Raw genomic sequence first — 115,343 nt, forward strand, 5'->3', positions numbered from 1 at the left:
CAACAGAAAATCTATCAATTGTTTATTGCTAAGACACGAATAAATGATTCTAAGTTAAGCTAGAGATAGAACCAGCCGCCTATAATCGTAGTTGTCATCTATATTAGTTGATTGAAGCGCAGGTGGCGACTTCTGCGGGAATAGCATGAGCTGAAGGCCCCGCAGGAACGCAGTGACGAGGAGACTGAAGCCATGCCCGCGAAAAGCGTCCACCGTAGCGGAAATCAACAGGCTACTATGGTTACTCTTCTTAAAAAGACCGGGCGTACTTTGCCCGGTTTTTCTTACGTCTTTCGACACTGAATTACTCTAGCTATCTCACATTCAAGTTAACTTGAATGTGAGATATAGCAAGGCTTTCATTGATAAATACCCTAAATTCCCACTTGTAATTTTTTGAAATGAGCGTACAATATAAAATACGAACAGACGTTCTTAAAGGAGGCGAGAACATGCCGCTCATTCCATCCGAAAGTTTACCCTATTTTGAGAAAATGATTTATTTGCCGATGGTATTAACCATTTTAGAGAGGGACCGAGAAACCGTTGAAAAAGGTGCCTTCAAATTGAAGAGACCTTATGTTGCGATGATTGATCATGCAGTTAAAGAAGCGCAACGAGAACTGACAGACACTAAGCTCTATTTGCGCCAACATAACATGAAAGTCATTCGTGGTAATCGCGATGATACCTTCACCGAATATGTTTTCTTTCACAGTGGATACGAAGAGCATCGTCGCTATTTAAACGTAAGATTGCGGAATCGAGTGGAGGAATTGCTTGGTGTGTATTTATCTATTGCTAAACAAGCGAATTGAAGAAAAAATGAGATGGCTTAATCAAAAGTCATAATAAAAAGCCCTTTTAAAGAACGAAGGGCTTAGGTGTATGTATCATCTCTTTGGGTTTTTTCGAGTAGGGTTATATGTAAGTTTTGACTGGGAAAAGGGATGATTCATTTGGTCACGTGTTTTTTGAAAATGATTCGTCAGGAAATGAGAAAGAACAAATTGCCTGCACATCGTAGAATGCGAAACATTTACCGGTAGAATTTCAGAGTTAGTGAAATGTACCAAGCATTGATTGCGAGAGTTCAAGGAATAACGGTCGACAGCAGAAAAAGAAATCCAAATATTCCCTTCTGATTCAGCGGAAAGTGTAGGCATCATAATTAAAGGAACTCCAAAATCATGTGAAATCATAAGAGGGAGTTTGTGTAAACGTCCAATGGACTCCCGAGAGAAAAAAGTAGCATGCTTATAAGAATTTCCATAAAAAATGAGCGATTTTTTAATTATTGCATTGGGCTTCATTTTGACAAGAAATTCAGTATGATTTTCGATGACTCTAGTATAAAGATTATTCTCAATCCAAGTGGGTACAAGTGCAATTGTATTGAATGAAACTAGGTAATTAGATGTTGCTAAGAACTTTTCTCCCATGTATTCACTCCCCTATTAATAGACTACAAACCCTATTATAGAGAAATATGGCAATTAATCAACACTAATTTACTAATAATTAAAAATATTTAGAAAAAAATAAAACATAGCGAATTTTCAGAAAAAACATTTGCAACTTCCTACCGTTTTTACTTATAATAGAAAAAAGGCATCCGAGGTGATTGCAATGGATAAGTATTATTCATATGCTGATTTTCTAAAAGCGATGGGGCGAAATCAAACCGTTAGTGAAGCGGAAAAACTGTTGAACGAAATCTACATGGATTTATTTCTAAACCATGTACATAGAGAACAACGAAAAGATCGCTTATTAACTTTGATTGATCATGCGCTCGATCAAAAAGATAAAGGGTCGTTTGTGGCGTACGCCAACGAGCTAAGTCAGTTACAGCAAGACAGTGTGTAATCTTGATTCTATAATTCGTGAATCATCCGCTCTTTTCGAAGAGCGGATTTTCTTTATGTCTAAATTCACAAGCAGCTTCTCATAACATGCTATCCTCTTTAAATTGCTAGTTCCACTAGGCAAGTCGCGGGAACTTTATGGATCAGAAAAGTGCATATTCACTTTTCATCCTTCTAACGCCGCCGACAATTTTTACTTTTTGAACGAAAAAACATACGTTCGCTTTTTATTCGTATTCAAATGGGGAATATGATAAAATATGAACAATAATGAAAATGATCGACCAGAGCTAAAGTATCGATTTTCGCTTTTAAGTTAGGGGAGAAACCATGGAACAATCTTTTGATTTACAGGCACCTTATAAACCAGATGGAGACCAGCCGCAAGCAATTCAGGAATTGATTAAAGGAATAGCGGATGGTAAGAAATACCAAACTTTGCTCGGTGCGACAGGAACAGGTAAAACTTTTACCGTATCTAATGTAGTCACGGAAATTAAAAAACCAACATTGGTCATGGCTCATAATAAAACACTAGCGGGACAACTATATAGTGAGTTTAAAGAATTCTTTCCAAATAATGCGGTGGAGTATTTCGTTAGCTTCTACGATTACTATCAACCAGAAGCTTATGTACCTCAAACAGATACGTATATTGAAAAAGATTCGAGCATTAATGAAGAAATTGACAAGTTGCGCCACTCTGCAACGTCGGCTTTATTTGAACGACAGGATGTATTAATTGTTGCATCCGTTTCATGTATATACGGTTTAGGGAATCCTGAAGAATATCGTGATATGGTATTGTCCTTGCGTATGGGAATGGAAATTGAACGCAATCAGTTACTTCGTAAATTAGTCGACATCCAATATGAACGAAATGATATGAACTTTGTGCGCGGAAAATTCAGAGTGCGTGGAGATGTGGTTGAAATTTTCCCGGCATCTCGAGATGAGCGCTGTATTCGTGTTGAGTTTTTTGGAGACGAAATTGACCGAATTCGTGAAGTAGATGCATTAACCGGTGAAATCATTGGTGAACGAGAACACGTCGCCATCTTCCCGAACTCCCACTTCGTTACACGTGAAGAGAAATTGTTAGTAGCGATTGAAAACATAGAAGTTGAATTAGAACAACAGTTAAAAGTCCTTCGGGGTGAAGATAAATTACTAGAAGCGCAACGACTGGAACAACGTACTCGCTACGACTTAGAGATGATGCGAGAAATGGGCTTTTGTTCAGGAATTGAAAACTACTCGCGACACTTAACACTACGCGAACCAGGCGCAACTCCTTATACATTACTCGATTACTTCCCAGACGACTTCTTAATAGTCGTCGATGAAAGTCATGTCACATTACCTCAAGTGCGTGGGATGTTTAATGGAGACCAAGCGCGTAAAAAAATGTTAGTGGAACATGGCTTCCGTTTACCATCTGCCATGGATAACCGTCCGTTAACATTCCAAGAATTTGAGGGACATATGAAACAAGCGATTTTCGTTTCTGCGACACCAGGAGCATATGAACTAGAACATACACCGGAGATGGTTGAGCAAATTATTCGACCTACAGGACTCTTAGACCCTACAATCGATGTCCGTCCAATTGAAGGGCAAATTGATGATTTAATTGATGAAATCCGACAACGCTCTGAGCGCAACGAACGTGTGCTAATTACTACATTAACGAAAAAAATGTCCGAGGATTTAACGGATTACCTAAAAGAAATAGGAATAAAAGTTAACTACTTACACTCAGAGATTAAAACACTTGAGCGTATTGAAATTATTAGAGAACTTCGAATGGGAACATATGACGTGTTGGTAGGAATTAACTTACTAAGAGAAGGTCTCGACATTCCAGAAGTTTCACTCGTGGCGATACTTGATGCAGATAAAGAAGGATTTTTACGTTCGGAACGATCACTTATTCAAATCACCGGGCGAGCAGCCCGAAACTCAAATGGTCACGTAATTATGTATGCAGATCGTATGACGGATTCAATGACGAAAGCAATTGGAGAAACAGATCGTCGTCGCAACATTCAAATCGAATATAACAAAAAACACGGAATTACACCAAAAACGATTCAAAAGAAAATTCGCGACGTTATTCGTGCATCTCGTGATGCTGAAGAAACAATTACTTATATGGAGAAAGTGACAAAAGGGAAGAAATTAACCAAAGATGAGAAACAAACATTGTTATTAACACTAGAAAAAGAAATGAAAGACGCAGCGAAGGCACTCGATTTCGAACGTGCAGCTGAACTGCGCGATACGATTTTGGAACTGAAAGTGGAAGGATGAAGTGATTTGAAAAATCAAGAAATTCGTATAGAAGGTGCACGTGCACACAATTTGAAAAATGTCAGTTTAACCATTCCACGCGATAAACTTGTTGTTATGACAGGTTTGTCCGGTTCAGGAAAATCATCACTCGCTTTCGATACTATTTATGCAGAAGGTCAAAGACGATATGTAGAATCGCTATCATCTTATGCACGACAGTTTTTAGGGCAAATGGACAAACCAGATGTAGATGTAATTGAAGGTTTGTCGCCTGCCATTTCGATTGATCAAAAAACAACCAGTCGTAACCCTCGTTCGACAGTTGGAACTGTAACCGAGATTTACGATTACTTACGTTTGTTATTTGCACGTGTAGGTAAGCCAATCTGTCCGAATCATGGAATCGAAATATCTTCTCAAACCATTGAACAAATGGTAGATCGATTGATGGAATTTCAAGAAAAAACGCGTATGCAAATTTTAGCCCCAATCGTCTCTGGTCGAAAAGGGACGCATGCTAAAATGCTTGAAGATGTTAAGAAACAAGGATATGTCCGTGTACGTGTAAATGGAGACTTAATGGATTTAGATGATGATATTAATTTGGATAAAAATAAGAAACATGACATTGAAATTGTAATTGACCGAGTTGTGATGAAAGAAGATATTGCACCGAGGCTAGCAGATTCTTTAGAAGCAGCACTAAGATTAGCTGATGGGCGTGTATTAATCGATGTTATGGAACACGAGTTATTGCTGTTTAGTGAACACCATGCTTGTCCGATTTGTGGCTTTTCAATTGGCGAATTAGAACCACGTATGTTTTCATTCAACAGTCCTTTTGGTGCATGTCCTGAATGTGACGGACTTGGTACGAAGCTTGAAGTCGACCAAGAACTCGTCATTCCTGATTGGTCGAAGTCATTAAGTGAAGGCGCTATTGCTCCATGGGAACCGACGAGTTCGCAGTACTATCCACAACTGCTAGCAGCCGTGTGTAAACATTATAAAATCAATATGAATAAAGCTGTTTCAAAACTGACAAAAGATCAAATGGATAAAGTGCTTCATGGATCGGGTGCAGATAAAATTCGATTCCGTTACGAAAATGATTTTGGACAAGTCCGAGATAATGAAATTTATTTTGAAGGTGTTTTAAAAAATATCGAACGTCGATATAAAGAGACGTCTTCTGATTATATTCGAGAACAAATGGAAAAGTATATGGCACAACAAGACTGTCCAACATGTACAGGGTATCGCCTAAAGCCGGAAACATTAGCAGTTAAAGTAGCGTCACTTCATATCGGACAAGTAACGTCATTCTCGATTGAAGAAGCGGATGCATTCTTCAAGTCATTGGAGTTATCCGAAAAAGATATGCAAATTGCACGTCTCATTTTACGTGAACTTCATGAACGACTAGGGTTCCTTATAAATGTAGGATTAGATTATTTAACATTAAATAGAGCTGCTGGGACATTATCAGGTGGTGAAGCACAGCGTATTCGTTTAGCGACTCAAATCGGTTCACGTTTAACGGGAGTGCTTTACATTTTAGATGAGCCATCGATTGGTTTACATCAACGTGATAATAATCGTTTAATTGAAACGCTTAAAAACATGCGTGATATTGGCAACACATTAATCGTGGTCGAACATGATGAAGATACGATGATGGCTGCGGATTATTTAATAGATGTGGGTCCAGGGGCTGGAGTACATGGTGGCGAAATAGTGGCAGCTGGAACACCGACACAAGTAATGAAGAGTACGAAGTCGATTACTGGTCAATATTTGAGCGGCAAGAAATTTATCCCACTGCCTACTGAGCGTCGAAAACCAGATGGTCGAATGATTTCGATAAAAGGGGCAACTGCGAATAACTTGAAAAATGTAACGGTGGATATTCCACTGGGTGTCTTTACTTCTGTTACAGGTGTATCAGGTTCAGGTAAAAGTACGTTAATCAATGAAATCTTGCATAAATCACTTGCACAAAAATTAAATCGTGCAAAAGCAAAACCAGGACAACACAAAGAAGTAACGGGTATCGAACAGCTTGAAAAAGTCATCGATATTGACCAATCTCCAATCGGTCGAACACCTAGATCAAATCCAGCAACCTATACAGGCGTGTTCGATGATATACGTGATGTCTATGCATCAACGAATGAAGCGAAGGTTCGTGGCTATAAAAAAGGACGTTTCAGTTTCAATGTCAAAGGTGGCCGCTGTGAAGCGTGTCGGGGAGACGGGATTATTAAAATAGAAATGCATTTCTTGCCAGACGTCTATGTACCATGTGAAATTTGTCACGGCAAGCGCTATAACCGTGAAACACTAGAAGTGAAATACAAAGGTGAAAACATTGCTGACGTATTAAAAATGACTGCTGAGGATGCGGTGAAATTCTTCGAAAATATACCAAAGATTAATCGTAAACTTCAGACCATTGTCGATGTTGGACTTGGGTACATGACGCTAGGTCAACCAGCAACGACGTTATCTGGTGGTGAAGCGCAGCGTGTGAAATTGGCATCTGAATTACACAAACGCTCGAACGGCAAGTCTTTCTATATATTAGATGAACCGACTACTGGATTACATGCACATGATATTGCACGGCTACTTATCGTCTTACAACGTTTAGTGGAGAGTGGTGACACGGTAGTAGTAATTGAACATAATTTAGATGTGATCAAAACATCAGATTATGTTATTGACTTGGGTCCAGAAGGTGGCGACAAGGGTGGAACCATCTTAGCTGTCGGAACACCTGAAGAAATTGCTAAAGTCAAAAAGTCTTATACAGGTCACTATTTAAAGCCAATACTTGAACGTGACAGCAAGCGTATGGAAGAGCAAATAGCAAAAGCATCATCGAAGAGAACGAAGAAAAAAGAGACAGTTGCAGTAAAATGAAACTTTTCTTGTTTGTAATTCGTATGTATAAGAGAAGAACAAAGTACCGCGCAAAGCGGCTTTGAAGGAGGCCAAATATATGCAAGAAGAACGTAAACGCATTTTAGATTCAGTCGAAAAAGGGACGATATCTGCTCAAGAAGCGTTAATATTGCTAGAGGCTCTAGGAAATGAGGGGACGAAGCCACTTGCATCATCGTATGCTGGTAGTCAGTCTGAATCAAAAACTCATTCAACAAACTCGAATTCAGAAACACACAACAAGAAATCCACATCCTCTCAAGCAGAAGATTTTATGGAAGATATTAAACGAGACTTTTCCCAGTTCAGTGACCGCTTCATGCAATTTATGCAAACAACGGTAGGGAAAATGAAATCATTTGATTTTGAGATGCCGTTTGGTGAGCCTAACGAATTTCATCACACCGTTACAAAAGAAAACGTTGACTTTAAAGAAATATCAGTAGATATTGCCAATGGTAAATTCGAAATGTATCCGTCACAAGACGGTCAAGTACGTGCAGAATGTCATGTGAAGGTCTACCGCACAGCACAAGAAGAGGATACAAAGAAAGAATTTCTTGAGAAGTTTGTATTTGTAGTGGATCAACAACGATTACGCATCATTAGTGATTTGAAAACGACATCTGTAAACGTCGTTTTATACGTACCAAAACAACTGTACGATTCAATTTCAGTGCGCTTGTTTAATGGTGCATTTATCGGAAAACATTTAGAAGTAGGTCGTCTGAAAGTTAAAACTGCGAATGGCAAGATTGAACTGAAAGATGTTCATCTTGAAGATGGTGAAGTACAAACTGCAAATGGTGCCATTCAGATAAAAGAGGCAAAAGGAAATAAAATTGATGCCGAAACGATCAATGGAAAAATCTATATCGACGGCCATTTAGTAGACATCGAGGCTCAATCAGTTAACGGGCATGTTGTTGTAACAACAAAAAATACAGATGCTCGGAAAATTGAAGGGCGCGCTGTAGCTGGTGCAGTTGAAATTTATGTTCCTTCTACAGTTGGTTTACATGGAGAAATAGCTTCGAACTTCGGGAAAATGGAAGTTGCACTAACTGATGTTACACGAGTAAATGAACAAGAGCATTTCTTGCAAAAAAACATTCGTTTTACAAAAGAAATTGTAGGCTCAACAGTTGCTCCTCTCTACATTAAGGGCGAAGCCAAAACAGGATCAATTCTAGTTCGTTACATCTCTTCTGAATAATTAAGCGTGTAAAAATAAAAACCCGTATCTCAGACACTTTAAAAAAGGTGACTGGATACGGGTTTTTTCTATGAATTTTTTTTCGAACTTCTGTATCCCTAAAATCACAGAAACTTATTGTAGTCCCTCAAATAACAATACTCTTGCAGGAGAACCGTCTGTGCCTTCTAACTTAAGTGGTGCAGCAACCATGAAATATTCGCCTTGATTAATTTCCTTTAAGCGAAGTCCTTCAATGATAATTATTTTTTTGGCAAATAATGTTTTATGGGTTGGATGCCCTTCTTGACTGCGTTCAATTCCAAGTGTGTCTATTCCTACCCCTCGTACACCTATCTCAGAAAGGTATTCTGCTCCGTCTTGCGTAAGATAAATGAAATCAAAATTAAATGTATCTTCAAAAGAATTTTTCGTTTTGAAAAATACGAAATCATTTTTTTGAATGTCAAATCTTTCTAGATCCTTTTTCGAAATTCCGTCTTCCACTTGTGTTAAATCGAAAACTTTACATTGCCCCACAAGATCGTCCATTGAGATTGTTTCAAACGTATCGCCATCAACAACCATATGACGTGGTGCATCAATATGTGTCCCTGTATGTACATCTAACTCAAGACGAGTTTCCGTGACATATCCATCCGTTCCTTGATTCATTTTTGGTTGTTTTTCAGGTTTATTTTTGTAAACGGTCATTCCTTCATAAATAGTTCCTGTCACATCATGCATTTTCATTATATAATCCCATCCTAATAATGTATTTGCTTCATAAGCGATATGGTTATCCTCGCATGTTGTTGATTAAATTGTCTAGTAAAACTACTTTTTCTCTTGAATAGCGGGTATTTTTATCCTTTGTAAAAAAAATAGTGTTTATATTCTGTGGTTGGGTATATTACGAATGTACAAGTTAAGCCTGTTCTACATACAGTCTACAGTATGTTTTTTGTTACTAACTATATCAAAAGTAACTAGCTGTTAATAAAGTGCGTACTTACAAAAAAACACGATAAACATTATACTTACTTCTGTACTAAATCTACTATGAGTGGATGAACGAAAAATCTTAATACTCTTTTATTATAAATAACAAAAAAATAAGCATTATTCTAGTTTGGAAATGTTTTTGAAGTGGAGGAATAAAAAAGTGGATTCTATGACTTTTGTTTTGTTTGGGGCTACGGGGGATTTAGCTAAGAGAAAAATCTATCCTGCCTTGTTTAATTTATATCTAGATAATAAATTACCGGATTCTTTTTTAATAATTGGTGTGGGTAGAGGAGAATTATCTGATGATGATTTTCAAATACGTATAAAAGAATCGTTACTAACTTTTTCTAGACATGTAGTGGATGAAAAACATCATATAGAAGAGTTTATAAAGTTATGTCGTTATAACCGTTTAGATGTCACGAATGGTGAAGATTATAAAAATTTACTTGATGTCATTCAACAAAATGAAAAAGATAGAGAAATTAAAGAAAATCGTATGTTTTATCTATCTGTTGCGCCTGAATTTTTTGATATGATTGCATCGAATATCAAGGAGAGCGGATTAAGCTCAACGAATGGGTGTAAACGATTGATGATCGAAAAACCATTTGGGCATGACTTGAAATCTTCACAACATTTAAACGAAAAATTAAGCAATGCTTTTGAAGAAGACGAAATTTATCGTATAGACCATTACCTTGGAAAGCCTATGGTTCAAAATCTGGAGGCGTTAGGATTTGCCAACCCGATACTTCAAGCGTTGTGGAACAATCAACATATTGCCAATGTCCAGATTACTGCAAGTGAAACAGTTGGTGTAGAAGCGAGAGCTGGTTATTATGACAAAGCAGGAGCTATTCGGGATATGGTTCAAAATCATATGCTACAACTGCTAATGATGACGGCTATGCACCTCCCGACACAGATAAGTACGACGGACATTCGTTCTGAGAAGATAAAAGTTATGGAGTCTCTTCGACCACTTAAAAAAGAAGAGGTAGTTGATCACGTGGTACGCGGACAATATGGTCCAGGCGAAATCCAGGGGTCTGGCGTAATAGGGTATAATAAAGAACCTGGTGTTGCCACTTCTTCTAAAAATGATACATTTGTAGCAACTCGCGTGTGGATAGACAATGATTTTTGGCAGGGCGTACCCTTCTACATTCGTACCGGAAAGAGAATGAATGAGAAATTCACGAAAATCGTGATTGAATTTAAAAATCCATTAAAGGATTTGTATAGAAACGACAACCAAAATGCTGCACCAAATTTATTAGTTATCAATGTAAGCCCATATGAAGGAGTATCAATGCAACTAAATAGCAAAAACCCTCAAAATGGGAATTTAGAACCTATAGTTGTTGACTTTTCTTCGAGTGGGAAAGATGTACCAGAAGCCTATGAGTTATTGATTTTTGATGCTTTGCGTGGTGATTCGACATTCTTTGCTCATTGGAAAGAAGTTGAATTATCTTGGCAATGGGTACAACCTATTTTAGAGGCGTTTGAGGAAGACATCCTTCCGCTTCATCTATATCCCTCAGGTTCAATGGGACCTGACCCTTCAAATCAATTATTGAAAGTGGACGGATTTAAATGGTGGTAGGAAACCCTACTGCCTTTGGTGAAGGATTTGACATTCGGAAGAAAAGTGAATTCGACTTTTTAACAGTAGACAAACCCGAAAAATAAGGGGTTCATTCGAAAGGGGAAAAAACGTATGACTATTTCTTTTGATTACACTAATGCTTTATCTTTTATGGAAAAGAGTGAAGTAGATAATCTAAGCGGATTTGTTAAAGTGGCACATGATATGCTTCATGAAAAGACTGGCCCAGGTTCTGAGTATCTTGGTTGGGTTGATTTGCCACTTAATTATGATAAGGATGAATTTGCGAGAATTAAACAAGCAGCAGAGAGAATTAAAAACCAATCAGATGCTCTTATTGTCGTCGGTATTGGAGGATCATATCTCGGTGCTCGAGCAGCAATTGAAGCTCTATCTCATAGTTTCCATAATCAAATGAATGATAAAACACAAGTTTATTTTGCAGGTCAAAATATCAGTTCTACTTATCTAACCCATTTATTTGAGCTATTGGAAGGTAAAGATATCTCTGTCAATATTATTTCTAAATCAGGAACAACTACAGAACCTGCACTTGCTTTCCGTATTTTCCGCGATTTTATGGAGAAAAAATATGGAAAAGAAGAGTCACAAAAACGTATATTCGCTACTACAGATCAGTCAAAAGGCGCATTAAAAGAGCTTGCAGATAAAGAAGGCTATGAAACTTTTGTTATTCCTGATGATGTAGGAGGAAGATACTCAGTTCTTACAGCAGTGGGTCTATTACCGATTGCCGTGGCAGGACTAGATATTGACCAACTGATGGCAGGGGCGGCAGATGCTGCTCTAAAATACAATAATCCGGATTTAGCCACGAATGAAAGTTATCAGTATGCTGCAGTTCGAAATGCACTTTACAATAAAGGGAAAGTCATTGAACTACTGGTTAACTATGAGCCTTCACTACATTTTGTATCTGAATGGTGGAAACAGTTGTTTGGTGAAAGTGAAGGGAAAGATCAAAAAGGCCTTTTCCCTGCTGCCGTTGATTTTTCAACCGATTTACATTCAATGGGGCAATATGTACAAGAAGGTAGACGTAACCTTTTAGAAACGGTTCTTCAAGTGAAGAAACCTCGAGTTGAAATAAATATTCAAGAAGATCCAGAAGACACTGATGGGTTAAATTTCTTAGCAGGTAAGACAATGGATGAAGTGAATAAAAATGCATTCCAGGGAACGCTGTTGGCACATATCGACGGGGGAGTACCAAACCTTGTGATTGAATTTGATGAAATGAATGAATACACCTATGGTGAAATGGTTTACTTCTTTGAAAAGGCATGTGGGATTAGCGGATATTTGCTTGGAGTGAACCCGTTTGATCAACCTGGAGTAGAAGCATACAAGAAGAATATGTTTGCTTTACTTGGTAAACCAGGGTTTGAAGCTGAGAAAATTGCTCTTATGAAGCGTTTGACTAAATAATACGTATGTATAGATGGTCTTTAAGAATAAGAGAGAAGCTAAGTGACATGTTCACTTAGCTTCTTTTTTTCATGTTATAGGAATTTTCTCGTGATTGAGATTTAGTTGTAAAAAAAGCGTGTTTAGTTGTAAAAATGGGGCATTTAGTTGTAATTTTGACTGATTTAGTTGTAAAAATCACGACTTTAGTTGTAATAGTTAAATAATGGTAAAAATAAATCATGAAAATAAAAATGGGCAAGTGACTAAGTCACAAGCCCATCTCTTTATTGGTAAAACGTTTTGTGTTAAATTAATTTTTCATCACTGGGATATTTAAGACCAATTTCAGCTCGAATTCTATCCACCACTAGCATTGTGGTATGTGAGTTTGCAAATGAGTTAATATCAGACTCCATTTTTCCTTGATTGATTAAGTCGATAAATTCTTTCACCTCATAATACATAGCTGGATGAGATTGGTCGATAGTTAATTGTTCTCGAGTGCCGTCATTGTAGTGAATTTCAACTTTCTCAGGCGAGCTAATTTTATCTATCATCAAGCTGCCGTTTTCGCCTTGAATTTCGCTAGGTAAAGAAGAATTTGATATTTTAGAATACATGACAACAGCATCTTTATCGTCATAGCTTAGAACAACGCTACCTTCACCATCCACACCTGATTCCAGCATTATGCCAGTTGCCTTTACTTCATTAGGTTCACCAAATAAAGTGATAAGTGGATACAAACAATAAACACCAAGGTCCATTAATGCTCCATTAGCAAACTTTGGATTAAAAGCATTGAGTACAATCCCTTCTTTGTATTTATCATAACGAGAAGAATACTGACAATAACTAGCAAAGTATCTACGGATAGGACCGATTTTATGTAAGTTATCTTGAATGACCTTGAAACCTGGAAGTAATGTTGATTTCATAGCTTCCATTAATAGGACATTATGATCTTTAGCTGCTTGAATCATTTTGGTTACTTCAATTGAATTTGCAGCCAATGGTTTTTCACACAATACATGTTTGCCATTTTGTAAAAATAAAATAGCTTGTTCTGCGTGAAATGAATTAGGACTAGCAATATAGACCGCATCAATTTCTTCACTAACTGCCATTTCTTCTAGGTTTGTAAATAGTTTTGTTACACCGTAGTTGCTTGCAAATGTTTCTGCCTGTTCAATCGTGCGAGAATAAACTGCTGTTAGTTCAAAATCATCTACAGCATGTGCTGCTTCAAGTAATTTTTCTGTAATCATATTCGTACCAACTACGCCCATTCGAACCATGTAATCAACCTCATTTCTTTTTTTATAGACCTTACTTTTATAAGATACTCTCCATCAAGTATAACCACATGGAGACATGCATTAAAGACCGCAAATTTCTAAAAGAAATTAATGCGGTCTTCATGTCTACATATATTTTAGATGAAATCTATTCGAGATTAGCATGTTTGCCATACATCCTATTAGAGTCCAATCCTTTTTTCTCCATGATACGCAAAATCAATGCATCGTAAAATAATAACATTGTTTGCTCAAAAAGTGACCCCATAGGTTGTATTGTCTTGTATTCACTTTCGGATTTATCTTTTGGTGAACCAGGCAATTTAACTATAATGTCAGCTAATTTTCCTATCGTGGATTCAGGGAAAATTGTGACAGCTGCGACTGTTCCGTCCAAACCTTTTGCCTTTTCTGCTATAGAAACCAAGGTTTTCGTTTCACCCGAGCCAGAACCAATTATTAACAGATTGTCTTTTTCTAAATTAGCTGTGACGGTTTCACCGACTACATAGGCATCAATCCCCATGTGCATCATTCGCATCACAAAAGATTTGCCCATAAATCCAGAGCGACCAGCCCCAACCACAAAGACTTTCTTGGATTCAAGAATTTTGTTTACCAGTTTTTCAGCTTCTTCATCAGCCATCAAGTCGACTGTCTGGTTTAATTCTTTTATGATTTCAGCTAAATATTGAGTCGTCTGCATTTTTGTCACTATCCTTGTTTAATCATTTTTTGCATTTGAGCAGCTACTGCTTTTATGTCTTCTTGTCCAGTAATACCGCCGCCTACAATAACAAGATCAGGTTGAGCTTTAATGACTTCTGGTAACGTTTCTAATTTTATTCCACCCGCAACGGCAGTTTTTGCATTTTTAACAACGCTTTTAATAGTTGCAAGGTCTTCGAGAGAGTTTTGTCCTACAGCCTGTAGATCATAACCTGTGTGAACACAGATATAGTCTACGCCAAGTTCATCAAGTTCTTTTGCACGTGTTGCGATATCTTTCACAGCAATCATATCAACTAGGATTTGTTTACCATGTTTTTTGGCTTCTTCTACGGCACCCAGGATAGACGCATCTTCCGCAGCTCCAAGAATTGTTACGATGTCGGCACCTGAAGCAACAGCTTGGCTTACTTCATATCCAGCTGCATCCATAATTTTTAAGTCAGCTAAAACAGTTAAATTAGGAAATGCTTCTTTCATTGCTTTAACAGCTCTAAGACCTTCATTAATTACAACCGGTGTGCCGATTTCTACAACATCAATATACTCTTCTAATTCTTTAACTAAATTGATTGCACCTTGTGTATCTACAAGATCTATTGCTAATTGAAGTTTCATTTAATAATCTCTCCCAATAAAATAGTATTTTTTGTGCAGTGACTCTCGTTCGCCCTATTAGTGAAATCAATTAATGGATTTTACTAACGGCGATAGGTTTAGTATAATTAGTATGTTGTTAAAATGAAAGTACGCACTTTTTTTACACATAGTGCTAAAAAGTATACTGTAAACAATGGAGGTGAAGAAAATGCCGAATTTGGGGGAGAAAATATTTAATTGTGAAAAAGAATTAACTCTTTCTATTATTGGTGGAAAATGGAAAATGCTGGTATTGTGGCATCTAGGTAAAGAAGGCACCAAACGCTTTGGTGAACTCAAGGCACTCATGCCGGGTATTACGCAAAGGATGCTTGTTAATCAATTACGCGAACTTGAAGACCATTTGATTGTTCATCGCGAAGTCTATCCTGTTGTGCCACCCAAAGTTGAATACTCACTTACTGAGCAAGGAAGAAGTCTTATGCCGATTCTCGATTCTATGTATGAATGGGGCAAAATTTATATTGAGAACAATTTGGAAGACAAAACTGAAAATAATCAGACCGTTGAGTAGAAAAGGATACTCTCTTGAAGGTTTGAAACGCATGCTTCAATTCAAAAACACGGGTAGCCCTTTTATTAAGGTGCTGGCCGTTTTTGTGTGTCTTAGAGGTAAATTAGCAGGAAAACTTCTTTTTATTTTTTGTGGTAATTTAAATCTAATTGAAAACACACAAAAAAACCGAATATCAGCTAAAGTGAATAGCCGATGTTCGGAATGAGAATTATCCTATTTTATGCCAACGAACAAAGGATACCAAATGCAATCGCTTGTGCACATCGTTGCTTATAAAAGGTACTCTTTAATAATATGGCTTCTTCTTTATTGGTCATAAATCCGCACTCAACTAAAATAGCGGGCATGGTTGTTTCACGTAGCACGGCAAAATCCCCTTTTTTTATGCCTCGATCTTTTCTGGAAGTGCGCATTAGCAATGCTTGTTGAACTTGTGTAGCCATTATTACGGAAGTTTTACTAGGATGTAAACAGGTATAAGTTTCAATACCATGTGCAGCATTCCAGTCAGTTCCAAAAGCATTCGCATGAATCGACACAAATGCATCAACTTTAAGTTTGTTCGCTAATGAAATCCTTTCTGAAAGCGCGACGTCTCGAGTGTCATCGTGAGAAAAAATGACCGTAAAACCTTCAGCATTTAACAGCTTCTTGACTCTAATAGCCACAGCCTCATTAAACATGAATTCTCTTAGGGTCTCATCTGGTGATCGTTTGCCAGCTGTATGTGGTCCATGTCCTGCATCAACAATAATTTTTTTCATTTAATATCCCTCCTACCGCATAAATAGGAGAAAATAATGGAAAAGAGACAACAAATGTATAATACTTGTAAGAAACAATGATAAACATGACTCGAATCTTTCAAGCTTTGCGCATTTCATGATGCCTAGCGCCAAGCACCAGGTCGCATAGCCGCTTGAACCAACAGGGTGTTGGTCATGAAGGCGTTCCGACACGATGTCGGGCTCTTAGCCTTCCTTCCCTAACTTATGGGAAAACAAGTTTTCGATTCAGCCTTTCCACCGTCAGAGCCGAGCTAAATCGGTGCGTTGCGCTTTTCTGTGCACATGCTAAAATAAAGAACATATCGGATAATTCGAATATCGAAGAAAGTGGGTGATTTTTTGGTACAAGTGACTACAAAAGACGTGATGGAAATGTTTGATTTAACACTTGTGAGTGGTGAAGAAGGAATTGGTAGACATATTGCCATAAGTGATATTTCACGTCCTGGTTTAGAAATGGCTGGCTATTTCACACACTATCCTGCTAACCGCGTACAACTACTTGGCAAAACAGAACTATCATTTTATGATATGTTGTTGCCTCATGAACGAATAGAGCGTATGAAAAAATTATGTTCACCGGAAACACCTGCGATAATCATCTCGCATGACATGAAGGTGCCAGAGGAACTGAAGATTGCCTCAAATGAAGAGCATGTGCCAGTCCTCACTGCAAAAATGGCAACGACTCGATTTTCAAGTTTACTGACAAACTATCTTGAAAGTAAACTAGCACCAACGACTGCAGTGCATGGTGTACTTGTGGATATTTATGGTGTTGGTATCTTAATTACTGGGAAAAGTGGAGTTGGTAAAAGTGAGACCGCACTGGAACTTGTGAAAAGGGGACATAGATTAGTTGCGGATGATTGCGTGGAAATTAGACAAGAAGCAGAAAATACGCTTATCGGAAATGCCCCGAAACTAATTGAACATTTGCTTGAAATTCGAGGAATTGGAATTATCGACATTATGACTTTGTTTGGTGCTAGTGCAGTCCGTAGCTTTAAACGAATTTCACTTATAATTGATTTAGAAATTTGGGATAAAAGCAAGACGTATGATCGTTTAGGAATCGAAGAAGAGAAAATGAAAATTATTGATACAGATTTGACCAAACTGACGATTCCCGTTCGACCTGGTCGAAACTTAGCAGTTATTATAGAAGTAGCAGCCATGAATCATCGATTGAAACGAATGGGTGTAAATGCTGCAGAAGAATTCTCCAATCGTTTAAATGATGTGATTAGCCAAAATGGAGATGCTACATATTAAAAGCAAGCAGTATGGAAGGGGAACAACATGAATTTTTTACTTGGAGCAATTGATCCAATTGCCATTTCTTTAGGGCCGATTGAAGTACGATGGTACGGAGTAATCATTGCGTTTGGGATCGTCCTGGCATTTCTTGTAGCACAAAGTGAAATGGTGAAAAGAAAGTTTCATCCAGATTTTTTAACAGATTTATTAATTTGGGCTGTACCGTTAGCTATACTAGGCGCTCGATTATATTATGTGTTCTCTAAATGGGACTATTATTCTCAAAATCCTGGTCAAATTCTTCAAGTATGGGAAGGCGGCCTGGCCATACACGGTGCTTTGATTGTGTCGTTTATCACGGCTTATGTATTTACGAGAAAACGTAAAGAATCATTCTTAAAGTTAGCAGATATTACTGCACCAAGTATTTTAATTGGGCAAACAGTCGGACGCTGGGGTAACTTTATGAACCAAGAAGCACATGGTGGTCCAGTGTCACGTAGTTTCTTAGAAAATATGTTTCTACCAGACTGGATTATCAATCAAATGCGTATAGATGGTATATATTATCATCCAACATTTTTATATGAATCGTTGTGGAACTTTACAGGGGTTGTGATATTAATCTTGTTACGTCGTGTCAACTTAATACGTGGAGAAATGTTCTTATTCTATATTGTCTGGTACTCATTCGGAAGATATTTTATTGAAGGAATGCGCACGGACAGCTTATATTTAATTGGTGAAATTCGCACCGCTCAAGTGGTTTCAATCATTGCTATCATTATTTCCTTGATTATCATTGTATATCGCCGCGTGACAATTAAAGAACCTGTGCGTTATAAAGACGCATAAGTAAGGATGTCATAAATATGTCTACAATAAAAAATGGGTTACTAGCTGGATTAACAACAACTTGGACGCTCAGCAAGATTATCTTCCCCATTACACTGTTGCTCGTTATTTTACAAAACACACCAGTGTTGCCGTGGATCATCGATTTTGTATCTCCTGTAATGGGGGTTTTTGGTTTACGAGGGGACGCAGCGATTCCTTTAGTATTAGGTAATGCGCTTAACTTGTATGCAGGGATTGCTGGAATTCTATCATTAGAATTAACGGTAAAAGAAGTCTTCATATTAGCGGTCATGTTGTCCTTTTCACATAATATCTTTATCGAAACTGGTGTTGCATTAAAAGTTGGCGTTAAATTATGGGTGGTTTTGCTCGTTCGTTTCGGGCTAGCTGCCATTTCAGCAATTGTCATCAACCTATTTTGGTCAGGTGGTTCAGATATTGCACAGTACGGAATGGCACCGAAAGTATCTGACATTCCTGAGGGCTGGATGGAAATAATTTTACTGGGGCTACAAAAAGCCAGTTTTGGGGTATTACAACTTGCTATGGTAGTGATTCCACTTATGATTGTTATTCAATACTTAAAAGATAAACAATATTTACAAAAGTTTTCACAAAAACTTGCTCCTTTTACAAAAGTACTGGGCATTGAACCTAATGCTTCCATGACACTTGTTTCAGGATTGGTCATTGGCTTAGCATTTGGTGCAGGCGTGATGATACAAGCAGTTCAAGAGGATGGGGTAAGTAAGAAAGATGCCACGCTTGTCTTTATCTTTTTAGTCGCCTGTCACGCGGTTATTGAAGATACGCTCATCTTTATCCCACTCGGAATACCAATATGGCCCTTATTCTTATTAAGACTTGGAATCGCATTTGTCTTAACAATAGTGGTCGCAACGATTTGGAAACGTGCTGAACAAACGAAGCGAAAGGAAGTGCTAACTTCATGACAACTCAACCAATTACTACACTTCTTTTCGATTTTGATGGCACGTTGCTTGATACGAACGAGCTGATTATTCAATCATTTTTAAGTGTTTTGGGTAAACGATACCCTGGCCGATTCATGAGAGAAGATGTCCTCCACTTTATTGGACCATCATTGAAACAAACTTTTGATAACATTGACGAAAATTTATCAGCACAGTTAATTCTAGAATACCGGGCATGGAATATTGAAATGCATGACCAGATGGTGGTCGAATATGATGGTGTAAGTGAAACTCTTCGAATATTAAAAGCACGGGGTATTAAGATGGCCATTGTGTCAACAAAAAAGCAGGATATTATTCAACGCGGCTTAAAGTTCATGGGGATAGAAGATATATTTGAAATCGTTATTGCTCTGGATGACGTAGTAAATCCAAAGCCAGATCCTGAACCCATTTTACTAGCTCTTGAGAGATTGAATGCTACACCACAAGAAGCGTTAATGATAGGCGATAACTCGCATGATATCGAAGGCGGTCAAAATGCGCTTGTTCGAACAGCTGGTGTTTCTTGGACTGCAAAGGGTGAAGCATATTTAGCGACTTTTAAGCCAACCTATATGTTGCACCATATTTCTGAGTTACTTGAAATTGTAGATGGTCAATCGACATGAGAAGGACAGAACGTTTTCCTGTCGAAGGTGCAAACTCGCTTTGGCATATTTATAAGACTGTGTCGCTTTGGAAAGTAATGAAAAATTTTATCGTTATCCAACTCGGTAGATATAGTCCTTCACTGCCATTCAAAAACTTTCTTTATCGCCGTTTTTTACATATGAAAGTGGGAGACCAAACCTCTTTCGCTTTAATGGTTATGCCAGATGTGATGTTTCCAGAAAGAATTAAAATAGGGAAAAATTCAATCATTGGCTATAATACAACTTTATTAGCTCATGAGTACTTAATAGATGAATATCGCATTGGGGATGTTGAAATCGGGGATCGAGTTCTAATTGGGGCAAATTCAACGATTTTACCAGGGGTGCACATTGGAGACGGTGCGATTGTTTCGGCTGCAACTCTTGTGCATAAAGATGTTCAAGCAGGAAGTTTTGTTGGGGGAAACCCGATGAAAGTAATTTATACAGCTGAAGAAATGGTGAGTCGTCACCTAAAGTAATCAGAAAAGACCTCATGAAGTGAATTTCAATGCTTCATGGGGTCTTTTGTATTGACTCAACTTGTCATCTGCGTTAAAATAAATTTTATTTCATCCTAGTAGTATGCTAGTGTACTAAAGCAAATTATCCTTATTTAGGAAGTGAATAATGAATGACACCTATACGAAAATTCGAAAAACCGCTTGGTATGAGAGACTCTTTCCCACTAATTAATGAGAAAAAGGAAAAAGTGCGTGACATTGGACGAAGATTTTTCCAATCACGTGGTTTTGATTTTATTAAAACACCAACTGTTGAGTACTATGAGACGATTGGAAAAGCATCTGCCATACCGGACTCTTCTTTATTTAAATTAGTAGACCGTCAAGGTGAAACGCTGGTTTTAAGACCAGATATGACTACTCCAATTGTTCGTGTCGCAACGTCTAAGTTGTTAAAAGAACAAATTCCTTTGCGCCTCGCTTATTTTGCCAATGTGTTTCGTGCACAAGAACATGAAGGTGGCAGACCAGCTGAATTCGAACAGATGGGCGTGGAGTTAATTGGAGATGACTCTGTTTATGCCGATGCAGAAATGATTATCACGGCTTCTGAATTTGTTCAAGAACTAGGGATAGATTCTTATCGATTAACAGTTGGACATGCAGGTTTATTGCAATCTATTTTGACTCAGCTGACACAGTCGGAAGAACAAGTGAAAGAATTACGTAAATTACTTGTAGAGAAAAATATGGTTGGATTTGAAGATGCAGTGAGAACATTCGGACTTTCAAATGAAGACGAGCAGCGTTTTATTGAATTTATTGGACAAGCTTCTAATGTGCAATCAATACAACAGTTACGTCCATTTATTGATGAAACGAATGATGCACAAGTCACCATGTTTTCTTATCTTAACGACTTGTCTTCGTTATTAGAAAATGCGGGTTTATCAAAAATGATCACTTACGATTTGACATTAACGAGTGAAATGAGTTATTACACAGGAATGTTATTTGAGGTTTTTGCGAGTGGCTCAGGCTTCGCTATTGGTAATGGAGGACGCTACGATGGGTTACTGCAAGCGTTTAATTCAGATGTTGGTGCCACTGGCTTTGGATTAAGAGTAGATCGACTACTAGAAGTAATGACTACTACAACGACACGTGAACCTCATACATTAATCTTATTTGATTCGGCTAATTATGCGAAAGCTGTTCATAAAGCCGTAAATTCAAGAAATCAGGGGATTCGTACAACTATACAATATAAGGAAAGTGTTGAAGACCAAGAAGCATTTCAAGCAAACTTTTCGGATGTCGTGTGGTTAATAGAAGGAGATGGCAATAATGAGTAGTGAACTGACAATTGCGATGCCGAAAGGACGCATTTTTGAAGAAGCCTATGCTTTACTTCAAAAAGCTGGTTTTCAGTTACCCGATGACTTAGAAGATTCTCGAAAACTCATCGTCGAAGTTCCAAACGAAAGAATTCGATTTATTTTAGCAAAACCAATGGATGTACCTGTTTATGTGGAACATGGGGTTGCAGATATCGGAATAGCGGGTAAAGATGTATTACTAGAGCAAAAGCGAAGCGTTCATGAATTGCTTGATTTGAAAATTAGTCAATGCTATATCGCAACGGCTGGCTTACCCAATACAGTCATGAATGATATTGCTCCTCGAGTAGCAACGAAATATCCAGAGATTGCTTCTAATTTTTATAAAGAAAAAGGCGAGCAAGTCGAAATTATTGGCTTAAATGGTTCGATTGAATTGGCACCAATGATTGGACTTGCAGATCGAATTGTAGATATCGTATCAACAGGAAGAACATTAAAAGAAAATGGATTAGTTGAATATGAACACATTGTCGATGTAACATCTAGATTAATTGCTAATCCTGTTAGCTATCGATTAAAAAGTGAACGCATTCGGGATATGGTGAAGCGCCTAAAAGATTCAATGGAGTAAGGAGGATGTAACATGCGAATCGTTTCTTTATCAAAAGATATTTCATTAAAACGACCATTAGAAATGGGTAACGCAGAACAAATGAAGACGGTAAAAATGGTTTTAGCAGACGTTAAAAGTCGTGGTGACGCAGCTATTGCAGAATACAGCGAGAAATGGGATCGTGTTAAACTACATGAGTTTCGTGTTTCTACAGAAGAAATCAATCATGCAAAGGCTAATTTCGACGCTGAACTTCTTAAGGACTTAGAAGAAGCTGCCCATAATATCCGAGTTTTCCATGAAAAGCAAAAACGTTCATCGTATCAAGTGGATGTTGAAAATGGCTCATTTATTGGGCAACGAGTAAGTCCTTTAGACGCTGTAGGTTTATATGTACCAGGTGGTTCAGCGGCGTACCCATCATCAGTATTAATGAATGTGATTCCTGCTCAAGTAGCAGGTGTGGAACGAATTGTAATTGTTTCTCCTCCGAACGATCAAGGTGCTTTGCCTGATGCAGTGTTGGTTGCGGCGTCAATCTTAGGGATTGAAGAAATTTATAAAATTGGCGGTGCTCAAGCAATTGCGGCATTGGCATATGGCACAGAATCAATTAGTCCAGTGGATAAAATAACAGGTCCAGGGAATGTTTTTGTTGCACTGGCTAAACGAGAAGTATTTGGAGTCGTTGCAATTGATATGATTGCTGGTCCCAGTGAGATTGCAATTATCGCTGATGAAACGGCATATGCAGATGAAGTGGCAGCAGATTTATTGTCGCAAGCAGAACATGACCCGATGGCTTGTCCGATTTTACTCACGACCAGTGATTTTTTCGCACATGAAGTCGCTCATGAAGTTGAAAAACAACTAACAAAACTTCCACGCGAGAAAATTGCACGTGCTGCTGTTGAAAAGTTTGGCAGAATTTATGTAGCGGAAACAATGGAGGATATTGTTGAAGCGGTTAATAAATTAGCACCTGAGCATTTAGAAATCATGACAAGTAATCCCCAAGTAGTGGCACAACAAGTTCGTCATGCTGGCGCGATATTTATAGGACGCTACAGTTCTGAACCAATTGGAGATTACTTTGCTGGAACGAATCATGTATTACCGACTAATAGCACAGCTCGTTTTTCAAGTCCGTTATCGGTGGATGATTTTATTAAAAAGACAAGTATCATTTATTACACACAAGAAACTTGGCTTCAGCACGCACCTAAAATTGCGCGTCTTGCAAGGATGGAAGGTTTAGAAGGCCATGCGCGCGCAGTAGAATCAAGAGGATGGGCAAAGGAGATGGATCAATCATGACACGTCAAGCAACTATTAATCGAATGACCAATGAAACACAAGTGAATGTTACACTTCAACTAGATGGAGAGGGACAAGCAACGATTGATACAGGTGTGCCATTTATGGATCATATGCTCGACTTGTTTGTGAAACACGGATTCTTTGATGCCACCATTCAAGCTTCTGGGGATACACATATTGATGATCACCATACAACTGAAGATATTGGTATTGTGTTAGGGCAAGTAGTAAAAGAAGCACTCGGCGATAAAAAAGGAATTCGTCGCTACGGCAATGCGTTTGTCCCTATGGATGATGCGTTAGCACAAGTGGTTATTGACTGTTCCAACCGTCCACATTTAGAGTTCAGAGCCGTTCTGCCGAATGAAAAAGTAGGCAATTTCGATACAGAACTAGTCCATGAGTTTCTCTGGAAATTTGCACTGGAAGCACGTATGAATGTTCATGTCATCGTCCACTACGGTCACAATACACATCATATAATTGAAGCGATATTTAAAGCGTTAGCACGAGCATTAGATGAAGCTGTGTCAATTGACCCGCGTGTTAAGGGAGTGCCATCTACGAAAGGGTTATTGACATGAAAATTGGTGTAATTGATTACGGAATGGGTAATTTATATAGTGTCGAACAGGCTTTACTTCGACTCGAATGTGAAGTATTTATTACGTCAGATATAAACATGCTAAATCAAATGGATGGATACTTGTTACCCGGTGTAGGGGCATTCCCCGATGCCATGCGTCGATTAAGTGAGCTATGTTTGGATGATTATATTAAGCAACTTGCCACAACCAATAAACCACTACTCGGTATTTGTTTAGGTATGCAACTATTATATGAAGATAGTAAAGAAAATGGCTTAACAAAAGGCTTAGGTATTTTCACGGGTAATATTCAAAAATTTGATGAACTTGACTCCCAACAAAATCGAGTGCGAATTCCTCATATGGGCTGGAACCCTCTGTCTTTTACACATCAACCTGAATGGCTAGATGGTCTGGATAAAGAAGATTCTACACATGTTTACTTCGTACATTCCTATTTAGCTCAAAATACACGACAACATGAAGTAGTAGCAAGCAGTACATATGCTGGTCAATTCGTACCTGGTCTTGTTCAAAAAGATAATTTCACCGGCATGCAGTTTCATCCGGAAAAATCAGGACCGTTCGGTAAATACTTGTTGGCTAAATGGGTGAAGCAAGTGAAAGGGAGGAGAGATCAACCATGACTTCGATTGACATATATCCAGCTATTGATATGCGTGGAGGTAAGTGTGTTCGCTTATTTAAAGGTGATTACAATCTAGAAACTGTCTATGCAGACTCTCCTTTTGAAATGGCCAAATCCTTTGCAGAGCAAGGGGCAAAGTGGATACATATGGTTGATTTAGATGGAGCGAAAGATGGCAAACGTATTCACGATAAGGATGTCATTCGAGCTGCGACAGAGTTAGGTGTGAATGTTCAAATAGGTGGCGGGATTCGGACTGAAGAAGATGTGAAACATTATCTCGATAATGGGGTAACACGTGTCATTATAGGGAGCTTAGCAATTCAGCAACCAGAGTTAGCCGTGTCTTTCATTCAGAAATTTGGTGCGGAACGAATTGTCATAGGACTTGATGCGAAAGATGGAATGGTCGCAACACACGGTTGGCTGGAGACGTCAACCAAGTCTGCAATTGAAGTAGGACAATATTTTTCAAAACATGGTGCCAAAGTATTTATTTTCACAGATATTGCAACAGATGGGACATTAACAGGACCCAATATTTTGGCGAATGAATTACTCGCTGAAGCTACCGGTGCAGAAGTGATTGTGTCTGGTGGTATTAGTTCGCTAGCAGATGTGAACCAAGTGGCAAAGGCAGCAACTCGTTCAATGATTGGTGGAGTTATTATTGGCAAAGCGCTTTATGAAAATCGATTTACCTTACCACAAGCTTTACGTGAGGTGACTTCATGTTAACGAAACGAATCATTCCTTGTTTAGATGTAAAAGAAGGTCGTGTTGTTAAAGGTGTTCAATTTGTATCGCTACGTGATGCTGGAGATCCAGTAGAACTTGCAAAGTTTTATGATGAACAAGGAGCAGATGAGTTAGTCTTTTTAGATATTTCTGCTTCTCATGAAGGCAAAGAAACGATGGTCGATGTGGTACGTCAATCCGCAGCTGAACTAGCCATTCCATTTACAGTGGGTGGCGGAATAAGAACTATTGAAGATATGAAAAATATGTTGCGTGCAGGGGCCGATAAAGTTTCGGTAAATACATCAGCAATAGAGCGCCCGGAGTTAATTGCAGAAGGTGCAGCATTTTTTGGTTCACAATGTATCGTTGTAGCAATTGACGCCAAATGGTCAGAAGTAGATGACACATGGATGGTTTATACTCATGGCGGTCGTCGTGTAACACAATGGACGGCTGTTAAATGGGCGCAAGAAGCCACTCGTTTAGGTGCTGGAGAAATCCTGCTTACTTCTATGAATCAAGATGGTGAAAAAAGTGGATTTGATATAGCTTTAACGAAAGCAGTTCGAGACGCTGTCAATGTACCTGTTATTGCTAGCGGTGGAGCAGGAAATGCACAACATTTTTATGATGTTTTTACTCAAACGGATGTAGATGCTGCCCTCGCGGCTTCCATATTTCATTATAAAGAAACAAGTGTAAAAGAAGTGAAGAGTGTTTTGAGAGAGAAAGGAGTGTCAGTCAGATGAATAAATTCCCATTAGAATCCATAAAATTTGATGAGCGTGGACTGATACCAGTCGTTGTACAAAACGCACAAACAAAAGAAGTCCTTACGGTTGCGTATATGAATTTAGAGTCACTTGAAAAAACAATTGAGACAAATCAAACATGGTTTTTTAGCCGTTCTAGACAAGAATTATGGAATAAAGGTGCGACCAGTGGAAATACGCAACAAGTCGTTGCGATAAGAGCAGATTGTGATGAAGACTCTCTAGTGGTTGAAGTACTGCCTAAAGGACCAGCATGTCACACTGGTGAAGTAAGCTGTTTCCATAAAGAAATCGTTGCTCCTGTTCAAGCGGTTGGGAGCTTTGGAATCTTAGCTAACTTAGTTCAAGTTATTCAAGATCGCGAGAAATCAATGCCTGAAGGTGCTTATACTACGTACTTATTTGAAAAAGGCGTAGATAAAATCGGTAAGAAAATTGGCGAAGAAGCAACTGAAGTTGTCATTGCTGCAAAGAATCGTGATGCAGAAGAATTACAATGGGAAGCTGCCGATTTGTTATATCATTTATTAGTGCTGCTACAAGAACAAAAAGTGGATTTATACGATGTGTTAGAAGTTTTACAAAAACGACATGAGAGTAAATCATAAGTCTGTGTGATATAATAGTGAGATACTGAAAAGGAACCTAATGTGTTCCTTTTTACTTTTTCGGAGGCATTAATTGGAAAAAAACAAAAACAACTAATGAAAGAAAATATCGTCTCGTTTATACCAACAGGCGAATATTATTATCAAAAAGCGCTACATGCTCTGAATAGAGAGCAATTTGACAAAGCGCATAAATATTTAAGACGTGCAGCGGAATTGAGTCCTGATGATCCGCTTATTTTAATGCAATATGCAATCGTGGAAATGGAAGTTGAAAAATACGACCATGCACTCGAGTTATTGCAAAGTGCACATAGCCTTGACCCGAATGAAACAGAAATCATCTTTTTCTTAGCAGAAGTCAATGCACATCTAGGGTTTCTTTCGGATGCCCGCAAATTTGCGAAAAAGTATGTGGAATTGGATTTGAGTGGGGTTTACGCAGAAGAAGCAATGGAAATCATTGATTTTTCCGAGCAAGATGATTGGCCTTTATTTGAAGATGATCATTTCGGAAGCGAAATCTTAATTATTCAAGAAAAAGCTAGACGTATGATGGAACAAGGTAATTTTGAACAAGCCATCGAAGTGTTAGAAAAATTAATTGAAGATAATCCTGACTTCTGGTCGGCCTTTAATAACTTAGCCCTTGCTTATTTTTATATTGGGGAAGTCGATCAATCAAAAGCTTTACTACACAAAGTGTTAGAAGAGAACACAGGTAATTTACATGCTTTATGTAACTTAGCAGTGGTTCATTATTATGAAAAAAATGAGCAAGAGCTTGATTACTTGTTAAATTTGTTGAGTAAGATTCAACCGTATATGTTAGAACATCGCTATAAATTAGGTGCAACATTTGCTTTAGTAGGTCGTTACGACGATGCGTTTAAATGGTTGCGTTCTCTACAAAAACGAGGATATGAAGGCGACCCAGGATTTTATTTCTGGTTATCACATTCTGCCTATTTTTCTGGTCATGAAAAAGACGCACGTTATGCTTGGAAACAATTAATTAAAATTGATCCTGAAAAACAAGGACTTGAACCTTGGGCTGGTCAAGTAGAAGGTGAAACTCTCGAGGGCATGGAACATAACCGTGACTTTATCGTAGAGAAACTTGAAAACGCTTATCGAAGTGAGCGTATGTTTGGATTGTTTTTACTTGGTAAAACGGCTCATAAACAAGAAATCTTAGCTCATCCTGAATGGGTAAATGTTGAAACCTATTCTACAATGGAGAAGTGGTTACTTGCCTTTTCTTTAGGACATGAATTTAAAGCCATTCACTCAGCTGAGATTTCATTTATGCGAGCAGTGGATGCAACTGAATTATTGTATTCGAAAAACCGACCCGTCACTATAGAGGGATCATCTTTATTTCAAATGTGGTTTGTTTTAATTGAACGAGCAATTGATAAAGGGTATGTATTTAAAAACCCGAATGCCTTAGCAGCAGCTGCGGATTATATGTACCAATCATCGCGTTCTCAAGGAATTACGAAGAAATCGTTGGCAGAAAACTATGAAATCACAACACCAACTTTAACGAAGTATATAAATGAACTTATTCAATTTTTACCATATTCCGATTCGTAAGCAAAAAAGTTGAATGAGTAACATGAATCTTATACATTTGATAGAGAACATTGGTTATAGGAGGTTTTTTAAAATGACTGAAGAAAAAATTTATGATGTTGTTATTATCGGTGCAGGTCCTGCAGGTATGACAGCAGCTGTATATACATCACGTGGAAACTTATCAACGTTAATGATCGAGCGAGGAATTCCAGGTGGGCAAATGGCGAATACTGAAGAAGTTGAAAATTATCCTGGATTTGAACATATTTTAGGACCAGAACTTTCGACTAAAATGTTTGACCACGCGAAAAAATTCGGTGCAGAATATGCATACGGAGATGTACAAGAAATTATCGATGGTGAAGCTTTTAAAACAATAAAATCTGGTGGAAAAGAATATAAAGCACGCACTATTATTGTAACCACTGGTGCAGAATATAAAAAAATGGGCATCCCAGGCGAAACCGAGCTTGGTGGGCGCGGAGTAAGTTATTGTGCAGTCTGTGATGGTGCATTCTTCAGAAATAAAGAATTAGTTGTAGTTGGTGGCGGAGACTCAGCTGTTGAAGAAGGCGTGTATTTAACTCGTTTTGCAAGTAAAGTAACGATTGTTCACCGTCGTGAAGAATTACGTGCTCAAAAGATCCTTCAAGACCGTGCATTTGCAAATGAAAAAATCGATTTCATTTGGAATCATACAGTGAAAGAAATTAACGACTCCAATGGTAAAGTAGGGGGCGTTACATTAGCTTCGACTGTTGATGATTCAGAACTTGATTTTAAAGCGGATGGTGTATTTATATATATCGGAATGCTTCCATTAACAAAACCGTTTGTGAATTTAGGTATCTTAAATGAAAATGGCTATATTGTAACTAACGAAAAAATGGAAACAAATATTCCTGGTATCTATGCTGCAGGAGATGTTCGTGAAAAATCGTTGCGTCAAATTGTAACTGCTACAGGAGATGGTAGTATTGCTGCACAAACTGCACAACACTATATTGAAGAATTACATGAGAAATTAAGTGCAAAAGTTTAATTTTTAATCATTCTTTAATCCGTCTGTAATACGTTTGCAACAATAAAGGTGTATATTTAAGAAAGTAAATTGACCCCCTTTTTATAGCAACATTTTGATAGGCTGTTCGTCGATGAAAATCGATGAGCAGCCTCTTTTTTTAGATTTTAGCAAGTATAAGTTTTTTTAAGTTGTACTTTGGAGCATCGAGTAGCTATGTTTAGCTATAAGCGCGTTTCCGGAGAGCTTTGGAAAGCACCCTACTTCTGCAGATCGTCTTACGGCTTGGATGCTTTCGTCACTCCACACTCGCAGCAGGATGATCTGGAAAAATAAAGAGGTGGTCGAGTGACGCTGTCACAAGACCATCTCTTTATACAGTAGAAGATGCGTCCTAACGGAGTGAAAATTATCCGCACCAAAGAACGACATCAATTGTTTTCACCACGCCTAAAGGCGCACCGTTTGCTGTGCCATATTTTATGTAATCGGGCTCAACAAGGACATTTCCCGAATCTAATTGCATTCTTTTTGGTATGACTTCCATCAAAGTTGTATAATAGAATGAGTGAGTTTATTTGGATGTGGAGTGTCGAATGTGCAGCGTATAGCAAACTTAATTATTTTAAAGAATCAGCAAGTTCTTTTGTTGAAGAAACCACGTAGAGATTGGTATGTCGCACCAGGTGGGAAGATGGAAGCAGGCGAGTCCATTTATACTGCGGCAATTAGAGAGTTTCAAGAGGAAACTAATACAGTACCTGTGAATCCTCATTTAAAAGGCGTATACACGATGGTCATACGCGACGAAGAAAAAGTTGAAAGCGAATGGATGTTATTTACATTTATTGCGTATGATTTAGAAGGAATTCCGTTTGAGCTAACAAACGAAGGAATCCTTGAATGGCATCCGGTGGAAGACTTAGCTCATTTGCCAATGGCAGAAGGAGATCGTACGAATTTGCAATTTGCTGTTTCTGGAAAAGGCGTTCAGTATGGGACATTTGTTTACACCACGGAATTTGAATTAATTAAAGAAGATATACAAGTGTCAAACGAGGGAGAGAAATAATAATGGAATTGCAACGAACTCAAGATTCGGAATTTGTCATCATTACCGGCATGTCTGGCGCAGGTAAAACAGTAGCCATTCAAAGTTTCGAGGATCTCGGGTTTTTCTGTATCGATAACTTGCCACCAGCCTTGTTAATGACGTTTTTAAAATTAATGAGAGAATCCGGGAAAGATATGAACCGCATTGCAGCAGTTATGGATATGCGCGGTGGAGACTTATTTGATTCGTTAATCGGCGCGTTAGATGACATGGCGAAAGAAAATGCAGTGGCGCCAAAAATCCTCTTTTTAGAAGCAGACGATGAAACTTTGGTAAGACGCTACAAAGAAACACGTCGTTCACACCCACTTGCACCTGCTGGGTTGCCGTTAGAGGGTATCGCACGTGAGAGATTGTTACTTTCCGAGTTGAAAGGTAGAGCTCAATTCATTTACAACACGTCTACTTTAAAACCAAAAGAGCTTCGCGAAAAAATTCAAGATGAATTTTCTTCAAAAGGTAGCTATACATTTACTTTAAATATCATGTCATTTGGTTATAAACATGGGATGCCGATTGATGCTGACCTCGTATTTGATGTACGATTTTTACAAAATCCTTATTATATAGAAGAATTAAGACCGAAAACTGGATTAGATTCTGAGGTATCAGACTATGTATTAAAATGGCCTGAAACCCAAGTGTTGATTGAAAAACTGTCAGATTTACTAATTTATATGATTCCCCAATATCAACGAGAAGGCAAACGCCAACTTGTAATCGCATTTGGTTGCACTGGTGGTCAACATCGCTCCGTAACACTGACGGAGTACTTCGCAAAATTATTCCAAAAAGAATATCAAACCGTAATTACACATCGCGATATTAAACATAGAAAGGGTTGATGGAATGGCACGTTCCAAACGCCGGAAAAGAATCGTAATAATCGGCGGGGGAACGGGTTTATCTACGTTACTTCGAGGATTAAAAAAATTTCCTGTCGACATTACTGCAATTGTTACCGTTGCAGATGATGGAGGAAGCTCAGGCAGACTTCGAGATGATTACGATATACCGCCTCCGGGTGATATTCGAAAAGTAATGGCTGCATTATCAGATGTAGAGCCTCTAGTTGAAGAAATGTTCCAGTATCGGTTCAGCGAATCGGTCGACTTAGGTGGACATTCCTTAGGTAACTTAATGTTAACTGCCTTGACAGATATTACAGGTGACTTTTCACATGCAATTCGTGAAATGAGCCGTGTGCTAAATGTTCATGGCACCGTATTACCAGCAGCAAATCAAACCATTACACTTCATGCAGAACTCGATGATGGCACAATTGTTACGGGAGAATCTAAAATCCCTACATATAATCAACGTATTCATCGTGTGTTTTTAACACCTGATGATGTGGAACCTCTTCCAGATACGATAAAAGCAATTCAAAAAGCTGATTTACTCGTATTTGGTCCCGGAAGTTTATATACTAGTATTTTGCCCAATTTATTAGTGCAAGGCATTCAACAAGCGATTCTTGAATCAAAAGCTCATAATATATATATTTGTAACTTAATGACACAAGCTGGTGAAACACATAATTACTCTGCGGCCGATCATGTTCGCGCACTCGTGCTACATATGGGAGCACCTTTTATACAAACCATTTTGTTGAATACCGATGAAGTTCCGTTGGAGGTTCAAAAAGTGTATGAACAAGAACAGTCTAAGCCTGTAAGTTATGACGAATCGCGCTTAACTCAATTAGGAATAACAGTGGTCAAAAAAGATATTGCGACTATCCAGGATGGAGCCATACGACATGATGCAACTAAAGTTGCGGAATGGCTTGTTCAATACGCGGAAGATAGGGAAAGTGCTATTAAGAATTCATCTATCTAGCTTTCGTTTGAAAGGGGGACACTTCTATGTCATTTGCATCTGAAACAAAAAAAGAAATGACGCAAGCTGACATAATACCTTGTTGCGCGAAAGCAGAGTTATCAGCACTCATTCGCATGAATGGTGCGCTTTCATTTGCCAATCGGAGTTTAAGCTTAGATGTTCAAACGGAAAATGCGGCCATTGCAAGACGACTATATACATTAATGAAATCTTTATATCCGTATCGAATAGAATTATTGGTACGAAAAAAGATGCGTTTAAAGAAAAATAATGTTTATATTTGTCGAGTACGTGATGGTTCAAAAGCCTTGCTGGAAGATTTAAAAATAATTTCCGAAGATTTTCAAATTAATCATACGATTTCAGCTGAGTTGGTTAATAAAAATTGTTGTAAGCGTGCCTATTTACGTGGTGCATTTTTAGCTGGAGGTTCTGTTAATAATCCTGAAACTTCTGCCTATCATCTAGAAATATATTCATTATATAATGATCATAGTGAAGCACTAGTTGAGTTAATGAATGGATTTGGATTAAATGCTAAAACTATTGAGCGTAAAAAAGGGTTTGTCACGTATTTAAAAGAAGCCGAGAAAATTTCAGACTTCTTTAGTATCACGGGTGCACACCAAGCATTATTAAAGTTTGAAGACGTGCGAATCATCCGCGATATGAGAAATAGCGTAAACCGCCTGGTGAACTGTGAAACTGCGAATTTAAACAAAACCATCGGAGCAGCCGTACGCCAAGTGGAGAATATTCGATATATTGATAAAACGATGGGTATCGATCAACTTCCAGAAAAACTTAGAGAAATTGCTCGTTTGCGTGTGGAGTATCAAGATGTAACATTAAAAGAACTGGGTGAGATGGTGTCTGCTGGAACTATCAGTAAATCAGGTATTAATCATCGTTTACGCAAACTTGATGAAATTGCAGATGGTCTTCGTGGTGGAGTAGCTTTTGATAAAGTAAATAGATAGTTGTGGGAATGCGATTTTTCCGCTAACATAAAAACAATACAATATCGGAAAGAGCTTAGGGGGCATGAACGAATGGTGGAAAAACAAGTACAAGTAGGATTGAAATCAGGATTACAAGCTAGACAAGCTGCTCTTTTTGTACAGGAAGCGAATCGCTATCAAGCAGATGTATATTTACAAAAAGAAACTAAAAAAGTTAATGCAAAAAGTATTATGGGCATCATGAGCTTAGCTATTAGCAAAGGATCTTCAGTTATTATCAGCGCAGATGGTTCAGATGAGGAACAAGCCGTTTCTGGATTAATTGCAATGGTTGGAAACGAAGAATAAGTAGAAAAAACCTCCGACAGTTGTCGAAGGTTTTTTATTTGAATTATTATGACGCCCTCGGCGAGAATCGAACTCACATCTAAAGCTTCGGAGGCTCACGTGTTATCCATTACACCACGAGGGCAAGCGACTTTTCTATTATACAAATAGTAGAGGAACAATACAACTTTACTTTTTCGTGCATAATATTTGACCTTCCTTGACCAACTTGTATATGATAAAGTAACAACTGAGAACAACTTATGAAACTCAGGATGTAAGAAAATTAACTTATGTTTGAAGGAGGCAATTTCGATGAATTTAATTCCTACAGTTATTGAACAAACAAGCCGTGGAGAACGTGCTTATGACATTTACTCACGTTTACTTAAAGACCGTGTAATTATGCTAGGAAGTGGCATTGATGACAATGTTGCAAACTCCATAGTGGCGCAATTACTTTTCCTTGAAGCAGATGATCCAGAAAAAGACATTTCAATTTACATTAATAGCCCAGGCGGAAGTATCACAGCGGGTATGGCGATTTTTGATACGATGCAATTTATTCGACCAGATGTTCAAACAATCTGTATCGGTATGGCTGCATCAATGGGAGCTTTCTTATTAGCTGCTGGAACAAAAGGGAAACGTTATGCATTACCAAACGCTGAAGTGATGATTCATCAACCACTTGGTGGTGCACAAGGGCAAGCGACTGAAATTGAAATCGCTGCTAAACGCATTTTATTTTTACGTGATAAGTTGAACACTATCTTGGCTGAGCGTACTGGCCAATCAGTTGAAGTTATTGCAAAAGACACAGATCGTGATAATTTCATGACAGCTGAACGTGCGAAAGAATATGGTTTAGTTGATCATATTATTTCTCGTAGCGATTTAAAAAAAGCATAAAATAAGGCGATAGTGACTGTTGAAGTCACTGTCGTTTTTTTTATGTTTTAATAATCTCTAAATAAGGTAGATAATGACTATACTAATTTAGAGGTGAAGAAAATGAAAAAGGGTTTAGTTCCCATTCTTATTGTAGTGGGTATTGTCGTCGTGTTAGCACTTATGTTAATTCCTAGTTATAACGGGTTTGTAAACGGTGAAGAAAATGTAGATCAAGCCTATGCTCAAGTTGAAAATCAATTGCAACGTCGGCTAGATTTGATTCCAAATTTAGTGGAATCAGTTAAAGGCTTTGCGAAACAAGAAAAAGATGTGATTGATAGCGTAACGGAAGCTAGAGCTCGTTTAGCTGGAGCAGGTTCTCCTCAAGATCAAGCACAAGCAAATGATGAACTATCAGGTGCATTAAGTCGATTATTAGTGGTTGTAGAAAATTATCCTGAACTAAAGTCAGATGCAAACTTCCGCCAATTGATGGACGAATTAGCGGGAACAGAAAATCGCTTATCAGTGGCACGACAAGATTACAATAATGAAGTTGCTGATTTTAATCGAAAAGTAAAACGATTCCCAGGGGCTATGCTTGCAGGAATTTTCGGTTTTGATGAGAAAGAATACTTTAAAGCAGATGCAGCCGCACAAGATGCACCAAAAGTCGATTTCGGAGGAGATGGCGAGTGATGAAAAAAGCTGCGCTTTTCGTAGGAACGGCGCTTCTTTTTCTGTTGACGCTTGCGCCAATGATTCAGGCGGCAACAATACCCCAACCAGTTGGTGATATTTATACGCAAGATTTTGCCGGTTTGCTAAATGATGAACAGAAAGCTGAGATTAATCAATTGGCTGCTCGTTTAGATGATGCTACAGGTGCTCAAATCGCTGTTTTAACAGTTAATTCACTAGACGGTGCCGATATTCAAAGCTTTGCAAACCAAGCATTTCGTGAATATAAGCTAGGAGATGCTGAGAAAAACAATGGCGTCTTGCTTGTCATCGATATGGATTCACGTGAGATGTGGGTAGAAGTCGGCTATGGTTTAGAAGGTGCTTTGCCTGATGGGAAAGTGGGTCGAATCCTAGACGAGTTTACTGTACCTTATATGAAAAATGATCAAGCCGATTTAGCTATATTAAATACGATGAAAGTCTTTTATCAAGAAATCGCTAAAGAATATGAATGGAATGGTGAAGCAGTAAATCCTATCCAGTCTGCTAAAAGCAGTGAGGATGAGGGTGGTAGTTCTTTTTCTATTACCACCATTATTATCATTATATTCGTGCTTTTCATGGTTTTTAAAAACCGTGGTGGTGGCGGAATGGGACCAGGCTCTCGAGGTCGTCGTGGAGGATTTCCTATGATAGGTCCAGGATCATTTGGCGGCGGTTTTGGCGGAGGCGGCGGCGGTGGTTTCCGTGGAGGCGGCGGCGGTTCTTCTGGCGGAGGCGGTGCAGGTCGTGGTTTTTAGTAATATTTCAACGAGTGGCTTTAATATGCCACTCGTTTTTCTGTGTTATACGACACTGCTGTTTATCGCATATTTGCACAGGTCGCATGGATACTAAAAGAAATTGAACTCGTTGTAAAAGTGAGCCAATCCCCTTTTAAAAGAGAAAGTCTATAATTTTAGTTCCATAAATCAAGTGTTTCATGGACAAAATATTGATTCATTAATAGTGTGGATTTCCGTTTCAAGCGGACGCTTTCCGCGGGGCGGGCGGTGAGCCTCCTCGGTCGCTTCGCGATCTGCGGGGTCTCACCTGTCCCGCTTATCCCGCTGGAAAGATATTGGACGAACTGTCATTCGTCCAATATCTTTGCGACGAGTAACCGCAGGAGCACATGTTTTTACAGTGACGAGGAGACTGAAGTCATGCCCGCGAAAAGCGTCCACCGTAGCGGAAATCAACAGGCTACTATGGTTACTCTTCTTAAAAGAACCGGGCGCACTTTGCCCGGTTTTTCTTAAGTAGGGGTAAATTAAATGTTATAAATCGCACATTAGAAACAGAAGATTTATTTATCTTCATATTTCACTCTGGAAAGCTTGTCTCGTATAATAGAAATGGGGAGTGGATTTGAATGGAACAACGTCTAAGTCAATTGCAAATGCAAACACAAAAATTAGCAATGACTCAATCGTTGCGTCAATCACTGGAAATCCTAAATTTCTCAACGTATGAACTTGAACATTTTCTAAGAGAGAAGCAAGATGAGAACCCGTGGTTGAAAGTACGATCAAAAGGTCCAACCCTCATTTCACCACAAATGGTTCAACAACAAGCGAGCCATTCTTCTTATAAAGACCTACTTTACGCACAATTGCTCGACTTTCATTTAACAGATGAGCTCATCTATGTGATTCACTGGCTCATTGATGATTTGGATGAATACGGATTCCTGACTGGTACCCTAGCAGAGTATGCAAGTTGGACGAATAAACCGGAAAGTATAATTCAACAAGCAATTGCTGTCATTCATGGATGTGAGCCAATTGGCATTGGAGCATTTTCAAAACAACATTCACTTATCTTGCAAGCGAAGTATCATGACCTATCTTCGGAAACAATCCATGTTGTTACCAATCATTTCGACTTGTTTATCTCGAAAAAATGGAAAGAGCTTGCGAAAAAAATACATATATCATTAGAAGAAATTCAACAAATTGCAGATACGTTATCAAATTTTTCTACATCACCTTTACAATTAATTACACAACACCAGGTAGCATACATTCAACCAGATGCCTATGTATCATTTGAGAATGAAGAGTTTACCATCGTTTATTATGGTCACGCTTTTCCTCAAGCACACGTGGATAAAACCTATTCACAAACCTTGTCATCCCAAATTGACGATGAGACAAAGACATATGTGCTTAATAAAACGAAAGAAGTCGAGAATATGGCTATTCAACTGAAGTGGCGTAAATCGACTTTGCAACGAATCATTCATGAAATTGTCCATAGTCAACAAAAATATTTCACTCATGGAACATCAAACTTAGTTCCAATGACTATGACAGATGTAGCAGAACGTTTAGAAATTCACGAGTCAACTGTTAGTCGGGCTGTTCGAGAGAAATACCTTCAAACGCAAACGGGAATCGTAGCATTAAAGTCTTTTTTTTCACAACCATCAGTTGATGATGTATCCGCAGCTCATGTAAAAGCACGAATTCAATTTTTTATTGAACATGAAGAAAAGAACAAGCCTTTATCCGATCAAAGCATTGTAGGTTTACTTTCAATAGAACGAATACATTTATCACGACGCGTAATTGCAAAGTATAGAGAACAACTTGGCATCTTTAGTTCTTCAAAAAGAAAACGATTTGAAAGGAAGGATTTATAATGAAAGTTCAATTTTATTCGCGATCGAACTGTCCTTTGTGTGAGGAAGCCAGACTAATGCTGGAATTAGTAAAGGAAGATATTTACTTAGACGTTGAAGAAATCAACATAGAAGAGGATGATGAACTTCACGAGAAATATCTACTTCGTATTCCTGTCATTGAGAGTAAGGGACAGATTATTCAAGAAGGTCGGATTGATTATCCTACACTGTTAGAGGCGTTTACTTCCTAAACGTCTTTTTATTTGCACTTTTTTTGAAAGAGGAGTATATTAATAATACAAGTGGGACATTAATTATAACACCGGGACAAAAAACGTCCCACCACTTATTGAAGTGTTGATTTACAAGTAGTAATTGAATAAACAGCATCATGTACCAACATGGAGCAATAGTGTTTTTCTAAGAGGGAGAATGCAATGGAACAATTACTAACAGCACAACAGAAATTGTTACCAGAAATGACGACTCTTCTCCAAAAAAGATATCGATTATTGATGACGATACAGTTGTCAGTCGGAATCGGACGCAGAGCATTAAGTGAAATCGTCCATTCCACTGAACGTGAGACGAGAAGAGAGTTAGACATTTTGAGAGCGCAAGGATTAATTCAAGTGTTGGCTAATGGAATGGAAATTACACATGAAGGTAATATTGTATTAGAAACTTTAAAAGATTTGGTTCATGAATGGTCTGGATTGTACGATATGGAAAAACAACTTGAAAAAACATTTAAATTAGCTCGAGTTATTATTGTTCCAGGTGACAGTGAAATCGAAACTCCTGCCAAATCCTTGATAGGGCAAGAAGCAGCAAAACAGCTTGAGTTGTTATCTAAAGATCAAGATACTGTTGCTGTTACTGGTGGCAGTACGATAGCAGCTATTGCCAATCACTTATCGGTGCATATTAAGCCAAAGAGTTTAGTCTTTGTCGCAGCACGAGGTGGGATTGGGGAAAACGTGGAATTACAAGCAAATCATATTGCATCCGCCTTCGCTACCCAAGCAAGTGGAACGTCACGAACGCTGTACTTACCCGATCATTTAAGTGAAACAGCATACAAGACAATGATTAAAGAACCAGTCATAAAAGAAATGATGGATCTATATGATAAGACAAACATTGTCATTCACGGTATTGGGGACGCAAAAGAAATGGCAAAACGTCGTAATTCAGGTCACGAGGAAGTCGATATCATTTTGCATAAGCAAGCTGTGGGAGAAGCTTTTGGTTATTACTTTAATGAACAAGGTAAAGCTGTTCATCGAATACGTACGGTAGGGATTCAATTAAAACAACTCAAACATGCCCGACATTTATTGGCAGTAGCGGGTGGAGCTTCTAAAGCGTCTGCCATACTATCTTATTTAAAACATGCACCACATCAAACGGTATTAATTACCGATGAAGGTGCCGCGAAAAAAATAACTCAACTTATGATAAATGAAAATTAGGAGGAAATTTAAATGACTTTAAAATTAGCGATTAACGGATTCGGACGTATTGGGCGAGTAGTATTCCGCGAGGCATTAACACGTGACGGAGTAGAAGTAGTAGCAATCAACGATTTAACAAATGCAGCAATGTTAGCACATTTACTGAAATATGATTCAGTACACGGTATTTTCGATGCAGAAGTATCATCTGAAGGCGACTACTTAATTGTCAATGGCAAACAAGTACGTGTCTATGCAGAAAAAGATCCTTCAGTATTGCCTTGGAAAGACCTTGAAATTGATATTGTTATTGAAGCAACAGGTATTTTCCGCGACAACGAATCTGCTGGAAAACACATTGAAGCAGGTGCTAAAAAAGTTATCGTTTCTTCACCTGGTAAGAGTGGAATGTCTACCTTCGTTATGGGTGTTAATCACGAAACATATAACCCAGAAACGGATCATGTAGTTTCAAACGCATCTTGTACAACAAATAGCTTAGCGCCAGTTGCAAAAGTTCTTCATGAAAACTTTGGAATTAGACGTGGTATGATGACAACTATTCATTCATACACAAACGATCAACGTATTTTAGATTTACCACATGAAGATTACCGTCGTGCTCGTGCGGCAGCTGAATCAATGATTCCAACTTCAACAGGAGCTGCAGCAGCAGTGTCATTAGTTCTTCCAGAATTAAAAGGCAAGTTAGATGGTATGGCTGTTCGAGTACCAACTCCAAACGTATCACTTGTTGACTTAGTCGTAGAACTCAATAAAGATGTAACGACTGAAGAAGTAAATGCTGCACTTAAATCAGCATCTGAAAACGAATTAAAAGGTTTCTTAGAATACAATGAATTGCCTTTAGTATCTCGTGACTATAACGGCAATGCTGCTTCATCAACTGTAGATGGATTGTCTACAATGGTTCTTGAGAAAAATATGGTTAAAGTATTGTCTTGGTATGACAATGAAACTGGTTACTCAACGCGTTGTATCGACCTTGCATTACACATGTCAAGCAAAGGTTTATAAGAGGGGACGCTGTCCGGCTAAAGTAGCGGATCTTATCATTAACCTCTATAATAGAGTTGGGTAAAAGGAACGGAGGTACCCTCCGTTCCTTATTTTTTTAATGCCGAAGGAGGAGATTCTTCATGAAACAAAAACAGACAATGCAACAATTAGACTTAGCAGGTAAACGGGTTTTCTGCCGCGTTGATTTCAACGTGCCAATGGAAGACGGGAAAATTACAGATGACACTAGAATTCGTGCTGCACTCCCTACTATTCAACACTTAGTGGAAAAAGGTGCAAAAGTAATTTTAGCGAGTCATATGGGTCGTCCAAAAGGGGAAGTTACAGAAGAATTACGCTTAACAGCAGTGGGTGAACACTTAAGTGAGCTATTACATAAACCAGTTCAAAAATTAGACGAGTCAATTGGAGCGTCGGTTGAACATGCTATTGCCGGCATGGATCAAGGCGACATCGTCTTACTTGAAAATGTCCGTTTCCATAAAGGTGAAGAAAAAAATGATTCAGTTTTAGCAGAACAATTCTCTAAATTAGCAGATGTCTTTGTAAATGATGCTTTTGGAGCAGCACATCGTGCACATGCTTCAACTGAAGGAATCGCGAAATACATTCCAGCAGTTTCAGGATTGTTAATGGAAAAAGAATTAGACGTTCTAGGTAAAGTTTTGTCTGAACCAGAACGACCATTTACCGCTATTATTGGCGGAGCAAAAGTAAAAGATAAAATTGGTGTCATCGATCATTTATTAGACAAAGTCGACAATCTGTTAATCGGTGGGGGCTTATCTTATACGTTTTCGAGAGCACAAGGCTACGATATTGGAAAGTCATTAGTAGAAGAAGACAAAATTGATTTAGCCAAATCGTTTATTGAAAAAGCAAAAAACAAAGGCGTGAATTTATATTTGCCTATGGATGTAGTTGTTGCAAGTGAGTTTTCAAAAGATGCTGAAACAAAAGTAGTGAACATTGATGAAATCCCTTCTGATTGGATGGGTCTTGATATTGGTCCAAAAACAACGTCTCAATATGCAGACGTAATTGCCAATTCAAAACTAATTATTTGGAATGGTCCAATGGGCGTATTTGAAATGGCACCATTTGCACAAGGAACGAAGGGTGTTGCAAACGCTATGGCAGCCACACAAGCCTATACAGTCATCGGTGGCGGCGATTCAGCTGCTGCTGTTGAGAAATTTGATGTAGCTGATAAAATGGATCACATTTCAACTGGTGGCGGAGCTTCATTAGAGTTCATGGAAGGTAAAGACTTACCTGGAGTTGTAGCACTAAACGATCAAAACTAAGGAGGAATTCGCATGCGAAAACCCATTATTGCTGGTAACTGGAAAATGTACAAAACTTTATCTGAAGCGAAACAATTTGCTGAAGAAGTAAAAGGATTAGCACCAGATTCTGTGAAAGTGGATACAGTGATTTGTGCACCGGCACTTTTTCTTGAACAGTTAACACAATCATTATCTGGATCAGCTGTACATGTAGGTGCTCAAACGATGCACTTTGAAAATGAAGGGGCTTTTACTGGTGAAGTTAGCCCAGTTCAATTAGCAGACTTAGGTGTTGAATATGTAGTTTTAGGACACTCAGAACGACGTGAATATTTTAATGAAACAGACGAAGCGGTCAATAAGAAAGTGCATGCAGCATTTGCGCATTCATTAACTCCTATTGTTTGCGTTGGTGAAACACTTGAAGAGCGTGAAGCAGGCAACACAGCTTCTAAAGTCGAAGGTCAAGTAGAATTAGCACTTGCTAACTTGACTGAAGCTCAAGTCAAACAAACGGTTATTGCATATGAACCAATTTGGGCAATCGGGACAGGTAAAACAGCAACTTCTGAAAATGCCAATGAAGTATGTGGTGCGATTCGTTCTAAAGTAGAGTCTTTATTTGGACAAGAAGTATCTGAGGCAGTTCGAATTCAGTATGGTGGTTCTGTCAAACCCGAGAATATTGAAGAATTATTAACTATGGAGCATATCGATGGAGCACTTGTCGGTGGCGCAAGCTTACAATCTGGATCGTTCTTAAAATTACTGGAGGCTGGTGCCAATGTCTAAAATTCCAGTCGCTCTAATTATTCTGGATGGTTTTGCGCTACGTAGTGAAGTTTTTGGCAATGCAGTGGCACAAGCGACAAAACCGAACTTTGATCGTTACTGGAATACTTATGCACATGCGTCTTTAATTGCTTCTGGAAATGCAGTGGGACTTCCAGAAGGGCAAATGGGAAATTCAGAAGTGGGTCATTTAAATATTGGTGCAGGACGAACTGTGTATCAAAATTTAACTAGAATTCACAAATCGATTGTTGATGCGGATTTCTTTCAAAATGCCGCCTTTATGGAAGCTATCGCACATGTGAAAGCTCATGGATCAAAACTTCATTTAATGGGTTTGTTGTCTGACGGTGGTGTTCATTCGCATTACGAGCATTTATTTGCATTGTTGAAGTTGGCGAAAGCACAAGGACTAGAAGATGTGTTTGTACACGGATTCTTAGATGGTCGCGATGTTGGCCCATCAACAGCACTTTCTTATATTGAAGAAACCGAAAAACAAATGTCTACGATTGGTGTAGGAAAGTTTGCGACTATTAGTGGACGTTATTATGCAATGGACCGAGATCGTAGATGGGAACGAGTAGAGAAAGCTTATCGTGCTTTAGTGGATGGGGTTGGAGAAATATCTACATCAGCTGCAGAAGGAGTGAAAGCTTCTTATGATAGCAAAATAGCAGATGAATTTGTCTTGCCGTTTGTCATTAAAGAACAAGGAAAAGCCGTTGCGACGATTGATTCACAGGATGCCGTGATTTTCTTTAATTTCAGACCGGACAGAGCGATTCAATTATCATCTGTCTTTACAAATCCAAGTTGTAATCCAGCATTTTCTTTAAGCTCTAAACACCCAACGGATTTAAAGTTTGTGACATTTACATCTTATAGTGACGAAGTTTTGGCTTCTGTTGCCTATAAAAGTGACAACTTGATTAACACCGTGGGTGAGGTTCTTGCAAATAATGGGAAAACTCAATTGCGCATTGCTGAAACGGAAAAGTTCCCTCATGTTACTTTCTTTATGAGTGGAGGCCGAGAAGAACGTTTTCCTGGTGAAGAACGTATTTTAATTGACTCTCCAAAGGTCGCAACGTATGATTTACAGCCTGAAATGAGTGCTTATGAAGTTACCGACGCTTTGCTTGAAGCCATTGCTTCTGATCGATTTGATGGAATTTTATTAAACTTTGCAAATCCCGACATGGTCGGTCATAGCGGTATGCTCGAGCCAACAATTCGTGCGATTGAAGTAGTTGATGAATGTTTAGGCCGCATTGTTGACGCACTAATTGCTAAAGGTGGAGCAGCAATTATCACAGCAGATCATGGTAATTCAGATGAAGTTTTAACGATTGCAGGTCAACCTATGACTGCGCACACAACGAATCCTGTACCTGTGATTGTCACGAAAAATGGAATTGAATTACGTGAAGAAGGTATCTTAGCAGATCTTGCGCCTACCATGTTACACTTATTAGGAATTAGTCAACCGCCTGAAATGACAGGTAAAACATTACTGAAAGCTGAGGAGATTTAAACATGCCAATCATTACACAAATACAAGCTCGTGAAGTATTAGATTCTCGCGGAAATCCAACAATTGAAGTTGAAGTATTTACAGAAAGCGGAGCATTTGGCCGTGCAATTGTACCTTCAGGCGCATCTACTGGTGAGCATGAAGCCGTAGAACTACGTGATGGAGACAAGAGTCGTTACCTTGGTAAAGGTGTGCTTAAAGCCGTTGAAAACGTTAATGTAGTGATTGCAGAAGAACTTGAAGAAAAATTCACTGTTTTAGATCAAGTTTCAATAGATCAAGCGATGATTGAATTAGATGGTACAGAAAACAAAGGCAAACTTGGCGCTAACGCAATTCTTGGAGTTTCACTTGCCACTGCACATGCAGCAGCTGACTACTTGGATATTCCGTTATATCAATACTTAGGTGGATTTAACGCGAAACAACTTCCTGTTCCAATGATGAATATCTTAAACGGTGGGGAACATGCTGATAACAATGTTGATATTCAAGAATTCATGGTCATGCCTGTAGGGGCAAAAACTTTCCGTGAAGCACTTCAAATGGGCGCTGAAATTTTCCATAACTTGAAATCAGTATTGAAAGATAAAGGATTGAACACAGCCGTAGGCGATGAAGGTGGATTCGCTCCTAACTTAGCGTCAAATGAAGAAGCTATTACTACAATTTTGACTGCTATTGAAAAAGCGGGATACAAACCAGGAGAAGAAATCTTACTAGCGATGGATGTTGCTTCATCTGAATTCTTCAATAAAGAAGATGGTAAATATCATCTAGTTGGCGAAGGCATCGTAAAAACATCTGAAGAAATGGTTAACTGGTATGAAGAGCTTTGCGATAAATACCCAATCGTTTCAATTGAAGATGGATTAGATGAAAATGACTGGGCTGGTCATAAATTATTGACAGAACGCTTAGGTAATCGTATTCAACTTGTAGGTGACGATTTATTCGTTACAAACACTACGAAACTTGCTAGAGGGATTGAAGAAGGCGTTGGGAACTCAATCTTAATCAAAGTAAACCAAATCGGTACATTAACAGAAACATTTGATGCGATTGAAATGGCGAAACGTGCTGGTTATACAACCGTAATTTCTCATCGCTCTGGTGAATCTGAAGATTCAACGATTGCTGATATCGCAGTTGCTACAAATGCTGGCCAAATTAAAACGGGTGCACCGTCACGATCTGACCGCGTTGCGAAATACAATCAATTACTTCGTATTGAAGACCAACTATACGAAACTGCTCAATACTTAGGAATGAAAACTTTCTATAACTTGAAAAAATAAAGTTAAGAGCCGCACACTCCTATAAGGAAGTGCGGCTCTTTTTAAAGTTTTGGAGTTAGTTAAATAAACTCTCTTTGAAGTCGATTAAAGGCACTTCACAGCCAAAATCAATGTAAAAGTGTAAAGACAACAAATTATCTGACAGAATTCTTCATGTATTTTTCTCAGCTTATTGTACTTGTCTCTATAATTTGGTAAAATAGTTCTTGTTGTGATGTTTCTGATCAGGAGGTGGAACAAATGCATGCGTTGTTATTGACTTTACTCGTCATCGTTTCGCTAGCATTAATCGTTGTTGTGTTGTTACAATCAGGGAAAAGTGCAGGTTTATCAGGTGCCATCTCGGGCGGAGCTGAGCAACTTTTCGGAAAGCAAAAAGCAAGAGGAATTGATCTTGTCTTGCACCGTATAACGATTGTATTAGCTGTGTTATTTTTTATTCTGGCAATTGCCGTAACCAAATTATAATCAACATACGAACCGCCTGACCGACTGAACTGGTTAGGCGTTTTCTTATATTGATTATTAAATGGGATACATTGGATATTAATGCAAAAAAGTATAATAGGTATGGCCTAGTTCCAAGCACCAGTGCGTTTCGTAGCTTCAGCGTTGAAGTCGAGCTAAAGGTATGCTTTGCAATTTCTATTATTGGAGGTTTTTTGAATGCGAATCGCGCAACCCAAACCGTTCTTTTTTGAAGCGGGTAAAAGAGCCGTATTATTGTTACATGGATTTACGGGGAATTCGTCAGATGTGCGTATGCTTGGTCGCTTTTTAGAAAAAAACGGCTATACATCACTGGCGCCTCATTATAAAGGTCATGGAGTACCACCAGAAGAATTAATCCAGACAGGACCAACTGATTGGTGGAAAGATGTTATGCGCGGCTATGATCAATTAAAGGCAGCAGGCTATGAAGAAATTGCGGTTGCTGGATTATCATTAGGCGGTGTCTTTTCAATAAAATTAGGGTATACCGTACCTGTAAAGGGAATTGTGACGATGTGTGCACCCATGTCGATGAAAACGACAGAACTTATGTATGAAGGTGTTATTAAATATGCAAGAGATTATAAGCGTTATGAAGGAAAAGACATATCGCTTATAGAAGAAGAAGTAAAGGCTCTTCAAAGTAAGTCGATGGATTCACTATCAGATTTGCGAAACCTAGTTTATGACGTTCGTGACCATGTGGATCATGTGTATGCTCCTTTATTTGTTGTGCAAGGACGTCAAGATAGCGTTATTGAAGTGAACTCAGCTAATATTATACATGATGAGGCAGAGTCATTTGAAAAACGGTTAAAATGGTATGAGAAATCAGGTCATGTAATAACACTCGATCAAGAAAAAGAGCAATTACATGAAGACATATTAGAATTTTTACAGACGCTAGAGTGGCAGGTGTAAAAACCGTCTCACTCGCACACGCTATAAAAAGGAGGGATGAAAGATGGAACAAAACTTACAACAACGTTTGCTTGATTTCATGCGTGAAGAAGAATATCATCCATTGACTGTTCAAGAAATTGAAAGCCAATTTGGATTTGAAGATGCAGATGAATTTAAAGAGTTAGTTAAGACGTTAGTTCGTCTTGAAGAAAAAGGTTTTGTGATTCGTTCAAAATCAAATCGCTATGGTGTTCCTGAAAGAATGAATTTACTTAGAGGTAAATTTATTGGACATGCTAGAGGATTTGGATTCGTTGCACCTGATGAAGCAGGTATGGATGATATTTTTATTCCACCTACTGAAGTAAATGGGGCAATGAACGGCGATATCGTTCTAGTACGTGTTTCAAGTGCAAGTTCAGGAGACCGTCGTGAAGGGTCCATTACGAAAATTGCAGAACGTGGTATTTCTAAAGTGGTGGGTCAGTTCCAAGACAATAAAGGTTTTGGCTTTGTGCTTCCAGATGATAAAAAAATCTCAATGGATATTTTTATCGCAAAAGAAGATACACTTGGTGCGATTGATGGACATAAAGTAGTTGTAGAAATTACAGGATGGCCAGAAGGTCGTAAATCTGCAACTGGTATGGTTACACAAATTCTTGGTCATAAAAATGATCCAGGTGTTGATATTTTATCAATCATCCATAAACATGGTATTGAAATTGATTTCCAACAACCAGTCATCGATCAAGCCAATGCTGTACCAGATGAAATTGATGAGGCTGACTTAGAGGGTCGACGTGATTTGCGAAATGAAGTCATTGTAACGATTGACGGAGCAGACGCAAAAGACTTGGATGACGCTGTAACAGTTACGAAAAATCCTGATGGCACCTATAAACTTGGCGTTCACATTGCGGACGTTAGCCATTACGTTACTGAAGGTTCACCAATGGACACTGAAGCGTATGATCGTGCGACAAGTGTCTATTTAACAGACCGAGTCATTCCGATGCTTCCACACCGTTTATCTAACGGTATTTGTTCTTTGAATCCTCAAGTAGATCGATTAACTTTATCATGTGAAATGGTTATTGATGGCACTGGAAACGTGGTCTCGCACCAAATATTCCAAAGTGTAATTAATACGAAAGAACGCATGACCTATACGGATGTCTTTAAGATTGTTGAAGAAAAAGATGAAGCATTAATAGAACGTTACCGTGATTTAGTACCTATGTTTAACCTTATGGTTGAACTAGCTGATATTTTGCGAGAAAAACGGGCAAAACGTGGAGCAATTGATTTTGATTTTAAAGAATCAAAAGTCATTGTGGACGATGAAGGATGGCCAACAGATGTTGTAATTCGAGAACGTACTGTTGCTGAGCGATTGATAGAAGAGTTCATGTTAGCAGCAAACGAAACTGTAGCTGAACATTTCCACTGGATGGAAGTACCATTCATTTATCGTATACACGAAGATCCAAAACCTGAAAAACTTCAACGCTTCTTCGAATTCATAACAAACTTCGGCTTAGTTGTTAAAGGATCTGGTAATGAGATTCATCCAAGAGCTTTACAAGAAATCGTAGAGGCTATTGAAGGATTACCAGAAGCACCCGTAATCTCAACGATGATGCTTCGTTCATTGCAACAAGCTCGTTATTACTCTGAGAGTCTAGGTCACTTTGGTTTATCAACGGATTATTATACACATTTCACATCACCGATACGCCGTTATCCGGATTTAATTGTGCACAGATTGATTCGCACGTATTTAATTAATGGAGATGTATCGAAACCGACCGTCGCTCATTGGGATGCCGTTATGCCTGAAATTGCCGACCATACTTCTGATCGTGAACGTCGTGCAGTGGAAGCAGAACGCGATACTGAATCATTGAAAAAGGCACAATTTATGGTAGACAAAATTGGTGAAGAGTTCGAAGGGATTGTTAGCTCAATCACAAACTTCGGAATGTTTATTGAATTGCCAAATACCATTGAAGGTCTTGTCCATGTAAGTAATATGACGGATGATTATTACAGATTTGATGATCGTCAAATGATGATGTTAGGTGAGCGTGCAGGCAAACAGTATCGCATCGGTGATGAAGTGACCGTTCGTGTTACTGCTGTTAAACCTGAAGAATCTGCAATTGATTTTGAAATCGTAGGAATGACTAAAGCTTTCCAACGCACACGTAAAGAAGCGCCTAAAGTTTTCCATGCAAACCGTAAAGATGGTTCAGGAAAACGCACTTCTGAGAATTCTTCAAACCGTAAAGAAGGTTCTGGACGACGCTCAACTGAGAGTCCTTCTAAACCGGGTCAGAAAAAAGAAGTAAAACAAAAGCAAAAGTATTATGAAGGCATTGCGAAGAAGCAACAAGGTCAAGGCCGTAAAAGAAAGAAAAAGTAAATAACTTGAGCGGCAAGTAGCCGCTCATTTCTAAACTGCGAGGTGAAACCAAATGCCAAAAGGTGAAGGAAAAGTGGTTTCGCAAAATAAGAAAGCGAATCACGATTATTTTATTGAGGAAACGATTGAAGCGGGAATTGTGCTTTTAGGAACCGAAATAAAATCAGTACGAAAAGGCAAAGTTCAATTAAAAGAAGCATTCGTGCGCATTCGAAACAATGAAGCATGGATCTCTAATATGCATATCAGTACTTATGAACAAGGAAATCGTTTTAATCATGAACCGTTGCGATCTCGAAAACTATTGCTCCATAAAAAACAAATTAACGAGTTAATAGGGTTATCAAAACAAGATGGTTTTTCAATTATTCCAATCAAAATGTATTTAAAAGATGGTTTTGCTAAAGTATTAATTGGCTTAGGTAAAGGGAAAAAGAATTACGATAAACGTGATGATTTAAGGAAAAAAGAAGCGAAGCGTGATATCGAACGTGCCTTCAAATCTCGAAACCAAGATTAAAACTACTTGAAGTTTGACCAATTTTGTCTTATAATACAAATACAGCTTGCCAGATGTACATGTAGTTCACCCGAACTTCCAATAAGAGTTCAAGAAGGAACAAAAAATAGCATTAGCTAATTTTTGAGCATGCCTTTTTGATCAACCTTTATTAAGGGGACGTTACGGATTCGACAGGGATGGTCTGAGCTTAAGTTGCGCGTCGGAGGGCTCGGCTCCGTATCAACGGCACTCTATAATAACTGGCAAAAACCAAAACCTAGCATTCGCAGCGTAAGCTGACGATGTTGCTTGTCTTGGCCATCGCCCATGTGGTCATGTACGAGCTCACTTTAAGTGGGATACGATTGTCGATGCAACTTGAGTCGACAAGAAGAGATTTTCAAGTTAGCGCACAAGACGCCCGCTTGTCGGCATAATGCTGCGCGAAATTTAATAGGCAAGATATACGCGTAGACGCTTAAGTGTTGGAGTTTCTGGACGCGGGTTCGATTCCCGCCGTCTCCATTTACATGATTTATGTAGGTGGATATAATCTATTCAATCAAGCACGTCTTTCGATTAATTTCGAAAGGCGTGTTTTTTTGTTGTGTAAATTCAGTCATGATCCTTTTATTACATAAAATAGTGAAAAAATTAAATGAAATACATACTTTTATCATAAATCGAATGAAATTTCACTTTGAAAATCATAATGACTAGTTCATTAGTAGTTCTGTGTGTGGAAATATCGGAATACAATCAAGTAGACATGATGATTTAATGAAACCCGAAAAAATATAAAGGAGAGTAGGATCTGGAAAGGATTCGTTCATTACTACAAGTAAAATTCGAACCATTTATTTATGAACGATTTGGTAAACGATGTTTCGACGTGAGTGTATCTCTATTTTTACTACTGATTCTATTACCTCTGTATCCCATCATCTCACTTTTATTACTTATGTCTTCAGGTACACCACTTTTGTTTACACAAATAAGGACTGGCCAATTTAATGAGCCATTTAAAATCATTAAATTTCGAACGATGAAGAATAATAAAAAAAAGGTAAACAACCCTCAAGATGCTTGGTACGAAGGAGTCCCAGATGATTTTATTTTCAAGTCTGCTCACAATTCGGAAGTCACAAAGATAGGTGCGTTTTTAAGAAAAAGCAGTATTGATGAGATACCTCAACTCTTCAATGTGTTGCGAGGTGATATGAGTTTGATTGGACCTCGCCCAGAAGTTCCTGAAATTACACAATGGTATAACGAAAAACAGTTGAATCGATTGTTAATGAAACCTGGTTTGACCGGTTGGGCACAAGTAAATGGACGAGCGGATAGTTGTCATGGACATAAAATTGAGCATGATTTATTTTACATAAAAAATTGCTCATTTAAATTAGACTTGAAAATTTTCATACTTACAATCGTGGCAATTTGGAAAGGCAAGGGGGCTTATTAGGTTCATGAATCGAACATTGGAAATTCGTGATTTCATTCGTTTGTTTAAAAAGAAGAAGAAAATTATTTTACTCGTTACATTCTATATAACACTGATTGGAGGATTTGCGAGCTTTGCTATTCCTCCAAAGTTTGAAGCAAAGACAGATGTTCTAGTAAATTTCACGACTGCAAATATCGTTTCAAGTGGAGAAATTGATGCGAATTTACGACTGATTGAAACATACAAATATTTAATGAAAAGTAACCGCATCTTAAATAAGGTAAATGGTTCGCTAGAAGAGACATATAAAAAAGATGAGCTTAGTCAAAAAGTTGAAATACAATCAAACATAAATTCACAAATATTAACCATATTGGCTGAAGAGAAAACACCAGAAAAAGCAGCTGCATTAGCAAATACATTGGCTAAAACCTTTCAAGAAGAGATCAAAACACTCATGAACTTAGAGAACGTACATATCTTAAGTCAGGCAACTGTTGGAGAAGATACAAAGTCAATCAAGCCCATCACTGCACTGTTTTTCATTATTTCAGCAATAGTTGGATTTTTAGTGAGTTATACATTTGTCCTCATCCAAGAAATGTTCTTTACCTTAATTGACTCTTCTGAAAAAGCTGAAAAAGCACTTGGATTGCCGGTAGTTGGCGTTATTCCTGCTGGAGAAGGAAAACTCATTCATGAATTGGCTTCCTTTGATGTTTTTACAGAAATGTTTCGCTCCATTCGTGCAAATTTACTTTATGTGCTATCAAAGAAAAATGCAAAAACGCTTCTCGTTACAAGTGCAGAGCCTGGAGATGGTAAATCTTATGTGAGTGCAAACTTAAGTATTGTATTTGCTATGGATCAAAAAAAAACCGTCTATGTAGATGCAGATTTACGAAGAGGAACTGGACGTAATTTGTTTCATTTACCAAAACGTGTTGGGGTTACTTCGTATTTAGCTGGCCAATGTAATTTGCAAGATATTATTCAGCCTACTGAAGTACCAAATTTATCCTTTATAAGTGCTGGTCCTGTTCCCCCCAATCCAACAGAGTTATTATCTTCTACTAAATTTGTTCGATTTTTAGAAGAATTAAAGAACCAATTCGACATCATCATTGTGGACACACCTCCATTGCTAGTTGCAGATACATTACATATATCTGCAAATGTAGATGGATGCTTGTATGTGGTGAATGCTGAGTCTTCTAAAGTGGAACAAGCTATTTATTCAATTGAACTGTTAAAACAAGTCCAGGCTCCGCTGATTGGTTCAATCATCAATAAATCAAAAGGCTCAACCCGTTCTTATTCTTATTACAATTAAGGAGTGAGTCGTTATGATCGTAGATTTGCACAACCATGTTCTACCAGGAGTAGACGATGGTCCATCAACAGAATTAGAGGCAATACTTCTAATTCAAAATGCTGCTAAAAATGGAGTGACTCATATTGTCGCTACTCCACATCACCGGAATGGTCGATTTGATCAAGATATTAACGAAATAAAAAATTCTATTCACATTCTGAATTTATTAATTCAAGAGAGAGAAATTCCGGTGACCATCTTACCAGGCATGGAAGTTCATCTTCATGGGGAGTTAATGCAAGAGTTAGAATCAGAAATTATGACGCTTGCAGACAGCCATAAATATGTATTAATTGAATTTCCAGCACAACTCATTCCACAATTCACAGATTCCATATTTTACGAATTACAGATAAAGGGATACATTCCTGTCATAGCTCATGCTGAGAAAAATACGGAAATTCGGCGTCATCCTAAAAAGTTAATAGATTTAGTAAATAAAGGTGCTCTCGTACAAGTTACTGCTGGCAGTGTAACTGGTGCAAACGGAAAGGATTTACAAAGATTCGCATTAAAATTATGTCAGCATCAGATGGTGCACTTTATAGCTTCAGATGCTCACAATGTTCATAAACGTCCATTTTTAATTCAACAAGCATACCATGTGATTCAACAAAAACTAGGTAAAGAATTGGTTACATACTTTCAGCGAAATGCTCATCATGTATTAGATGGAGTTGAATTCGAAACGCTGCAACCTAGATTTTTAGCAAAGGTATAGATCGATGAATATAGAAGGAAAAGCAAATGAGAAAATTGTGTTTTGTTATTATTTCAGCGGGAAACAAATTATAAATTTACATTTGGGATTTGTCTGTATTAATGTCTGACACCCATAAGTATCAGCAAGTCGGAGGAATTTGATGATGACTGAGCAACCACCAAAGTGGATATACAAATTACTGTTTTTCATGATGCTCAGTAGTTCGTTTGTATTAATTGAGCCTTCACCCAATGACTTCTTGATGTTGCTAATTGTATGTTGTAGTTTGTTTTTTTCCTTAATGAGATTTCCGAATAATGTGTTTATTCCAATAATTTTCTTACTATTTTTTCTGATTTTCCAATTCATTTCACTACTATTTGCTAAAGAGACTAACATTGCATTAAATTATTTAGCCATCACAAGCTATTTGATAATTTCATGGTTTGTATTAGTTGGTATGGGGCAAAGGCTTGAAATTTCTTTTCTCCGTGTGGTAATGAATGGTTATTTAGTCTCAGCAGTTATTTCAGCTGTAATTGGTATTTTAGCTTATTTTCATCTCATTCCTCTCAATGATTTTTTAGTAATGTATGGACGTGCAAAAGCGTTTTTTAAAGATCCCAATGTTTTTGGACCATTTCTTATAATGCCATCGTTATATGTACTCAGTTTGTTTGAAAAGGAACAAGTATCAAAATATAAGAAAATAGCATACGCTCTTATTTTTCTTACATTACTGACAGCAATTTTGGTCTCTTTTTCAAGAGCAGCTTGGGGGAACTGGACCATATCTATTTTGATTTATTTCATTTTGACTAAAAAAGAGTTCCTCCAAAGAAAATTAAAAACCATAGTTACTTTAGGGGTATTGTGCATTCCTATTTTGATTTGGATCACACAAAGTGAATTTGTAGAGAAATTATTTCAATCAAGACTATCCATACAAGGGTACGATGAATCGAGGTTTGGAACACAAAAAACAGCATTATTGACAGGCTTACAAAATCCATTTGGAATCGGTCCCGGACAATCTGAAAACATGTTTCAAATGGCACCTCATAGCTTGTATGCCCGTATCTTAACTGAGAATGGAATTTTAAGTGTTTTATTATTTGTCTTTATCCTGGTCATCAGCATGAATAAAGCCTTTAAATCGTATAAACAATCATTTGATGAATCTGCTGCATATTTCTTAGTAATTTGTGCTTCTCTAATAGGACTTGCATTTAATAGTATCTTCATCGATACATTGCATTGGCGGCATTTCTGGTTACTATTAGCCCTTGCTTGGTGTGCACCACTAAAAAGAGGAGATGACGGGTGAAGATTGCACAAGTGATTACTCGAATGGATACAATTGGTGGTGCTCAAGTACACGTACGTGATTTATCGAATCATTTAGCAGCTTTGGGTAATGAAGTGTTTATCATTACAGGTGGAGGAAGGGCTAAGCATCATAAATTAGATGTCCCTTGTTACATTAGTTCTTCTCTAAAAAGAGAAATCAATCCACTTAAAGATGTACGAGCCATCTTTGAAGTTCGCAAAGTATTAAAAGAAACGAAGCCAGATATAGTTGCTACTCACTCTTCAAAAGCTGGCTTGATTGGCCGAATTGCTGCATGGTCGCTTCGAATACCAACTGTTTTTACAGCGCACGGCTGGGCATTCACTGAAGGGGTTTCACCTAAAAAAAGGAAGTTTTATATAGCTGTTGAAAAAGCTATCGGAAAGATAACTAATCAAGTGATTACCGTATCTCATTATGATCGCCATCTCGCCATATCAAATCAGGTCTTACCTATGCACAAAATTAAAACAGTGCATAACGGGGTCCTGCCTATTAAGCAAACGGAACAACTCAATCAAAATAAATCGCCAGTAAACATTTTAATGGTTGCTCGTTTCGATGTACCAAAAAGACAATTAAATTTAATTCGAGCATGTGAAAAATTAGGTGATATTCCTTGGCATTTATCATTTGTTGGAGATGGTACAAAGTTAGAAGAAGCCCAAAGATATGTGGGAAAACGTAATCTACACGACAGAGTCTTGTTTTATGGTGGTATGAACTTCATTGAGATTCCGTTAAGTAAATCAAATGTGTTCGTTTTGTTATCTGATTATGAAGGATTGCCACTAAGTATATTGGAAGCGATGCAAGTTGGGTTACCGATTATTGCAACGGACGTTGGTGGTGTAAAAGAAGCAGTAATTGATTCGGATAATGGCTTCTTAATTCCAAAAGGGAATGAAGTACTACTCCGACAAAGGCTTACTCAGTTACTAACCGATGTTTCACTAAGAGAGTCTATGGGCCAGAGAAGTAAGGAATTATTTATTGAGAAATTCACATTTAAAAAAATGCTTACTGAAACAAAGGAAGTGTATGAAGTAGTTATTCAAAATCAACTTACAAAGGGGAAAACTCATTGAAAGTGCTCATTACTGGGGGGGCAGGTTTTATTGGTTCGCATGTTGTGGAAGAGTGTTTAGCTCATAACTATGAAGTAGTTGTAGTGGACAATTTTAGTTCTGGAAATATTGATAATCTCTCTATCAATTGTAAAGTGTATCAGATTGATATAAATGATGCTCATTTGAAACATGTATTTGAGGTAGAGAAGCCGGATATAGTTATTCATCTAGCTGCCCAGGCGTCTGTCATGAAATCAATAGAAGATCCTATCGCTGATGGTGAAATTAATATACTGGGTACTTTAAGATTGCTAGAGTATGCGAGAATCCATAATGTCAAAAAAGTGGTGTTGGCATCTTCAGCAGCTGTATACGGCAATCCCTTAGAAATACCGATCGACGAAGAATTCCCCTTAAATCCGTTATCCTTTTATTCACTTTCAAAATGGTCAGGTGAACGTTATGCACAGCTATATGAAAGCTTATATGGATTACCTTGTTGTATTTTACGTTTTTCAAATGTATATGGGCCACGACAAAACCCACAAGGTGAAGCGGGGGTGGTGTCAATTTTTATTAATCAATTACTTAACCATGAAGAAATAGTGATTTATGGTGGTCAACAGACACGTGATTTTGTGTATGTCAAAGACGTTGCCAAGGCTTGCTTTAGAGCAATCGAAAGTCCAACAACAGGGATTTTTAATATTAGTTCCAGCTCAGAAACATCAATTGACGACCTTTTTTCGATGACATCTTTACTAGCAGGAATTAGTATTGAACCATATAAATATCCTTTGAGACAAGGAGAAATTCAAAATAGTGTATTAGGAAATGAAAAAGCAACGAATGAGCTTGGCTGGCAAAATATACATTCATTACATGATGGATTAAGAGAAACAATTCTTTCCTATCATAAATGAATAGGAGAAGAATGATTGGTGAAAAAATCAGTTACGGAATCAATTGAATGGAGATGTGGCATGAAAGGAATTATTTTAGCTGGCGGTAGTGGCTCAAGACTTTATCCAATTACTAAGGTGATTTCTAAACAATTACTGCCTGTTTATGATAAACCAATGATTTATTATCCACTATCGGTTTTAATGCTAGCTGGAATAAAAGAAATACTAATTATATCTACACCTGTAGATCTTCCAAAATTCGAAGAATTATTAGGAAACGGAAGTGTTCTTGGAATCAGGATTGAATATGCAGTTCAAGAACAACCAAATGGTTTAGCAGAAGCTTTTATTATCGGTGAAAATTTCATTGGTGAAGACTGTGTAGCATTAATTTTAGGGGATAATATCTTTTTTGGTCCAGGTTTTCCACATCTGCTCAGAATAGCTTCAACACTAAATGAGGGAGCCAAGGTATTTGGTTACAAAGTCAAAGATCCAAGAAGATTTGGTGTTGTGGAATTTGATCAGAATCTAAATGTTCTTACTGTTGAAGAAAAACCGTTAAATCCAAAGTCTGATTTTGCGATAACTGGATTATATTTCTACGATAAAAATGTTGTGGATATAGCAAAATGTATAAAACCTTCTTTAAGAGGAGAATTGGAAATAACTGATATTAATCAAGAATACTTAAATAGAAATCAATTAAAAGTAGAGTTATTAGGGAGAGGATTTGCTTGGTTAGATACAGGCACTCATGATTCCCTCATGGAAGCCTCTTTATTTATTGAAACAGTAGAAAAAAGACAAGGGTTTAAAGTTGCCTGTTTAGAAGAAATTGCATTTAGGATGGGCTATATAAATAAGGGACAGTTATTAGATCTTGCTCAACCGATACTTAAAAATGAATATGGACAATATTTAGAAGATATTGCAAATGAAGGACTAATAAACTATTGGAATCTGGTTGATGTGAAATGAACCGAAAAAGAATTTTAATAACCGGTGGATTAGGATTTATTGGGTCAAATTTCACTAAGTACTTTCTGGGTAAATACCCTGACTACCTACTAGTAAATGCTGATTCTGTTACTTATGCTGCTAATCCAAGTAATTTAGAGTCAATAGAAAAAAATCCGAATTACATATTTGAATATATTGATATTAGAGATAGAGAAAGCTTGGATGTAATTTTTGCAAAATACCATTTTACGGATATTATTCATTTTGCAGCAGAATCCCATGTAGATAACTCAATTCAGAGTCCCCAAATTTTTGTGGAAACTAACATAGTAGGAACGTTTAATTTATTAGAAGCCGCACGTAAATTATGGCTAGAGAAAACATGTTCATATAAAAAAGAATTCGTAAATGCACGATTCCATCATATCTCTACTGACGAAGTTTTTGGTTCTTTAGGGGAAACTGGTTGTTTTACGGAAGGAACCCCCTATGCTCCAAACAGTCCGTATAGTGCGAGTAAAGCAAGTTCAGATATGTTAGTGCGTAGTTATCATCATACATTCGGGTTAAATGTAGTCACTATAAATTGTTCCAATAATTATGGTCCCATGCAGCATGACGAAAAACTAATACCAACTATTATTAGAAATGCGTTAACGAATAAAGAAATACCCATCTATGGTAATGGTAAAAATGTTCGAGATTGGTTATTTGTTGAAGATCACTGTCTGGCAATAGACATGGTATTTCATCATGGAAAGTTAGGTGAAACTTATTTGGTTGGCGGAAATAATGAAAAGACTAATATAGAAATAGCCAATATCATTTGCAAGTATCTTGACGAAATAATTCCAAAAGAGAAGAGCTATAAAAGTTTAATAGGCTATGTTGCCGATAGGTCAGGACATGATTTTAGGTATGCAATAGATGCATCGAAGATAAAAAACAACTTGAATTTTATACCAAAAGAAACATTCGAAACAGGTATTATGAAAACAATTAAGTGGTACGCAGAAAAATATAAAAGTGACAATGTGATTAATCATTTTTGAATTCTAGGGGATGATAACTGTGCTATGTAAAGGGGATACAGAATTAAATTTAATGGTAAGTATTAATTGTATCACCTATAACCATAAGGATTATATTATGGACGCTTTAGATAGTTTCTTAATGCAAATAACAGATTTCAACTATGAAATTCTTATTGGAGAAGATTGTAGTACGGATACTACTAGAAAGATAGTTGAAGAATATGTTATTCAATATCCCGATAAAATTAGGTTGATAACGTCTGAGCAAAATGTCGGGTGGAAGAAAAATTCATTAAAACTTCATGAAAATTCTTTGGGAAAATATATTGCAATATGTGAAGGTGATGACTACTGGACAGATCCATTTAAACTTCAAAAACAAGTAGATTATATGGAAAGACATAAAGAATGTAGTTTGTGCTTCCATGCAGCTGAGATAGTGCAAGCTCCCAATAAGCCAACAGGTAGTCTAATTAAACCTTACAAGAGCAATAAAATTGCTCCAATAGAAGATCTTATTTTTGGTGGTGGGGGTTTTTGCCCAACTCCATCATTGTTGTTTCCGAGAAAACTAATGGATAACCTACCAGACTTCTATTTGAATGCACATATAGGGGATTATCCAATGCAATTGTATCTTGCTAGCAAAGGATATGTTTACTTTATGAATGAAAATATGGCGGTTTATAGAAGTGGCGTAGAGGGCTCTTGGACAAATCGGTTAAATAACATAGCAAATGTAAGAGGAAATATAATTCGGGTAAATGAAGATGTTATACAGTTATTAGATGGCTTCAACTCATATACAAATAAAAAAAATTCAAATGTAGTAGAAAAAGTTATTCAAAAATTAGAATATGAATTATTAGTTCTAAAAAGAAAAACAAAAGAACAAAAGAACGATCCTTATAAAAATTTTTCCTATTTGGTAAAGTTCAAGATTAGGATGAAAATGATGATTAGATGTTATTTTCCAAAAATTTTCTTAAAGCTAGTTAATTTTAAATTAATAAAATTAATTAAACGTAAAAAAAATTAGGAGATTTATCATGGAAGATTCGAACTCGCTTAAAAGTAAAACTATTACAGGTTTGTTATGGAGTTTTGCAGATTTATTAGCCAACCATGGTATTCAATTCATCATTCAAATAATTCTTGCTAGATTATTATTACCACAACACTTTGGAATCATCGGATTAGTTTTAGTTTTTATTGTAATTTCAAATTCTATTGTTGATAGTGGATTTTCACAAGCATTAATACGAGATCAAAATACCAGTCAAGTTGATTATTCTACTGTTTTTTATTTTAATTTATTAGTTGCTTTCGTGATGTATGGTGTGTTATTTAATTTTTCTAATGCTATTAGTGTCTTTTTCGGAGAGCCTCAATTGACCGAAATAATTAGAATTATATCATTAGTCTTAATTATAAATTCTTTAGGAATTATCCAAAAAGTAATATTAATAAAGAATATTGATTTTAGAACAATAACTAAAATAAGCATCGTAGCTGCTACTATTTCTGGGGGGATAACGATTACCCTCGCGATTTTGGGATACGGTGTTTGGAGTCTTGTTATTAACATACTTGCAATGCAATTTGTTCAGATGTTGTTAATGTGGATCTTTAATAAATGGATACCTTCAATAACATTTAGTTTACAGTCGTTCAAAAAATTTTTTGTATTTGGTTATAAACTACTTCTTTCGGGACTAATTGATACTTTTTATAATAATATTCTCTTTCTAATTATTGGGAAATTTTATTCCTCTACTCAACTTGGATTTTATACAAATGCTGTTAAATTTAGAGACCTTGCGACTCTATCCATTACAGCTTCGGTTCAACGGGTATCTTATCCCATTCTAAGCAGCATTCAGGAAGATGAACAACGTTTGAAGTCAGCATTCAAAATGCTTATTAAAACATCTGCATTTATTAATTTCCCTTTAATGATAGGTCTTGTAGTCATAGCAAATCCACTTTTTAATCTACTTCTTGGAGAGAAGTGGATACCATCAGTTATCTATTTTCAATTACTCTGTTTAGCAGGAATGTTATTCCCACTTCACGCAATCAATCTAAATATCCTTCAAGTGAAAGGAAGATCAGATTTATTCTTACTATTAGAGATAATTAAAAAAACTGTATTAACTTTGCTCATAGCGGTGTCCTTATTATGCGGATTGGGAATTGTCGGGTTAATTGGAGCGACCGTTATTAATTCATATATTTCTTTGTTTATAAACGCTTATTATTCATCGAGAGAAATAGACTATTCGGCCAAAGAACAGTTGAGAGATCTCATGCCTGTATTTTTAATCACATTATTTATGGGTGTAATCGTTTCAGTGTCTGGATTGATAATAACTGAAAATCATTTTATAAAATTAATTTTTCAAATATGTATAGGTTTGGTCGTTTATGTCACGGTTAGCAAACTGGCAAAAGTTCAAGAGTTATGGATAGTATATCGTTTGATTTCTTCAATTTTCACTAAACTAAAAGTTAAAAAAATATAGAATAAATTGGGGGATAAATATTGGAAAGTTCTTTTGATGAGGCAGTCCTCATAACAAGACCATTACTGCCTACACTACAAGACGTGACAAGTAAGTTGAGTGAGGTATGGGAAAGTAAATGGATAACAAATAATGGTTTTCAGCATCAAAGGTTAGAGAGCGAACTGAAGAGTTATCTAAACGTAGAGTACATTTCTCTTTTCACTAACGGTACTTTAGCATTGTTACTAGGTCTGAAATCGTTAGATCTAAAAGGAGAAGTAATTACGACTCCATTTACCTTTCCAGCAACTGTTCAAGCTCTCGATTGGAATGGATTAACTCCAGTATTTTGTGATATTGACCCAGAAACCTTAACAATCGACGCAACAAAAATCGAATCACTGATTACAGAAAAAACATGTGCAATCCTTGGTGTCCATGTATTTGGAAATCCATGTGATGTTGAGAAAATTAAAACCATTGCTGATAAATATCATTTAAAAGTTATTTATGATGGTGCACACACTTTTGGAGCTAAAATAGATGGAAAACCAATCAGTAGCTTTGGGGACATGACAATGTTTAGCTTCCATGCTACAAAGCTTTTTAACACTGTAGAGGGTGGTGCATTAACTTTTAAAGATGAAAAGTTGGTTGAAAAGTTAAACCTTCTCAAAAATTTTGGTCTCGCAGGGCCAGAAGAAGTTGTGTTGTCTGGATTGAATGCAAAAATGAATGAGATTCAAGCTGTTATAGGATTAGAAGTATTGAAAATAGTTGAACAAGAGAGACAAAAGAGACATAAAATCAAAAAAGTGTATGAACAAAACTTAGCACACATACCAGGGATTAGGATATTAACCAATTTAGAAAAAGATTGTAGTAGTTATCAGTACTTTGTTATTGAAATAGATGAGCTTAAATACGGTGAATCTAGAGACTGGATTCACGAAGAACTAAAAAAATACAATGTATATACAAGAAAATACTTCTATCCATTATGTAGTGATTTCCAGTGGTATCAACATCTCAAATCTGCACAATTCAGTAATCTACCAGTAGCTCAAAAATCTGTAAAAAAAGTTTTGTCTATGCCCTACTATGGGGAACTTGATTTAAAGTCAGTAGTAAAAATTTGTAGAATTATTGAAGATTTATATATATCCAATTTAGGGATAACACAAAAAAACACTAAAATGATTCTATCATGAAAGCAATCATCTTAGCTGTAAAATCGGAATGAAGTGCCAATCAATCTAAGAAATTACCTTTGGCATAGTAGATGCTTTTTTACTTGGTAAAAAGTTTATTGAACATGTTTGTTGCAAAAGAAAGTTGAAAAAGAAAAGGAAGTGTTTTTTAATGAAAAAAGTAATTATCTTTGGAAATAGACAAACAGCTGAACTTGCTCATTTTTATTTTACTAATGATTCACAATACCAGGTGGTTGGCTTTACTGTTGATGCGGAATATATAGATTCAGACATATTTTGTGGTCTTCCAGTTTACGAATTCAAGGACATAGAGACTAGATTCCCAGTGGAAGATGTATATATATTCCTGGCAATAACTAACGCGCAAATGAATAGAGTTAGAGAAGCTAAGGTTGAAGAGGCAAAGAAAAAAGGCTATCGATTAGCCAGTTATATAAGTACAAAAGCAACAATATTTGAAAATGTAAAGCTAGGAGAGCACTGTTTTATTCTTGAGAACAATACAATCCAACCGTTCGTTGAAATAGGCAATAATAATATACTATGGAGTGGAAATCATATTGGTCACCATTCAAAGATTGGTCATAATAATTTCATAACTTCCCATGTTGTTGTAAGTGGCAATACGATTATAGGGGATAACTGTTTTATAGGCGTTAACTCTACACTTCGAAATGGGATAACAATTGCAGACAAATCATTAATTGGCGCAGGATCATTTATTAATAGAAATACCGAAGAAGAGGGTGTTTATAAAACAAATTTTGCAGAAAAATATCATTTAAATAGTACACAAATAAAAGGAATGTAGATAAGACGTTTAGTCGTTATTATGCTTCAGGAAAAATTGAAAAGGATGTTGTGGTGAAGATAGTATTAATGCAGCCATATTTCTTTCCATATATCGGTTATTACACATTAATAAAGCAATCAGATATTTTTGTGGTATTCGATACAGCTCAATACATTAGAAGAGGTTGGGTAAACAGAAATCGTATACTCGGGACTAATGGAGAGCCTATATATATAAATGCGTCTATTGTAAAAGCTCCTAGGGAAACCCCAATAAATGAAATAAAACTAAGCGAGTCTAGTGAGTGGAAAGAAAATATATTGAAAAAATTAGAAGTTTATAAACATTTATCACCTTATTATGACGATGTCAGAGATCTTGTTAGAGAATGCTTAGAGAATCAATCAATTCATTTATCTGATCTAAATATAAATACTTTAAAAAAAATCAATAATTTTTTAGGTATCAAAAATAATATTACTCGTCTTTCAGATTTAGATATTGAATTTAAAGATATTCAACAACCTGACGATTGGGGACTTCAACTATCAAAGTTTTTCAATGCTGAATCTTATATTAATGCTCCCGGAGGAGAAAATATTTATAGTAAAGATAAGTATTTACAACAAGAAGTTGAATTAAATTTTTATAAAAACAATCTCAATCCTTATGACCAAAAACATGTTCTGTTTCAAAAGGGTCTATCAATTATTGACGTGATGATGTTCAATAGTAAAACAGAAATAATTGATATGATTGATGATTATAGAATAATATAATTTAATGACTCTATTGTCAAAGGTAGAACTTATTGATGAGATTTTAATTTTAAAAAATAATTAAAATCTAGTGAGATGGTTAGAGAACATTTCGCATTTCAAAGTTTAAATATGAGAGAACTTGCTGAAAAATACAACTTGTGAATAACTAACATGCCTACTACTATAAAGTAGCAGGTTTTTTTATTTGATAAATTACTTTATATCTTGCATGTGCGCTAGCGACTCGTCCCGCAAGAGCTAGCAAGGGGAAAATACATATTTGCAGGTCTCCAGCTTTACGCTAGGCTCAATTGTATTCTTGCGGTTGTCATTCAATATCAACAACATTCTTTGATTTAGAAACTACAGATTTTAAAAATTCTAGTAAGTGAAAAAAGAGGATGCCACCAATTAAGGGCATCCTCTTCTCTGATTTAAGATCGAAGTCGATCCCAGTCCTCTTTTGTAATAGAAAAGACGAAAGCATCGTGTGTTTTACCACCTTGATATAAATAATTTCTTAGCAATCCTTCTTTTTCAAATCCCGATTTCAACAACAGCTTCCACGAAGCCTTATTATCAGGAAATGTAAATGCACCAACTCGTGAAAGTTCGAGTGTGTCGAAGCAATGGAGCAAAACTTTCTCCAGGGCTTCTGTTACATAGCCATTTCCCCAATAATTCGGATGAAGGTCATAGCCGACTTCACATTTTTTACTCCATAGCTGCAGATTATTCAAGCCAATCGTTCCAGCCAATTCGCTTGTTTCTTTTAATTGAATGCCCCAGCGTGCTGAGCGTTTTTCGGTGAAGCCGTTATTCATATTAACAATCATTTTTTCTGCTTGTTCCAATGTTAATAGGGGATCCATACCATAGTACCGCGTTACATCTTCAAGTGAAAATTGATTGAAAAGATCCTCCGAATGTGTTGAATTCAACTCGATTAATCGAAGTCTATTAGTCTCTAATACAGGGAAGGACAAGGGAAAACCTCCATCTTTTAGCTTTGTGTTTCCTTAGAAAAATAAATATAGTCGATCGGAATGCCCTCTAAATCAAATTGTCGTAAAAACGAGGTCACTTGACCACGGTGATAGGAAGAATGATTAATAAATGTGAAGAACATTTCTTCTCGTGTATTTGAAAACGGATCGCCTTTTATATTTGTAAAGTGCAAGGTTTCTTTCCACTGATCATCTGTCAGTGTTTCAAAGAATTGTTCCATTTCTTTGTGTAACTGTGAAAACCCTTCTTTCGTAATTGACACCTTACTAACATCGAATACTTTCCATTCAGGCTTCTCAATGCCAGTTAATCTTTTGAACCATAGATAGTCCACACTTAAGACGTGTGAGTAGGTTTCGCTAATTGTTTTAAATGAATTCTTTGCCACTTGGTGAAAAATGACTTCGTCTTTTGATTCAATGTGATGGAGTAATTTTTGAGTTGCCCATTGATGATAATGAAACATAGATTGCCAATTCATAAGAATCCTCCTTTTAAAAATTGTGAATATTTTCTATATTAACACTTTTGCACACTGATACACTACCACTGTATCTTGTTAGAATTTGGAAGAAAACGATTGAACTTATAATATAGCGCACTTATACTCGATACAGAGGGGTGTTTAACATGGTTTTATTAACAGGTGAGAATTTACACTTAGAAGAAATGCGATCCATTTTATTCCAACAAGAAAATATAGATTTAGATAAAAAAGCGTTAGTCCGTGTTCAAAAAAGCCGTGAAGCTGTTGAAAGAATCGTAAGAGAAGGCAAAACAGTCTACGGGATTAATACGGGATTTGGTAAATTTAGTGATGTCAGCATTAATGAAGAAGATGTTCGGGCATTACAACTTCATTTAATTCGCTCACACGCATGTGGCATTGGGGAGCCTTTTGAAGAACGTGTCTCTCGAGCGATGGTCGTTCTACGATTAAACGCTTTATTGAAAGGGTTTTCAGGAATTCGAGTTGAGGTATTAGAACGATTAGCGTATATGGTAAATCATCAGATTCATCCAGTGATTCCTTCACAAGGTTCTCTTGGGGCATCTGGGGATCTGGCTCCATTATCACATTTAGCACTTGTTTTAGTTGGTGAAGGATTTGTATGGGACAAAGGACAACATATGGCTGCGTCGGAAGTGTGGGCGACTCGTGGTATGCAACCACTTGTGTTAGAAGCGAAAGAAGGACTAGCTCTAATAAATGGCACACAAGCGATGACAGCTCAAGGTGTAGTGAACTGGTTGGAAGCTGAGACACTCGCTTATCAAAGTGAATGGATTGCGGCAATGACGATGGAAGCCCTACATGGCATTACAGATGCTTTTCATCCCGCTGTACATCAAGCGCGTGGTTATGTAGAACAAGTGGACGTAGCTAGGAGAATGCTTGAGTGGTTAGAAGGCAGTAAACTCGTGACAACACAAGGGGAGAAGCGTGTGCAAGATGCATACTCACTCCGATGCATTCCACAAATACATGGTGCTAGTTGGCAAGTACTTGGTTATGTAAAAGAGAAGCTTGAAATCGAAATGAATGCGGCAACAGATAATCCATTAATTTTTGAAGATGGGGAAGTCATTATTTCAGGTGGGAACTTCCACGGACAACCGATAGCGTTTGCGATGGACTTTTTAAAGATAGCGGTAGCTGAACTTGCTAATGTCTCTGAGCGTCGTATTGAACGACTTGTTAATCCATATCTTAATGAAGGATTGCCTCCATTTTTGAGTCCTCAACCGGGACTTCAATCTGGAGCGATGATACTGCAGTATGCAGCAGCCAGTTTAGTTTCAGAGAATAAAACCTTGGCACATCCAGCGTCTGTGGATTCAATTCCATCTTCAGCTAATCAAGAAGATCATGTGAGCATGGGAACTATTGGAGCACGTCATGCTGGCAACATCATTCAAAATGCACGACGAGTGTTAGCGATTGAAACCTTTTGTGCTCTACAAGGAACTGAATATCGAGGAAAAGAAAAAATGTCTCCATCACTACAAGACAAATGGAATGAATTCCGTTCATTCACTCCATCAATGGTAGAAGATCGAATTTTTAGCACAGATATTGAACGCATCAGTACGTATTTGAAGAACGAAACTGGCGTTGCTAGCTATTCAAAGAAAGTAACATTAGCATTCCAATAAAAGAAGACAGTCTCCAATTCAGGAGACTGTCTTTTGCTTATTTTATTCCATATTTACGATCCAATGAAACGAGGTCAGCATCAGGATGATTCCCGTAAATGATTAAATCGCGTAAAATGTGAGAGCCTAACATACTATAGACCGTACCGTTGCCACCATAGCCAAGTAAATAGAAATGCTTTTCTTTAGTTGGATGTTGGCCAATAAAAGGTAATTTATCAATTGATTCTCCGAAAATTGCTCCGTATGAATAGTCATATTCTATTTTATAATGGGGAAATAGCTCTTGTAATTGCTTACTTAATTTCTCTGCACGATTTTCAATATATTCTAGTGATTGCGGTACCTGTTTTATATTCTCATCAAGCCCACCTGCAATGATACGAGCGTCCGGGGTAGTACGAATATACAAATACGGACGTTCTGTTTCCCAAATCATTGCTTCTTGGTACCACTTTTTGAAATTTTTAATTGGCTTTGTCACAATCGCAAACGTTCGATTGATATCAGAACCAATGCGTTTACCAACGGGGAGTGTTTCATATCCAGTAGTATAAACAATTTGTCTAGACTTAAATTCACCAGCAGATGTACGAATTGAAACAAATTCATCAACGTTTATCACATCATTTACTTCAACAAACTCAAATAAATGACCACCTTTTTGTTCGATTAAATCCAAAATACCATGAACAAATTTGTATGGATTTAGTACGGCATCTTCATAAGTCACGAGGGCTCCAGGTTTACTAAATGGCATCTTGCTTGCGAGTTGTTTCGGGTCCCAGTAATCACAAGGAAAGCCATGTTTTTTAAGGGTCTCATATTCAACTTTGATTTTTTCAACATCATCTTCCGTACTTGCAAAACAGATGCTCGAACGTTCAGTGAAATCTGGTGAAAAAGGAAGGCTTTTAGCAACTGTTTCTAAATTTTTTACGGATTCATAACAAAGTTTATAAAATCGAACGGCGTCATTTTCTCCAATTTGATTAATCAATTCATGAAGCATAATGTCATTTGAATATTGAAGCAGTCCGGTATTTGCCATCGTGCTGCCTGTTGCCATTTGGCGTTTATCAAGTATTGCGACGCTAAGTCCGGCTTCAATCAATGGGAGAGCAGATAGTGAACCTGACATTCCTCCACCGACGATGACAACATCATAAGAATCTAATCGCTCGGGGACAGTTCTTGGTCCTCGTTCAGGGTAAGTTGTTGGCCAATAAAGTGATCCATTATGTATATCCATTAAGCTATCCTCCATTTTACTCTACTTATAACTATCCTTAATGTACCCAAAAATCACATTCATCAAGCCTATCAAATCCATGTTTTTCAATTTCCTAACGTTGTATTTGCTATAATAAATAAAGGTTCACATATTGAGAGATTCATTTAATCCATTTGCTACATGGTAGGAGTTTACTGAAATTCACTTTTGGAAGAATTATCGAGTGAACTTATATGAAAATCATAGGAGAAAGAGGAGATAAAATGCAATCCACTGAAAAACCACATATTTTATTAGTCGATGGGATGGCTTTATTATTCCGTTCGTTTTTTGCAACATCTGTATTTGGTCAATATTTTCGTAACGAACAAGGAGTCCCTACAAACGGTGTGCAAGGATTTGCACGTCACGTATTATCAGCAAAGAATATGATGCAGCCAACTCATATGGCTATTTGTTGGGATATGGGTATGCATACTTTCCGCAATGATTTGTTTGATGGATATAAATCCAATCGACCAGCGCCTCCGGAAGAAATGATTCCTCAGTTTGATATGGCGAAGGACATATCTAAAATGCTTGGGTGGCAGAACTTTGGTGAAGTAGGTATGGAAGCGGACGATTTAATCGGTTCAATGGCCTGTAAATGGCAGGATGAAGCCAATATCACCATCGTAAGTGGAGATAAAGATTTATTGCAATTACTTACGCCAACAACCAAAATCGCATTTACCAAAAAAGGTTACACCATATACGATGATTTCACATATGAGCGATTCTTGGAGGAGTATCAAATTGAACCATCCGTGTTTGCAGATGTTAAAGCGTTAATGGGTGATTCAGGTGACGGCTACCCTGGAGTTAAAGGGATAGGTCCGAAAAGTGCACTTCAATTAATTCAAACATATGGTTCAGTGGAAGGGGTCATCGATTCATTACATGCATTGAAACCAGGCCAACAAAAGAAAATCCAAGAAAATCTCGATATGTTACGGTTGTCTAAAAAACTAGCAAAGATATATTGTGAAATGGATTTGTCCATTGAACTAGACCAGTTACTCATTCCTTCTTATAGTAATGAACTGATGCTCCAACTCGACGAAGCTGGGTTTGGAATAACAAGTCGATATGCACGATCGCTGTATTCCATTTGAGTCAATATCAATCGGAATATGAGCTACAACAGGGAATGTGGGACAATTTTAACAAACGTTAATATGTTCTGATTCTTTTCATATGAAACAAATCGAATACGGCTATCGCGATTCCTTCCACCATTATCATGGAGAATCAGCGTTAAGCCGTTTTCATTTTCTTCAAAACCAATGAGTGGAACCCAGTGATAGGCAAATTCATGTGTGCCAAACCAGTGAAAAGAAAAATAGCGATCAAATTTGCAAGCAACCGGACGTCCTTCAAGAAGTTCGGATTTTGCTTCTTCAATCGTACAAGTATTCACTTCCCAAGTTGGACCAAGTATCTTCCGCAAATTACGTTTTAAAAGCCAAGTAAATAAGCCAATCCGAGTACTACCAAGTAATCGGTACAATTGATTGGTATCATACGGGCAAGAGTTGGGCATCCAGTAACGGAGAATTGTCAAAGTAGTTACTGGTCCACACGCAGAAGCTTGATAATTAGTTTTTATTGAGTTGTCATATTGGGAGAGACCATCAACTTTTAATTGTACATGCATAAATTCACCTCAAAAAAAGAGTTTTTCCGTCTGCTTTAACAGTACGGAAAAACTCTTTTAATATCAAATATTACTAGTAAACGAACTAGCTATTTATTTATTAATTTTATAAATATAGATGAACGTCGATGTTTGCACCTTCAGCTAATGCATGACCTAATGAATCGTCTGCTTTGTGGAAGTTTGCAACAGCTCGTCCTACGATATCGCGGTTCTCGATACCTGAGAACTGGTCTAGTAAGTTTTTAATTAATGCTTGTTTTGTAGATTCATCATAACTTCTGTAAATTTCACCAGCTTGACCGAAGTTATTTGTTTTTTCAATAGCATGTTTACCAGCTACTCCTGAAATGGGTTGGTCAAGTTCTTTGAATTCAGGCGCTTCTTTAGGTTCTGAATCGAAACTATTTGGCTCATAATTTACACGTGACATCTGTTGGCCAATTGGCATAGCACCATCACGTTGGTTATTAGAGAACGGACATTTTGGTGCATTGATTGGTAACTGTAAGTAGTTTGCACCAAGTCGGTAGCGTTGCGTATCAGAGTAAGAGAATAATCGACCTTGCAACATTTTATCTTCAGAAGCTTGGATACCTGGAACTAGAACACCTGGGTTAAATCCGACTGATTCTGTTTCAGCGAAGAAGTTGTCTACATTTCGATTTAATGTCATTGTTCCTACTAACTCGTACGGGAAGTCTTTTTCTAACCAATCCTTCGTTGCATCAAGCGGATCGAAGTCGTAGTTGTCCATGTCTTGTGGTTTTATTGTTTGTACATATAAATCCCACTCAGGATAATCTCCACTTTCAATCGCGTCATATAAATCGCGAGTAGCATGACTAAAATCTTTACCTTGTTGTTCTGCTGCTTCTTCAATTGTTAAGTTTTTCACGCCTTGTTTAGGCACCCAACGAAGTTTCACATATGTAGTAATTCCTTCTGCAGAAATCCATTTAAAGGAGTGGACAGAAGATCCACGAATGTGACGGTAGTCTTGAGGAATCCCTTCATCTGTAAACAAATGCATTAGCATATTTGTAGATTCAGGAGACAAGCCCATGAAATCAAACAATCGTGCAGCATCTTGTAAGTTTGTTCGTGGATCTGGTTTTAACGAGTGAATAACATCAGGGAATTTGATGGCATCTCTGATAAAGAATACAGGTAAATTATTCCCAACAAAATCATAGTTTCCTTCCTCTGTATAAAATTTCACAGAGAAGCCACGCGGGTCACGAGCAGTTTCAGGAGAGTGGAGTCCGTGAATTACTGTTGAGAAGCGAGCGAACAATGGAGTTTCTTGACCTTCATTTTGTAAAAATGCAGCTGATGTATATTTTTTCATGCTATTTTTCACAACAAATGTGCCATGTGCAGCTGCGCCTCGTGCATGAACAACACGTTCTGGAACACGTTCACGGTCAAAGTGAGCTAATTTCTCTATTAATTGATAATCTTCCATAAGTGTTGGTCCGCGATTACCAGCTGTGCGTGAATTTTGATTATCACCAATCGGCACTCCTTGGTTGGTTGTTAATTGCTTTTTCATCCTATTCACTCCTTAATTATAATCATTACAAAAAAGTACTAATTCAAATTTAAAGTATATTAAACCGATTTTCAAGTAATTAGCTGTTGAAAAAGATTGAATAGATTTGACTTGCTTTAAGTAAATTAGGACAAGTGAATGAATACGCATTTATGTGATTTAATCAAAAAAAAGCAATCAGTTTTCACCCAAGAGAGTGAAGAGACTGGTTGCTTTCTTGTAATAAACGTTTCAGGGCTGCACGGAAACTGACATATGTTTCAATTTCTACATGAATCCCTGCATGAACAATCTCGCGAACGAAGCGAGGGTTAAATCCAACATAAATTGGACGAATGCCCATTAGTTTTAGCGAACTATTTAATTGATAAATTTCAGTAGCTAAATCATTATAGTCAAATGTCGCTACATCTTCCACAGCTACACCTGTAAAGTCGAAAATAGCACGCTCTGTATCACGATGAGTACCTGCATATTGTAGAGCTTTAGTTTGAATCATATCCAAACGTTCTTTAAACATAAATCCTGCAATTGGTATCAAAATTGTACCTGGCACCACGGAAGGAATAACTGGAGCCGAAATATTATTAATAATATTTTCGTAATACTTAACCTTTTCTTTAAGTTGCTGTATTTCTATTTCATGTGACACGATTATCCACACCTCTAAAGCTATTTTAATTAGTATATCATAAAAATTTCAATGGCTAATACAGAAAAAAAGATAGACACGAGGTCTATCCTTTTTGGCTTTGAAGAAATTCAGTTACTTGACTAGGTGATTTTGCGTTTGCACTGTGTAAATGCGCTTTTTTCTCGTTATTTTGATAAATTAAAAGGCTTGGAATACCCATAACATCATATTTTTCAGCAAGTTCTGGCAGTTCATCACGATTGATTTCATACCAAGCATATTGATTGTATTCTTCGATAATTGGATCGATGAACATGTCCATACGCGTGCAATCAGGACACCATCCAGCAGTGAATTTCACGATGATTTCTTTATCTGAAGAGATAAGGTCATTAAATTGTTCAGTTGTTGTAATTGAGTTCATGTCTGTTCCTCCTAATGTTCTATAGGAACAGTGTACACCGTTTTACTTTCTTCGGGTAGAAATTTGCCCTTTTACTGAAGTTGTTGTTTGTAGCCCTGGAATTGTTGTACAACTTGTTGGATTTCTTGGGAATCGGCTGGGGTTACAGTGTACCAACCATGTGTAAATAGTAATTCATAAAAGCTCCGTTGTTGTTTAGAAACATCTCTCAATTGTGTGAAAATCATTTGATATAAGGCATCATGACTAGCTTCATGCATAGCGGTTTCATACGAATGACATAAATATTTCTCCGTTGAAAGGGCATCATTTAAAATATCGCGATCATTTAACTGTGGAGTTTCTGGAAAAGGGGTTTCTGGATTTTTTACGGTTTGTTGGTTCATGATGATGATACTCCTTCACTTTGTTTTAGGGTCTTTAATATCTCATCGTAATGATTAACATGCATTTGTTCGGCTGTTTCAAATTCTTTCTTCAAGTCAGGCAGTTGGCAAGTTTGAGCAGCCCAATTCATTTTTTTAGCAGCTAATAAATTCCAAGACATCATGTCTTTTAAGTAAAGGAAATCTTTTGTAGAAACCATCTTTGGCGGTTCTGGAAAAACCATTTGTTGCTCTTTTGGCTGTGAAAATAAATTCATTAACTTTTCCTCCTTCAGATTTCTTAAATTAGTGTGCGACAAGGGAGATTTTGTATACACGATTTTCAATATTATTTTATGGGAATAAGGCTAAAATTGATTTGTTTTTATATAAGAAAGAACATACTACCAATGTGTTATGAATAGAGAAGGCCAGGAACGCATGACCGAAAAAAGGATGCGTGATTTTTTTTCATTTACTCCGTCTTAATTATTACCTTCGATTAATTCAATTTATTGATGAAAGACTTCACACACTTCGAAATTATTCATAAGATGTTATGTTGAATCATATAGTTTGTAATTGATTTAATTAATCTATGGGAAAGCATGGAAATACGTTGATAGTAAATAGTAGGGGACTATTTCTTCATAAACAACAATTTCAGTATCAAAATTTCATTCACTAATCGTCATTTAAATATTGCGAAAAAACCAAAAATGCTCTAAACTAAAATTTATAGAGGTTGTTTCTATTTTTTTTGACCAAAAAATGAATGAGTATTCATTCAAAAAATATAAAGGAGGCTTTGCACGTGACTTATCAAATTAAAAAAGCTGCAGTTTTAGGTTCTGGTGTGATGGGTTCAGGTATTGCTGCACACTTAGCAAATATCGGGATTCCTACATTATTACTTGATATGGTACCTCGCAATTTATCAGATGAGGACAAAGTAAACTCAAAAGTTCGTAACCAAATCGCACAAGGATCTTTAGACAAACTACTTAAGCAAAAGCCTGCACCATTAGCATCAAAGAAAAATCTTGCTTTATTGACGGCTGGAAATTTTGAAGATGACTTAGATAAATTAAAAGATGTAGATTGGATAATCGAAGTAATTGTTGAGAATCTGGATATAAAAAAAGGTCTTTACGAGAAAATTGACGCTGTTCGCAAACCGGGAACTATCGTTAGTTCTAACACATCAGGGATTAGCATTAACTCAATGGCTGAAGGACGCTCGAAAGACTTCCAAACGCATTTCCTCGGCACGCATTTCTTCAATCCTCCACGTTATTTGAAGTTGCTTGAAGTGATTCCAGCAACTTCAACATCGACAGAGGTAATTGAATTCATGAAAGAATTCGGAGAAGATCGCCTTGGAAAAGGTGTTGTGATAGCGAAAGATACGCCAAACTTTATTGCAAACCGTATAGGAACGTATGGCCTTCTTGTCACACTTCGGGAAATGTTAGCAAGAGGCTATTCAGTGGGTGAAGTTGATTCTGTCACAGGGCCTGCAATTGGTCGTCCAAAATCTGCTACCTTCCGAACACTGGATGTTGTGGGACTTGATACATTTGGACACGTAGCAAAAAATGTATTTGATCAAACAACAGGTGACGAACAAAAAGTGTTTGAATTACCAGCGATGATTACGAAAATGCTGGAAAATGGTTGGTTAGGAGCTAAATCCGGGCAAGGATTCTTCGTTAAAAAAGGGAAAGAAATACTTGAATTAAATCCTGAAACGATGGAATATGAGGCTGTGAAAAAATTAAAAACACCTTCACTGGAAATGGCAAAGCAACAAAAAGGACTTGCAGCAAAAGTGAAAACGTTAACATATGCAAAAGATCGCACAGGTGAGTTACTTTGGAGCATTTTAGCACCAACGCTTACGTACTCAGCAAAATTACATGGTGAAATTGCTGACGACATTGTCGCAATAGACAATGCCATGAAGTGGGGCTTTGGCTGGGAACAAGGGCCATTTGAAATATGGGATGCCATTGGCGTAAAAGAATCAGTCGAAAAAATGACAGCTGAAGGCATAGAAGTTCCAGCTTTCGCACAAAGTTTACTAGACCAAGGTTTTGATTCTTTCTATAAAGAGGACAATGCTGAAACCTATTTCTTTAATGGTCAAGATTACTCACCAGTTCCTACAAATGAAAAAGTCATCAACTTAAAACAATTTAAGAAAAAACACGGAGTCATCAAGAAAAATTCGGGTGCTAGTTTAATAGACTTAGGGGATGGCATTGCGTTACTTGAATTCCACTCACAGGCAAATTCAATAGGTCCTGATATTATTCAAATGATTAACTTCGCGGTTGATGAAGTTGAGAAAAACTTTAAAGGCCTTGTTATTGGAAATCAAGGAAAGAACTTCAGTGTTGGAGCAAACCTTGGCATGATTTTAATGGAAGCGCAAGATGATAATATTTTCGAACTTGACTTCGTTGTTCGTTCATTCCAAAATGCGATGTTGAAAATCAAATACAGTTCAAAACCAGTTGTGGCAGCACCTTTCGGAATGACACTAGGTGGCGGAGCGGAAGTTTGCTTACCTGCTGCACATATTCAGGCGTCTCATGAAACGTATATGGGATTAGTAGAAGCAGGAGTTGGCCTTATTCCAGGTGGTGGTGGGAATAAAGAATTATATATGAAACATTTAAAAGGATTGCCAAATGGCGTCCAAATAGATTACCAATTTATTGCAAATAAAGTCTTTGAAACCATTGCTATGGCGAAAGTATCGACTTCTGGAGAAGAAGCACGTGAAAATAACTTCTTAAACTTTGTTGATGGTATTAGTGTGAATGCTGATCACTTAATCTATGATGCGAAACAAGTTGCGCTATCTTTATATGAAAATAACTACAAAGCACCACTTCGTGAAAAAGTGCCTGTAACAGGTGAATCTGGTTATGCAACCCTATTACTTGGAGCAGAAGGTATGTTTTTATCTGGTTTCATCAGCGAGCATGATTTGAAAATCGCGAAGAAATTAGCGTATGTATTGGCGGGAGGAAAAGTCCCTTATGGCACGTTAGTAGACGAACAATATTTGCTCGATTTAGAGCGTGAAGCATTCTTAAGTTTAGTAGCAGAACCAAAATCACAAGCCAGAATGCAAAACATGTTGGTTAAAGGAAAGCCGCTTCGTAACTAATATTACAAGCGGTATAGAGGAGGAGAACTTATGCGCGAGGCAGTAATAGTAGCAGGTGCCAGAACACCTGTAGGGAAAGCGAAAAAAGGCTCCCTTGCAACAGTGAGACCAGATGATTTTGGTGCACTAGTTGTAAAAGAAACGCTAAAACGGGCTGGTGGATATGATGGTCCAATAGACGATTTAATTTTAGGTTGTGCAATGCCTGAAGCAGAACAAGGAATGAACGTAGCTCGAAATATTGGTGCACTTGCAGGTTTACCTGATACGACACCGGCGATTACGGTTAACCGATTCTGTTCATCAGGTTTACAATCGATTGCATATGCAGCAGAACGCATTATGCTCGGTCACTCACAAGCCATTATTGCAGGTGGAGTTGAGTCTATGAGTATGGTACCAATGATGGGAAATACCATTCGACCAAACGCAACATTAGCTGAAACGGCTCCTCAGTACTATATGGGTATGGGGCATACAGCGGAACAAGTTGCAGTAAAGTATGGTATTAGCCGTGAAGATCAAGATGCATTTGCAGTGCGATCACATGAATTAGCAGCGGCAGCAATTGCATCTGGAAAATACAAAGATGAGATTGTACCAGTGGAAGTACTAAAGCGTTATTTAGATGAAAATAATAAATTGCAAGAAAAGAAATTTATGTTTGAAATGGATGAAGGTGTACGTGTTGGCACAAATATGGAGACACTTGCAAAACTTCGCCCAGCTTTTAATGCACAAGGAACAGTTACTGCAGGAAATTCTTCTCAAACATCAGATGGCGCTGGAGCTTTACTTGTAATGGATCGTGAAGTTGCGACTGCTCAAGGTTTAAAACCAATGGCGAAATTCTTGTCATTTGCTGTAGGTGGAGTGCCTCCAGAAATCATGGGAATAGGGCCTATTGTAGCTATTCCAAAAGCATTGAAAATTGCGGGTCTATCCATTGAAGACATTGACTTATGGGAATTAAATGAAGCATTTGCTTCTCAATCGATTCAAGTAGTACGCCATTTAGGCATTGATATCAACAAAGTGAATGTTAATGGTGGTGCAATCGCACTTGGACATCCACTTGGTGCAACTGGTTCGATTTTAACATTAAAAATGATTCATGAATTAAAACGTCAAGGTAAGCAGTTCGGTGTCGTCACGATGTGTATCGGTGGGGGAATGGGAGCAGCAGGTGTATTTGAAATACTATAGTAAAAAGCTATGTTAAATATTGATTTTGATATTCCGCAAAACAGCTACGCTTTCCTAGGGCGAGCGCCAAGACTCCTCAGTCCAACAGGATGTTGGTCACGAAGGCGTTGCCACACGATGTGGTGTTCTTAGCCTTCGTTCCTTTGCGCTTCTGCGGGGTCTCGACTGTCTCGCTTATCCCTTAGGAGTCTTCGCTATTTTGCTCCATATCACTACATATCAAGTATCTATTACTGTTCGTTTTAGTGATTGTAGTGAAAGGCGGCGACTCCAGCGGGATAAGCATGTCCAGGTGAGACCCCGCAGTGAGCTTAGCGAGCGAGGAGGCTCACGGACTGCCCGCGGAAAGCGTCCGCCTGTTTCTGCATCGCTTCGCTAGCTTCGAAACATGGTGAGGCGTTGTAGCGGAAATCAAAAGTATAGACTACTTAGAGACAATCAAAAAGTAAAACAAAAAGTTCTACAAATAGATTTTAAAAATAGGAGGAAAATAAACATGACAAACACAATCGCTAACATGATTAAAGGCGGAAGTTTTTTAGTTGAAGACGTAGCGTTAGACCGTGTATTTACACCGGAAGATTTTACAGATGAACATAAAATGATTGCCAAAACAACGGAAGACTTCGTAACACAAGAAGTAGTACCAGTTATAGAAAAACTGGAAAATCATGAATTTGAACATTCTGTAAAACTCTTAAAATCTGCAGGTGATATTGGTTTGCTAGGTGCAGATGTTCCAGAAGAATACGGCGGTCTGGCATTAGATAAAGTTTCTTCAGCTCTAATCGCTGAAAAAATGTCTCGCGCAGGTGGCTTCTCAATTACTCATGGTGCACATGTAGGGATTGGTTCATTGCCAATCGTTCTTTTTGGAAATGAAGATCAAAAGCAAAAATATTTACCGAAGTTAGCAACGGGTGAGTTAATAGCAGCATACGCATTAACAGAGCCGGGTTCAGGTTCAGATGCATTAGGTGCTAAGACGAATGCTAAATTAAATGCAGAAGGCACTCATTATGTATTAAATGGTGAAAAACAATGGATTACAAATGCAGGATTCGCAGATGTTTTTGTCGTGTATGCAAAAATTGACGGAGACAAATTCTCTGCGTTCATCGTTGAACGTGAATATTCAGGTGTTTCTGTAGGTGCTGAAGAGAAAAAGATGGGTATTAAATCTTCTTCAACTCGTACATTAATCCTTCAAGACGCTCAAGTTCCTGTTGAGAATTTACTTGGTGAAGTTGGTCGTGGTCATGTAATCGCATTTAACATCTTAAACATTGGTCGTTACAAATTAGGTGTAGGTACAGTCGGTGCTTCAAAGCGTGCATTTGAATTAGCTGTTGCATATACAAATCAACGTCAACAATTTAAAACGCCTATCTCTTCTTTCAATTTAACAAAAGAAAAATTAGCTACAATGGCTTCAAGACTCTATGCTTCAGAGAGTTTAATATATCGTACAGTTGGTTACTTTGAAGATCGTATGAGCCAATTGAGTGCTGACGAGCAAAAAGACGGGAAAGCCATCGCTGCATCGATTGCAGAGTATGCAATTGAATGTTCAATTAACAAAGTTTTTGGTACTGAAGTCTTAGATTATATTGCAGATGAAGCAGTTCAGTTACACGGAGGTTACGGCTTCATGCAAGAGTATGAAGTAGAACGTATTTACAGAGACTCTCGTATCAACCGTATTTTCGAAGGAACAAATGAAATCAACCGTCTACTAGTACCAGGAACTTTCTTACGTAAAGCGATGAAAGGTGAACTTCCAATCTTACAAAAGGCTCAAGCTCTTCAAGAAGAGTTGTTAATGATGATGCCAGAAGAGATTGAAGATGCTCCTTTAGCACAAGAAAAAATGCTTGTTCAAAATGCTAAGAAAATTGGCTTATTAGCCGCAGGTTTAGCTGCACAACGTTATGGTACAAAACTTGAATCTGAACAAGAAGTGTTAGTCAATATTGCGGACATCGTTAATAACTTATTCGCAATGGAGTCAGCTGTTCTTCGTACAGAAAAAGCAATCCAACGTGTTGGTGTTGAAAAAGCAAACCAAAAACTTTTATATACACAAATCTTCTGTCAAGAAGCATTTGCAAGTATAGAAAAAGATGCGAAAGAAACATTGATTGCTGCGGTTGAAGGTGACAACTTACGTATGATGCTTTCTGCACTTCGTAAATTAACACGTTCAACGCCTTACAACGTGATTGCTAAAAAACGTGAAGCGTCTGTAAAAATAATCGATGCTGAAAAATATATCGTTTAATTAGGAAATCCGAACGCTTCTCAAGAGGCGTTTGGATTTTTTTTTGATAAAATAGATTTAACTGAGGAGGATGAAGAAGAATGGCAATAACGTATTATGGATATCCTAAATGTGGTACATGTAGAAAAGCAAAAGCATGGTTAGATGCTGAAGGGTTATCGTATCATGATGTACATATCGTAGAAACACCGCCTACAATCGAAGAATTGAAAAAAATTGTAGAGACAAGTGGTCTGCCCCTTAAGAAATTTTACAATACGAGTGGCATGAAATACCGTGAGCTTGGCTTGAAAGATAAACTACCAACCATGTCAGACGATGAGCAATTTAAATTGCTGTCTTCAGACGGAATGTTAATTAAAAGACCCCTTGTTACAGATGGCTTGAAAGTAACGGTCGGCTTTAAAGAATCGGATTTTATTGAGAATTGGAAACGCTAATTAACTGTTCTTGTTTTTAGGGAAAGATTATGTCAAACTGAAGATGATTATATTACATATTTGGAGGGGTATTAATGAGCACACCAAAAGATTTACGCTACTCTGAAGAACACGAATGGGTTAAAGTTGAAGATGGCAAAGCACGCATTGGTATTACTCACTTCGCTCAATCTGAGCTTGGTGATATTGTATTCGTTGAACTTCCTCAAGTAGGAGACGATATTAAAACAAACGAGCCTTTTGGCAGTGTTGAATCTGTTAAAACTGTTTCTGAACTTTATGCACCGATCAGTGGTAAAGTGGTTGAAGTAAACAGTGGCTTAGAAGACAGCCCTGAATTTGTTAATGAATCTCCATACGAAAATGCATGGATGGTCGTTATCGAACCAACGGATGTTACTGAAATTGACTCATTGATGACGGCTGAGCAATACGAAAAAATGACTCAAGAGTAAAATTGTTTGTGAAACGCCGACATTTGTTCGGCGTTTTTTGCATATCTAGCGCATAAATGAGTCTAGTTTGGAGGGATTCCATGCTTTCAGATAAAGTCATAGTTGTTGAAGGTCGTTCAGATAAACAACGAATACTACAACTTCTCGCAGAGCCTATTGAAATTATTTGCACGAACGGAACAGTCAGTGTCTCGCGTTTAGAAGAGTTACTGGTTCCTTACGAGCAAGGGGAAATGTATATATTTGTAGATGCTGATGAATCAGGGGAGAAATTACGTGCGCTCATTAAACGTGAATTTCCTGAAGCGCTTCATTTATATACGGATGTAACATACCGTGAAGTCGCGACAACCCCTATGAAAGTCTTAGCGACCATTTTACTCGGAGCGAATATTGATGTGAAATCGGAATTTATAGCATAAAAGGATGAAGACGATGAAAGAATGGACAACTGCTGAGTGGGAATCTAATTCTCAAAGCGCCAATATTGCAGCCTATTATTTATACGCGCCTATGTGTGGAACTTGCCAAGTAGCATCTAAAATGATGGAAGTGGTAGAAGAACTATTACCAAGTGTGAAAATTGGCCAAGCTAATTTGAATTATGTAGAAAATATAGCAGTAGACCAGCAAATTGAAAGTGTACCTTGTTTATTAATTGCTGAGAATGGTCAAGTCCGCGAAAAAATATACGCGTTCCAATCTGTTCCTTATCTATACGATCGTTTGAGAAAAAATATTTGACGTTCACTTTTGAACGTGTTACATTATCACTCGTAACCAAAAACTTAATATCGTAAACTCTTATAAAGAGAGGCTGAGGGAAGTGCCCTATGAAGCCCGGCAACCGACACAATTTGTGAAATGGTGCCAAATCACTCAAAGTACTTTGCTTTGAAAGATGAGAGAACGGTCTAACGTATATTACTATGCAATTAGTCCCTTCTGCTTTTCTGCGGAAGGGACTTTTTAAATTCAGAGGTGAACTAGAGGAATGATTCAATTACAAAACTTATCAAAAACATTCAAAACAAGTAATGGTCAACTTATTGCAGTAGATGACGTTACATTGACAGTTGAACAAGGCGAGATTTTCGGCATTATTGGCTATAGTGGTGCTGGTAAAAGCACATTAATCCGATTGTTAAACGGACTAGAAAAACCAACTTCCGGAAGTGTCACAGTTAACGGTCAAGAAATATCATCAAGCTCGGGCCAAGCGCTTCGAAGTGCTAGACAAAAAGTTAGCATGATTTTTCAACACTTTAACTTACTGTGGTCTCGAACAGTTGAAGACAATATTTCATTCCCGCTTGAAATTGCAGGAATAAGCAAAACGAAACGCAAGGAACGAGTAAAAGAGTTAATCGAACTAGTTGGATTAACTGGGAAAGAGAAAGCGTATCCCTCTCAATTATCAGGTGGGCAAAAACAACGTGTTGGAATTGCGCGTGCGCTTGCAAATAACCCCGAAGTATTACTTTGTGACGAAGCTACATCAGCGCTCGACCCAGAAACAACGGATCAAATACTAGAGTTGCTCGTGGATATTAACAAACGCTTAGGGTTAACGATTGCACTCATAACACATGAAATGCATGTTATTCGTAAAATCTGTCATCGCGTTGCTGTTATGGAAGCGGGGAAAGTAGTTGAGATGGGTTCAGTACTCGAAATCTTCCAAACACCTCAACAGGACATTACAAAACGCTTTGTAGAACAAGTTAATGGTCCAGAAGAAGCTAGTCAAACAATCGCTCATCTTATTGAGCAATATCCTTCAGGCAAGCTCGTGAAACTCGTGTTTGTTGGGGATCGAACAGAACAACCTATCCTTTCGAGGTTAATTAAAAAATACCAAGTTGAAGTGAATATCGTGCAAGGAAATATTACCCAAACTCAAAATGGCGCATACGGAACATTGTATCTGCAAATTGATGGAGCTACCTTAGCGATTGATGAAGCAATAGATTATTTACACGGACAAGATGTTCATACGGAGGTGATCTCACATGATTGAAAACCTTCTACCTAATGTTGATTGGGAAAAAATGTGGGAAGCTTCACTGGAAACACTATATATGTCTGCAATGGCCACTGGTTTCACATTTGTCATTGGACTTGCACTAGGTATTTTGCTATTCCTGACTAGCCCACATCAATTATGGGCAAATAAAATAGTGTATTGGTTAACTGGTGCATTTGTTAACATCTTCAGATCCATCCCGTTTATCATCTTAATCATTTTGTTAATCCCGTTTACTAAGTTTTTACTTGATACCATTCGTGGTGCAAATGCAGCATTACCAGCACTTATCATTGGTGCTGCACCTTTTTATGCACGTATGGTGTTAATTGCTTTACGTGAAATTGATAAAGGGGTAATCGAAGCAGCTCGCTCAATGGGTGCTAAGACGTCCACAATTATTTGGAAAGTTTTATTACCTGAGTCACTTCCAGCATTACTTTCAGGACTTACAGTTACAGCCGTTGCCCTTGTTGGCTATACAGCAATGGCAGGTATTATTGGAGCAGGCGGATTAGGAAACTTGGCATTCTTAGATGGATTCCAACGTAGTCGTGAAGATGTCACGATCGTATCGACAATTCTGATCTTAATTATTGTCTTTATGATCCAATGGATCGGCGATACATTCACATCAAAAGCAGATAAACGATAATTGGTGCCTTCGAGTCCTACTCGATCACATATATCAGGAAAAGGGAGAGACAATCATGAAGAAATTTGTAGCAGGAATATTATTATCAGTAAGTGCAATCACACTAGCAGCATGTGGTGGAGATAGCGAATCTTCTGGAGACAGCAAGGAATTAGTAGTGGGAGCTTCAAACACTCCACACGCTGAAATCCTAGAAAAAGTGAAACCATTGCTTGAAGAACAAGGGATTAACCTTGAAATCGAAACTTATCAAGACTATATTTTACCGAATAAAGATTTAGAATCTGGTGATTTGGATGCGAACTACTTTCAACATATTCCTTATTTAGAATCACAAATCGCAGATAATGGCTATGATTTTGTCAATGCAGGCGAAATTCATATTGAACCTATCGGTGTTTACTCTAAAAAATATAAATCGTTAGAAGAACTTCCAGAAGGTGCAACCATCTTAATTAGTAATTCTGTTGCTGATCATGGTCGAGTTCTTTCAATGTTAGAAGCAGAAGGATTAATAAAATTAGCTGACGGTGTGGATAAAACAACTGCAGAAGTCAAAGATATCGTGGAAAATCCAAAAAACTTGGAATTCGATGCAGAGTATGAAGCGGCACTTCTTGTTCAATTGTATGAAAACGAAGAAGGCGATGCGGTTTTAATTAACTCAAACTATGCAATCGATGCAGGGTTGAACCCGTTAGAAGATTCAATCGCAATTGAAAAATCGGATTCTCCATATGTAAACATTATTGCTGTTCAAGCAGGCAATGAAGGCAATAAAGAAATTAAAGCATTGGTGGAAATATTGAAATCTGAAGAAATTCAAGATTTCATTTTAGAAGAATGGGGCGGCTCGGTCGTTCCGGTTAAATAATAGGATAAAAATAAAAAGACGTCGGATTCCGACGTCTTTTTATTATGCAGAAAAAACCGAGTATTCCGCCTTTTAATGGACATCTTCACTTTAGTAAGTGGGTGTGTTAAAGTAATCTCATCTTTTCGGAGAGAACACTTGTACATTCAAGGAGGACAACATGAAGAAAATTAAAATTGGTTTATTAGCACGAATCGCACTTGCAATTGCACTAGGTGTTTTAGTTGGATCGTTTGCACCCGAAGCGGTTGTTCGAGTAATGGCTACATTCAATGGATTATTCGGTAACTTCTTAGGTTTCGTTGTTCCATTAATTATTATTGCTTTTATTGCTCCAGGAATTGCTCAACTTGGTACAGGTTCTGGAAAGTTATTAGGACTTGCAACATTCTTTGCTTATACTTCAACGATAATCGCTGGATTTATGGCATTGATCGTTGCAAAAAATGTGTTGCCTAGGTTCATTTCTTCTTCTTCAGGAGAATCGTTTGAAAATCCAGAAGAATTTCTTGCAACATCGTTTTTTAAAGTAGATATGCCACCAGCTGTTGGCATCATGACGGCATTACTTCTTGCCTTCATATTTGGTATTGGTATGGCAGCAACTAAAAGTGACATACTAAAAAAAGGATTCGATGAATTTAATGTCATTATTGAAAAAGTAATTGCAAACGTTATTATTCCTTTACTGCCTGTACATATCTTCGGAATCTTTATGAACATGACTTTCGGAGGTCAAGTGGCTAAAATATTATCTGTTTTTGCCATCGTATTCGTGTTAATTATCATTTTACATTTCGTCATGCTCGTTATGCAGTATTCAGTTGCAGGTGCTCTAAATAATAAAAACCCATTAAAGCTTATGAAAATTATGTCACCGGCTTATTTTACGGCCCTTGGAACACAATCTTCAGCTGCTACTATTCCTGTGACATTAGCTCAATCTCGTAAAACTGGCGCTTCTTCTAAAGTAACAGACTTTACAATTCCGCTGTTTGCAACAATTCATTTGTCAGGTAGTACAATTACACTTGTAACCTGTGCAATTGGAGTCATGTTATTAAATGGTCAAGCTATTGAATTTAATGCTATCATGCCATTTATCTTCATGCTTGGAATTACAATGATTGCAGCACCAGGCGTTCCTGGAGGAGCGGTTATGGCTGCAATTGGCTTACTTAGTTCAATGCTCGGATTTAATGAAACGATGGTTGCATTAATGATTGCACTTTACTTAGCACAAGATAGCTTTGGTACTGCAACAAATGTAACGGGTGACGGTGCATTGGCATTAATTGTGAATCGATTTTCACGTGATAAAGAAGGTAAACCCGACGTTGTAAAGAGTTAATATTCAAGCAGTTCCGACTATTTGGTAATTTATTTACAATTCATTTTTCCTATGGTAATATAACAAAGCAAATATTCCCACATTTAAAGGAGATTAAATTATGAAAAAATTACTATTAATTCTTGCTTCTCTTTCTTTAACTCTTGCAGCTTGTTCTGGAGACAAAGAAGAAACAAAAGAAACGACTAATGAAGAAACTAAAACTTCAGAAGAAAAAGTGAATCCTGCTGGAGATATGATGAAGTTTTACTTATCTATTTCTAAATCAATAAATGAAGTTGATGCGGATTTAAATGCTTATGAAAACGCAAAAGCTGAAGAAGCACTTCCTGAAGGTGCTGAACTTAAAACGATGCAAGATGCTGCAAAAACAGCTGCAGATAATGCTGCTGTAAAAGTAGAAGAATTAGAAGTTCCTGCTGAATTAAAAGATCAACAAGAAGCAATCGACTCAGCGTTAACTAAAATGCAAGAAGCTTATACAATGAAATCAGAAGCCCTAGCTGCTGAAGGTGAAGTTGTATTAGATGAAGCAAATGCAAAATTTGAAGAGGCTGACACTGAATTAAATAAAGTGTTAGAAGAAGTAGGCTTAGCAGGTTCAAGCATTTTAAACGAAGTATCTCTATAAGAAAAATTAGAAAAATTCGTCCGTTCATTCGGACGGATTTTTTTGTTTAAGAGACACACACACTTACAAGCTGCTTAATACCACATATGTATGTAATTATTTAGCTATTAAAAATTAAATAGGTGACTACGAAGTAACCAACAATGATAAGTAGTGAAGGTATCAGATAGGATAAACTGGTGGTATTCTTTTTACGCAATAACGATATGATAATCAATACTGATAACATGCTTACTGTAAAAGCTGTTATTTCGTGTAAAGGTGAGACATTTGCCAGGATGGATCCATTTTGATAGACGATATCAGAACCTACTAGAATTAGCATGTTAAAAATATTACTACCAAGAATCGAACCGATTGCCAAGTTAATATTGCGTAACCTTAACGCTATTAGTACCGCAACTGCTTCTGGTAATGACGTAGTAGCTGCCATTAGGAAACTACCTACAAATGTTGAGCCAAGACCTGTGATCTCAGCAAGAGTATCCCCAGTTATTGATAGCAATGTTCCGGCTCCCAAAATGGCTAATGCAGCAATGGAAAAATTTAAAACAGCCCTTCTAATTGATGTCGAGTGCAAATTTTCATGGATGACGTCTCTTTGAAAATCATTTCCACTCAATTGGTTATCAATGGAGTCTTTGGATAATCCACTTATCACAAACATTCCTATCCCGTATACACATGCAATTAATAATGTATCTACTCCGACTCCAAGTATCATGAAATCTAATTTACGTATCAACGCAGCCAGTGTAATGATTGACAGCAGTAGTCCCAGTCCAGCGGTATATAAGTGTCCGTTAGAAGCTCGTTGATACAATCTCATGTTTCTGTAGAAAATATCAAAGCAAGCAATAATGAATATATTAAACATATTCGATCCCAACATATTTCCTACTGCAATATCTGGATTTGAAATTAGAACTGATGTGAGACTTGTCGTAACCTCAGGTAGTGAAGTAGCACCACCTAACAAAAGAGTTCCTACGAGTAACCCACCAAGGGGTGTTTTGCCACTTAAGATATCTGCATTATTGGACAGTTCGATAGCAGCTAAAACTGTAATGATGGCAGCTAACCCAAAAATAATATAGACCATTGAATACCCCCTAAACTAACATGGAAATTTCACCCACATAAAATAATCTGCTTGTAACCTATTTTATTAAAGAATAATGCCTCCCATTACATTTAAAATCAATAAATCGAATATTTTCCTTTTCAAAAATTAATTTATCTTTTTTTGTTTGAATCATTCCATAATGGGTATCTATATAAATGTGAAGGATAACAACTCGAATTGTTGAGTTGAAAATTTGAAAGGAATGATTCCCCATCCAATCACTAGATTTTACCTACACAGAACGTATGGACCAAGCTTTTAGAGGCGCACATGGAGTTGGGTTGTCTGATTATCAACATAATTCAAAACTTCGATTAAAAGTCGAAATGGAACGTGAGCGCGACCATGAACTTGGCCAACAAATGGCAGCTCGATTAGAGCGTCAAGCACATCGCGAAGTTTAAATTGATATTAGCAAAGCCAATGAGTCAAGTCTCATTGGCTTTTTTCAACTTTTAGTTGAAATCATTTCTCAATTAGAAACACTTTATTGAAAATGAGATGTCATTGCAAGATGTATAGGAGAATCGTGCTAATAATAGGGAATTCAATTATATTAAACGATTTTAATATATTAAAAGGCTCGTCTAAAAGATTTGCATGGGCTCGATAATTACGTTAAGATTAGAATGATAATAAATTAAGAATGGTATTTACCATTTATTTATACAATATGGAGGTAGTAAAATGTCGACTTTAGTTATTCAAGATCTTCACGTTGCCATTGATGGTAAGGAGATTCTTAAAGGGTTAAACCTTACACTTAATACAAACGAAATTCATGCGATTATGGGACCAAATGGTACCGGTAAATCGACTTTAGCATCTGCTATTATGGGTCACCCGAAATATGAAGTAACTTCTGGTTCTGTAACATTAGACGGGGAAGATGTTCTGGAGATGGAAGTAGATGAGCGCGCTCAAGCGGGTATTTTCTTAGCTATGCAATATCCAAGTGAAGTCACAGGTGTTACTAATGCTGACTTCATCCGTTCAGCAATGAACTCTCGTCGAAAAGAAGGCGATGAAATTTCAATTATGAAATTTATTCGTGAAATTGATTCGAAAATGGAGTATCTTGAGATGGATCAAGATATGGCACAACGTTATTTAAATGAAGGATTCTCAGGTGGCGAAAAGAAACGTAACGAAATTCTTCAATTAATGATGATTCAACCAAAATTCGCTATTCTTGACGAGATCGATTCTGGTCTGGATATTGATGCACTTAAAGTAGTTTCAAATGGAATTAACCAAATGCGTGGAGAAGGTTTTGGTTGTTTAATCATTACTCATTATCAACGCTTACTTAACTATATAACACCTGACAAAGTTCATGTAATGATGCAAGGTCGCGTCGTGAAAACTGGTGGCCCTGAATTAGCACATAAATTAGAAGCTGAAGGGTACGACTGGATTAAAGTAGAACTAGGAATTGAAGACGAAACTGTAGGTCAAGAAGCGTAAGGAAGGGAGACATACACATGACGGTTGAAACGAAACTGGCATTAACCGAACAAGATGTACGCTCCTATTCAACTGCGAAACAAGAACCTTCTTGGTTTGCTGAATATCGTGTACAAGCCTTGCAAGCGGCAGAACACTTGCCAATGCCAACTCCAGATAAAACAAAAATTGATAATTGGAATTTCACGAACTTTCCAGAGCATACAGTAGAAAGCAAAACATTTGCTTCTCTTGCTGAGTTACCGGAAGAAGTGAAAGCCATCGTAACTGATGAACAAAAAAGTGTTTATATTCAACGCAACAATACACCTGCTTACTTACAAGTTTCAGAAGAATTAACGGCAAAAGGTGTTATTTTCACTGATATTTCTACAGCTATTCGTGAACATGGGGAACTTGTTAAAAAGTATTTCATGACGAATGGTGTTAAAACTGACGAGCATAAACTTGCAAGTTTAAATGCGGCTTTAGTAAATGGTGGCGTATTTGTATACGTGCCAAGAAATGTTGAATTAGTGGAGCCTATCCAAGTTGTTTTCTTACATGATGATGCTCAAGCTTCTTTGTTTAACCACACAATTGTTGTGGCTGATACGAATAGCTCAGTAACATATGTAGAAAATTACCTTTCAACTGTTCCTGAAGGATCAGGAATTGTAAATATTATTTCTGAAGTGTTTGCTGAAGATAATGCACACATCACTTATGGTGCTGTTGACGTATTAGCAACAGGAATTACTACTTACGTTAACAGACGGGGAATCGTAAATCGTAATGCTCGCATTGATTGGGCTCTTGGTTTAATGAATGATGGGTATACCATTTCTGAGAACGTGACACACTTAGTGGGTGATGGTTCTTATGGAGATACAAAAATGGTGACTGTAGGACGAGGGAAACAAAAACAAAACTTTACTACGAAAATAATTCACTGGGGTAAACACTCAGAAGGACATATTTTGAAGCATGGTGTTATGAAAGATGAAGCCTCTTCTATTTTCAACGGAATTGGAAAAATCGAACATGGTGCTACTAAATCAAATGCGGTACAAGAATCACGCGTATTAATGTTAAATGAAAAAGCTCGTGGAGACGCAAACCCCATTCTTTTAATTGACGAAGATGATGTAACAGCGGGACACGCAGCTTCAGTAGGTCGCGTTGACCCTCTTCAACTTTATTACTTAATGAGTCGCGGTATTTCTAAACAAAATGCTGAGCGATTAGTAATTCATGGTTTCCTTGCGCCAGTTGTAAATGTATTGCCAATAGAAGGCGTTAAGAAGCAACTGTCGGAGGTTATTGAAAGGAAAGTGCGCTAATGATCAGTAAAGACATTCGAAGCTATTTCCCTATTTTAAACCAAGAAGTGAACGGCTATCCGCTTGTCTATCTTGATAGCGCAGCGACATCTCAAAAACCCGTTCAAGTCATTGAAGCCCTTAAGAAATATTATGAGTTTGATAATTCAAATGTTCATCGTGGTGTTCATACTCTAGGTAATCGTGCGACGGAAAGTTACGAAGGTGCCCGTGAAAAGGTACGTAACTTTATTTCTGCAAAGTCCACGCAAGAAATTATTTTCATGCGTGGTACAACGACGGCTATTAATACAGTGGCACAAAGTTACGGTGCAGCGAATGTTCAAGAAGGCGATGAAATCGTCATCACTTACATGGAACATCATTCAAATATTATTCCTTGGCAACAATTGGCTAAAGAAAAAGGTGCAGTATTGAAATACGTTGATTTAGAAGAGGACGGAACATTGTCTTTAGAAAAAGTCCGCGCAACCATTACTGAACGTACAAAAATCGTTTCAATCATGTATGTGTCAAACGTTCTTGGGACGATGAATCCAATAAAAGAAATCACGCAAATTGCCCATGAAAATGGTGCAGTTATGGTCGTAGATGGTGCACAAGCTGCCCCTCATTTACGAATCGATGTACAAGATTTAGATTGTGATTTCTTCGCATTCTCTGGTCATAAAATGTGTGGTCCCACTGGAATCGGCGTATTATATGGTAAAAAAGAATTGCTTGAGCAAATGGAACCTATTGAATTTGGCGGCGAGATGATTGACTTTGTTGGATTGTACGAGTCAACCTGGAAAGAACTTCCTTGGAAATTTGAAGGTGGGACACCGATCATTGCAGGTGCTGTAGGCTTAGCAGCAGCAATCGATTTCTTAGAAGAAATTGGTCTTGACGAGATTGAGAAGCATGAACATCAACTCGCAGCTTATGCGATGGACCGCATGTCTACAATTAATGGATTAACCATTTACGGACCAAAAGATCCAAGTAAAAGAGCGGGAATTGTTACATTTAATTTAGATGATGTGCATCCTCACGATGTGGCAACTGTTTTAGATATGAACGGGATTGCTGTACGTGCTGGACATCATTGTGCGCAACCATTAATGAAATGGTTGCAAGTAACTGCAACTGCTCGTGCTAGCTTCTATGTATACAATTCGGAAGAAGATATTGACCGATTAGTAGATGGGCTTAGCACTGCAAAGGAGTATTTTAACGATGTCTTTTAATAATTTAGATCAACTTTATAGAACAGTGATTATGGACCATTACAAAAAACCTCGTAACAAAGGTTTGCTTGAAGATAGCGTTACGATTGAAATGAATAACCCAACTTGTGGCGATCGTATTCATTTGACTTTACAAGTTAAGGATGGAATCGTAGAAAATGCTAAATTTGATGGTGATGGTTGCTCCATTTCAATGGCTTCTGCATCGATGATGACGGTTGCTGTAAAAGGAAAACCAGTCGATCACGCATTAAAACTTTCAACGATTTTTTCGGAAATGATGCTTGGAAAAGAACATGATGACTCTATTGACCTTGGTGATATCGAAGCTTTATCTGGTGTATCGAAATTCCCTGCGCGTATCAAGTGTGCAACACTAGCTTGGAAAGCCATGGAAAAAGGTGTAGAAAAAGAATCACATTCGCAATAGAACGGAGGAAAGATAATGGCTAAAAAAATGCCTGAAATGGGCGATTACAAATATGGTTTCCATGATAAAGACGTATCTATTTTCCGTTCAAAACGTGGATTAACACGTGAAATCGTAGAAACCATTTCAAATATGAAAGAAGAACCTCAATGGATGTTAGATTACCGTCTAAAATCTTTGGAGATTTTTTATTCGAAACCAATGCCACAATGGGGCGGCGATATGGCTTCCCTAAACTTTGATGAAATTACGTATTACGTAAAACCATCTGAAGCAACAGAAACTTCTTGGGATGAAGTACCTGAGGAAATCAAGCGTACGTTTGATAAACTTGGTATTCCGGAAGCTGAGCAAAAGTATTTATCTGGCGTGTCTGCACAATACGAATCAGAAGTGGTTTACCACAGCATGAAACAAGAACTAACAGACATGGGGATTATCTTTAAAGATACTGGTTCAGCTCTTCGTGAAAATGAAGAACTTTTCAAAAAACACTGGGCTACAGTTATTCCTAACTCTGATAACAAATTCTCTGCATTGAATTCAGCTGTATGGTCAGGCGGATCATTCATCTACGTACCACCAGGTATTAAAGTGGAAACGCCTCTGCAAGCATACTTCCGTATTAACTCAGAAAACATGGGTCAATTCGAACGTACATTAATTATCGTTGATGAAGGCGCAAGCGTTCACTATGTTGAAGGATGTACAGCACCAGTTTATACAACGAACTCACTGCACAGTGCAGTTGTTGAAATCATCATTAAAAAAGATGCATATTGCCGATATACAACAATTCAAAACTGGGCAAACAACGTTTATAACTTAGTTACCAAACGTGCAGTTTGTGACGAAAACGCAACAATGGAATGGATTGATGGTAACATCGGTTCTAAATTAACAATGAAATACCCAGCAGTCATCTTAAAAGGTGAAGGTTCACGTGGGATGACGTTGTCAATTGCAATTGCTGGTAAAGGACAACATCAAGATGCTGGCGCTAAAATGATTCACTTGGCTCCAAACACTTCTTCTACGATTATTTCGAAATCAATTTCGAAACAAGGTGGTAAAGTGACATATCGTGGGATCGTCCGTTTTGGTCCTAAAGCTTCTGGAGCACGTTCAAACATTGAATGTGATACGTTAATTATGGATAACTTATCGACTTCAGATACAATTCCATATAACGAAATCTTGAACGATAATGTATCTTTAGAACATGAAGCGAAAGTTTCAAAAGTGTCTGAAGAGCAATTGTTCTACTTAATGAGCCGAGGCATTTCACAGCAAGAAGCAACAGAAATGATCGTAATGGGCTTCATTGAACCATTCACAAAAGAATTACCAATGGAATATGCAGTTGAGATGAACCGTTTGATTAAGTTCGAAATGGAAGGATCAATCGGCTAATTCATATCTCTAATAAACCTCGCCCTTGGGCGAGGTTTATTTTTTTCGCAGAAATAACATTGTGAATATCTCGAACAAAGTACTAGCTGCACCTTTACCAAACGAATCAGTTAAGTGGTAATCTTGTGGCTCAATTGCTTTGGTCGCTCCCTTGTAACCTTCACGTAAGTATTTTGTTGATTTTGGTTTATTAAACAATTGTCACTATTTTTAACGAACAAAGTAGCCGAAGATACTATTTCGGCTACTACCGGCCTTCGTTATTTTGGGAAGGGTTCTCTATAACGAGTCTCCCACTTCGCGCATGGTTCAAATCAGAGGAAAACCGAAGACCTGGAAGATAAATTTGCTGGAATTTTGCTAAATGGTCGGAAACTCCACTTAGTTGGTGGGAAACCATATTCTTTTAAGTTTTCCTTTATTGTTATTGTCGCGTTTAGTAAGTATTCACCAAAATAAATCAAGCTGAAAGAGGCCGAAATATCATCTTCGGCCGAATATCTACATAAAGGAAGTATCGATTCTTTAGTAAACCAAAGTATCTAAACTATGTGAGTCTAGGTTGTAAGGGAGCGAAGGACGCATTTCCGCCGCAAAATGTTCTGAAAGAAGAAAGATGGGCGAGTGACGAAGTCACAAGCCCATCTCTTTATTCTCTAGAACAAGCTGCAGCAGATGAAGCGCCCGAAGCGCACTGAAAACCTATTTACATCAATAGTAATCTGAGCAACTACCTGGCTTTAACGAACCCCGCTAGAGTTGGGTGTGTTGATGAGAGTCACTATTTGAGAGGCAATAGTCCCTCTTTATTCTCAAGAATAAGGTCTGCAGATGAAGCACTAATTCTAATATGTTATGATAATGAAACAAATGGAGTGTGATGAAGGGTGATTCATGTCGGACTTACGGGATGGGGCGACCATCCAGATATCTATAGCACAGAATCGAAAAGTAGCGAGAAATTAGTCGATTACAGTGCACATTTCCCAGTAGTTGAACTTGATGCATCATTTTATGCCATTCAGCCAGAACGTAATATGCTTAAGTGGATTCGAGAAACACCAGATACTTTTCGCTTTGTGGTAAAAGCCTATCAAGGAATCACGGGGCATCTCCGTGGAGAATCGCCTTTTGAATCCACCGAAGAAATGTTTACATTATATCGAGAATCATTAATTCCTCTAATAGAAGCAAATAAATTAAGCATGGTGCTTGTCCAATTTCCTCCATGGTTTGATTGTCAAAAAAAAAATGTGGACTACATAAATGAAGTACATGAACGACTTCAAGGATTACCACTCGCTATCGAGTTCCGTCATCAGTCGTGGTACTATCCAGAGTTTAAACAAAAAACAGTAGACTATTTAAAGCACAATCAATGGATTCATTCAGTATGTGATGAACCTCAGGCTGGAGAGGGAAGTATCCCACTCGTGGCTGTTTCTACGAATGAAGACCATGTGTTACTAAGACTCCATGGGCGTAATGTTCACGGCTGGAAAAATCCAGGGAATGACCAAAAATGGAGAGAAGTTCGCTATTTATATGATTACAATATGGCGGAGTTACAACAAATTGCAACGATTGTAAAATCGTTATCTCAACAGTCCAAACAAGTGACCGTGTTGTTTAACAATAACTCTGGAGGACATGCAGCGAATAACGCAAAACAATTTATGCGGTTATTTAATTTACAATATGAAGGACTGTCACCGAAGCAATTAGATATGTTTGAAGGAGAATGGTAATGGAGTATTTATTATTAGCACTTGTAGGGCTATTTTCTGGCGTTGTAGGTGCATTAGTAGGTCTTGGTGGTGGCGTTATATTAGTGCCGGCAACCCTTTATTTAGGGGGATCAATTGGGTTAATTCCAGGAATTACACCACAAAATGTAGTGGGCCTATCCGTCGTCATGATGATTTTTACAGGCTTAGCATCCACGTTAACGTACATGAAAGCAAAAACGGTTGATTATCGAAGTGGTCTCATATTCTTTGCAGGAAGCATACCTGGTACCATTTTAGGTGCATGGGTGAACAAAGGATTAGACTTGCCATCTTTTAATCTGTATTTCGGGATTTTATTAATCATCTTATCCACCCTACTCTTAGTTCGGAAATATTTAAAACCAGTCGAGTGGTTTGTGAAGAATGGTACGAAAAAAACGTTCACTGATGCTCAAGGACAAAACTATGTTTATGGATATCCTATATGGTTTGCACTATTCCTTACATTTGGAGTAGGTTTTGCATCTGGATTGTTTGGTATTGGCGGAGGATCAATTATTGTGCCGGCTATGATTCTGCTGTTTTTATTCCCACCTCACGTTGCAGTTGGTACATCCATGTTTATGGTGTTTTTATCAGCTTTGGTCGGTTCAGCAAGCCATATTTCGTTAGGAAATGTACCTTGGCTCTATACAATCCCGGTGATTCCTGCTGCTTTTATTGGGGCGAAAATTGGGGCATCCTTAAACCAACGAATAAAGTCGGAAACATTAGTAATTGCTTTGCGTATAATCTTACTATTACTCGGTGTTCGTTCGATTGTAGCGGGACTGATGGGTTAAGGAGTTGGCCAAATGATTGAAACCATTCATTTTTATCATACCAATGATATACACAGTCATTTTCAACATTGGCCACGAATTCATGAACTCGTGACTAGTCGGAAAAAATGGCATGTTGAAGAAGGCGAGTCTAGCTTTACTTTAGATATTGGTGACCATATTGATCGTTCGCATATCTTCACCGAAGGCACATTAGGTAAAGGGAATGTCGACTTGTTAAATAAAGCTCTATATGATGTTGTAACTATTGGGAATAACGAAGGGATTACCCTTTCACATAAAGAGTTAGAAGAGCTTTACCTTCAGGCACAATTTAAAGTAGTTGTGGGAAACTTAACAGAGCTGAACGGGGACATTCCTAGTTGGTTACTACCGACAACAATTCTAACAACTACCAATGGGACGAAAATCGGTGTAACAGCACTTACTGCTGAATATCCACTGTTCTATAAAAAATTAGGATGGCAAGTGACACAAGCATTCAACACGTTGAATAAACAACTAATCGACTTAAAGAAGCAAACAGATATAATCATATGCATGTCTCATTTAGGAATACATGTAGATGAGGATATGGCAAAGCAATTTCCAGATATCGACATCATTTTTGGTGCACATACACATCACATATTACATGAAGGTAAAGAGATTAATAAAGCTCTTTTAGCAGCTGCAGGTAAGTTCGGCTCTTACGTTGGACATGTAACCATTGACTTCGATTTAAAGGACAAAGTAATTGTGAAGAAACAAGCACTTTTATATGACACCAATGAATTGAAAGAGTGTTCTCATGAAGAAGAATTTTTGACTGAACTGGCCAAAATCGGTACTGCTCATTTAATGGAAACAGCCTTTCATCAACCACATCTTCTTAGAAAAGAGTGGTTCAAGGAATCTGCTTTATCCACATTTTTTGGAGAAGCTTTAACGACGTTTTGCCAAGCTGACTGTGCATTATTTAATGCTGGATTGTTTTTGACGGATTTAAATGCAGGGAAAGTTACACATTTTGATATTCATCAAATGATGCCACATCCAATTAACCCGTGTGTCATAGAACTAACTGGACAACAATTAGTAGACATTTATTACCTATCTTTAAATGAAAGTTGGCCAAATTTAGAACTAAAAGGATTAGGTTTTCGAGGTGCGGTGATGGGGAAAATGATTACTCATCAGTTTAATGTGGTTAATGAGGAATTATTCGTAAAAGGTAAGCTTATTCATGCTACAGACACAGTGCGATTAGCAACGCTGGATATGTTTACTTTTGGATACTTTTATCCAACATTTCAAGACTTGCCAAAGACTTATTTTATGCCGGAATTCATTCGAGATGTAATCATTGGATATGGTCAGAAACACAAATATTTATAGGAATAAATGAAACCTCCTTGTCGTAAAATGACATAGGAGGCTTTTTGGTGCGACTACGTAAAGTAAATAAAAAAACTATTTATTGGAAAGGTAAAAACATCATTCCTCTGATATTTGTTATTGTTGTCATTTCAGTTGGGTTAATGTTTTATCTCGTAAATGTCCGGTTAACACCCATTTACTTACAATACGCAGAGGTTCAGTCAACTAAAATAGCATCACTTGTAGTAAGTAAAGCCATTAATTCTCGAACTGTGGATGTAATGGACGTGAATGATATTATTGAAGAAATACCTACAGATCAGTCCAATAGGGTGACGACTAAATTTAATACTGAAATTATTAACCGGGTCCAAGCTGACACAATTACCTTGGTACAAACACATTTGGAGCAAGCTGAAGAAGGAAATTTAGATAATTTACCTTACCTTGATGATATCGAGTATGATCCAAATGCTATGGAAGATAATGGAGGTATTGTGTTTTTTGTTCCTCTAGGTCAAGCAACGAATATCCCACTCCTAGGCAATTTAGGACCAAAGATTCCCATACGCTTTCATGTTATTGGAAGTGTGCAGTCGGACGTTGTTTATGGTTTTCGTGAGTTCGGTATTAATAATGCAATGGTAGAAGTAAGTATAGTGCTGAAAGTAAATGTCCAAGTAATCGTACCACTTGCAACAAAAACAACGACAATTGAACAGAAAATCCCTGTTGCTCTTGGTGTAATCTCTGGTCCAGTGCCTCAAATTTACACGAAAGGGCAGGGAGGAACTCAACCTTCAATAGAAGTACCGATTCAACTCCCACCAGAATAACCCATTGCAAAAAGACCTATTTATTGTTAGGCTAGTTAATGAAATTAATATCGATGGGTAGAGGCAGCATTGCTTATAAGTAACATACGCGAGGATGACAACGAAGACCGTATGTAAAAGGAAGCTTTGCCGAAGTAGAATGATTGTGTCAACAGCATTTTATTGGGGTTATTCTAAATAAGAATAACACTGTCATTTATAAGCAAAATGCCTATAAATGGTGAGCTACAGATCGTGGGTAGGATACTTCAATTTGTCTATTCGCAACTTGTATGAGCTGGCTTCTCAAACATTCTTATGAATGTTATAGGAGCCAGTTTTTTTGTATGTTTACTCGTATTCTGTGACCACCCCCATAAGGAGGAGGAAAAGTATTATGTCAGGTACAATATTTTCGATTTTACCCCCAATCTTAGCGATTGTAATGGTTCTAATTACACGACGTGTATTGCTCTCTCTTGGAGCAGGTGTCGTTTTGGGAGCTTTGTTGATCCATTCTTTCGCGCCAGTAGATTCACTTACTACTTTGTGGAAGTCATTCCAAGTGACATTTTGGGACGAAGGATTAAATACGTATAATGTCTTCATCATTCTATTTTTATTTTTACTAGGAATCATCACAGCTTTTGTCAGTCTATCTGGCGGAAGCCGAGCCTTTGCGGAGTGGGCAGTAAAGCATATTAAAACCCGCAGAGGAGCTAAACTATTAACTGCATTTCTTGGTGTGATAATCTTTATCGATGATTATTTTAATGCGTTAGCTGTTGGCCAGATTGCACGACCAATTACAGACCATCATCGCATATCACGTGCGAAATTAGCTTATTTTATTGACTCAACTTCAGCTCCAGTATGCGTCGTTTCACCTGTTTCAAGTTGGGGAGCTTACTTGATTGGATTAATTGGAACCATATTGGCAACTCAATCCGTTATCACGTACTCACCTTTAACTGCTTTTGTCATGATGGCGCCAATGAACTTTTATGTGATTGCAGCTCTTGCCATGGTATTTTTCGTTGCACTTACAGATTTTGATTTGCTTGAAATGAAAAAACATGAACAAAGAGCAATTGAAACAGGAGAAGTCTTTGATCCAACAAAAGATATCCCTGGTCAGTTGAAAGAAGATTTTCCTGTTCATAGTCATGGTAAGGTAAGTGACTTAGTTCTTCCGATTGTGACCCTAGTCGTCGCAACCATCGGTGCGATGGTTTGGACGGGTTATCAAAATGCTGGTGTTCTAGATATTTGGGCAATTTTTGAAAATACCGATGTACCGAAATCTTTATTAATCGGTGGTAGTGCAGGTGCTGCTGTTTCGATTTTACTGTATCTATTACAATTCGGGAAAAATGACAAAGCAAACAGCGTATTTCTTGGTAAAGGAATTTGGAGCGGTATACAGTCCATGTTACCAGCCGTTTTAATTTTAGTATTTGCTTGGTCATTAACGTTCATTATTGGTCTTCTTGAAACGGGAGAATATTTAGCACAAGTTGTCACCGATGCAAATATTCCAATCGGTTTATTACCAGTAATTTTATTCATACTAGCAGGAGGAATGGCATTTGCTACCGGTACATCATGGGGTTCTTTCGGTATATTGATACCGATCGCTGGGACAATTATGATCAATGCTGAACCAACTATGTTACTTCCTGCCTTAGCAGCAGTACTAGCAGGATCAGTATTTGGGGATCACTGTTCACCAATTTCAGATACAACCATATTATCTTCTACTGGTGCAGGCAGTAACCATATTGATCATGTAACTACTCAATTACCGTATGCATTAATATGTGCTGGCATTGCATCCATTGGATATTTAGTCCTAGGATTAACAGGGTCGGTTTGGTTATCATTTAGTCTTGTTATTATTATTCTTGCAATACTATTCTTCTTCTTAGCAAAGAGCATTAAAAAAACAGATACAGTGACAATAGAATAGTGAAACACTCTAAGAGCAAGGGTTTAAACCCTTGCTCTTTTTTTTATAAGTAATAATTATTTTTTTCAAAAAACTGCTTTACAAGTTAATTCACTATAGTATACTGTTTTTAAGATTAGTAATAATCTGAAAATAAACAAGCTTCCAAATATTGCAATAGTACTTTGGTAAGCGAAACAAAAGGGGGAAAAAAAATGGAACAACGTTCTCAATGGGGATCACGAGCTGGCTTTATCTTGGCGGCTGTTGGTTCCGCGGTAGGCCTTGGTAACATCTGGCGTTTTCCGTACGTAGCTTTTGAAAATGGTGGAGGAGCTTTCTTTATCCCGTACTTATTCGCTCTTTTAACAGCAGGTATTCCTATTCTTATTTTAGAATTCACCATGGGACATAAGTATCGTGGGTCAGCGCCTTTATCATTCTTCCGCATGGGTGGAAAAAAAGCAGAATGGCTTGGCTGGTGGGCAATTTTTGTATCATTCGTCATTTCTACATACTACGCCGTCATCATTGCATGGGCAATGAAATACACCGTGTACTCATTCGACCAAGCGTGGGGAGATGATACTGCTGGTTTCTTATTCGGTACAGTCTTAAAACTAGGTGATGTACCTGGTGAAGCTGGTGGAATAGTACCAGGAGTTGCAATTCCTTTACTACTTGTTTGGGCAATTGCATTCTTTATTCTTTTCGCAGGTGTTAAAAAAGGAATTGAAGTTGCTAATAAAATATTCATTCCAACATTAGTTGTTATTTTCTTAATGGTAGTTATCCGCGCGGTAACACTAGATGGAGCTGCAGTTGGTTTAAATGCATTCTTTGAACCTAACTTCTCTGAGTTAAGTAATCCTAAAGTTTGGGTTGCGGCTTATGGGCATATCTTCTTCAGTTTATCAATTGCATTTGCAATTATGATTACGTATTCAAGTTATCTACCAAAGAAATCAGATATTACGAATAACGCATTTATTACTGGCTTTGCTAACTCTGCTTTCGAGTTACTAGCAGGTATTGGAGTATTCGCTGCTCTTGGTTTCATGGCAGTTCAACAAGGAGTGGAAGTAAAAGATGTTGCTTCTGCAGGCGTTGGATTAGCATTTGTCGTCTTCCCACAAATCATTAGTGAATTCCCGGGAATGAATGGACTGTTTGGGGTATTATTCTTCTTGTCATTAGTATTAGCAGGATTAACTTCTTTAGTCTCAATTTGTGAAACGTATGTTGCTGGATTCACTGAGAAATTCGGAATTTCCCGTAATAAAGCGGTTGCATTTGGTGTAGGTGCCGCTGCATTAATTTCGTTCTTATTTGCAACAAATGGCGGATTATACTTCCTAGACGTTGCAGATTACTTCATCAACCAATTTGGGGTCGCGGCAATCGGTTTAATTGAAGTAGTTGCTATTGCTTGGTTCTTTAAAAAGCTTCCTATTTTTGAAGATCATGCAAATGCAGTTTCTGATATTCGATTAGGTGCATGGTGGAAGATTTGTTTGAAATTTGTAACTCCTTTAGTATTAGGTTACATGATGTTCGGATTGATGAAACTGAACCTACTAAAACAGTTTGAAAATGATACAGGTAACTATGAAGGTTATTCAAATACATTCATCCTTTATGCCGGTTGGTTTGTGGCAGCAGGGGCAATTATCTTAGGATTTATCTTTACGGCAATGAAATGGAACAAAAATACGGATGTTGATGCTTATCAACATGATGGTGAATAAGGGGGACTTCTAATGTCAATTGGTGCAATTATTATGATGATTATTGGTGTCGTCATTATTTGGGGCGGCCTTGCAGCAAGCATTATATATGCTGTTGGAAAAGCAAAACAAGCAAAAGCATAAGATAAAAAGCGTCTCTTTCGCAGAGGCGCTTTTCTTTGTTTATCATGTCTTCTTAGGTTGTGAGACGTGGTCGAATATGGTACATTGACAACAGTAACTAAATTGCCTACATAGTCTGAAAAGAATGAGGTGGACCTGCATGACAACGAAACCAACACATATCCGTAAACCTGCTTGGTTAAAAATTAAATTAAATACGAACGACAATTACAAGGGTCTAAAAAAAATAATGCGTGAAAATAATTTGAATACAGTTTGTGAAGAAGCTAAGTGTCCGAATATTCATGAATGTTGGGGCACTCGACGTACTGCAACTTTCATGATTCTTGGTGCTATTTGTACAAGAGCATGTCGTTTTTGTGCAGTTAAAACTGGATTACCGAATGAACTTGATTTAGGTGAACCAGAACGCGTTGCTGACTCTGTTGTATTAATGAATCTAAAACATGTCGTAGTAACCGCTGTTGCCCGTGACGATCTAAAAGATGGTGGAGCAGCAGTCTTTGCTGAAACTGTCCGTGCAATTCGTCGTAAAAACCCATTCACCACCATTGAAGTTCTACCTTCTGATATGGGTGGAATTGAAGAGAATATACAGATGTTAATGGATGCAAAACCAGATATCTTAAATCACAATATCGAAACCGTTCGTCGTTTAACACCAAGAGTTAGAGCTCGTGCAAAATACGATCGATCTCTTGAGCTTTTACGCAGGTCTAAAGAAATGCAACCTGACATTCCCACAAAATCTTCTTTAATGGTGGGACTTGGTGAAACGAAGGAAGAAATTATCGAAGTTATGGATGATTTACGTGCAAACGACGTGGATATTATGACGATCGGCCAATACTTGCAGCCTTCGAAAAAACATTTAGTCGTCCAAAAATATTACTCTCCACTAGAGTTTGGAGAACTTCGTAAAATTGCTATGTCTAAAGGATTCAATCATTGTGAAGCAGGTCCATTAGTACGTAGTAGTTACCATGCGGATGAGCAAGTAAATGCAGCTGCAAAAGAAAAACAGCGTCTTGGTGATGAGCAATTAGCTCTCACAACGAGTTGATGGAGAGTGAATTCATGATTACAATTGATCGCTGGGAATACGAGGTAATTACTGATTACCGTGAAGCTTTTAAAGAAGAAGCTGTTCAAGAACGTTACAGTGAAATTTTGAACAAATATGACTACATTCTTGGTGACTGGGGTTATGGACAACTTCGGTTAAAAGGATTTTTTGATGATAAAAACCAAAAGGCTACATACGATACCAAAGTAAGTACATTACAAGATTATTTATATGAGTATTGTAATTTTGGATGCGCCTATTTTATATTAAAAAAATTCGGTCCAGCAAAACCTGTTGAAACACCGATTGAACCAGTAGAAATCCCACAAGAAGAAGGCCTCGATTCAGATGTTCAATCATCTTAATCGAGGTTTTTCCTTTGCGTCGAAGCCATTTAGCTTCAAAGATTATGATAGTATTGAAGCATAATAAAAATAATATTAAACCCATAAAGTGAGGGATACCTATGTATTTTGTAGATCGTAAAAAAATTACTACGACAGTAACATATATGAAATCAATTGTAGATTTAATAGAAAAATCACCTGATTTAACTTCAAGTGAGGTTGGGAAATTAGCACTTGAGCGTAGTGCGCAGAATATCATTGAATCGATAATTGATGTAGGAAATTCAATGATTGATGGCTTTATTATGCGTGATCCAGGAAGCTATGATGATATTATCGATATTTTGACCGATGAAAAAGTAATTACAGCAGAAATGGACGGACCATTTAAAGAAGTGTTAGGTCTTCGGAAAATGCTTGTTAGAGATTTCATGAGTGTAAATCATCAACAAATAGCTACTGTTCTGCATAATAATTTAGACGTATTAAAACAATTCCCTGAAAATATTGAGCACTACTTAACGCATGAACTAGGGCCAGTGTCTGCATTTTTACCTGAGGAGCAGGTATGAAAACGTACAAAGCATATTGTATTGATTTAGATGGAACAGTCTACCGTGGAAAAGAACCCATCCTCGAAACTGTTCAATTTATTCATCATTTACAACAACATAATATTGAACCCTTTTTTGTGACGAATAATGCATCTCAGACAGCGGATCAAGTGAAGGCAAAACTAAAAGGGTTTGGCATAGAAGCTAAACGAAGTCACATTATGACATCAGCTATGGCAGCAGCAAAATACATTGTTTTGCATTACCCAGACGTTTCAGTTTCGATGATAGGGGAAAGTGGTTTAAGAGAAGCTCTAGTTGAAAACGGTGTGAAAATTGTTGAATCTTCAACAGATGTATTTGTGATGGGAATTGATCGGGATATTACATACGAAAAACTTGCGCAAGCATGTTTGGATATTCGAAAAGGTGCAGTGTTTATTTCTACGAACAGCGACCGTGCATTTCCAAGTGAAAGAGGATTACTGCCAGGGAATGGTGCGTTTACGACGCTTGTTCAAACTTCTACTGGTGTTGATCCAATATTTATTGGGAAACCTGGAGGACAGATGCTTGAGATTATTCAACAAGAACATCAATTTGCTAAAGAAGATATGGTGATGATTGGAGATAATTATGATACCGACATTTTGGCAGGGATTTGGTTTGGGATAGATACCATTCATGTGAATTCTGGTGTAACGTCAACAGAAGATGTCTTATCAAAACCTTTTCCTCCCACTTTAACACTTGACAATTTGCTCGAAATTCTATAAAAAAAGGAGCTGCATAATAGCAGCCCCGATCTTTTAGAAAAGTGGATTTTCATCTATATACTCATAAATCTTCTTCGTTAGTTCATCTGGAGAATCTGCTTGCACGACATCACCATTTACAACTGCAAAAAAAGATTCTGCACATTTTGTACAATAACTTAAACAACCATACTCTAGAACGTCTAAATTTGGATCACGGTCTAGTTCTTCAAACGTTTTTTGTGATCCATTTGCCAAATTACTGACACAAAATTCTACCATAGGATTCACGTTCTTCACCTCGCTACATCGACATGCTACTCCTTTTTTTTTCGTTCGTCAAATCGAGTGACTTATTGTGAAACATCTCACAATGATTTATACTAACTACGTAGAGAATGACTGTATATAAAATGCTCAAGGGAGATTTTTATGAAAAATTTAGTATTGCTAGGTGGCGGATACGGTAACATGCGAGTGTTACTTCGTTTACTGCCAAATAATTTACCAGAAGATATACAAATTACTTTAATCGATCGTACACCTTTCCATAGTTTAAAAACAGAGTTTTATGCTTTAGCTGCAGGAACAGTTCCTGACCAAGAAGTTCGTGTATCTTATCCAGAACATGAGCGGTTGAAAATGGTTTATGGGGAAGTTGTTGAAATTAACTGTGCAGATAAAGTGGTCGTCCTTTCAGACGAAACTAGAATACCTTATGACGATGTAATCATTGGACTTGGCTGTGAAGATAAATATCACGATGTCCCAGGTGCGGATGAATTCACTTACAGCATTCAAACAATTGGACGTTCTCGTGAAACCTTTAATAAGTTGTGTGGGTTGCCGTCAGGTTCTGTTGTTGGGATTGTAGGAGCGGGATTAAGCGGAATTGAACTTGCAAGTGAATTGCGCGAATCACGTCCAGATTTAGGCATTAAATTATTCGACCGTAGTCCTCGTATTTTGCGAGACTTTCCAGAACGTTTAAGTAATTTCGTGAAAAAATGGTTTGATAAGCACAACGTAGATGTGGTCAGTAATTCAAACATTACAAAAGTAGAGCCAAAAGTATTACACAACCACGAAGAGACCATTGCTGTAGATGCTGTGGTTTGGACTGCTGGTATTCAACCAGTTGCACCTGTTCGTAACTTGAACACTGAGACAGATTCAATTGGTCGAGTGGTATTATCTCAATACCATAGCCTACCTGATGATGAAAATGTCTATGTCGTTGGTGACTGTGCAGCATTACCATATGCGCCAAGTGCACAAGTAGCCGAAGAACAAGCTGAACAAATTGTTCAAGTACTCCAAGCACGTTGGAAAGGCAAAGAACTTCCTGAAAAAATGCCGGAAATAAAGCTAAAAGGATTCTTGGGATCTTTAGGGAAGAAGCAAGGGTTTGCCTATTTAGCAGACCGTACAGTTACTGGTCGTATCGCTAGGTTAATGAAATCTGGTGTGTTGTGGATGTATAAGTGGCACAATGGGTGATGAATAGAAGAAGACCTAGAAGTAAAACATAACTTCTAGGTCTTCTTTTTAGTATGATATATGGTGCAAGGATGGAATGAGCTTTTATTAAGATGAGCTACTAGTAAAACCATTTTTCTCAAGTTCTGCGAAAACGGGATTAAGTTGAATATTACCTTCACCAACCACTTCGCCTTCAATCATGACGAGAGGGTAAAAGAACTCATCCTCTAATACTCGATTGGCTATATCTTGCTGGCGTTCATTATCAATTGGCCGTTGGATATCAATATAAGTTATTTTATACAGTTGATTTGGGTATTTACGATCGATAGCTGCTTGTAACCATTCATAGGTATCCTTAGAGGTGGGTGCATTTACACAACTTGCACATGCAATTTCAGCTCCGAAAATTTCAATTGAAAGTGTCTTTTTCTCCATGGTTGTGATTCTCCTTTAGTATTAACTGATGGATTTTTTCCTCTCTTCACATTATAATGATTATAAGGAAAGGAGTCGAAACAAATGACTGATACAATGAACGAGCAAGTACAAGAAGTACTAGATAAATTACGCCCATTCTTACTAAGAGATGGTGGAGACTGTGAGCTTGTTGATATCGAGGATGGCATCGTCAAACTTCGTCTTCTTGGCGCATGCGGAAGTTGTCCAAGTTCTACTATCACACTAAAAGCAGGTATTGAACGTGCACTTTTAGAAGAAGTTCCTGGTGTTATAGAAGTTGAACAGGTATTCTAATAATTTTACTTTTGAAAACGGAGCCTAAATAGGGCTCCTTTTCTTATACATGTGCTACTTTCAATTATAACGAATAATATAAAGAAAAGAATGACTATTTTAAGGTGTCGTTCTTGTATGTGCACCATCTTAATTGTTATCATAGAAGGAGAAGGAAGGTGTAACGGATGACGCAAATTGTCGAATTATCAGAAGCTGCAGCTTACCAAGTGAAAGAAATGATGACCCACAATGAAGAGCAAGGCTCTTTTTTACGAGTAGCCGTTCATGGTGGCGGATGTAGTGGATTATCTTACGGGATGGGATTTGAACGTGAGAAAAACGACACCGATACCATCTTAGAACAACATGGATTAACAATTTTGGTATCAAGTGAAGATCAAGCTATAATAAATGGTACTGTCATCGATTATAAACAATCCTTGATGGGTGGCGGATTTACGATTGAAAACCCAAATGCTATCGCATCGTGTGGCTGTGGTTCTTCATTTACAACGGCAACAAAAAAAGGAACTCCAGAGAATTGTTAAGACCGATTTATTTTCGGTCTTTTTTTCTGTAAATTCAAACCTTTTACACTTGACAAGTATGTATTGAAATCAACAATTAAAAGAGCTATTATAGAGTATAGTATATTTGTCGAAAAAGAGACAAATTCGCTTTAGTCTTTTGAAGTAGAGATACTTCTTTTTTCTTTGACTAAAGTGATGCATATAAAACTAACAAAGGTGGTTTCAATCTTGGTGAAAAGACCGACAATATTAGTATTAGGCGCCGGGTATGGTGGTTTATCAACAGTAGTTAACTTACAGAAAAGCGTCGGTGTAGACGTTGCAGATATTACATTAATTAACCAAAATGATTACCACTATGAATCGACTTGGTTACATGAGGCTTCAGCGGGTACTTTACGTCCAGATCAAGTGCGCTACGACATTGCAGATGTAATCAAAGCAGATAAAGTAAAATTTGTTAAAGCATCTGTAGAAGGCATCGACATTGCTGGTAAACAAGTAACAACTAATAATGGTGTATTTTCGTATGATTACTTAGTTATCGGTCTTGGATACGAAGGCGAAACTTTCGGTATTCCTGGTCTAGATAAATACGCTTTATCTATTGCAAATGTAAAAGCAGCTCGTCATATCCGTGAACATATCGAATATCAATTCGCTACATGGTCAATGGACGAAGTGAAAGACGATAGTCGCTTAACAATTGTAGTTGGTGGTGCTGGATTTACAGGTATCGAATTCCTAGGTGAATTAGGTAACCGTGTACCGGAACTTTGCAAAGAGTTTGATGTACCAAAAGAAAAAGTACGTGTTCTTTGTGTTGAAGCTGCTCCAATGGTATTGCCAGGATTCGATCCTGAATTGGTTGAATACGCAGTGGGTCACCTTCAAGCAAAAGGAATCGAATTCTCAATTGGTACTCCAGTTGTTGAAGCGACTCCAGAAGGCGTAAAAATTAAAAAAGGTGAAGACGAGTTTGAATTTGTGAAAGCTGGTACAGTTGTTTGGGCTGCAGGCGTTCGTGGAAACCGTTTAATCGAACAGACAGGCATTGAAAATATGCGTGCTCGCGTTAAAGTTGAAAAAGATATGCGTGCTCCAGGTCACAATGATGTATTTATCGTTGGGGACTGTGCATTATTGATAAATGAAGAAATTAATCGTCCTTACCCACCTACAGCACAAATTGCTATGCAACAAGGTGTTACAGTGGCTAAAAACTTACTTTCTCTAATAAATGGAGAAGAAACTGAAACATTCGTACCTGATTTAAAAGGTAGTGTTTGTTCACTTGGTGAAGATGATGCAATTGGTGTTGTTTTCGGCAAAAAAGTAACGGGTGCTAAAGCTGCATTTATGAAGAAAATGGTAGATAACCGTGCTCTTTATATGATGGGTGGACCTTCACTAGTTGTGAAAAAAGGTAAATTCAACGTTTTATAAAAGTAAGTTACATGCTCCCATCTGGAATTTCCAGGTGGGAGTTTTTTGGTACTAATCAATAAACCTATAATTTGAATGGCTATAGAAGAAGAGCATAGACGTGCATCAAAGAGTTATAAGCATTATTTTTGGAATGAAGGGATGAAACCTTATGGCAAAAATAGAGAGAAGTAAGGTGTGGTTATGCGTTGCGGGCTTGGTCATCAACCATATTGGGGAGTGGCTCGTCGTAAAGAAACGGTATGGTGGACTTGAAGGGAAATGGTCATTTCCAGCTGGCTTTGTTGAACCTGGCGAAACAATGGATCAAGCGGTCGTCAGAGAAGTACAAGAAGAAACAGGAATCGAAATAATGGTAAAAGGTCTAATTGGTTTTCGAACAGGTGTCATTAGAGACGATATTAGTGATAACATGGCGATTTTTATATGTAGCACTAGCCATATTGAGCAATTACTCGTGCCGCAATTAAAAGAAGTATATGAAGCTCGTTGGATGAGTCCTATTACTTTAAGTCAAGATCCTCATGTTTCTGTCATGATTCATGAAATGGCGAAAAAGACTTTAGGTGCTGCACTTCAAATAAATGAAGGTATTAATCCAGGAGATGTCTTTGGCTATACGAGCTATAAACTGTTTTTTTAAAAGATGTAGGAATCAAGAGGAAATTTAAGATAAGTAGAGAAAAAGCCTAATGTATTCGTTTACATTAGGCTTTTTATCAGTTTACAGAAAATTTTGCATATGGTATATTATCTGAAAATTAAGAATAAAAAGGAGACGGTCAAATGACTACTTATAAAAAAGATGTTCAAACGAATCAATGTCCATATTGTAAAGGGAACGGATATTTCCAACTACGTCTAGGCGGATCAGAAACATGCACTTGTTGTGCAGGTTCAGGAAGAAAATAATAGTCAAAAAAGTTTTTTCGGCTAATCACCGAGAAGACTTTTTTATTTGTCAATTTGCGTGTTGATAAGATTGAAGATGTGGGGGTAGTTCATTAAAGATTTAGGTCTAAATTGACTCTGTAATTGTTACATATATTTGAACAACGAACATGTACATTGAAAGGAGCAAACCAATCATGTAAACTGTTGAGAGTAAGCATGGAGGGAAGAATTCAATGGACGGGAATTTCACACTTGTAACAGTAATGTTATCAGTATTAATATTTTTAGTAATGTTTTTTGGAATCGGCTTTTTACTTAATATGTTACTCCGTATGACTTGGTTAATGGCTATTGTTTATCCTATCGTGGTCATTTTAATAATTGACGAAGTCGATTTCTTTGATTATTTCACTGAGCCAGTGATGGCATTTCAGGCGCTTGGAGCTAAATTAGTGTCACTCCATTTTGCAGATGTTTTAGTGTTATCAAGTGGTTTAGTTGGTGCCATCATTGCAGGTATCGTTATTAAAATGTTGCGTAAAAACGGATATCAAATGTTTTAATAAAAGTCTTGTTACCGAATGTGGTGGTTATCGTACATATACACTAGTCGCACATTACGTATGAGCCAACAAGAATGAAATTCACAAACTTGTGGGTCTCATTCTTCACGCTCTAACGGCATGCAATCACTCTTTCATATTCGATATCGACAGCTATATATGTAACCAAGCCTAATTAAAAAGCAGTGGAGCTCCTTTAGGAGCTTCACTGCTTTTTAGATGATAAATACATAAATGATGATCGAAATGAAAATTCCTGTTAATGCGCCCATAAAGACTTCACTTGGTTTATGCCCAAGGAGAGTTTTAAGTTCATTAATTTTTTCTTCATCTTTTTTCTGTGCCCATCCTTTTGATTGATTGACGAATAATTGAAAGTCGATGCGCATTTGATTAATGATAATTGCCTGTTGACCTGCTTGGAATCGAACACCAGACGCGTCAAACATGACAATAATCGAAAAGATTGCAGCTACAGCGAATAAAGGGGAGCCAAGTCCCGTTTCAAATGCAACGGCTGTTGCAAGGGCAGTAACGGCAGCGGAGTGAGAACTCGGCATACCACCAGTTGAAGTAAAGAGTTTCCAATCAATTTTCCGCGTAACTAGATACGCTATTGGGATTTTCACAAATTGCGCAAATAAGATTCCAAATAATGCAGCAAGGAGTGGAATATTAGTTAAAATGTCCATTTTCTGTCCACCCTTTCTTGTTCAAAGTCACTGTTAAAAGACTATTCTAGCCTTCTACGAATATATAAAGTATAACACATCTATAAATCTTAAAAAAACGTATGGACAGTGGATTTTTGATAATTCGAAAAGCGTAACAATTTCGTATATAATAGAAATGAATGTATATAAATGGAGGGGTTTTTGTGAAAATTGCAGTAGCAGAAGTTAATTTTAACGAAATTCAAGCAGAAGTTTTAGTAGTAGGGACGTTTAAACACCCAGAAAACACATCAAATTGGTCAGAGTTTGTTTCATTTTATGGTTCATCTTTAGACAAGTGGTTAAAAACTGGAGATGTATCAACTGATCGAAAGAAACTGACGAAATTACCTACACTACAAGATGGTAAGCTACAACGTGTTATCTTCGTAGGTCTTGGTGATCGCAAGACGTTAACTCAAGACGATTTGCGAAGCATTTTTGGAACAGTAGGAAAAGAGCTTATAGCTTCGAAAACGACGAATGTTTCTATTTGGTTGGACTCATTCACAAATGAAGAAATTGAAATTGATGATGCATCATATCTTGCAGCTGAAGGAATCAGCATGGGCTTGTACAAAGTGCCTAATTACAAAACATCATCTAACTCAACGGATGTGTATCTTGATAACGTAGAATTACTCACTAATTCTGATAATCAAGAAATTTTAGCTTACTTCGAAGTAGGCCAAGTATATGGTGAGTCAGTGAATGAAGCACGTACACTAGTTAATATGCCTTCTAACGTATTAACAGCAACAAAAATGGCTGAGTACGCTAAAGAACTGGCAGAAACATATGATTTTGAATATGAAGAATTAGGAAAAGCACAAATGGAAGAGCTCGGAATGGGTGCGATTTTGGCAGTCAATCAAGGATCAACAGAAGAACCAAGACTTATTGTAATGAAATACCGTGCAAATGATGATTGGAACGATGTTGTTGGTTTAGTAGGTAAAGGTGTCACTTATGACACTGGAGGCTATTCAATCAAGCCTAAAGACGGTTTAGTGGGTATGAAGGGCGATATGGGTGGTGCTGCCGCGGTATTGGGAGCAATGCGCATTATCGGGGAAACTCAACCCAACAAAAATGTAATGGCAGTTATCGCATCAACTGATAACATGATTTCAGGAAATGCGTTTAAACCGGATGATGTTATTACTTCTTTAAGTGGTAAAACGATTGAAATTCTTAATACGGATGCAGAAGGTCGACTTGTCTTAGCGGATGCAGTAACTTACGCAAAACAACAAGGTGCGAACTACATTGTAGATGTAGCTACATTAACGGGTGGGGTAATTATAGCCTTAGGCAAGGACAAAACAGGAGCCCTAACCAACAATGAAACATTCTTTGAAACTTTCTTAGAAGCTTCAGTGGAAACGGGCGAGTTTGTGTGGCGCTTACCGTTAACTGAAAGTGATAAAAAGCGAATTCGTAAGAGTGATGTAGCTGACTTAAATAACTCTCCAGGTCGTGACGGTCATATGATATTCGGCGGTGGTTTTGTTGGTGAATTTGTTGACAATACTCCTTGGATTCATTTAGATATCGCGGGTACTTCTGATGCAAGCTCTGCTCATGACTTAGGTCCAAAAGGTGGAACAGGCGCAATGGTTCGTTCTCTGGCAACGTTAATTGAAAGAATGAGCTTAGAAGATACAGAAAAGTAAACATTTCACCGAAAATCTCCTTTGAATGAGATTGCGAAGGAGAGTCCAAACTCAATAGGCAATCTGCATATGTCATTCCTTCTTTTTTTCATACGTTAGGAAAGAGAGGAGGAGTGACTCATGGTCAATCGATATCGTTCATACGGCAGAGGTTATGGTAGAGGGTTTGGTGGCGGTTTTGGTAGAGGACTTGGTGGATTAGGCTTTTTTGGAGGTCCGTTTTTAGGAGGACTTGCAGGGAGTTTATTAGGCACATCTTTATATGGTGGTGCCCCATATCGCCAACCCTATTATTACCCACCCTATTATTATCCTCAACAACCCTATTATCCGTACCAGTATTATCCATATTAATAGTTCGAACATAAAAAACACTTTTGCTCCACCCCAATCGGTGTAGAGCAAAAGTGTTTTATTTTTGTTTAACTAGTTTTTTTCGTTCTGCTATTACGGGTGCGAGTTCATCTTTAACCGACTGGTCCCACATTTTTATACCTGATAAGTATGCAGAGCGACCAATCACATGACCACCAACAGGTCCTGTAATAAATAGAAAGACAATCCCGAGAATAATACGTGTATTAACGATACCTTCGATAAACCAAAAGTGAAGAAACACTCCAAGTAAGATGAACATAACTCCGAGAGTAGCGCTTTTAGATGCAGCATGCGTTCGACAATAAACGTCTGGTAAGCGAATTAATCCGATAGCCGTCACGAGTATGAAAATCACACCAAAGCTGACAGTTGAAACAATGAGAATATTAGCTAAGATTGTTGTCACGTTGGATAATCTCTCCTTTCTCTAAAAACTTAGAGAATGCGACAGTGCCAATAAACGCAAGGATCGCGAGTAGCAAAATGATATCTAAGAAAAAGCTGGTATCGGATAAAATAGAGATTAAACCAATCATGGCTATGAGAGCAACACCTAATGAATCAAGTGCAACTACACGGTCTGGAACAGAAGGTCCAATGATTAACCGGTAGATAAAAGCTACCATGGACAGGCTTATGAGTATAACCATGCACCAAAAGAACAACAGCATTAGCGGCTCACCTCCTGAATAGCTTTCTCAAATGTGTTCTTAATTGAATCAATAGCTTCATCAGCATCGTCATAATGCAATGCATGGATGTATAACGTTTTTGAATCTGGCGATATATCAATTACGAGTGTTCCTGGTGTTAAGGTGATCAGATTCGACAATAAGGTGATTTCCCAATCCTTTTCAAGGACGGTAGGTAAAGCAAAAATCGCTGGTTTTATGGGCATTTTGGGTTGAACAATTAAAAATAACACTTGAATATTAGCCATGACCAGTTCTTTAAGGAATAGCGTAATTAATTTAATGACTGCCCATACTCGATTCATATAGAAACGTCCTGGAAAAAACCCTTTAGTGATCCATAACATCAATGCGCCTAATAAGAAACCTACAATAAATGTAGAAGCGTTAAAGGAGATAGTCAAGAACATCCATAACAAAGCAATGAAGAAGTTTAACATAATTTGAAAGGCCATGTTAGGCACCTCCTAGAACGGCTTGTATATAGTGTGAAGGATTTAGCATGACGTTTGCTGCATCACTCATATAAGGGACTAGCCACTCGGACCCAACACCGTAGAGGACACTAATGCCGACTAAAATGAGTGCTGGAGTAAATAATCCACGATAGTGACGTTTGGATAATGGCGTGATCTCAACAGGCTCACCCCAGAAAGCGTAGATGAAGATGCGCATAACTGACAGTAACACAACTAAACTTGAAGCTAATATAAAGATGCTTCCCCATAAATTCTCTGCTTCAAAGCCACCTTGAACAATAAGTAACTTTCCAACGAATCCACTCAATGGAGGGATGCCGGCTAAACCAAATGCAGCAATTAAATAGGTCCAACCAAGCATGGGATAAGATTTGATTAATCCTCCCATTTTTCGTAAATCAGCTGTACCAGTAATTGCGATAATGACGCCAATTAACATGAACAATGCACCTTTAATCAAAATGTCGTGGATTAAATAGAATACGGAACCCATGAGCGCCGCTTCATTCATTTGAGAAGCACCAAATAAAATCACGCCAACAGCAATGATGATGTTGTAAATAATAATTTTCTTCACATCGAAGTACGCTAAGGCACCTATACAACCAGCAATAATGGTAAGGATTGAAAGGATCATCAACAATTCGTGTGTGTAACTTTGATCGTGAGGGAAAAATAATGTATATGTACGCATGATGGCATAGACGCCAACTTTAGTTAGTAACGCTCCGAATAAAGCCAATACTGGAATTGGAGGAGCTGCGTAGGAACTTGGTAACCAAAAGAAAAGAGGGAATATTGCTCCCTTTAAGCCAAATACCAGTAAGAATAATACGGCAATCACTGTGATGATTCCAGGTTGTTCAATTTGTGCGATTTTAACTGAAATATCGGCCATATTGAGTGTTCCAACTACTGAGTACAGATAGGCAACAGTAACAACAAATAATGCTGATGAGATAATATTTACTAGAATATATTTGATTGATTCTCGTAATTGTACTTTCTCGCCTCCGAGAACAATTAACAAATAGGAAGACATCAACAATACTTCAAAGAAAACGAACATATTAAATATATCACCCGTTGTAAAGGCACCATTGACCCCCGTTAGCATAAACAAAATACCTGGATAATAGAAGAAAGAC

The 115,343-nt window shown here is 37.6% G+C and carries 119 protein-coding genes, 1 tRNA gene, 1 other RNA gene and 2 riboswitches (1 of these 123 only partly in view); of the genes, 97 read left to right on the forward strand and 24 right to left on the reverse strand.

From position 1 onward, the window contains the following. Window positions 1-452 precede the first annotated feature (452 nt). Window positions 453-818 (forward strand): hypothetical protein, encoded by a 366-nt coding sequence (locus ACFPYN_RS08125; protein WP_377733464.1) that lies wholly within the window; start codon window positions 453-455, stop codon window positions 816-818. 75 nt (window positions 819-893) lie between these two features. Here ACFPYN_RS08125 and ACFPYN_RS08130 read toward each other — a convergent pair whose 3' ends face one another. Then, window positions 894-1,442 (reverse strand): competence protein ComK, encoded by a 549-nt coding sequence (locus ACFPYN_RS08130; RefSeq protein ID WP_377733465.1) that lies wholly within the window; start codon window positions 1,440-1,442, stop codon window positions 894-896. A gap of 187 nt (window positions 1,443-1,629) precedes the next feature. On the opposite strand from ACFPYN_RS08130, the gene ACFPYN_RS08135 reads away from it, so the two are divergent. From ACFPYN_RS08135 to ACFPYN_RS08150, 4 genes are all read left to right on the forward strand, one after another. Next, the gene (locus ACFPYN_RS08135; RefSeq protein WP_377733466.1) at window positions 1,630-1,869 is read left to right on the forward strand and encodes an IDEAL domain-containing protein; all 240 of its coding nucleotides are present in this window, start codon (window positions 1,630-1,632) and stop codon (window positions 1,867-1,869) included. 329 nt (window positions 1,870-2,198) lie between these two features. Continuing rightward, window positions 2,199-4,181 (forward strand): excinuclease ABC subunit UvrB, encoded by a 1,983-nt coding sequence (uvrB, locus tag ACFPYN_RS08140; protein WP_377733467.1) that lies wholly within the window; start codon window positions 2,199-2,201, stop codon window positions 4,179-4,181. 6 nt (window positions 4,182-4,187) lie between these two features. Beyond that, the gene (gene uvrA, locus ACFPYN_RS08145; RefSeq protein WP_377733468.1) at window positions 4,188-7,088 is read left to right on the forward strand and encodes an excinuclease ABC subunit UvrA; all 2,901 of its coding nucleotides are present in this window, start codon (window positions 4,188-4,190) and stop codon (window positions 7,086-7,088) included. Between the two features lie 79 nt (window positions 7,089-7,167). After that, complete coding sequence (locus ACFPYN_RS08150) at window positions 7,168-8,325, forward strand: DUF4097 family beta strand repeat-containing protein (RefSeq protein ID WP_377733469.1); 1,158 nt, start codon at window positions 7,168-7,170, stop codon at window positions 8,323-8,325. A gap of 114 nt (window positions 8,326-8,439) precedes the next feature. Here the strand turns inward: ACFPYN_RS08150 and ACFPYN_RS08155 are convergent, their stop codons facing one another. Then, complete coding sequence (locus ACFPYN_RS08155; protein ID WP_377733470.1) at window positions 8,440-9,057, reverse strand: cyclase family protein; 618 nt, start codon at window positions 9,055-9,057, stop codon at window positions 8,440-8,442. Between the two features lie 412 nt (window positions 9,058-9,469). Between ACFPYN_RS08155 and zwf the strand changes: the two genes are divergently transcribed. Both zwf and ACFPYN_RS08165 read left to right on the forward strand, forming a co-directional pair. Then, entirely contained in the window at window positions 9,470-10,924 is a 1,455-nt protein-coding gene (gene zwf / locus ACFPYN_RS08160) for a glucose-6-phosphate dehydrogenase (RefSeq protein ID WP_377733471.1), read from the forward strand. A gap of 114 nt (window positions 10,925-11,038) precedes the next feature. Continuing rightward, window positions 11,039-12,376, forward strand: a complete 1,338-nt coding sequence (locus tag ACFPYN_RS08165) for a glucose-6-phosphate isomerase (protein ID WP_377733472.1) — start codon at window positions 11,039-11,041, stop codon at window positions 12,374-12,376. Between the two features lie 287 nt (window positions 12,377-12,663). Here the strand turns inward: ACFPYN_RS08165 and ACFPYN_RS08170 are convergent, their stop codons facing one another. The 3 genes from ACFPYN_RS08170 to hxlA all read right to left on the reverse strand — a co-directional run bounded on the left by ACFPYN_RS08170 (window position 12,664) and on the right by hxlA (window position 15,003). Then, window positions 12,664-13,656, reverse strand: coding sequence for a Gfo/Idh/MocA family protein (locus ACFPYN_RS08170; RefSeq protein ID WP_377733474.1), 993 nt, complete (start codon window positions 13,654-13,656; stop codon window positions 12,664-12,666). Between the two features lie 148 nt (window positions 13,657-13,804). Then, entirely contained in the window at window positions 13,805-14,362 is a 558-nt protein-coding gene (gene hxlB / locus ACFPYN_RS08175; protein WP_377733476.1) for a 6-phospho-3-hexuloisomerase, read from the reverse strand. Between the two features lie 8 nt (window positions 14,363-14,370). Then, on the reverse strand, window positions 14,371-15,003 hold the full coding sequence (gene hxlA / locus ACFPYN_RS08180) for a 3-hexulose-6-phosphate synthase (protein WP_377733478.1): 633 nt from the start codon (window positions 15,001-15,003) through the stop codon (window positions 14,371-14,373). 190 nt (window positions 15,004-15,193) lie between these two features. Between hxlA and ACFPYN_RS08185 the strand changes: the two genes are divergently transcribed. Continuing rightward, the gene (locus ACFPYN_RS08185) at window positions 15,194-15,559 is read left to right on the forward strand and encodes a winged helix-turn-helix transcriptional regulator (RefSeq protein ID WP_377733480.1); all 366 of its coding nucleotides are present in this window, start codon (window positions 15,194-15,196) and stop codon (window positions 15,557-15,559) included. A gap of 221 nt (window positions 15,560-15,780) precedes the next feature. Here the strand turns inward: ACFPYN_RS08185 and ACFPYN_RS08190 are convergent, their stop codons facing one another. Then, complete coding sequence (locus ACFPYN_RS08190; protein WP_377733482.1) at window positions 15,781-16,326, reverse strand: N-acetylmuramoyl-L-alanine amidase; 546 nt, start codon at window positions 16,324-16,326, stop codon at window positions 15,781-15,783. 363 nt (window positions 16,327-16,689) lie between these two features. Between ACFPYN_RS08190 and hprK the strand changes: the two genes are divergently transcribed. The 20 genes from hprK to ACFPYN_RS08290 all read left to right on the forward strand — a co-directional run bounded on the left by hprK (window position 16,690) and on the right by ACFPYN_RS08290 (window position 34,067). Beyond that, window positions 16,690-17,625, forward strand: a complete 936-nt coding sequence (gene hprK / locus ACFPYN_RS08195) for an HPr(Ser) kinase/phosphatase (protein ID WP_377733484.1) — start codon at window positions 16,690-16,692, stop codon at window positions 17,623-17,625. A gap of 27 nt (window positions 17,626-17,652) precedes the next feature. Beyond that, window positions 17,653-18,465: a prolipoprotein diacylglyceryl transferase gene (gene lgt / locus ACFPYN_RS08200; protein WP_377733485.1), complete on the forward strand. Its 813-nt coding sequence runs from the start codon at window positions 17,653-17,655 to the stop codon at window positions 18,463-18,465. Window positions 18,466-18,482: 17 nt separating this feature from the next. Further along, the gene (locus ACFPYN_RS08205) at window positions 18,483-19,421 is read left to right on the forward strand and encodes a nucleoside recognition domain-containing protein (protein ID WP_377733486.1); all 939 of its coding nucleotides are present in this window, start codon (window positions 18,483-18,485) and stop codon (window positions 19,419-19,421) included. Continuing rightward, window positions 19,418-20,074 carry a pyrophosphatase PpaX gene (ppaX, locus tag ACFPYN_RS08210; protein WP_377733487.1) on the forward strand — a complete coding sequence of 219 codons (657 nt, stop codon included), beginning with the start codon at window positions 19,418-19,420 and terminating at the stop codon, window positions 20,072-20,074. The genes ACFPYN_RS08205 and ppaX overlap by 4 nt, the downstream gene beginning before the upstream one ends. Continuing rightward, entirely contained in the window at window positions 20,071-20,580 is a 510-nt protein-coding gene (locus ACFPYN_RS08215) for an acyltransferase (RefSeq protein ID WP_377733488.1), read from the forward strand. Before ppaX ends, ACFPYN_RS08215 begins: the two co-directional genes overlap by 4 nt. A 152-nt stretch (window positions 20,581-20,732) precedes the next feature. Next, a complete protein-coding gene (locus ACFPYN_RS08220) occupies window positions 20,733-21,917 on the forward strand; it encodes an ATP phosphoribosyltransferase regulatory subunit (protein ID WP_377733490.1) in 1,185 nt (394 codons plus the stop codon). Further along, window positions 21,910-22,536 carry an ATP phosphoribosyltransferase gene (gene hisG / locus ACFPYN_RS08225; RefSeq protein ID WP_377733492.1) on the forward strand — a complete coding sequence of 209 codons (627 nt, stop codon included), beginning with the start codon at window positions 21,910-21,912 and terminating at the stop codon, window positions 22,534-22,536. The genes ACFPYN_RS08220 and hisG overlap by 8 nt, the downstream gene beginning before the upstream one ends. A 12-nt stretch (window positions 22,537-22,548) precedes the next feature. Further along, window positions 22,549-23,835 (forward strand): histidinol dehydrogenase, encoded by a 1,287-nt coding sequence (gene hisD, locus ACFPYN_RS08230; protein WP_377733493.1) that lies wholly within the window; start codon window positions 22,549-22,551, stop codon window positions 23,833-23,835. Further along, window positions 23,832-24,422, forward strand: coding sequence for an imidazoleglycerol-phosphate dehydratase HisB (gene hisB, locus ACFPYN_RS08235; protein WP_377733494.1), 591 nt, complete (start codon window positions 23,832-23,834; stop codon window positions 24,420-24,422). Before hisD ends, hisB begins: the two co-directional genes overlap by 4 nt. Beyond that, complete coding sequence (gene hisH, locus ACFPYN_RS08240; RefSeq protein WP_377733495.1) at window positions 24,419-25,072, forward strand: imidazole glycerol phosphate synthase subunit HisH; 654 nt, start codon at window positions 24,419-24,421, stop codon at window positions 25,070-25,072. Before hisB ends, hisH begins: the two co-directional genes overlap by 4 nt. Then, entirely contained in the window at window positions 25,069-25,812 is a 744-nt protein-coding gene (gene hisA, locus ACFPYN_RS08245) for a 1-(5-phosphoribosyl)-5-[(5-phosphoribosylamino)methylideneamino]imidazole-4-carboxamide isomerase (RefSeq protein WP_377733496.1), read from the forward strand. Before hisH ends, hisA begins: the two co-directional genes overlap by 4 nt. Beyond that, entirely contained in the window at window positions 25,806-26,564 is a 759-nt protein-coding gene (gene hisF, locus ACFPYN_RS08250; RefSeq protein ID WP_377733497.1) for an imidazole glycerol phosphate synthase subunit HisF, read from the forward strand. Before hisA ends, hisF begins: the two co-directional genes overlap by 7 nt. After that, the gene (gene hisIE / locus ACFPYN_RS08255; RefSeq protein ID WP_377733498.1) at window positions 26,561-27,196 is read left to right on the forward strand and encodes a bifunctional phosphoribosyl-AMP cyclohydrolase/phosphoribosyl-ATP diphosphatase HisIE; all 636 of its coding nucleotides are present in this window, start codon (window positions 26,561-26,563) and stop codon (window positions 27,194-27,196) included. Before hisF ends, hisIE begins: the two co-directional genes overlap by 4 nt. Window positions 27,197-27,292: 96 nt before the next feature. Beyond that, window positions 27,293-28,795: a tetratricopeptide repeat protein gene (locus ACFPYN_RS08260; protein ID WP_377733635.1), complete on the forward strand. Its 1,503-nt coding sequence runs from the start codon at window positions 27,293-27,295 to the stop codon at window positions 28,793-28,795. Window positions 28,796-28,868: 73 nt separating this feature from the next. After that, window positions 28,869-29,819 (forward strand): thioredoxin-disulfide reductase, encoded by a 951-nt coding sequence (gene trxB, locus ACFPYN_RS08265; protein WP_377733499.1) that lies wholly within the window; start codon window positions 28,869-28,871, stop codon window positions 29,817-29,819. Window positions 29,820-30,396: 577 nt separating this feature from the next. Then, window positions 30,397-30,870 carry an NUDIX hydrolase gene (locus ACFPYN_RS08270; RefSeq protein ID WP_377733500.1) on the forward strand — a complete coding sequence of 158 codons (474 nt, stop codon included), beginning with the start codon at window positions 30,397-30,399 and terminating at the stop codon, window positions 30,868-30,870. 2 nt (window positions 30,871-30,872) lie between these two features. Beyond that, entirely contained in the window at window positions 30,873-31,757 is an 885-nt protein-coding gene (gene rapZ / locus ACFPYN_RS08275) for an RNase adapter RapZ (protein WP_377733501.1), read from the forward strand. A 4-nt stretch (window positions 31,758-31,761) separates the two neighbouring features. Next, window positions 31,762-32,754: a gluconeogenesis factor YvcK family protein gene (locus tag ACFPYN_RS08280; RefSeq protein WP_377733502.1), complete on the forward strand. Its 993-nt coding sequence runs from the start codon at window positions 31,762-31,764 to the stop codon at window positions 32,752-32,754. 26 nt (window positions 32,755-32,780) lie between these two features. Next, window positions 32,781-33,737 carry a DNA-binding protein WhiA gene (gene whiA, locus ACFPYN_RS08285; RefSeq protein WP_377733503.1) on the forward strand — a complete coding sequence of 319 codons (957 nt, stop codon included), beginning with the start codon at window positions 32,781-32,783 and terminating at the stop codon, window positions 33,735-33,737. 72 nt (window positions 33,738-33,809) lie between these two features. Next, complete coding sequence (locus ACFPYN_RS08290) at window positions 33,810-34,067, forward strand: HPr family phosphocarrier protein (protein ID WP_024534024.1); 258 nt, start codon at window positions 33,810-33,812, stop codon at window positions 34,065-34,067. A gap of 52 nt (window positions 34,068-34,119) precedes the next feature. Here the strand turns inward: ACFPYN_RS08290 and ACFPYN_RS08295 are convergent. Next, a tRNA-Arg gene (locus tag ACFPYN_RS08295) sits at window positions 34,120-34,191 on the reverse strand. Window positions 34,192-34,361: 170 nt separating this feature from the next. On the opposite strand from ACFPYN_RS08295, the gene clpP reads away from it, so the two are divergent. The 29 genes from clpP (at window position 34,362) to ACFPYN_RS08440 (ending at window position 64,175) form a co-directional block, all read left to right on the forward strand. After that, entirely contained in the window at window positions 34,362-34,958 is a 597-nt protein-coding gene (gene clpP / locus ACFPYN_RS08300; RefSeq protein ID WP_377733505.1) for an ATP-dependent Clp endopeptidase proteolytic subunit ClpP, read from the forward strand. Between the two features lie 102 nt (window positions 34,959-35,060). Next, window positions 35,061-35,639: a LemA family protein gene (locus ACFPYN_RS08305; RefSeq protein WP_377733506.1), complete on the forward strand. Its 579-nt coding sequence runs from the start codon at window positions 35,061-35,063 to the stop codon at window positions 35,637-35,639. Then, window positions 35,639-36,424, forward strand: coding sequence for a TPM domain-containing protein (locus ACFPYN_RS08310; RefSeq protein ID WP_377733508.1), 786 nt, complete (start codon window positions 35,639-35,641; stop codon window positions 36,422-36,424). The genes ACFPYN_RS08305 and ACFPYN_RS08310 overlap by 1 nt, the downstream gene beginning before the upstream one ends. A 614-nt stretch (window positions 36,425-37,038) precedes the next feature. Further along, a complete protein-coding gene (rpoN, locus tag ACFPYN_RS08315) occupies window positions 37,039-38,310 on the forward strand; it encodes an RNA polymerase factor sigma-54 (protein WP_377733510.1) in 1,272 nt (423 codons plus the stop codon). Further along, on the forward strand, window positions 38,310-38,543 hold the full coding sequence (locus tag ACFPYN_RS08320) for a glutaredoxin family protein (RefSeq protein WP_377733512.1): 234 nt from the start codon (window positions 38,310-38,312) through the stop codon (window positions 38,541-38,543). Before rpoN ends, ACFPYN_RS08320 begins: the two co-directional genes overlap by 1 nt. Before the next feature lie 186 nt (window positions 38,544-38,729). Next, a complete protein-coding gene (locus tag ACFPYN_RS08325) occupies window positions 38,730-39,767 on the forward strand; it encodes a sugar-binding transcriptional regulator (RefSeq protein WP_377733513.1) in 1,038 nt (345 codons plus the stop codon). 12 nt (window positions 39,768-39,779) lie between these two features. Then, entirely contained in the window at window positions 39,780-40,787 is a 1,008-nt protein-coding gene (gap, locus tag ACFPYN_RS08330; protein ID WP_377733514.1) for a type I glyceraldehyde-3-phosphate dehydrogenase, read from the forward strand. A 122-nt stretch (window positions 40,788-40,909) separates the two neighbouring features. After that, window positions 40,910-42,097 (forward strand): phosphoglycerate kinase, encoded by a 1,188-nt coding sequence (locus tag ACFPYN_RS08335; protein WP_377733515.1) that lies wholly within the window; start codon window positions 40,910-40,912, stop codon window positions 42,095-42,097. A gap of 12 nt (window positions 42,098-42,109) precedes the next feature. Then, window positions 42,110-42,871 carry a triose-phosphate isomerase gene (gene tpiA, locus ACFPYN_RS08340; RefSeq protein WP_377733517.1) on the forward strand — a complete coding sequence of 254 codons (762 nt, stop codon included), beginning with the start codon at window positions 42,110-42,112 and terminating at the stop codon, window positions 42,869-42,871. Further along, window positions 42,864-44,408 (forward strand): 2,3-bisphosphoglycerate-independent phosphoglycerate mutase, encoded by a 1,545-nt coding sequence (gene gpmI / locus ACFPYN_RS08345; protein ID WP_377733519.1) that lies wholly within the window; start codon window positions 42,864-42,866, stop codon window positions 44,406-44,408. The genes tpiA and gpmI overlap by 8 nt, the downstream gene beginning before the upstream one ends. Window positions 44,409-44,410: 2 nt before the next feature. Beyond that, window positions 44,411-45,706 carry a phosphopyruvate hydratase gene (gene eno, locus ACFPYN_RS08350; RefSeq protein ID WP_377733521.1) on the forward strand — a complete coding sequence of 432 codons (1,296 nt, stop codon included), beginning with the start codon at window positions 44,411-44,413 and terminating at the stop codon, window positions 45,704-45,706. Between the two features lie 240 nt (window positions 45,707-45,946). Then, window positions 45,947-46,174: a preprotein translocase subunit SecG gene (gene secG, locus ACFPYN_RS08355; protein ID WP_377733522.1), complete on the forward strand. Its 228-nt coding sequence runs from the start codon at window positions 45,947-45,949 to the stop codon at window positions 46,172-46,174. Window positions 46,175-46,372: 198 nt separating this feature from the next. Beyond that, window positions 46,373-47,119: an alpha/beta hydrolase gene (locus ACFPYN_RS08360; protein WP_377733523.1), complete on the forward strand. Its 747-nt coding sequence runs from the start codon at window positions 46,373-46,375 to the stop codon at window positions 47,117-47,119. Window positions 47,120-47,162: 43 nt separating this feature from the next. Further along, window positions 47,163-49,529: a ribonuclease R gene (gene rnr / locus ACFPYN_RS08365; RefSeq protein ID WP_377733525.1), complete on the forward strand. Its 2,367-nt coding sequence runs from the start codon at window positions 47,163-47,165 to the stop codon at window positions 49,527-49,529. A gap of 52 nt (window positions 49,530-49,581) precedes the next feature. Further along, window positions 49,582-50,049 (forward strand): SsrA-binding protein SmpB, encoded by a 468-nt coding sequence (gene smpB, locus ACFPYN_RS08370; protein ID WP_377733526.1) that lies wholly within the window; start codon window positions 49,582-49,584, stop codon window positions 50,047-50,049. Window positions 50,050-50,204: 155 nt separating this feature from the next. Then, window positions 50,205-50,559, forward strand: a transfer-messenger RNA (tmRNA) gene (gene ssrA, locus ACFPYN_RS08375). A 331-nt stretch (window positions 50,560-50,890) separates the two neighbouring features. Continuing rightward, on the forward strand, window positions 50,891-51,499 hold the full coding sequence (locus ACFPYN_RS08380) for a sugar transferase (protein WP_377733636.1): 609 nt from the start codon (window positions 50,891-50,893) through the stop codon (window positions 51,497-51,499). Window positions 51,500-51,503: 4 nt separating this feature from the next. Beyond that, window positions 51,504-52,814 carry a polysaccharide biosynthesis tyrosine autokinase gene (locus ACFPYN_RS08385; protein WP_377733528.1) on the forward strand — a complete coding sequence of 437 codons (1,311 nt, stop codon included), beginning with the start codon at window positions 51,504-51,506 and terminating at the stop codon, window positions 52,812-52,814. 13 nt (window positions 52,815-52,827) lie between these two features. After that, on the forward strand, window positions 52,828-53,577 hold the full coding sequence (locus tag ACFPYN_RS08390) for a tyrosine-protein phosphatase (protein WP_377733529.1): 750 nt from the start codon (window positions 52,828-52,830) through the stop codon (window positions 53,575-53,577). A gap of 301 nt (window positions 53,578-53,878) precedes the next feature. After that, window positions 53,879-54,886, forward strand: coding sequence for an O-antigen ligase family protein (locus tag ACFPYN_RS08395; protein ID WP_377733531.1), 1,008 nt, complete (start codon window positions 53,879-53,881; stop codon window positions 54,884-54,886). Then, entirely contained in the window at window positions 54,883-55,998 is a 1,116-nt protein-coding gene (locus tag ACFPYN_RS08400; RefSeq protein WP_377733533.1) for a glycosyltransferase family 4 protein, read from the forward strand. Before ACFPYN_RS08395 ends, ACFPYN_RS08400 begins: the two co-directional genes overlap by 4 nt. A gap of 2 nt (window positions 55,999-56,000) precedes the next feature. Beyond that, the gene (locus tag ACFPYN_RS08405; protein WP_377733637.1) at window positions 56,001-56,903 is read left to right on the forward strand and encodes an NAD-dependent epimerase/dehydratase family protein; all 903 of its coding nucleotides are present in this window, start codon (window positions 56,001-56,003) and stop codon (window positions 56,901-56,903) included. Window positions 56,904-56,963: 60 nt separating this feature from the next. Further along, window positions 56,964-57,866 carry a glucose-1-phosphate thymidylyltransferase RfbA gene (gene rfbA, locus ACFPYN_RS08410; protein WP_377733534.1) on the forward strand — a complete coding sequence of 301 codons (903 nt, stop codon included), beginning with the start codon at window positions 56,964-56,966 and terminating at the stop codon, window positions 57,864-57,866. Further along, window positions 57,863-58,900: a dTDP-glucose 4,6-dehydratase gene (rfbB, locus tag ACFPYN_RS08415; protein WP_377733535.1), complete on the forward strand. Its 1,038-nt coding sequence runs from the start codon at window positions 57,863-57,865 to the stop codon at window positions 58,898-58,900. Before rfbA ends, rfbB begins: the two co-directional genes overlap by 4 nt. Window positions 58,901-58,952: 52 nt before the next feature. Then, window positions 58,953-59,921 (forward strand): glycosyltransferase, encoded by a 969-nt coding sequence (locus ACFPYN_RS08420; RefSeq protein WP_377733638.1) that lies wholly within the window; start codon window positions 58,953-58,955, stop codon window positions 59,919-59,921. Window positions 59,922-59,931: 10 nt separating this feature from the next. Next, window positions 59,932-61,407: a lipopolysaccharide biosynthesis protein gene (locus ACFPYN_RS08425; RefSeq protein WP_377733536.1), complete on the forward strand. Its 1,476-nt coding sequence runs from the start codon at window positions 59,932-59,934 to the stop codon at window positions 61,405-61,407. Window positions 61,408-61,427: 20 nt separating this feature from the next. Further along, window positions 61,428-62,600, forward strand: a complete 1,173-nt coding sequence (locus tag ACFPYN_RS08430; protein ID WP_377733538.1) for a DegT/DnrJ/EryC1/StrS family aminotransferase — start codon at window positions 61,428-61,430, stop codon at window positions 62,598-62,600. Between the two features lie 151 nt (window positions 62,601-62,751). Beyond that, a complete protein-coding gene (locus ACFPYN_RS08435) occupies window positions 62,752-63,414 on the forward strand; it encodes an acetyltransferase (RefSeq protein WP_377733540.1) in 663 nt (220 codons plus the stop codon). A 53-nt stretch (window positions 63,415-63,467) separates the two neighbouring features. Further along, complete coding sequence (locus tag ACFPYN_RS08440; RefSeq protein ID WP_377733542.1) at window positions 63,468-64,175, forward strand: WbqC family protein; 708 nt, start codon at window positions 63,468-63,470, stop codon at window positions 64,173-64,175. 416 nt (window positions 64,176-64,591) lie between these two features. Here the strand turns inward: ACFPYN_RS08440 and ACFPYN_RS08445 are convergent, their stop codons facing one another. Then, a complete protein-coding gene (locus tag ACFPYN_RS08445; RefSeq protein WP_377733543.1) occupies window positions 64,592-65,143 on the reverse strand; it encodes a GNAT family N-acetyltransferase in 552 nt (183 codons plus the stop codon). 17 nt (window positions 65,144-65,160) lie between these two features. Beyond that, window positions 65,161-65,646 (reverse strand): DinB family protein, encoded by a 486-nt coding sequence (locus tag ACFPYN_RS08450; RefSeq protein WP_377733544.1) that lies wholly within the window; start codon window positions 65,644-65,646, stop codon window positions 65,161-65,163. A gap of 149 nt (window positions 65,647-65,795) precedes the next feature. On the opposite strand from ACFPYN_RS08450, the gene hutH reads away from it, so the two are divergent. After that, the gene (gene hutH / locus ACFPYN_RS08455) at window positions 65,796-67,322 is read left to right on the forward strand and encodes a histidine ammonia-lyase (protein WP_377733545.1); all 1,527 of its coding nucleotides are present in this window, start codon (window positions 65,796-65,798) and stop codon (window positions 67,320-67,322) included. 37 nt (window positions 67,323-67,359) lie between these two features. Here the strand turns inward: hutH and ACFPYN_RS08460 are convergent, their stop codons facing one another. After that, entirely contained in the window at window positions 67,360-68,574 is a 1,215-nt protein-coding gene (locus tag ACFPYN_RS08460; RefSeq protein WP_377733547.1) for an NAD(P)/FAD-dependent oxidoreductase, read from the reverse strand. Between the two features lie 245 nt (window positions 68,575-68,819). Here ACFPYN_RS08460 and ACFPYN_RS08465 point away from each other — a divergent pair, with 245 nt between their 5' ends. Next, entirely contained in the window at window positions 68,820-69,710 is an 891-nt protein-coding gene (locus tag ACFPYN_RS08465) for a 5'-3' exonuclease (protein ID WP_377733548.1), read from the forward strand. A 23-nt stretch (window positions 69,711-69,733) separates the two neighbouring features. On the opposite strand, the gene ACFPYN_RS08470 is transcribed toward ACFPYN_RS08465, so the two are convergent. The 6 genes from ACFPYN_RS08470 to ACFPYN_RS08495 form a co-directional block, all read right to left on the reverse strand. Beyond that, the gene (locus ACFPYN_RS08470; protein WP_377733549.1) at window positions 69,734-70,252 is read right to left on the reverse strand and encodes a C39 family peptidase; all 519 of its coding nucleotides are present in this window, start codon (window positions 70,250-70,252) and stop codon (window positions 69,734-69,736) included. Window positions 70,253-70,358: 106 nt separating this feature from the next. After that, window positions 70,359-71,807, reverse strand: a complete 1,449-nt coding sequence (locus ACFPYN_RS08475) for a catalase (protein ID WP_377733550.1) — start codon at window positions 71,805-71,807, stop codon at window positions 70,359-70,361. 184 nt (window positions 71,808-71,991) lie between these two features. Next, entirely contained in the window at window positions 71,992-72,459 is a 468-nt protein-coding gene (locus ACFPYN_RS08480; RefSeq protein WP_377733551.1) for an STAS domain-containing protein, read from the reverse strand. Between the two features lie 85 nt (window positions 72,460-72,544). Continuing rightward, window positions 72,545-72,865, reverse strand: a complete 321-nt coding sequence (locus tag ACFPYN_RS08485; RefSeq protein WP_377733553.1) for a thioredoxin family protein — start codon at window positions 72,863-72,865, stop codon at window positions 72,545-72,547. Window positions 72,866-72,936: 71 nt separating this feature from the next. Next, on the reverse strand, window positions 72,937-73,251 hold the full coding sequence (locus tag ACFPYN_RS08490; protein WP_377733554.1) for a spore coat protein: 315 nt from the start codon (window positions 73,249-73,251) through the stop codon (window positions 72,937-72,939). After that, on the reverse strand, window positions 73,248-73,508 hold the full coding sequence (locus ACFPYN_RS08495) for a hypothetical protein (protein WP_377733555.1): 261 nt from the start codon (window positions 73,506-73,508) through the stop codon (window positions 73,248-73,250). The genes ACFPYN_RS08490 and ACFPYN_RS08495 overlap by 4 nt, the downstream gene beginning before the upstream one ends. Window positions 73,509-74,044: 536 nt before the next feature. Here ACFPYN_RS08495 and ACFPYN_RS08500 point away from each other — a divergent pair. From ACFPYN_RS08500 to ACFPYN_RS08555, 12 genes are all read left to right on the forward strand, one after another. Beyond that, window positions 74,045-76,411, forward strand: coding sequence for a 3-hydroxyacyl-CoA dehydrogenase/enoyl-CoA hydratase family protein (locus ACFPYN_RS08500; protein ID WP_377733556.1), 2,367 nt, complete (start codon window positions 74,045-74,047; stop codon window positions 76,409-76,411). A 30-nt stretch (window positions 76,412-76,441) separates the two neighbouring features. Then, a complete protein-coding gene (locus ACFPYN_RS08505) occupies window positions 76,442-77,617 on the forward strand; it encodes an acetyl-CoA C-acetyltransferase (RefSeq protein WP_377733557.1) in 1,176 nt (391 codons plus the stop codon). A 496-nt stretch (window positions 77,618-78,113) separates the two neighbouring features. Continuing rightward, a complete protein-coding gene (locus ACFPYN_RS08510) occupies window positions 78,114-79,898 on the forward strand; it encodes an acyl-CoA dehydrogenase family protein (protein WP_377733558.1) in 1,785 nt (594 codons plus the stop codon). 80 nt (window positions 79,899-79,978) lie between these two features. Next, on the forward strand, window positions 79,979-80,338 hold the full coding sequence (locus ACFPYN_RS08515) for an arsenate reductase family protein (protein WP_377733559.1): 360 nt from the start codon (window positions 79,979-79,981) through the stop codon (window positions 80,336-80,338). 74 nt (window positions 80,339-80,412) lie between these two features. Continuing rightward, on the forward strand, window positions 80,413-80,793 hold the full coding sequence (gene gcvH, locus ACFPYN_RS08520; protein ID WP_377733560.1) for a glycine cleavage system protein GcvH: 381 nt from the start codon (window positions 80,413-80,415) through the stop codon (window positions 80,791-80,793). Between the two features lie 80 nt (window positions 80,794-80,873). Next, complete coding sequence (locus ACFPYN_RS08525) at window positions 80,874-81,215, forward strand: toprim domain-containing protein (protein WP_377733561.1); 342 nt, start codon at window positions 80,874-80,876, stop codon at window positions 81,213-81,215. A gap of 13 nt (window positions 81,216-81,228) precedes the next feature. Next, the gene (locus ACFPYN_RS08530; RefSeq protein ID WP_377733562.1) at window positions 81,229-81,537 is read left to right on the forward strand and encodes a thioredoxin family protein; all 309 of its coding nucleotides are present in this window, start codon (window positions 81,229-81,231) and stop codon (window positions 81,535-81,537) included. 57 nt (window positions 81,538-81,594) lie between these two features. Continuing rightward, window positions 81,595-81,701: riboswitch (SAM riboswitch) on the forward strand. A gap of 86 nt (window positions 81,702-81,787) precedes the next feature. Then, complete coding sequence (locus tag ACFPYN_RS08535; RefSeq protein WP_377733563.1) at window positions 81,788-82,813, forward strand: methionine ABC transporter ATP-binding protein; 1,026 nt, start codon at window positions 81,788-81,790, stop codon at window positions 82,811-82,813. After that, the gene (locus ACFPYN_RS08540) at window positions 82,806-83,474 is read left to right on the forward strand and encodes a methionine ABC transporter permease (protein ID WP_377733565.1); all 669 of its coding nucleotides are present in this window, start codon (window positions 82,806-82,808) and stop codon (window positions 83,472-83,474) included. The genes ACFPYN_RS08535 and ACFPYN_RS08540 overlap by 8 nt, the downstream gene beginning before the upstream one ends. Window positions 83,475-83,529: 55 nt before the next feature. Next, complete coding sequence (locus tag ACFPYN_RS08545) at window positions 83,530-84,348, forward strand: MetQ/NlpA family ABC transporter substrate-binding protein (RefSeq protein ID WP_377733567.1); 819 nt, start codon at window positions 83,530-83,532, stop codon at window positions 84,346-84,348. 160 nt (window positions 84,349-84,508) lie between these two features. Continuing rightward, on the forward strand, window positions 84,509-85,699 hold the full coding sequence (locus ACFPYN_RS08550; protein ID WP_377733568.1) for a dicarboxylate/amino acid:cation symporter: 1,191 nt from the start codon (window positions 84,509-84,511) through the stop codon (window positions 85,697-85,699). Window positions 85,700-85,799: 100 nt separating this feature from the next. Continuing rightward, on the forward strand, window positions 85,800-86,330 hold the full coding sequence (locus tag ACFPYN_RS08555; RefSeq protein WP_377733569.1) for a hypothetical protein: 531 nt from the start codon (window positions 85,800-85,802) through the stop codon (window positions 86,328-86,330). 100 nt (window positions 86,331-86,430) lie between these two features. On the opposite strand, the gene ACFPYN_RS08560 is transcribed toward ACFPYN_RS08555, so the two are convergent. Further along, window positions 86,431-87,432, reverse strand: a complete 1,002-nt coding sequence (locus ACFPYN_RS08560) for a sodium:calcium antiporter (protein ID WP_377733570.1) — start codon at window positions 87,430-87,432, stop codon at window positions 86,431-86,433. Window positions 87,433-87,737: 305 nt separating this feature from the next. On the opposite strand from ACFPYN_RS08560, the gene ACFPYN_RS08565 reads away from it, so the two are divergent. From ACFPYN_RS08565 to ACFPYN_RS08645, 17 genes are all read left to right on the forward strand, one after another. Beyond that, window positions 87,738-87,860: a hypothetical protein gene (locus ACFPYN_RS08565; RefSeq protein WP_377733572.1), complete on the forward strand. Its 123-nt coding sequence runs from the start codon at window positions 87,738-87,740 to the stop codon at window positions 87,858-87,860. Window positions 87,861-88,143: 283 nt separating this feature from the next. After that, window positions 88,144-88,923 carry a Fe-S cluster assembly ATPase SufC gene (gene sufC, locus ACFPYN_RS08570; protein WP_377733573.1) on the forward strand — a complete coding sequence of 260 codons (780 nt, stop codon included), beginning with the start codon at window positions 88,144-88,146 and terminating at the stop codon, window positions 88,921-88,923. Between the two features lie 17 nt (window positions 88,924-88,940). Continuing rightward, complete coding sequence (sufD, locus tag ACFPYN_RS08575; RefSeq protein WP_377733574.1) at window positions 88,941-90,245, forward strand: Fe-S cluster assembly protein SufD; 1,305 nt, start codon at window positions 88,941-88,943, stop codon at window positions 90,243-90,245. Beyond that, window positions 90,245-91,474, forward strand: coding sequence for a cysteine desulfurase (locus ACFPYN_RS08580; RefSeq protein ID WP_377733575.1), 1,230 nt, complete (start codon window positions 90,245-90,247; stop codon window positions 91,472-91,474). Before sufD ends, ACFPYN_RS08580 begins: the two co-directional genes overlap by 1 nt. Beyond that, window positions 91,464-91,904, forward strand: coding sequence for a Fe-S cluster assembly sulfur transfer protein SufU (gene sufU / locus ACFPYN_RS08585; RefSeq protein ID WP_377733577.1), 441 nt, complete (start codon window positions 91,464-91,466; stop codon window positions 91,902-91,904). The genes ACFPYN_RS08580 and sufU overlap by 11 nt, the downstream gene beginning before the upstream one ends. A 15-nt stretch (window positions 91,905-91,919) precedes the next feature. Continuing rightward, the gene (gene sufB / locus ACFPYN_RS08590; RefSeq protein WP_377733578.1) at window positions 91,920-93,317 is read left to right on the forward strand and encodes a Fe-S cluster assembly protein SufB; all 1,398 of its coding nucleotides are present in this window, start codon (window positions 91,920-91,922) and stop codon (window positions 93,315-93,317) included. Between the two features lie 887 nt (window positions 93,318-94,204). Next, window positions 94,205-95,065 carry a DUF72 domain-containing protein gene (locus tag ACFPYN_RS08595; RefSeq protein ID WP_377733580.1) on the forward strand — a complete coding sequence of 287 codons (861 nt, stop codon included), beginning with the start codon at window positions 94,205-94,207 and terminating at the stop codon, window positions 95,063-95,065. Beyond that, a complete protein-coding gene (locus ACFPYN_RS08600) occupies window positions 95,065-95,889 on the forward strand; it encodes a sulfite exporter TauE/SafE family protein (protein ID WP_377733581.1) in 825 nt (274 codons plus the stop codon). The genes ACFPYN_RS08595 and ACFPYN_RS08600 overlap by 1 nt, the downstream gene beginning before the upstream one ends. A 12-nt stretch (window positions 95,890-95,901) precedes the next feature. Beyond that, a complete protein-coding gene (locus tag ACFPYN_RS08605) occupies window positions 95,902-97,266 on the forward strand; it encodes a bifunctional metallophosphatase/5'-nucleotidase (RefSeq protein ID WP_377733582.1) in 1,365 nt (454 codons plus the stop codon). Window positions 97,267-97,313: 47 nt separating this feature from the next. Beyond that, window positions 97,314-98,084, forward strand: coding sequence for a sporulation protein YunB (gene yunB, locus ACFPYN_RS08610; protein ID WP_377733584.1), 771 nt, complete (start codon window positions 97,314-97,316; stop codon window positions 98,082-98,084). Window positions 98,085-98,134: 50 nt separating this feature from the next. Continuing rightward, window positions 98,135-98,320: riboswitch (Lysine riboswitch) on the forward strand. A 140-nt stretch (window positions 98,321-98,460) separates the two neighbouring features. Then, the gene (locus ACFPYN_RS08615; RefSeq protein ID WP_377733585.1) at window positions 98,461-100,032 is read left to right on the forward strand and encodes a Na+/H+ antiporter NhaC family protein; all 1,572 of its coding nucleotides are present in this window, start codon (window positions 98,461-98,463) and stop codon (window positions 100,030-100,032) included. Window positions 100,033-100,226: 194 nt separating this feature from the next. Further along, entirely contained in the window at window positions 100,227-101,759 is a 1,533-nt protein-coding gene (locus tag ACFPYN_RS08620) for a sodium-dependent transporter (RefSeq protein WP_377733586.1), read from the forward strand. Between the two features lie 12 nt (window positions 101,760-101,771). Next, window positions 101,772-101,882: a methionine/alanine import family NSS transporter small subunit gene (locus ACFPYN_RS08625; RefSeq protein WP_377733587.1), complete on the forward strand. Its 111-nt coding sequence runs from the start codon at window positions 101,772-101,774 to the stop codon at window positions 101,880-101,882. Window positions 101,883-102,021: 139 nt separating this feature from the next. Continuing rightward, window positions 102,022-102,945 carry a lipoyl synthase gene (lipA, locus tag ACFPYN_RS08630; protein WP_377733588.1) on the forward strand — a complete coding sequence of 308 codons (924 nt, stop codon included), beginning with the start codon at window positions 102,022-102,024 and terminating at the stop codon, window positions 102,943-102,945. Window positions 102,946-102,959: 14 nt separating this feature from the next. Then, window positions 102,960-103,313 (forward strand): YutD family protein, encoded by a 354-nt coding sequence (locus ACFPYN_RS08635; RefSeq protein WP_377733589.1) that lies wholly within the window; start codon window positions 102,960-102,962, stop codon window positions 103,311-103,313. A 101-nt stretch (window positions 103,314-103,414) separates the two neighbouring features. Beyond that, a complete protein-coding gene (gene hepT / locus ACFPYN_RS08640) occupies window positions 103,415-103,867 on the forward strand; it encodes a type VII toxin-antitoxin system HepT family RNase toxin (RefSeq protein WP_377733590.1) in 453 nt (150 codons plus the stop codon). Beyond that, complete coding sequence (locus ACFPYN_RS08645) at window positions 103,864-104,625, forward strand: TIGR01457 family HAD-type hydrolase (protein WP_377733591.1); 762 nt, start codon at window positions 103,864-103,866, stop codon at window positions 104,623-104,625. Before hepT ends, ACFPYN_RS08645 begins: the two co-directional genes overlap by 4 nt. A 33-nt stretch (window positions 104,626-104,658) precedes the next feature. On the opposite strand, the gene ACFPYN_RS08650 is transcribed toward ACFPYN_RS08645, so the two are convergent. Then, the gene (locus ACFPYN_RS08650) at window positions 104,659-104,895 is read right to left on the reverse strand and encodes a YuzB family protein (protein WP_377733592.1); all 237 of its coding nucleotides are present in this window, start codon (window positions 104,893-104,895) and stop codon (window positions 104,659-104,661) included. Window positions 104,896-105,036: 141 nt separating this feature from the next. Here ACFPYN_RS08650 and ACFPYN_RS08655 point away from each other — a divergent pair, with 141 nt between their 5' ends. After that, complete coding sequence (locus tag ACFPYN_RS08655; protein ID WP_377733593.1) at window positions 105,037-106,104, forward strand: NAD(P)/FAD-dependent oxidoreductase; 1,068 nt, start codon at window positions 105,037-105,039, stop codon at window positions 106,102-106,104. Between the two features lie 87 nt (window positions 106,105-106,191). Here the strand turns inward: ACFPYN_RS08655 and ACFPYN_RS08660 are convergent, their stop codons facing one another. Beyond that, window positions 106,192-106,524 (reverse strand): YuzD family protein, encoded by a 333-nt coding sequence (locus ACFPYN_RS08660; protein WP_377733594.1) that lies wholly within the window; start codon window positions 106,522-106,524, stop codon window positions 106,192-106,194. Between the two features lie 84 nt (window positions 106,525-106,608). On the opposite strand from ACFPYN_RS08660, the gene ACFPYN_RS08665 reads away from it, so the two are divergent. The 6 genes from ACFPYN_RS08665 (at window position 106,609) to ACFPYN_RS08690 (ending at window position 110,257) form a co-directional block, all read left to right on the forward strand. Further along, the gene (locus ACFPYN_RS08665; protein ID WP_111439447.1) at window positions 106,609-106,842 is read left to right on the forward strand and encodes a NifU family protein; all 234 of its coding nucleotides are present in this window, start codon (window positions 106,609-106,611) and stop codon (window positions 106,840-106,842) included. 167 nt (window positions 106,843-107,009) lie between these two features. Next, window positions 107,010-107,372: a HesB/IscA family protein gene (locus ACFPYN_RS08670; protein ID WP_377733595.1), complete on the forward strand. Its 363-nt coding sequence runs from the start codon at window positions 107,010-107,012 to the stop codon at window positions 107,370-107,372. A gap of 213 nt (window positions 107,373-107,585) precedes the next feature. Next, window positions 107,586-108,800, forward strand: coding sequence for an NAD(P)/FAD-dependent oxidoreductase (locus ACFPYN_RS08675; protein WP_377733639.1), 1,215 nt, complete (start codon window positions 107,586-107,588; stop codon window positions 108,798-108,800). Window positions 108,801-108,951: 151 nt separating this feature from the next. Then, on the forward strand, window positions 108,952-109,443 hold the full coding sequence (locus tag ACFPYN_RS08680; RefSeq protein ID WP_377733596.1) for an NUDIX domain-containing protein: 492 nt from the start codon (window positions 108,952-108,954) through the stop codon (window positions 109,441-109,443). Between the two features lie 143 nt (window positions 109,444-109,586). Further along, a complete protein-coding gene (locus ACFPYN_RS08685; RefSeq protein WP_377733597.1) occupies window positions 109,587-109,712 on the forward strand; it encodes a YuiA family protein in 126 nt (41 codons plus the stop codon). Between the two features lie 215 nt (window positions 109,713-109,927). Then, complete coding sequence (locus ACFPYN_RS08690) at window positions 109,928-110,257, forward strand: YuiB family protein (protein ID WP_377733598.1); 330 nt, start codon at window positions 109,928-109,930, stop codon at window positions 110,255-110,257. A 215-nt stretch (window positions 110,258-110,472) separates the two neighbouring features. Here ACFPYN_RS08690 and ACFPYN_RS08695 read toward each other — a convergent pair whose 3' ends face one another. Next, window positions 110,473-110,949 carry a divergent PAP2 family protein gene (locus ACFPYN_RS08695; protein ID WP_377733599.1) on the reverse strand — a complete coding sequence of 159 codons (477 nt, stop codon included), beginning with the start codon at window positions 110,947-110,949 and terminating at the stop codon, window positions 110,473-110,475. A gap of 185 nt (window positions 110,950-111,134) precedes the next feature. Here ACFPYN_RS08695 and ACFPYN_RS08700 point away from each other — a divergent pair, with 185 nt between their 5' ends. Continuing rightward, complete coding sequence (locus ACFPYN_RS08700) at window positions 111,135-112,646, forward strand: leucyl aminopeptidase (protein ID WP_377733601.1); 1,512 nt, start codon at window positions 111,135-111,137, stop codon at window positions 112,644-112,646. Between the two features lie 120 nt (window positions 112,647-112,766). Then, on the forward strand, window positions 112,767-113,000 hold the full coding sequence (locus ACFPYN_RS08705) for a hypothetical protein (RefSeq protein WP_377733603.1): 234 nt from the start codon (window positions 112,767-112,769) through the stop codon (window positions 112,998-113,000). Between the two features lie 58 nt (window positions 113,001-113,058). On the opposite strand, the gene mnhG is transcribed toward ACFPYN_RS08705, so the two are convergent. The 4 genes in view from mnhG to ACFPYN_RS08725 are tightly spaced (at most 1 nt apart) and all read right to left on the reverse strand, a layout consistent with a single transcriptional unit that may run on beyond the window. After that, window positions 113,059-113,430 carry a monovalent cation/H(+) antiporter subunit G gene (mnhG, locus tag ACFPYN_RS08710; RefSeq protein WP_377733604.1) on the reverse strand — a complete coding sequence of 124 codons (372 nt, stop codon included), beginning with the start codon at window positions 113,428-113,430 and terminating at the stop codon, window positions 113,059-113,061. Then, window positions 113,411-113,695, reverse strand: a complete 285-nt coding sequence (locus ACFPYN_RS08715; RefSeq protein WP_377733606.1) for a Na(+)/H(+) antiporter subunit F1 — start codon at window positions 113,693-113,695, stop codon at window positions 113,411-113,413. The genes mnhG and ACFPYN_RS08715 overlap by 20 nt, the downstream gene beginning before the upstream one ends. Further along, window positions 113,695-114,171, reverse strand: a complete 477-nt coding sequence (locus ACFPYN_RS08720; protein WP_377733607.1) for a Na+/H+ antiporter subunit E — start codon at window positions 114,169-114,171, stop codon at window positions 113,695-113,697. Before ACFPYN_RS08720 ends, ACFPYN_RS08715 begins: the two co-directional genes overlap by 1 nt. Before the next feature lies 1 nt (window position 114,172). Beyond that, window positions 114,173-115,343, reverse strand: the 3' portion of a protein-coding gene (locus ACFPYN_RS08725) for a Na+/H+ antiporter subunit D (protein WP_377733608.1). The gene runs 314 nt beyond the window's last position; only the last 1,171 of its 1,485 coding nucleotides appear in the window; its start codon lies beyond the right edge, outside the window; its stop codon occupies window positions 114,173-114,175.

Source organism: Paenisporosarcina macmurdoensis (genome assembly GCF_042658845.1).
In the GTDB taxonomy this organism is placed as follows: Bacteria; Bacillota; Bacilli; order Bacillales_A; family Planococcaceae; genus Paenisporosarcina; species Paenisporosarcina macmurdoensis.

Excerpts from the sequence above, each read along its gene's own strand:
- ACFPYN_RS08470 (WP_377733549.1), bottom strand. The coding sequence starts at position 70,252 with ATGCATGTACAATTAAAAGTTGATGGTCTCTCCCAATATGACAACTCA.
- smpB (WP_377733526.1), top strand. The coding sequence starts at position 49,582 with ATGCCAAAAGGTGAAGGAAAAGTGGTTTCGCAAAATAAGAAAGCGAAT.
- ACFPYN_RS08685 (WP_377733597.1), top strand. The coding sequence starts at position 109,587 with ATGACTACTTATAAAAAAGATGTTCAAACGAATCAATGTCCATATTGT.
- hutH (WP_377733545.1), top strand. The coding sequence starts at position 65,796 with ATGGTTTTATTAACAGGTGAGAATTTACACTTAGAAGAAATGCGATCC.
- ACFPYN_RS08625 (WP_377733587.1), top strand. The coding sequence starts at position 101,772 with ATGTCAATTGGTGCAATTATTATGATGATTATTGGTGTCGTCATTATT.
- hisD (WP_377733493.1), top strand. The coding sequence starts at position 22,549 with ATGCGAATCGTTTCTTTATCAAAAGATATTTCATTAAAACGACCATTA.
- ACFPYN_RS08190 (WP_377733482.1), bottom strand. The coding sequence starts at position 16,326 with ATGAAAAAAATTATTGTTGATGCAGGACATGGACCACATACAGCTGGC.
- ACFPYN_RS08135 (WP_377733466.1), top strand. The coding sequence starts at position 1,630 with ATGGATAAGTATTATTCATATGCTGATTTTCTAAAAGCGATGGGGCGA.
- ACFPYN_RS08280 (WP_377733502.1), top strand. The coding sequence starts at position 31,762 with ATGGCACGTTCCAAACGCCGGAAAAGAATCGTAATAATCGGCGGGGGA.
- whiA (WP_377733503.1), top strand. The coding sequence starts at position 32,781 with ATGTCATTTGCATCTGAAACAAAAAAAGAAATGACGCAAGCTGACATA.
- rnr (WP_377733525.1), top strand. The coding sequence starts at position 47,163 with ATGGAACAAAACTTACAACAACGTTTGCTTGATTTCATGCGTGAAGAA.
- ACFPYN_RS08515 (WP_377733559.1), top strand. The coding sequence starts at position 79,979 with ATGGCAATAACGTATTATGGATATCCTAAATGTGGTACATGTAGAAAA.
- hisB (WP_377733494.1), top strand. The coding sequence starts at position 23,832 with ATGACACGTCAAGCAACTATTAATCGAATGACCAATGAAACACAAGTG.
- lgt (WP_377733485.1), top strand. The coding sequence starts at position 17,653 with ATGAATTTTTTACTTGGAGCAATTGATCCAATTGCCATTTCTTTAGGG.
- ACFPYN_RS08550 (WP_377733568.1), top strand. The coding sequence starts at position 84,509 with ATGAAGAAAATTAAAATTGGTTTATTAGCACGAATCGCACTTGCAATT.
- ACFPYN_RS08360 (WP_377733523.1), top strand. The coding sequence starts at position 46,373 with ATGCGAATCGCGCAACCCAAACCGTTCTTTTTTGAAGCGGGTAAAAGA.
- ACFPYN_RS08450 (WP_377733544.1), bottom strand. The coding sequence starts at position 65,646 with ATGAATTGGCAATCTATGTTTCATTATCATCAATGGGCAACTCAAAAA.
- ACFPYN_RS08660 (WP_377733594.1), bottom strand. The coding sequence starts at position 106,524 with ATGGAGAAAAAGACACTTTCAATTGAAATTTTCGGAGCTGAAATTGCA.
- ACFPYN_RS08460 (WP_377733547.1), bottom strand. The coding sequence starts at position 68,574 with ATGGATATACATAATGGATCACTTTATTGGCCAACAACTTACCCTGAA.
- hisG (WP_377733492.1), top strand. The coding sequence starts at position 21,910 with ATGAGTAGTGAACTGACAATTGCGATGCCGAAAGGACGCATTTTTGAA.
- ACFPYN_RS08530 (WP_377733562.1), top strand. The coding sequence starts at position 81,229 with ATGAAAGAATGGACAACTGCTGAGTGGGAATCTAATTCTCAAAGCGCC.
- ACFPYN_RS08715 (WP_377733606.1), bottom strand. The coding sequence starts at position 113,695 with ATGCTGTTGTTCTTTTGGTGCATGGTTATACTCATAAGCCTGTCCATG.
- ACFPYN_RS08155 (WP_377733470.1), bottom strand. The coding sequence starts at position 9,057 with ATGAAAATGCATGATGTGACAGGAACTATTTATGAAGGAATGACCGTT.
- ACFPYN_RS08205 (WP_377733486.1), top strand. The coding sequence starts at position 18,483 with ATGTCTACAATAAAAAATGGGTTACTAGCTGGATTAACAACAACTTGG.
- gpmI (WP_377733519.1), top strand. The coding sequence starts at position 42,864 with ATGTCTAAAATTCCAGTCGCTCTAATTATTCTGGATGGTTTTGCGCTA.
- ACFPYN_RS08620 (WP_377733586.1), top strand. The coding sequence starts at position 100,227 with ATGGAACAACGTTCTCAATGGGGATCACGAGCTGGCTTTATCTTGGCG.
- ACFPYN_RS08665 (WP_111439447.1), top strand. The coding sequence starts at position 106,609 with ATGACTGATACAATGAACGAGCAAGTACAAGAAGTACTAGATAAATTA.
- trxB (WP_377733499.1), top strand. The coding sequence starts at position 28,869 with ATGACTGAAGAAAAAATTTATGATGTTGTTATTATCGGTGCAGGTCCT.
- hisF (WP_377733497.1), top strand. The coding sequence starts at position 25,806 with ATGTTAACGAAACGAATCATTCCTTGTTTAGATGTAAAAGAAGGTCGT.
- rpoN (WP_377733510.1), top strand. The coding sequence starts at position 37,039 with ATGGAACAACGTCTAAGTCAATTGCAAATGCAAACACAAAAATTAGCA.
- hxlA (WP_377733478.1), bottom strand. The coding sequence starts at position 15,003 with ATGAAACTTCAATTAGCAATAGATCTTGTAGATACACAAGGTGCAATC.
- ACFPYN_RS08545 (WP_377733567.1), top strand. The coding sequence starts at position 83,530 with ATGAAGAAATTTGTAGCAGGAATATTATTATCAGTAAGTGCAATCACA.
- ACFPYN_RS08150 (WP_377733469.1), top strand. The coding sequence starts at position 7,168 with ATGCAAGAAGAACGTAAACGCATTTTAGATTCAGTCGAAAAAGGGACG.
- ACFPYN_RS08465 (WP_377733548.1), top strand. The coding sequence starts at position 68,820 with ATGCAATCCACTGAAAAACCACATATTTTATTAGTCGATGGGATGGCT.
- ACFPYN_RS08130 (WP_377733465.1), bottom strand. The coding sequence starts at position 1,442 with ATGGGAGAAAAGTTCTTAGCAACATCTAATTACCTAGTTTCATTCAAT.
- ACFPYN_RS08220 (WP_377733490.1), top strand. The coding sequence starts at position 20,733 with ATGACACCTATACGAAAATTCGAAAAACCGCTTGGTATGAGAGACTCT.
- secG (WP_377733522.1), top strand. The coding sequence starts at position 45,947 with ATGCATGCGTTGTTATTGACTTTACTCGTCATCGTTTCGCTAGCATTA.
- ACFPYN_RS08385 (WP_377733528.1), top strand. The coding sequence starts at position 51,504 with ATGAATCGAACATTGGAAATTCGTGATTTCATTCGTTTGTTTAAAAAG.
- ACFPYN_RS08475 (WP_377733550.1), bottom strand. The coding sequence starts at position 71,807 with ATGAAAAAGCAATTAACAACCAACCAAGGAGTGCCGATTGGTGATAAT.
- ACFPYN_RS08645 (WP_377733591.1), top strand. The coding sequence starts at position 103,864 with ATGAAAACGTACAAAGCATATTGTATTGATTTAGATGGAACAGTCTAC.
- ACFPYN_RS08600 (WP_377733581.1), top strand. The coding sequence starts at position 95,065 with ATGGAGTATTTATTATTAGCACTTGTAGGGCTATTTTCTGGCGTTGTA.
- ACFPYN_RS08215 (WP_377733488.1), top strand. The coding sequence starts at position 20,071 with ATGAGAAGGACAGAACGTTTTCCTGTCGAAGGTGCAAACTCGCTTTGG.
- ACFPYN_RS08670 (WP_377733595.1), top strand. The coding sequence starts at position 107,010 with ATGACGCAAATTGTCGAATTATCAGAAGCTGCAGCTTACCAAGTGAAA.
- gcvH (WP_377733560.1), top strand. The coding sequence starts at position 80,413 with ATGAGCACACCAAAAGATTTACGCTACTCTGAAGAACACGAATGGGTT.
- ACFPYN_RS08560 (WP_377733570.1), bottom strand. The coding sequence starts at position 87,432 with ATGGTCTATATTATTTTTGGGTTAGCTGCCATCATTACAGTTTTAGCT.
- ppaX (WP_377733487.1), top strand. The coding sequence starts at position 19,418 with ATGACAACTCAACCAATTACTACACTTCTTTTCGATTTTGATGGCACG.
- lipA (WP_377733588.1), top strand. The coding sequence starts at position 102,022 with ATGACAACGAAACCAACACATATCCGTAAACCTGCTTGGTTAAAAATT.
- ACFPYN_RS08335 (WP_377733515.1), top strand. The coding sequence starts at position 40,910 with ATGAAACAAAAACAGACAATGCAACAATTAGACTTAGCAGGTAAACGG.
- ACFPYN_RS08485 (WP_377733553.1), bottom strand. The coding sequence starts at position 72,865 with ATGAACTCAATTACAACAACTGAACAATTTAATGACCTTATCTCTTCA.
- ACFPYN_RS08305 (WP_377733506.1), top strand. The coding sequence starts at position 35,061 with ATGAAAAAGGGTTTAGTTCCCATTCTTATTGTAGTGGGTATTGTCGTC.
- ACFPYN_RS08525 (WP_377733561.1), top strand. The coding sequence starts at position 80,874 with ATGCTTTCAGATAAAGTCATAGTTGTTGAAGGTCGTTCAGATAAACAA.
- ACFPYN_RS08420 (WP_377733638.1), top strand. The coding sequence starts at position 58,953 with ATGGTAAGTATTAATTGTATCACCTATAACCATAAGGATTATATTATG.
- ACFPYN_RS08510 (WP_377733558.1), top strand. The coding sequence starts at position 78,114 with ATGACAAACACAATCGCTAACATGATTAAAGGCGGAAGTTTTTTAGTT.
- ACFPYN_RS08705 (WP_377733603.1), top strand. The coding sequence starts at position 112,767 with ATGGTCAATCGATATCGTTCATACGGCAGAGGTTATGGTAGAGGGTTT.
- sufC (WP_377733573.1), top strand. The coding sequence starts at position 88,144 with ATGTCGACTTTAGTTATTCAAGATCTTCACGTTGCCATTGATGGTAAG.
- hisIE (WP_377733498.1), top strand. The coding sequence starts at position 26,561 with ATGAATAAATTCCCATTAGAATCCATAAAATTTGATGAGCGTGGACTG.
- ACFPYN_RS08605 (WP_377733582.1), top strand. The coding sequence starts at position 95,902 with ATGATTGAAACCATTCATTTTTATCATACCAATGATATACACAGTCAT.
- ACFPYN_RS08260 (WP_377733635.1), top strand. The coding sequence starts at position 27,293 with ATGAAAGAAAATATCGTCTCGTTTATACCAACAGGCGAATATTATTAT.
- ACFPYN_RS08615 (WP_377733585.1), top strand. The coding sequence starts at position 98,461 with ATGTCAGGTACAATATTTTCGATTTTACCCCCAATCTTAGCGATTGTA.
- ACFPYN_RS08290 (WP_024534024.1), top strand. The coding sequence starts at position 33,810 with ATGGTGGAAAAACAAGTACAAGTAGGATTGAAATCAGGATTACAAGCT.
- ACFPYN_RS08555 (WP_377733569.1), top strand. The coding sequence starts at position 85,800 with ATGAAAAAATTACTATTAATTCTTGCTTCTCTTTCTTTAACTCTTGCA.
- ACFPYN_RS08490 (WP_377733554.1), bottom strand. The coding sequence starts at position 73,251 with ATGAACCAACAAACCGTAAAAAATCCAGAAACCCCTTTTCCAGAAACT.
- ACFPYN_RS08125 (WP_377733464.1), top strand. The coding sequence starts at position 453 with ATGCCGCTCATTCCATCCGAAAGTTTACCCTATTTTGAGAAAATGATT.
- ACFPYN_RS08170 (WP_377733474.1), bottom strand. The coding sequence starts at position 13,656 with ATGGTTCGAATGGGCGTAGTTGGTACGAATATGATTACAGAAAAATTA.
- rapZ (WP_377733501.1), top strand. The coding sequence starts at position 30,873 with ATGGAATTGCAACGAACTCAAGATTCGGAATTTGTCATCATTACCGGC.
- ACFPYN_RS08310 (WP_377733508.1), top strand. The coding sequence starts at position 35,639 with ATGAAAAAAGCTGCGCTTTTCGTAGGAACGGCGCTTCTTTTTCTGTTG.
- eno (WP_377733521.1), top strand. The coding sequence starts at position 44,411 with ATGCCAATCATTACACAAATACAAGCTCGTGAAGTATTAGATTCTCGC.
- ACFPYN_RS08635 (WP_377733589.1), top strand. The coding sequence starts at position 102,960 with ATGATTACAATTGATCGCTGGGAATACGAGGTAATTACTGATTACCGT.
- ACFPYN_RS08325 (WP_377733513.1), top strand. The coding sequence starts at position 38,730 with ATGGAACAATTACTAACAGCACAACAGAAATTGTTACCAGAAATGACG.
- uvrB (WP_377733467.1), top strand. The coding sequence starts at position 2,199 with ATGGAACAATCTTTTGATTTACAGGCACCTTATAAACCAGATGGAGAC.
- ACFPYN_RS08690 (WP_377733598.1), top strand. The coding sequence starts at position 109,928 with ATGGACGGGAATTTCACACTTGTAACAGTAATGTTATCAGTATTAATA.
- ACFPYN_RS08165 (WP_377733472.1), top strand. The coding sequence starts at position 11,039 with ATGACTATTTCTTTTGATTACACTAATGCTTTATCTTTTATGGAAAAG.
- ACFPYN_RS08425 (WP_377733536.1), top strand. The coding sequence starts at position 59,932 with ATGGAAGATTCGAACTCGCTTAAAAGTAAAACTATTACAGGTTTGTTA.
- sufU (WP_377733577.1), top strand. The coding sequence starts at position 91,464 with ATGTCTTTTAATAATTTAGATCAACTTTATAGAACAGTGATTATGGAC.
- rfbA (WP_377733534.1), top strand. The coding sequence starts at position 56,964 with ATGAAAGGAATTATTTTAGCTGGCGGTAGTGGCTCAAGACTTTATCCA.
- ACFPYN_RS08720 (WP_377733607.1), bottom strand. The coding sequence starts at position 114,171 with ATGGCCTTTCAAATTATGTTAAACTTCTTCATTGCTTTGTTATGGATG.
- ACFPYN_RS08320 (WP_377733512.1), top strand. The coding sequence starts at position 38,310 with ATGAAAGTTCAATTTTATTCGCGATCGAACTGTCCTTTGTGTGAGGAA.
- ACFPYN_RS08435 (WP_377733540.1), top strand. The coding sequence starts at position 62,752 with ATGAAAAAAGTAATTATCTTTGGAAATAGACAAACAGCTGAACTTGCT.
- ACFPYN_RS08580 (WP_377733575.1), top strand. The coding sequence starts at position 90,245 with ATGATCAGTAAAGACATTCGAAGCTATTTCCCTATTTTAAACCAAGAA.
- hisA (WP_377733496.1), top strand. The coding sequence starts at position 25,069 with ATGACTTCGATTGACATATATCCAGCTATTGATATGCGTGGAGGTAAG.
- rfbB (WP_377733535.1), top strand. The coding sequence starts at position 57,863 with ATGAACCGAAAAAGAATTTTAATAACCGGTGGATTAGGATTTATTGGG.
- sufB (WP_377733578.1), top strand. The coding sequence starts at position 91,920 with ATGGCTAAAAAAATGCCTGAAATGGGCGATTACAAATATGGTTTCCAT.
- sufD (WP_377733574.1), top strand. The coding sequence starts at position 88,941 with ATGACGGTTGAAACGAAACTGGCATTAACCGAACAAGATGTACGCTCC.
- clpP (WP_377733505.1), top strand. The coding sequence starts at position 34,362 with ATGAATTTAATTCCTACAGTTATTGAACAAACAAGCCGTGGAGAACGT.
- hxlB (WP_377733476.1), bottom strand. The coding sequence starts at position 14,362 with ATGCAGACGACTCAATATTTAGCTGAAATCATAAAAGAATTAAACCAG.
- ACFPYN_RS08495 (WP_377733555.1), bottom strand. The coding sequence starts at position 73,508 with ATGAATTTATTTTCACAGCCAAAAGAGCAACAAATGGTTTTTCCAGAA.
- ACFPYN_RS08655 (WP_377733593.1), top strand. The coding sequence starts at position 105,037 with ATGAAAAATTTAGTATTGCTAGGTGGCGGATACGGTAACATGCGAGTG.
- ACFPYN_RS08390 (WP_377733529.1), top strand. The coding sequence starts at position 52,828 with ATGATCGTAGATTTGCACAACCATGTTCTACCAGGAGTAGACGATGGT.
- ACFPYN_RS08185 (WP_377733480.1), top strand. The coding sequence starts at position 15,194 with ATGCCGAATTTGGGGGAGAAAATATTTAATTGTGAAAAAGAATTAACT.
- ACFPYN_RS08505 (WP_377733557.1), top strand. The coding sequence starts at position 76,442 with ATGCGCGAGGCAGTAATAGTAGCAGGTGCCAGAACACCTGTAGGGAAA.
- ACFPYN_RS08695 (WP_377733599.1), bottom strand. The coding sequence starts at position 110,949 with ATGGACATTTTAACTAATATTCCACTCCTTGCTGCATTATTTGGAATC.
- hisH (WP_377733495.1), top strand. The coding sequence starts at position 24,419 with ATGAAAATTGGTGTAATTGATTACGGAATGGGTAATTTATATAGTGTC.
- hepT (WP_377733590.1), top strand. The coding sequence starts at position 103,415 with ATGTATTTTGTAGATCGTAAAAAAATTACTACGACAGTAACATATATG.
- ACFPYN_RS08540 (WP_377733565.1), top strand. The coding sequence starts at position 82,806 with ATGATTGAAAACCTTCTACCTAATGTTGATTGGGAAAAAATGTGGGAA.
- gap (WP_377733514.1), top strand. The coding sequence starts at position 39,780 with ATGACTTTAAAATTAGCGATTAACGGATTCGGACGTATTGGGCGAGTA.
- tpiA (WP_377733517.1), top strand. The coding sequence starts at position 42,110 with ATGCGAAAACCCATTATTGCTGGTAACTGGAAAATGTACAAAACTTTA.
- ACFPYN_RS08535 (WP_377733563.1), top strand. The coding sequence starts at position 81,788 with ATGATTCAATTACAAAACTTATCAAAAACATTCAAAACAAGTAATGGT.
- ACFPYN_RS08680 (WP_377733596.1), top strand. The coding sequence starts at position 108,952 with ATGGCAAAAATAGAGAGAAGTAAGGTGTGGTTATGCGTTGCGGGCTTG.